This is a genomic window from Bacteroidales bacterium (assembly GCA_035353855.1).
Taxonomy (GTDB): Bacteria; Bacteroidota; Bacteroidia; order Bacteroidales; family CG2-30-32-10; genus DAOQAK01.
This window is the reverse complement of sequence record DAOQAK010000003.1, coordinates 1-115343: the sequence shown is the minus strand read 5'-3', so window position 1 is coordinate 115343 and position 115343 is coordinate 1. Positions and strand designations below refer to the sequence as shown.

Here is a 115343-nt window from a genome sequence, read left to right as displayed (position 1 = left end):
AAAATAGAAATGCCCAAACGTTCAGGTAAATCAATTTTTACTTCTCACCAGTTAATCCCTTCATCATTTGAAGTGAAAAAAAAAGAGATGACGAATCCCGGATGGATTGCTCCGCTTATTTTATTTTGCTTTATGCTTTTTGCGATCGCTCATTATGGCTGGTACAAAAGAATGCTTCAAATTTTTAAAGCTTTTTTTGCAGGTCGTCTTTTTGTACAATTAGCCCGCGAGGGGGGGGTATATAATGAAAGGGTAACTCTACTGCTTTTCTCTTCATTCATTATGGGTATCAGTATATTTCTTTTCCAAATAGCAAATTTTTATATTGGAATACCTTATTCCAATTGGGATAGCTTTGTAATATTTATTCAGATATTGTTGGGGGTTACTCTATTTTATATTATCAAAATGTTGCTATTTAGGTTTTCCGGTTATGTTTTCCGATCTGTCAAAGAAAATTCAGATTACAATTTAACTATTTTTGTTTTTGGTCAGATTGCAGGTGTAGCAATGCTTCCAATAGTGCTTTTAGTTACATATTTCAGGAGTGAGTGGGTCATAATCATGGGGCTTATCATATTTGCATTATTATATATTTATCGTTTTTACAGGGGAATAAATGCAATTTCTAGTACATCAAAAGTTTCATCGTATTATATTTTTTTATATTTTTGCACGCTGGAAATTTTACCTTTTATTATAATTCTTAAAGAAATTACAAAATTTTGATTTTAAGATATATCTAAAAAGGTAAGTAAAAGATAGATGAATAAACGGTTAAAATAAATTATTTATTCTGATGAGGAAAATAAAAAATATCCTGGTTTCTCAACCTCAGCCTGAAAAGGCGAATGATCCCTTTCTCGAATTGGCAAAAAAATATAACCTGAAAATCCTTTTTCAAAAACTTTTCAAAATAGAAGGAGTACCATCAAAGGATTTCAGGCAGGAACGAATCAATTTACTTGATTATACTGCAATAATTTTTACCAGTAAAAACGCAATTGACCATTATTTCCGCATTTGTACCGAAATGCGTGTAGTGGTACCTGATACAATGAAATATTTTTGCGTTTCAGAATCGGTAGCATTATATCTTCAAAAATATGTTCAATACAGGAAACGTAAAATTTTTCATGGGAAACAACACTTTGCCGAAGTTGTTGAATTAATGAAAAAACATAAAACGGAGAAGTTCCTTCTACCAAGTTCTGATATGATCAAATCAGACATACCTAAACTTCTTGATGATAATAAATTCAATTACAAGCGTATTATTTTTTATTACACGTTGCCAAATGATATTACTCAATACGATATTACTCAATACGATGTTATTGTGTTGTTTAGTCCGGCTGGTGTTCGTTCATTATTCCATAATTTCCCTAAGTTTAAGCAAAATGATACGCTTATTGCTGCTTTTGGCTCTACAACTGCCAATGCTGTAAAAGAAGCCGGGCTTACTTTAAATATCCAGGCGCCTACACCGTTAGCTCCCTCAATGGCTTTGGCTATTGATAAATATATTGAAAAAGCAAATAAAAGTAAGTAAGTCAACCTGCTTAAGTTTGCAAAAAGATTTTTACACCATATACCGTGCAGACCTTTAAAAAAAAGGAACGGATTACAGAAAAAAAAATTATTCTTGAACTATTTGAGAAAGGTAATGAATTTTATGTTTCTCCTATCAGGGCGTTATGGTTGGTTTATCCGTCTGCAAAGCCTTTTACATTAAAAATCCTTATTGCTGTTTCTAACAGAAATTTTAAAAAAGCAGTAGAACGTAATTATATTAAACGCTTAATTCGTGAAGCATTCAGGAAGAATAAACAAACAGTATATGAAAAGATGCTTGGAAAGCCTGAAAATATAATGCTTGCACTTCAATATACAGGGAAAATTATTTTACCATACAAAGATATGGAAGAGAAAATAAAAGTAACTTTACAACGTTTACTCAAAGAGTATGAAAAAACTGTTAGGTAAAATATTAATAGGAATGATTTATTTTTATAAAGCGGCTATTTCGCCAATATTACCAGCAGCATGCCGATATACTCCTACCTGCTCGGAGTATGGATTACAGGCCATAAGGAAATACGGACCTTTTAAAGGTGGCTATCTGACCCTTAAACGATTTCTTTCATGCGGACCATGGGGAAGAAGCGGATACGACCCTGTTCCTTAATTTTTATTAAATCTGAAAATACATTTTATGAGAAAATATATACAATACTGTTATAAGGCCCGGAAGTGGATAATTGCAGTAGCTATGGTTTTTACCGTGGTTATGTCATATAACTTTGCCGGTGATGATTTCGAAATAGGTAAGAACCTTGACATTTTTGCTACCTTATACAAGGAGTTAAATAATAATTATGTTGATGAAATCAAACCAGGTGAACTTATAAAAACTGCAATTGATGCAATGCTTGAATCGCTTGATCCGTACACCGTTTATATTCCCGAATCGGAACTGGAAGATTATAAAATGATGACAACCGGCGAATATGGAGGTATTGGTGCTTTGATACATAAAACAGGAGATTATATTATTATATCTGTTCCTTATGACGATTCACCCGCACAGAAAAATGATATTCGTGCAGGTGATACCATTCTTGAAATAAATAATAAGTCGATGAAAGGAAAGAACACGGAAGATATTACAAATATATTGCGTGGTCAGGCAGGAGCTACAGTGAAGATTTTATTGAAAAGAGAAGGAGAAAAAAATCCTATCGAAAAAAATATAGAGCGAAAGGAAATAAAAATAAATAATGTTTCATATTCGGGAATGGTTGATGAAAACGTAGGATATATTAAACTTTCCAATTTTTTCCAGGATGCGGGAAAAGAAGTGAAGACAGCATTCCTTGACCTGAAAGAAAAAGGAATGAAGAACTGTATACTCGACCTGCGGGGAAATGGCGGAGGATTGCTTAATGAAGCAGTTAATATTGTCAATATTTTCATTGATAAAAATATTTTAGTGGTTAGCACAAAAGGAAAAGTGAAAGTACGTAATACCGAACATAAAACCCTGAATAATGCTGCCGACAGCGAAATCCCTCTTGTGGTACTGGTCGACAGGGGCAGCGCATCCGCATCAGAAATTGTTGCAGGGGCAATACAGGATATCGACCGTGGTGTTATAATAGGCGAGAGAACATACGGAAAAGGTCTTGTGCAAAACGTGGTATCGCTTTCATACAATACTAAAATGAAAGTTACTATTGCAAAGTATTACATTCCCAGCGGCCGCTGCATTCAGGCAATTGATTATTCTCAGAAAAATGAAGATGGTAGTGTGGCAAAAATTCCCGACTCACTGAAAGTGGCATTTAAAACCAAGAAGGGACGCACTGTATATGATGGAGGAGGAATTGAGCCGGATATGTATATTAAACCCTATGAATATAGCGACATTGCTGCAAGCCTGGTTACCAAACTCCTTGTATTCAATTTTGCTACGAAATTCAGAAGTCAGCACGAAAGTATTGCTCCTGTTAATGAATTTAAAATCACAGATGAAATTTACAAACAGTTTATTTCATATATAGCCGATAAGGATTATGATTATACAACAGCGAGTGAATCATCGTTGGCTGAACTGAAGAAAAATGCTGAAGATGAAAAATACTATAATGATATTGCAACAGAATATGAAGCATTAAAAAATAAAATGATGCATAACAAAAAAGAAGATTTGGAAAAATATAAAGATGAAATAACAGATTTATTAAGAATAGAGATTGTATCACGCTATTATTTCCAGAAAGGACAAATACAGGCATCACTTTTAACCGATCCTGAAGTAAAAAAAGCACAGGAATTATTTAATGATACAAAAAAGTTTTCCGGAATACTTGATGGTAGTGTTGTTTTGAATAAAGAAAAATAAAATCATTTAAACGTGCTGATGAAAAACGGGATTCGTTTCGGAAATAAAGAATTATATTTTTTTAGCCTTTGTATTATAGCAGCAGGATTGCCTCTATCAAAAGCAGGCATCAGTATTGGTGAAATCTTATTGGCAATTTCGTGGTTATGGGGAGGGAATTTCCGGTTAAGGATACAAAGTTTTTTTAAAAATAAAACAGCCCTTATCATTTCATCACTTTTTTTACTGCATTTGCTGGGACTTATCTATACAAGCGATTTTGATTATGCATTTAAAGATTTAAGAATAAAATTTCCACTATTACTTTTACCGTTTATCATTTCAACATCTGAACAATTGGATAATAAAAAATTCCATGCATTAATTTTGGTAACCATTATTTCTGCTTTTATTTCCACTTTATTCAGCATGTATAATTATTTTACCATGCAATTTTCCGATATTCGCGATATATGTGTATTTGTGTCGCATATCAGGCTAAGCCTTCTTATTTGTTTTTCTGTTTTTTCACTGTTATATTTTATTTTTAAAACAAATCATAAACGATACATTAAAATTCTTTTTGCATTACTGGTAATATGGTTTGTTATATTTTTAATTATTCTTGAATCATTTACCGGCTTGATTATTTTATTCATTTGTTTTTTAATTCTATTGATAATTCAGGTATTCAGAGAAAGAAGAACATTCTTAAAAGTGGGAATTGTTTTTATTATAATATTGATCCCAACAATTTTATTTTTTTATATAAATAGCTTTTATAAAACATATTTTACTAAACCTGTTATAAAGGAAAAGCACCTGGAGCTGTATACTCTTTCCGGAAATCGTTACGATCACGACACTTTAAGCAACGATGTGGAAAATGGATATTATGTGTGGATATATATTTGTGAACCGGAGATTCGTAAAGAATGGAATAAAAGAAGTAATTACAAATATGATGAAACGGACAAAAAAGGTCAGGGTATAAAATATACTTTGAGAAGATTTCTTACATCTAAAGGTTTACGAAAGGATTCGGTAGGTGTTAGTATGCTTACCGATACAGAGGTTAACGCAGTTGAAAATGGTATAGCTGATGTTAATTTATTGCAGCTACATTCATTGGAATCACGCATTTATGAAACACTTTGGGAAATTGAGAATTACAGGGAAACCAATGATCCCAATGGACATAGCCTATTGCAGCGATATGAATACTGGAAAGTATCATTGCTGATTATTGAAAAAAATTATCTGATTGGTGTGGGTACAGGGGATATGAATGAAGCATTTGAAAAACAATATGAAGATATGCAAACCCGTTTGGATGAAAAGTGGAGATTGCGTTCGCATAATCAGTTTCTTTCTATTGCTGTGGGATTTGGAATTATTGGATTTTTATGGTTCTTATTGGTAATTCTATTTCCAATTTTTATAAAAAAATACAGAACCAATTTTTTCTATTTGATTTTCTTCCTTATAATTTTTATTTCAATGTTTACCGAAGATACTATTGAAAGTCAGATAGGCCTTACTTTATATGCGTTTTTTAATTCGTTGTTATTGTTTGGAAGAAAATTCAATGATGAGGTAATGAACGAAAAACACAATGAAATATTAGAAAAATCATAATTTTGTAAAATAAATTCATACATTGAAAAATATAGAATTTAAAACAATTATACAGGAATACGAATCCGTTGATTGTTTACCGGAAAAGGATAAAGCTCTTGTTCTGAAGGCTATTGAAGCTACCAAGGCTTCTTATGCTCCGTATTCTAAGTTTCATGTTGGTGCTGCTGTACGTTTGCAAAATGATGTTGATGTTATCGGCAGTAACCAGGAAAATATTGCATATCCTTCGGGCTTATGTGCCGAGCGGGTTGCCCTATTTGCTGCATCTACGCAATATCCCGGCGTTCCTATCGAAGCTATTGCAATTACTGCATTCTCTGATGATTTTGAAGTGAATTTTCCGGTAACACCATGCGGTTCATGCAGGCAAGTGCTTTCGGAATACGAACATATTTATGGCAAGCAGATTAGAATAATTATGCATGGCCATAAAAGCAAAGTACTGATTGCTGAAAAAGTAGAAGACCTGCTGCCGCTGAGCTTTAAAACCGATGGGTTAAAGAAATAACTTTCTTAAAAAGTAAAGTAAAGATTTATAAAAAAATTCCAGATCAAAACTATACCAATAGCAAAAAGTTTTGACAGATAAAAATTCTTGTTGTATTTACTTACAAGTATCCACAGAACAAAAGTGTTAATGCCAAGTCCGATAAGACTTATAAAGAAAAATTTACAAAACTGGTAGGTAATTGCAGGGTCAGTACTGTGAAATGTCCAGATCCGATTCAGGAAAAAATTTGTTGTTGCTGCGGTGCAAAAACCTATTGTGTTTGCTATATATTTTTGAATTTTTACAATTTCTTTAAAAAGATAAGTAAGCCCGAAATCGATTACCATTCCTGAACATCCTACAACTCCAAATTTTATGAATTTGTATATATTATCTTCTGAAAGAAAAGAAAACATGATAAGTATTTAAGCGGCAAAGGTGCAAAAAATCATTGATTGAGCAAAAAATTTAACCTTTCGGAAAGAATATTCGAATTATATATCAACCCAATGCCTTTATAATAGTAGGATTTTAACAAACAGTTATCGAGGTTGAAATCTTCCTGGTTCGTACTATAGAAAATATTTCTGGAAAGAAAATATCCTGCAAGGTATAGCTGTTCTGTTTGACCGGGCGTAGGAACGAAAACAGCATTTTTATTCAGCTTCACAATATCCATGATGCTTGAATATCCGGGCCTGCATATAATCAATCCGGATTCAATCATTGCTTTTCGCAATGCTTCCGTTTCAAGGTGTGAAACCATGCTTATATTTTCCTTTTGTTTTATATCCTGTACTTCTTCAGTGATTCCTCTGACAAAAAGAAATTTAATATGGTTCATTGTTTTTGCCTGCTCCAGGACGATTTCTTCAAATATACTTCGTTGTGGCTCGGGTCCGGAAAGAACAACAATCACATCATATTTTTTATCCGATTTTTTTTCTTCCGGCTTTAACAGGTTGAATCGACTAAGCGGTTGTATAAAAAAAGTGTTTTTATGAGCAGGATATTTATGTGATAAATCACCTGAAAGATTTATTCCATTTGCAAAATCAGGGATCCAGCATTCGTCGTATTTTTTAATATATGAACGATGTATTTTATATAGGTATTTTTCCAGGAAACTAAGTGATGGTGGGCATTTTATCATAACCTGGTGTGTTATGTAAATGCAATATGCGTCTTTACTTTGCAATCCAAACCGGTTATCAGATATTACAATATCGATATTATAATCATGAATAATTTTTTCAAGTATTTTCTTTTCATTTTTAATTGCTTTCAATATTCCCGGCGCTGATTTAAGCATAGAGAATACCATTTTCCCGTTTTCCGGGTATTTTATATTGTATCCGGGAAAGTCAATGAAGGTTAAATTTGGAAATTCTTTTTTCAGAAAGGCTAATGGTCGGTTGCTTGCCGCAAGAATGACATTTGCTCCTTGATGTATACATTCTTTTATAATTGGCACACAGCGGGTGGCATGACCAAGACCCCAATCAAGCGGACAGATTAATATGTTTTTTTTTGATTTCAAAATTTCATGGTATATTGAATAGCTATACTTCGCGGAGGTTGTACATCGCCGGGACGTAACATATATTCCCTGTTAAAAACATTTTTTGCTATAACTGATATTTTTGATTCTTCTGTAAACTGGTAAGAAATTCTTGCATCAAAAACGATGTCCCCGGTATGATGCTTATTGCGGTATTCTTTTAACCCTGGCAAAAACATGATATATTTTTTTATCCCATTTTCGAGAGTATATAATGGTGTGCCATTTGGCGAACGTAAAGTATCTTCAAAAGCTTTGTCAATATTGATCATAAAACTATGATAGTTCATACTTATATCAGCAGTAATCTTATTGTATGAAATTTCAAAATCAATTTTTGCCGAATGATAAAACCGGTATTTAAGAACATTGCTGCCGCCGGATTTTAGCGAATCTCTTTTTATATCCAGGTCGGTAGGATTTGTATAAGTGTATCCTGCCATTATTGTAGTAGGCAGACCAAATATTATTCCCTCTCCGATCATTGTAATATCTATACCATTTATTTGAGCATTGCTGATGTTATATGCTTTGAATCCTGTATAATCAATAAATTGCTGATAGGTTGGTGTAATAATATTTAATGAATCAGGATAGTGTTGCCCAAAAGTAAATTCTATCATATCGTGATATTGAGTCCAGTATCCGGCAACATCAATATAACCAAACCAACTGCTGATTTTAAAACCTTGTTTAAAACCTATTTCTGCACTCCAGCCTGTTTCGGGACGTAAATAATCATTTGGAAATATTTTAAGAGTTCCAACAGAAGATGTAATATATTTTTCTGCAATGGAAGGATACCTGAAACCTTGTCCGAATGAACCTCTTAAAAAAGTTGATTTGGTTAATTCATAGTTCAGTCCTGTTCGGAATACCGGTTTTGAATTATCCTGATCCTGGTCCATTTTATATATCTCATACCTTACACCTAATGAAAGTGTAAATAGGTTTATTTTTTTATCAAATTGTGCAAATAATCCTTCGCTTGATACATAATGATTTTTGTTACCATAAAGGTCCGAAACAGCATAATTATAAGTTCCCGAAAGACCTGTTGTTATTGTAAGACCTTTTTTAAAGTGTTTCTGGAATTGGTATTCTCCGTAAAACAAATAAGTACGTGTCGACTGGTTTGTATTATTATTGTTATTGATCTGATAAAACCGGCTTTTTAAACTGTGACGATTTCCTTTATCATTATAATAAACTATGTACGGATCAATATTTAAACGGCTATTGTTCATTTGCTGAGAATAATTTTCTGAAGGTCTGTAAACTCCCGAATCTCCGTCATGCCATAATAAAAATTCATTTCCTTTTACATTCATCATATTGGCATTTAATCCATAGCTAAGCCCTTTTATCTTTTTATCTCTGTATCTTGTATTGATATTGAAACGGCATCTCTGCCTGTTATTATTTTCCCTGTATCCCTGATCTGAAAATAAATTGGCTCCAACAGAAAGGTCGAAATTACCTATTTTTCTTGAATGCAGGAATTGTGTTCCGGCAAAAATTGGCTGAGCAGTTCCCCACCATATAATTTCTTTTCGCCGGGGGTTATTGTATAATCCTGTATTGACAATAATTTTAGTTTGAGGCTTGTTACCGGGATAAGCTGTGCGGATATTGATAATTCCATTTAGTGCCGAAGATCCGTATAATGCCGAAGAGGCACCTTTAATGACTTCTATTTGTTCAATATTTTCCACAGGAGCAAAATCCCATTTTACATCACCTGCATCACCTGAAAGCATAGGAAGATCGTCAACAAGCAATAAAACACGACTTCCTGCGCCGTAGCTGTAACCGCTGCCTCCTCTTATACTTGCCTGATCATCCATGATGATTACTCCCGGCGTTTTATTAATTATAGTTTCTATGGAATTTGTATTGTTATTTTCTATCATGCTTGGTTTAATTGTTTGGATAGAAACAGTAACATCCGACATTTTTTGTTCGAATTTTCCGGCGCTTACAACTATTTCGTCGAGCATGCTTAATGAAGGTGTAACGCTAATATTGATTGTTTGAAGTTCCCCTTCTTTGATACTGATTTTTTTTATTTCGGTAGTGTAGCCTATATATTTGAAAGCTATGGTGTGATTGCCTGCTATTAAAACAAGTGTGTAAAATCCGTTAATATCAGTTGAAACGGCATTGATATCATCAGCAACAACAGTAACGCCAACTAGTGGTTCTTTGGTTTTTGAATCAATTACTTTTCCGGTAATAGCTGTTTTTTGAGCATTTGTAAAAGCAGACAAGGTTATAAAAAATAAAAAAGAGTAAAAGAATTTCATGCTTTTTCAAATTGAATGATAATGTACAAAGATATTTATTTATAAAAACTTTTCTATGGTTAAAAGGTTTTAAAATAAATAAAGGTTCAATAAAATACGGATTAGGCTATCCGTTTATTCTATTACAATTTTCTTTTTAGCAATTATTTTTTCTTTATCAAAAATGGAAAAAATATAGATGCCTTTTGAAAGACCTCCTTTACTTAGTATGTATTCTTTCCCATAAAGATTATCAAAACGCTTGCATTCTTTTCCGGTGATATCAGTAATTATAGCAAAAGAATTTTTTAAATCATATGAAGAGTGAACAGTAATAGTAACCGAATTCCCGGATGGATTATTATATATATTTATTGAGATATTATCTTCTATATTAAATTCATCGATAACGCCGGAAGCAGAGTCTTTTATAATTATTTTATATCCCAGAACAGTATCGCGGGTAAGAAATCCAATTACATATGCATTTACATAAATTTTTAGAGGATAAGTTCCAACCTGTTCATTCGATGCTGTGCCTGATATTACAAAGCATCCGGTTTCTCCTCCATGCCAGAAATGCGATGGTGTATTGGTAGCCCAGCTAAAACCTGCAGGAAGCCCGGTAACATTTATTACTCCCATGGAATCTACAGGCATGGAATTAGTATCAACAGGAACTACCGTTGTAATTACTCCGGAATATGGAAGCGTAGCATAGCATAAAGGGAGATTTGTAGCAGTATCAGGGTATACTCCCGGAGAAGTGAAAGTGGTGTCGGGATCGCATTGTGCCTGTAACAATGTTGTTGCTACAAATACAAATGATATTGTGAATATTATTTTTTTTATCATATAAGCTATTATTAAAATTCAAAATTCTTATTGTTAAACGTAAAATTATTTCTGAAAAATTTTAAGTGTATTAAAATTCTATTAAGCATACATTAAAATTACATTAATACCAATAACCGATAATGAAAAGGTTTATTCTCTATTGCTAAGATTGAGTAAAAATAAATTAATGGAAGATGTTGTAAGTAAAAAAATGATAAAACTAACCGGCGTTTTCAGTGATATCTGTTTTATTATTGGGATTAAATGGAGAATTTTTTCGGTGTACTCTTATTGCTCTTAATGAAAGCTTGATGATAAAAATTAAACAAACAAATGAAAATATCTGCATTCCGGGAACATCTTTCTGGAAAAGAAAATAATCATAAAATCCATGTGCTGCTGTAGCAGTAAATAATCCAATGGACAAATACCAGAAATTATGTTTTTTTAATTTAGAAAGCCCAACATAAAATCCTATTAACACACCAAATGCAGCATGAGCCGGAACAGCAGTAAACATGCGTGTAAGAGCTACTCCAATACCATTGTCAATAACATATAAAATATTTTCGGCAGTTGCAAACCCCATTGAAATAACTACCGAATATACAATACCATCAAAGGGTTCATTAAAATGTTTACTTCGGTAAGGATAAATTCGTAATAATAAAAATTTTGAGAATTCTTCACTAAGACCAACAAACAAGAACGCATAGATTATAGTATGAAATGCATTGCCGCTTAATTCGGGACTGAAATGGACGCCTGCAGTTTCTATAAAAATGGGAGGAATAATTGTCAGCAGCCCTAACAGGAAACATTTTAATAATAAAGAAAAAGGTTCTTTTTCAAACCGGTCTTTATAATAAATAAATAATATTATTGCTATTCCCGGCGCAATTGCTAAAGCCATTAATGTTAAAATCATAAAATTATTAAATGGTTTTCGTTTTGAATGTAAATTTACATTATTTTTGACACTAATAAGTAAACTATATGGCTAAAGTTATTATACAAAAACTCTCAGTATCCGAAATTCAACAACGAAAAATCAAATCGTGGTCAATATGGAATAAAGAAGTTTCAAAATTCGACTGGTATTATGACAGTGATGAAGAATGTCTTATACTTGAAGGAGAAGTGGATGTACATACTGATGACGGAAACTATACAATAAAAGCCGGTGATTTTGTTACTTTTAAAAAAGGATTAAAATGTATTTGGGATATAAAAAAACGAATCAGTAAGCATTATAATTTTTCATGAAGTTAAATTAAAACAAAAACTCAAAACCGATGAAAACAAAAAGTCTTTTATTAGTATTGGTGGCATTTATGGTTGTTACATTTGCCGGATGTAAGAAGTATGATGATGACCCTACTATTAGCGCATGGCCTAAAAAATGAGCCTTGTAAATACCTGGAAGGTTGAAGAAACATTTACTCTTGGGATTTCAACAAACGGTAGCGATGGTTATACTATTGAATTTAAGGGCGATGGGAAAGTAATTCAAACTGGCACTATGTCGGGGTTTGCAGCAACAGGTGATTCTGAATGGGAATGGGGTGATAAAAAGGAAACCATTGTTTACTTAGGTTCTGAATGGACTATCTTAAGGCTTACTTCAAATGAATTTTGGGTGTCAGGAGCAAGTGGTAATTTTGAAATACATTATGTTTCCGCAAAATAATTATAAAAATTACTTAATAAAAAATCCCTGTTTTAGCCGACAGGGATTTTTTTATTGTTCTTTGCAAAAAGATAAATTGCTGAAAGGTTCATCAATTCACCAAGACAGAAGATATACCAATTAAAATATTTTGGAATGAAGTTACATGCATAATTTATTACTTCCTGTTTCCCAGAAATACCAAGCATTTCAGCAAATGAAAATTTATTCAACATGTAACTCATATATTCCTGAGTGTAAGAAAATATTATTACCAGCGAACCTGTAATTAAAAGCATCCATTCATATTTATTGATTTTTGCATCACCATTTTTTTCTGTGAAATGGATTATAATGAATGCAAGTAAAATCATAGTGAGCGAATTTATTACCGGGGCTATAACAGGTCCAACCCATGTTACAGGAACCATAAATAAAATATCCCATGTTAGTAATGACTCAGGCCAGTTGAGAATCACTTTCAGAAAAATGTAGTAGAAAATATCCCAAATAGCGAATGCATAAATAAAAAATGCAAAACGTTCGGTATTTTTTCTTCCGGCAATTATGCCAATAGCTATAAGCATTATCAACGTTGCTATTTCGCGAAAAAATTCGGTGATGGCAATATTATAATCAATAATTTTTAATGGAAACGAAAACCCGTTGGGATAATACATTTCCCGCAAATACACAACTACAGCGGTTTCCATAAAGCCCATTGCAATTGCAAAAAGCGTAACCCAGAATATGGTTTTATAAATTTTGTTCTTCATTTATTTTTCTTCCATTTTAAATTTAACCAGTATCCATGCGCTTATATAAGAAAATGATGTGGTTTTGTTTTTATTTATACAGCCATCAATCCTATTGATATAAATTCGGAGTCTGATATTTTTATTTTCTTTTTCAAAAGTCATTGCTTCAATTGGAAGAGCGGAATTATATTTTTCCTTTTGATGATTTGATTTATATTTTTTAAGAATTGCAGGAATTGATGATAGCGAGATGTCAATCATTGTCTTGTTATTACTGATGAAGGAAAGCATTCCATTCTTGTCGTTCAGTTTAATATCAAGATTATATCTATCGTTTAATTTTATACCTGGTTTTTCATTTTCATTTTTAGTATAAGTTGTAAAGTCCATGAATGCATTGTCGTTTGAATGATAGTTAATCATAAAATCAAAATCGTGAATGTCGATATTTGTAATGTCAGCATTGAAGTTAAACACTTCCGATGTGCTGTCTTTTTCATTTCGTGTAAAATATTCATTCACTTCAATTCCTATTAAATCCAGTAGTTTGCCCGATTTATGAAACCACCTGGAACTATCGGATGCCAATAAGGAATCAATATTTTGTTTGTACCATGGTTGAAATTCATTTAGTTCATTTCTTTCATCGAAATAAAAAAACAAGTTTATTATTTTATGTTTTTTGGTGGATGTAAGGTCTGACGGGGCATTTTGAATCTTGCCATTTTTAAGCATTTTTGAATCGGTAAGAACATTCTCTAATTGATGCAGCTGGCTTTTTCTCGAAATACTGAATGCACTCCATGGTCCGAAGTATGTAAATAAAGAAAGAAAACAAAGTGTGATTGGAATAATTTTAATATTTTTTAATTTACTGAAAATAAAATACAGGCTTATGAATGCAAGCCATAAATTAATTATTACAATGAAATACCTGTTTTCGGTTACACCATATTGGTCAATTCGTTTCCATATTGAAATGGCGAGCAATATAAGCATTGGTAAAAGAAAGATATAAAACAATCGCCGGAAAGTATTAATCCATTTATTTTCTTCCATGTCCTTAATTGGATTTATAAGAAGCAATGAAAAAATCCCGGATATTGATAAGAATAAAACAAGATTGGAAACCCATCCACTGGGGAAATGCCATGTTATAATGATTTTAAAAGTATATGCATAAATAATAACGAAATAAATTAAAACCAAAGGCAGCAAAATATATTGAGTAAATATTTTCAAACCTTTTGGATAATCACTAACAGAATCAAGTTTTTCAATATGCAAAGGAACACCGGATAAGAAAAACCAGGTATTAAAAATACCGACTATAATAATCCATAAACGCAAATAAAATCGTTCGTCGATATTTGCAGAAAATAATTCATCTATTGCTAATATTGCTAGCGATAAGCCTAAAAACAAAACAAAAGAAAACAGGGCAGAAGTAAGGAAGCGGAGAAAAAGCGCTTTATTAAATTGCCAGAATCCGTTTATTTCTTTTTTGCCGGTATATGCTGAAAATGACACCAATAAATGCATTGCAATAATTAATAATGCAAACCTTAAAAATGTTATGGTATTTATATGTAATGGTAGTGTGAAGAAATATCCTGCCAATAAAATGAATGCTATCAGGTAATACATTATTTGTGATTTTACAGGGATTTCTTTTCGTTCAGAAAATAATCGTATTGCAATTAATAGCGGTAATCCAATAGCAGCGCAGAAAATATAACGAAACAAATGTTCGTAATGATATATATCTTCATCATAATAAGTCAGGATTATTGCGAATACAGTTCCGGTAATTGCTGAAAAGATTGCCGGGGCAAAGCGACTGAAGGTAACTCTTGTTCCTTTAATCATTGTTCTTAAAAATGGGATTTTCATATAAAAATGTTTTTAAGATTTGTTGTTTTATTTGCAAGGTACAAAAAATAAAATTTTATGGAAATCATAAAAAAATGAATCTTTTTCCTGAACTATACAATTAAAGGAAGTAATTAGCGTTATTAAATTAAAGTTCCTTCCAAATTTTTTTAATTCTATAGTTCTTTCCTTTATTAACGAAAAATTTCTCTCCTATGAAAACAAAATTAGTTTTGCCGGTAATAATTGCTGCAATTATTATTGGTTATTTCCAGCTCTCTGGATGCTCAGGAAAAAATTCAAAAAGTTACAACAGCACATTAGCATGTGAATACTTGCCGCCAAATACTGAAACGGATGTTGGTTCAGATAATGTTAGTGAAAAAAGTTATATGTGTTCTCCTCCGATTCCGGAAGTGGCATGTATTAATCAAGCCAAGATATCGACTTCAATTGGTAATGAAAATTTTAAAACCGTTACTACTGAAGACAAAAAAAATCCTTCGAAAATTATTAAAACAGCCAGAGTTTCTATGCGTGTTAAGAATATTAAGGATAGCCGAAAAGCAATATTGGATATTGTAAAAAAATGCGATGCGTATGTTTCGTCAGATGATCAAACAAACAATACTTCCAGTATTGAAGATGATATGGTAATACGTATTAAAACAGATGGCTTTGATGACATTATTGATAAATTACTGGAACAATCTATTTATACAGATTACAAGAAAGTCAAGATGGAAGATGTAACAACATATTATATAGATAATGAAAGTCGCCTGAAGTCGAAGAAAGAAGTTGAAACAAGGTATAAGGAGATACTGGCTAAAGCCACTACGGTTACTGATATTATTGGGATTGAAGAAAAGCTTGGAGCAATACGTGAAGAAATTGAAGCAACAGAAGGTGTTTTAAAATATTTAAACGATCAGGTAACTTATAGCACTATCAGACTTCATTTTTATGAAAAGCTGGAATCAAAAACAACTGCTGAACCTGAATCGGGTTTCTTTTATAAAATAGGACAAGGTTTTAAAGATGGTTGGGAAGGTGTGCAGTTATTTTTTATCGGACTAATTATTATGTGGCCATTGTGGTTAGTAATATTTATTATTGTATTTTTTATCGTAAGATGGATTAGAAGATGGCGTAGAAAAAGAAGAGATGTTGCGGAAAGTAAGTGATAAAATAAATAGCGCGCGCCCGCAGGGCGCGCGCTATTTATTTTAAATTATTTTTATTTCGGATTGTACCCAAACTTATCAAGTTGCGATTGATCGTCGCGCCAGTCTTTGCTTACCTTAACAACGATTTCAAGGAATACCTTTTTCTGTAAAAACTCTTCCATACTTTTACGTGCTTCAGTTCCCACTATTTTCAATGCTTTTCCGCCTTCGCCGATAATTATTCCTTTCTGGGAGTTACGTGCAACATGAATGATGGCTCTTATCCGTGTTATTTTTTCTTCTTCTTTATAAGTTTCAATAACTACTTCTGAGCAATAAGGAACTTCTTTCTGATAATGTAAAAATATTTTTTCACGGATAATTTCTGCAATAAAAAATTTTTCAGGTTTATCTGTCAGTTCTTCTTTAGAATAGAAAGGTTCATTTTCCGGCAGGTTGGCAATTATTACATCAAGGATTTTTTCAAGATTAAATTTATGCTTTGCTGAAATAGGAATAATCTGTGAATTGGGGATACATTTTGACCATTCACCTATTTTTTCTTCGATGGATTTCTGGTCGGATAGATCGATTTTATTTATTAGAACTATAACAGGAACTTCTGATTTTTGCAATTTTTCAAGAGCAAGATGTTCTTCAGCTTTTTCTCCAGGTTCGGTAACCAATAAAAAAATATCGGCATCATGAAATGCTCCTTCAACAAACTTCATCATCGATTCGTGAAGCTTATAATGTGGTTTTAAAACACCTGGAGTATCGGAAAAAATAATTTGATAATCCTCACCATTTAAAATTCCTAAAATACGATGTCGTGTGGTTTGCGCTTTAGGTGTGATGATAGAAAGGTTTTCGCCAACCAATGCATTCATTAATGTTGATTTGCCTACATTCGGGCTGCCTATAATATTTACAAAACCTGATTTATGACTCATAAATGTTTTAGTTTATTGGCAAATATAGGAAATAATGGAAATGATTTTTATTAAAGCAGAAATTGAATTATACTTGTTCTAATCATGTTGCCTCAGCTACTGAAAAAATTTTAGAACGGGTTATGCCTATTTATCCCGACTTTTCGTGAACTGAAAAAATTATAAAAATAAATTGTAATTTAACTTGTTCGGTATAGGTATATCATGTTTGTTCTTTAAATAAAGAATGTTAAATATTTAATGATATTAAATTATTGTATTTATATTTGTTTAACTGCATATTTATTTAATCATGATAAAACGAAAATACATCCTGCTTCTTTTGTGTTTATTCATGATGAAGAATTCATTCTCTCAAACCACAACTGTAATTTCTCATGGCTACAATACTTCCGGAGATGTGTTAAATTCATGGATGCTTCAAATGGCCGTTGCTTTAAGGGAACGACAGGGTGATGCTGTTATTAGAATATACAACCGTCTTACAGGAAATTTTGATTATTTCATTGGTGAAGGAAGAAATAATATTCTTGTTTTTAACTGGATGCCCGAAAGCAACGATTTGATTGAGGGTTATTCCGAAGGCGCCGGTTCAGCATTATTTGCAGCACTTAGGGGATACAGGCAAGGCGATTTTAATATTTTCCAAAACATTTAATAGTTCATAGTCTTGGATGTGCTGTAATGAGTGAAGTTGCCGAACGATTTCAGAAAACAGGAATTCCTGTTGAAGAGGTTGCTTTTCTTGATGCACATGATTGGGGTGTGTCCAATATTTCTCAAAATTAACTACATAATTCATATTGATAATCGAAGAACGATGAATGCGTGTGAAATCATTTTCAGGCAGGCGGTCTTCCCATTCATGCATAGGTTTGCCGGTTAACCCATGTTGTCCGTTCGACAGGTGAACTTCTGAATAATCCCTGGATGATGCTATATAAATGATAGAATTTATTTTAAGAAATTTATGATGAGTATTAAAAAGCAGGAATAACGGGTCATCAATTGTGAGTTTATTTTTTAACGATTCATCTATCCTGGGATCTGCAAAAAGTCTTTTAATGGAATTTTTTAAACGAACCAGTAAAAGATAATCCAGTGCATTTACTTCAAATGCTTTAAATGCATATTCATCATAAGCCGTAACAAAAATTACTTTTGCATGAACATCTAATTTCTCAAATAAATCGAAGCCTGATTCAACAGGTATTTGAATATTGAGAAAAATTACATCGGGATGATGTTATTCAATTTGTTCTTGCAGGAACATATACCATTAAAGTTGTTGCAAATGGTTATCAAACGCGAACCATTACAGGTGTTGTAGTTTCTTCAGCAAGTTCCACCGTTATCAATATAAAAATGGAACCTGCAAATGGAAGTTATAATTATAAAGTTCCTGCAGTGAATATTCCAAATAACAATACTGCCGATGAAGCAAATACGCCCTCAGTAATTGGCGCAACGGATAAAATCAATTATTCGATCGGGAAAAATGGATGGATAATAGTAGATATGCTGCTGTCAATAAATAATATTTCGGGAAATGATTTCAAAGTATATGAAGGCGATATATCTGCTGAAAGTTATACGTGCTATGCTTCGCAATCAATGGATGGTCCGTGGACTTCGCTGGGAACTGGTACAGGTTCAAAAGAATTTTATTTATCAACATTAAGTAAAGCACGCTTTATAAAAATTGTTGACGATAACGATGGCACAGTTACGTCTGCTGATGTGGGTTTCGATCTGGATGTCATTGAAGTATATGGGGCTACTGTGAATATTTCTTCAATTGAAAATAAAAATAAATTTTCAGTTAATGTATTTCCAAATCCGTTTAATGATGAGATAAGTTTTGAATATTATATTGATAATGCATTGAAAGGGTACATTACTTTTTATAATATTACTGGTGAAAAAGTAAAACAGTTTTCAGAAGAAAAATATTTTCCGGGAAGTTATTCTATTCACCTGGGTTCTTCTGAACTCAAAGCCGGAATTTATAATTATGTTATCAGTGCTGATAATGAAAAAATAATTCCTGTTTCAAAAATTATTGTAAAACAATAAAGGGAAGTACCAAGTCTCAATCCTCAAGCCCAAAGGAGTTACTTCTGGGGGCTTGGAATTTTACATATGTAGACTTCATATCGAATAAAAGTAGATATAATATTTTTTAGGAATTTTTATTTTTTATTATGTAATATTAATAAAATAGTTACTTTTGCATCCACATTGCGGGGTGGAGCAGTGGTAGCTCGTCGGGCTCATAACCCGAAGGTCATAGGTTCGAGTCCTATCCCCGCTACAAAGAAAAGCCGGCACTTAGCCGGTTTTTTTATTTGAAGCAATTCTGTGCATGCACAGAAATTGTTGAAAATAAAGAAAACATACAATCCGCAGGATTGACGAATTTTCTTTGCTAAGTCCACCAAAAATGTCCGTTCGCCGTAGGCGGACAATCCTATCCCCGCTACTAAGCAAAACGGTTCAGATAAATTTCCTGAACCGTTTTTTTTCTTCTGAGAATATTATTATCATCATATCCTCTATATCTGTCTGCTATAATTGACGATACTAAATACAGTAAAATAATAAATTAATTTATTTATATTTGTAATAATCATTATTCATTCATGCTTATATTAAAAATATTTTAAGAAATTATTTTATTGAATTAATTATAAATATTTAGTCAATGAAAAAAATTAACCTGCTTATCTTTAGTATACTTTACTATACAGTATCACTGTTTGCGCAAAATCATGATGGGAAATACGTTATGGAAATGCGATTTAATAATCAGGATTTTACATATAGCTACGAAAGTTGCTTTATCACTATTAACGGAAATAATGCCAGGGTTGATTTTCGGTTTAAAATGACAAAGCCAAGTACAGCTGCAACCAACTATGTAATGGCAACAGGTAATGGTGGAGGTACTGCGAATACAAATGATTTTAACGCATCAGGCAATGGGAAAATGCAGACGTTTGAAAGGGGACGAATGGATGACCAGTTTAATTTAAGTTTTACAATGAATGGGCGTTTCACTCAGCAAGCAGATTATTTTAATCTGAACGGTACCTTTAATATGATTGATGAAGGTGGCGAAAATGTTTCCGGAACTTTCAGCAGCAAATGCCCGATACCTAAGAAAACCTCAGTAGCAGGGTCTTTTGGAATATTTTTTATTATCGGCGGCGTTGTCCTTATTCTTTTTGTTATTGGACTAGTACTTTATTTTACATTGCGAAAACCGAAAATAAAAGTTTATCCCACGTATCCTTCACAAATGCCTATATCACCGGTAAATCAGCAATACAATCCACAGTATCCGCCACAAAGACCTCCCGTAAATCAACACATGCAAAGACCACCGATACAAAATACTACGCCATCATCGGTACAAAATACTACACCCCCGCCTGTATCTCCTGCCGGTTTGCAGTTTTGTACTTCCTGCGGAGCAAAACTGAAACCTAATGCCAGGTATTGCCATAATTGCTCAAAGCCATTGATATAAAAGGTCTGCTGATTTTGATTTTAGGAAAGTATTTATTAGAAAAACATAACAGTATAATAAATTCTGTAATTATTTACCAATAATTATTTGATCAGGATTCACTTTAAATGATGAATGCAAAAAAAAATGAATAAAGTAGAAATATATAGTTAAATAAATTAAATTTGTAATAATAAAAATAGCATCAGTGGAAAGTTAATAAACTTTTATACTGAATAAGATGAAAAAGATTCTTGTTATAGAAGATGATCTATTAGTTCTTGAATCAACCGTTAATTTTCTAAAAAAGGAAGGATTCGAGATACATACTGCTGTGGATGGCGTTGCCGGCATACAGAAAGCTATTGAAATTATCCCCGATCTTATTATCAGTGATGTTACAATGCCTAAAAAAGATGGGTTTGAAGTATGCAGAACCATTCAGCAAATTCCGTCTTTATCTAACATCCCTTTTATTTTTCTTACCGGCAAGGACGAAAAAGATGATATTCGGCAGGGCATGCAATTAGGTGCAGATGATTACCTGACAAAGCCTTTTCAGTTTTCCGAATTATTGAAAATAGTAAAGATAAGGCTTGAAAAGCACGAAAGATATTTAAAGCAGAATGATGAACAACTACTTGCTTTGATTGAAAACCCTATGGTTGGCGTATATGTATACTATGATGATAAATTTGCTTTTGTTAATTCAAAACTTTCCGAAATACTTGGCTACAGCAAAGAAGAATTAAGCCAGATGAGTTTCGAGGATTTGGTTTTTGGTGATGAAAGTGATGAATCACAGGCAAAAATTCACCGTTGTATTAAGGGGATTCAAAGCTCTTTTTCTACGGAAATGAAAATATTTAAAAAAGACCAGTCGCCTGCTATTATTCAAGTGTATGGTACTATTGTTAAAATCAAAGGGAAAGAATGTCTGAAAGGAAATATCCTGGAAGTTAAACCCGGGAAAAATAAAGAAAAGCATACAGGAAAAGATGTTGACAAATCAAAATTTTCAGAGCGCGAAATAGAAGTGTTGCAGCTTATATGCCAGGGTTTGTCGACAACTGAAATATCAAAAAAGTTGTTTTTAAGCAAACATACTATCGATACGCATCGCGCTAATCTTTTAGCAAAAACCGAATGTAAAAATACCCCCGACCTGGTTATGTATGCTATACGCCAAGGGCTTATTGAATTATAATTCCGATACCATTTATATCATCGGTATAACAAATACATATCAATAAAATGGGCTTTAATTCTTAAGTTCAAAGTCCCGGTTTCAAAGCATAGATAAATAAAACGTATTAAAAATTTTCTTCTTCTTTTTCTCTTGGTATTTGGAACTTGAAGCTTGGTGTTTTGATTTTGGTTCTTTGATTTTTGCCTCACTATTTATAGCTACTACCAATTTAAAAGTATTATTAATTTCAGCATTTATGTTGATGATTTTGCCTTTTCAAAGATGTAATTTTACATTAGCAAACACAATGAAAAAGTAAACACCAACACACAAAAAATGATAGCACTTTTGATCATCCTCGTAGGCCGTTTTTTCCTAAGTAAAAAACAATTGAACTTTATAAATGAAAAATATAAAGCAGCATTAACATTCGTACTTATGTTCTTTATGAGGATCTGGATATAATTCTCAAATTCAAAATTACAAACCTCAAATTCCAAGGGAAACGGATTAAAAGTGTTCCCTTTTTCTTTTATTGGAATTTGCCACCATTATAGCTTGAATAATAGCTTTTCTTCATTACTTCTATTTGGAGTTAAAAATAATTTTGCACATTCATCAATTACGATTTTAAAATTCAATGAAGAAAAGGGTTAAAGAATGATTTTCTTATATCCCGGGATTTGAAACTTGAAGTTTGGGACTTGGGACTTGATGCTTGGGACTTTTTTTGCCTCACTATTTATAGCCACTACCATTCAATATTATTAAAAAAACCATCATTTATGCTGATGATTTGCCCCCTCCCGAAGATGTAATTTTACATAAGAAAAACAATTATACTTATTAATAAATCATAATATAAAAGTATCATGAAAAAGTTTATCACAATTTTTACAATATTATACTTGCTGGGATCATTGGTAAATATAAAGGCAAATACAACTAAAACAGGGAAATCATTCAATCCTCCGGTATCGTTGTATGATCAGCTAATATTAACACCATGGAGTTCCCGTGTGGATGTGGAAGTGCTTAGTACTTTAATAAATGGAACATCATCCGAATATCCCTTATATATTTCCGAAATCAATTCGGGGTTGATTTATTGTGTTGATATTAAAAGCAAAAAAAATATTATTGTAAGCAGGGAATTTTATTTTTCAAAACATGATAGTACATCGGGCGAATGGACAAAACCTATAAACATCGTAAAGGAATATTCAAAATTTAGAGAAGAAAATAAAATAATGAATTATGATGAGATATTTATTACAATGGATGATGATATATATAGTGTAAACTTAAATAATGATTTTTATAATCCACAAAAAATTAATATTAATACCAAAAATATTGAATGCAATCCTTCATTAAGTCCCGATGGTAATACACTTTATTTTGTCAGCAACAGGTCTGGCGGATATGGCGGAAAAGATATATGGGCTGCTGAAAGATTATCTAATGGAAAATGGAGTATGCCATATAATCTTGGTAAAGATATTAACACTGCTGAGAACGAGGAAAGCCCTTTCATTATGCCTGACGGAGCTACTCTTTGTTTCAGTTCCATCGGACATAATAGCTATGGCGGTTATGATATTTTTACTGCTACTCAAAATGATGAGGGTTTATGGTCGGCACCCGAAAATCTTGGGGCTCCCGTAAATTCTGCATATGACGATTATAATTTCATTATTAATTCTGAAGGGGTCAATGCATATTATTCTTCAAATAAAATGGAGAAAAGCAATCAGAATATTTATTTCGTGAGATATCATTTAGATAAATAAGTTTAAAACCAGAAGCTATGAAAAAGATTTATAGAAGAGAAATCAGGCACATTGTTGCAAATCATTTGATGGGTAATAAATCAACAGCTTATTGCATGAGGTCTAAATCTGTTTCTTTTAAAGTGGTTCGCAAATTGATAAGCAATAAATGGCTTGAATGTAAAAGTATGGATGGTCCATACATGTTTGTCAGACCTACAATAAAAATGATAGAAGTTTTTCGTAACATTTAAAAAATAAGTCATCACATTGATGAAAAGAATATGAAAAATATCCTGGTAATTGAAAATAACATTGTATTAAGAGAAAAAATTTGTAATTCTCTTAAAGACGAAGGATATAATACTCTTTCGGCTAACGATGGTATTTCTGGTTTGCATATAGCCATAAAACAATTACCCGATTTAATTTTATGTGATATAAAGATACCTCATATAAATGGTTGTGATTTTTACAAAATCATTCAACAGATTAAAACCACTTCGTCTATTCCATTTATTTTCATAACAGCACAGGGCGAAAAAAAAGATATAAGAGAGGGAATGAACCTGGGTGCCGACGATTATATTATTAACCCTCTTGATTATAAAGAACTACATTCATCAATTAAAACACGTTTTGATAAAGTTGAAAGATTGCAGCAGAAACACGATGAAGATTTTCATGCATTAATTAATAATCCATTAACCGGTGTTTTTGTTTATAGCAAAAATAAATTTGATTTTGTAAATGAAAAATGTGCAAATATATTTGGTTTGTCGCCAGCTGATTTTTCAAATATAACTTTTAATAATCTTATTACCGGCAGCGATAAAAATAATATACTTGAAAAAATGGAATGTTGTTTCAGTAAAATACAAGACAATTTGCACGTAAAGTTTAATGCCCATCATGTTAAAGAAGAACATGAAGTAAAAGTTGAAATGTTTGCCAGTATAGTGAGTTTTAAAGGTGTTGATTCATTGATTGGCTACATATCAGAATGTGCATAAATTAGTATAATAAAAAACAATAATAGGCAGCAATCCTATCCCTGTTAGTTAAGTTTATCGATCGAAAAGGCAATTTTTATTAATTGCCTTTTTTATTATTGAGCCATAATCATACTCTGGAACATATCAATAAAAAAATAAATCGTTAGTAAGTTTGATTCATATCGGTATAAAATAGATTTCCAGTTATACACCCAAACTTACCAGCTATGAACAAAACTATATGTTTTATAAAATAGTCCTTTGAAAATCAAAAATTAATTATATACTTTGTTGATGCGAAAATATGAATACAAAATGAATTAAAAATTCAATAAGAGGAAAATATTTTAATAAAAAAACAGTTCTTTAATTTAATCAGTGATTAACCAAAACCAAACACACATGAAAAAAATGTTTTTATTCCTAATTGGAATTATGCTTTTTGTTCCGGCAATTTCACAGGATAAGTTACCGGGCATATTAAAAGAAGAACTCACCAGGAATATGGAAACCTTGAAAAAAGAAAAGGTTGCACCATATTACATTTCCTATCGCGTGAATGATATAAAGGCGTACAACATTGAAACATCATTCGGGCAAATTACTAAATCAGGATGGTCGCATAATCGTAAGTTGTGTACTAATGTCAGGGTAGGTAGCGATACTCTTGATAATTCACATCCTATAAAAGGAGAAGATTACGGATGGTTTGATTATGATTATGGTGTAACCCTTCCAATTGAAAATGTTTCGGAAGGTGTAAAACAAATATTATGGAAGGAAACTAATGATCAATACCGTAAATCAGCGGATATGTATGCCAAGGTTTTGGCTAATATTGCTGTGAAGGTAGAAGACGAAGATAAGTCGAATGACTTCACTAAAGAGAAACCGGTAATATATAACGAAGCACCGCTTAATGAAAAAGATATTGTATTTGACAGCAGTTTGTGGGAAAATAAAATTAAAAGCTATTCAGCAATATTTCTTCAGAATAAGGATATTATTGAAGGTTCCGCAACTTTTTCTTTTATCATTGAAAGAAAATATTTTGTAGCAACAGATGGCAGTAGCATTACCGAAAACAGGGTTACATGCAGGGTGATGGTTAACGGGCAAACACAGGCTGATGATGGAATGGATTTGCCGTTGTATGAAAGTTATTTTGGATTATATCCAAATGATTTACCATCAGATGATGTTATCATTAGTGATACAAAAAAAATGAGCGAAACACTTACCAAGCTCAGAACAGCTCCGGTTGTTGATTCATATACAGGCCCTGCATTATTAGCTGCTGCATCAGCAGGCGTTTTTTTTCATGAAATATTTGGGCACAGGATTGAAGGGCAACGTATGAAAGATGAAAGCGACGCTCAAACATTCAAGAAAAAAGTTGGCGAAAAAGTGATAAACGAAAATTTAACAATAACATTCGATCCTACGATTACAAAATATAAAGGCTTCTTCTTAAATGGGGCTTATAAATATGATGACCAGGGACAGCTTGGGAAAAAACTTATAATCATTGAAAATGGAATATTGAAAAACTTTTTAATGTCGAGAACTCCTATTGAAAATTTTAATAACTCTAATGGACATGGCAGGGCTCAGGCTGGTATGCAGGCAGTAAGCCGTCAATCGAATATGATTGTCGAATCGAATAAACCTTTAACAGCAGCACAATTACGTCAGGCTCTTATTGATGAAGCTAAAAAACAAGGAAAAGAATATGGATATTTATTTGTTAGTACTGTTGGAGGTTTTACCAGTACAGGCAGGTACAGCCCCAATGCATTTAATGTAACTCCGGTAGAAGTATACAGGATATATGTTGATGGAAGACCTGATGAATTAGTGCGTGGTGTTAATTTAGTTGGTACTCCTTTATCTATTTTTTCTAACATTGAAGCCGCTGGTGATGATTACGGATTATTTACTGGATTTTGCGGAGCTGAATCAGGCTCTGTACCTGTGTCAACAGTTTGCCCTACTTTATTTGTAAAGCAAATTGAAACGCAACGCAAAGTAAAGAATCAAACAAAATTGCCTATCCTAACCAGACCGTAATTATTAACTGTTAAAAAGAAAAACAAATGAAAAAGATAAAAACATATTTGATGATTGTTGTAATATTATTTACAGCAAAATTAAGCATGGCACAGGATAATGTATTTATTAATGCCATGAAACAGGAAATACAGCGCGGCATGGACAGCCTGAAAATCGAAAAAATGCTTTCGCCTGAATATATCAGCTACAGTATTTCCGATGCAAAGGCATTGCAAATAAAAGCTATTCTTGGAGCTATTGTAAAATCGGAAGAACGCCCGATCCGTTTATTTGAAAACCGTGTGCTGGTTGGCGAAAATGAAAAGACTAATGAGAATTATCTCGATGAAAATAATATTTGGTCATGGAGTGAATTCAGTAATGAGGTTCCTTTTTCAAATAATAAAAATGATATTCGCAGGGCATTATGGCTTTATACTGATAATAATTACAAAGATGCGATCACAAATTATGAAGCTAAAAGTTCTGCATTAAGCCAGCAGAGTCTGACTGAAGAAGAAAAGCAGTTATCAGATTTTTGTAAAGTAACAAAATCAACAACTTTTGCACCGTACAAAAGTTTTAATCTCAGCAAAACACAGATGGAAAATCTTGCGCGTAATCTTTCTGCTGTTTTAAAAAAGTATCCTAAAATTCAACAATCAGATGTGAGCGTTTTTGCTTACGACGGACAAGTATATTTTGTTAACAGTGAAGAAACGTCGGCGCAATATCCTTTGCAGGTTGTATCTGTTAAGGTAGTTGCCAAAACACAGGCGCCAAGCGGAGAGATTTTAAATGATCATGTCCTATGGTTTTGTAAAAATATTTCGCAGTTACCTGATGAAAAAACAATGATTGCTGATGTTGAAAAGATGGCAGCAAATTTATCAGAACTGGTATCGAAAAATGCCGTAAGTGAACCTTATTGCGGACCCATATTATTCGAGGGTCAGGCAGCTGCAGAAGTTTTTGTACAAAAGTTTTTTACCAATGTAAATGGATTGATCTCAATAAGAAAACCTGTTGTCGGAAGTGAGCAAATCATTAGTCTATATCCTGATATGATAAAAGAGAACACGCTTGAAGCAATGATGAATAAAAAAATAATTTCCAGAGATATCAGTATTATTGCACTTCCAACACTTCCATCTTTTAATAATACAAATCTTGTCGGTAGTTTTGTGGTAGATGCAGAAGGCGTAAAAGCTATGGATTCATTGGTGCTTGTTGAAAATGGCGTGTTGAAAAATTTACTCAGCAATAGAACACCAACTTTAAAAATGAAACAAAGTAATGGTCATGCCCGTGCTGCATTAAGTAACGGTGGAGTAAAAACAGTAACAGGTCCAGGAGTTATTAAGATGGTAAATAATAATCCTGTTACATCCGTTGATAAGAAAAAATTAAAAGAAATGCTTATTGCTGCTGCTAAAGAAGAAGATCTGGAATATGCATATATTGTAAGAAAAGTTGTTTCTGATGCAGCTGGTATTGAAAATGAAAACAGCATCAGTTACTTTGGTGCATCGAAACCAAAGATTGATCTTTCAAAAACAATTCAGGTTTATCGTGTTAAAGTTTCCGACGGAAGCGAGGAATTGGTTAGTTTTGCTGAAGTTCAGGGACTCAGTACGAAATCATTTAAACGATTACTGGCTACTTCTTCGGATATGCAAGTTTACAATACAATGGTAAAGCCTGTTAATGGCAGTTTAGATAATTGGGAATATAATTTGTCAGGTATACCGGCAAGTTTTATTTTACCCGATGGACTTTTATTCCAGGAGTTGGATATTGTAAAAGAAAAGCAAGGTGTTGTAAAAAATATTCCTGTTGTTAGCAATCCATTAGGAAAATAAAAATGTATTTTTCTTTTTAAAAAGTTTAAGAACCTGTTGTGAAGTTTAATATATTATTCAAATCAAAGTGATGAAGCTCATTGATAGATGCTGCATCTGATTCGGGGTAACTTAATGATAAATATATTGAGCTTGCAACAGGTTCAAATATTTTTTCAATAAACCAAAAATGGAAGAGAATAACCAAAAACAAAAATTGTATAAAGAATGGCATGATGACAAAGCAAACTGGAAATGGCGCATTTTTTATTACAACAAAAAAGATAAAAGAATTTTTCCTCCTAAACATATAGAAGATTTAGGATGGACAATAAATTTTGCAAATCCATTTTCAGTTTTAGCTTTGATAGTGATAATAGCATTCGTTGTTATTTTGGCTTTGTTATTAATTCCTGATAAATAAAATAATAATGAAAAAATATTTTTTTAGAATAACAGCTTTTATAGCATTTTCAGCTATTTCTATATTTTCATTTTCACAAAAACTTGAAATAAAAGAAAATGTATTTTCACCTGAATTGGAAGATAACAGTATTTATTTTGCACGTTACTGTACTAATTTTCTTTACGAAGGCGATACGGCAAAATTTAATGGTCCCGGTAAAATTTTTTATTTTAATTCAGGTTCAAATATTAAAGAATATAAATATAATAAAGATGGATTAATAGAACTACAAATGGAGCACTCTGCCAATAGTTCTGATAATTCCAGCACCAGATATGAATATGATAAATTTGGGAATGTTATCACGAAAGAAAATTATTTGTTTTTTTCGAATGATATTCATAGCAATACCGAAATTTTTGAAAATACATATGACGATACATTATTGATTTCGGTTAAACATTATTATATTAATCAAAGTTATTATTCTGCCGAAATAGGCGGTTCTACTGATACTACATACACTAAATATTTTTATGACTCATTAAAGCGATTGGAAAAGGAAGAAAAGATTTTTAAGAAATATTCTGAAAGTAATACTACTTGCGAATATTATTACAATATTAAAAATCTGCTTCGTAAAATTAAAATTTATAAAACATCAAATAATTCAGTTGAGAAAGAAATATGTTATACATATGATTCAAATAAAAATATTGTAAAGAGAGAGATAAAAGGAAGTGAAGAAAAAGTAGAAACATATAAATATAAAAGTGATAAAATGGTTGAGAAAGAATATAACGATGTTTTAGAATTTAATACAAAAAATAATATTATTTGCAAGTATACATATGATGCTCATGGTAATGTCCTTTCCTATAAAAAATATGATAGCAACGGGAAATTAATTTCTTCGGTAGAACGAACGTATATGTATCTGCCGAAATAAAAATCAAATCAGGTATTAATAATCGAGATAGGTTTGAATAAATTGGTGGTACAGCTGATAACCGTCGTGAGTTTGATCATATTGGTCAGTTTAACTTTAAAGTTAAACCGTAAGATGTAATTTTAAATTACGCAGTTTATACTTCGTATTTAGTCCATTTTTTACTTTTGTTTTTTAAAAAGAAAAAATGGATTTTTTTATTATGTTCATTTAAGGAAATAAAGAAATGAAAAAAAAAAGAGAAAACGAATTTGGTGAATTTTCATTATTTAAGGTTAAATGTATTTCCCGAAGGTTCACCTGAAGCACTGGGATGGCGGCATCTTGATGACCAGCAAAAACGGTTTGAAATATTATCAGGGGTTGATGATATGAGTTACTCAACAATTTTAGACCTTGGTTGCGGTTATGGCGATTTAAAAACTTTTCTCGATAAAAAGTTCAATGATTTTATTTATGTCGGAATTGATATAATACCTGAATATATTGATACCGCTAATGCAAAATTTAAAGATGCAAATAATACATATTTTTTTCAAAAAGATATTACTGCTTTCGAAATTCCTGTTACTGATTATATTCTTGCATGCGGATTGATGGCGTATAAAACCGATGATCCCGAATTTTATTTCCAAATGATAAAACGGATGTACGATTCGGCATCAAAGGCTGTTGCTTTTAATATGCTTGACAGTAATACATTTCAGTCCGATGATTTACTTATTGCGCATAATCCTGAATCCATTATTGAATATTGTAAGAAAATTACTCCACAAATAAAACTGATAACCAATTATGGTGTGGATGATTTTACTATTTTTATGTATAAATAAAATTTATAGAATTTCTTATAGTTGCAACAGTTGATAAAGTTGTTTTTTATTGAACTATTATGACCTATTGTATTCTTATCTTTTTTCCATATAGAAATCACCGCGTTTTAATTTTTTTATCTGCCACCACAATACAATAAAAGTCAGCAGGGACGATGTGAAATCGGCAGATGGTATTGCAAGCCATACACCGTTTAATCCTATTAAATTTGGTAGAATAAAAAGTGCCGGAATAAGAAATAATACCTGTCTTGTTAATGAAAGAAATATAGAGATTTTTGCTCTTCCAATTGATTGGAAAAAACTTGATGTTACTATTTGAAACCCTACAATAGGAAACATGATGAATGATAATCTCAGACCTATTGCTGCCAGGCTGATAAGTTGATTATTTGTAGTAAATGCAGATGCTATCAGCTTTGGAAATATTTCACCAAATATAAATCCCAGGCTGGTAATAATAGTTCCGGCAATAACAGTCAGTTTAAAAGCTTTGATAACTCGAGGGATTTTATTTGCACCAAAATTATATCCGACAATCGGTTGCATTCCCTGGTTAAACCCGATGACAACCATAGCAGCGAGGTTTGCAATACTATTTATTATTCCATAAGCGCCAATGGCGAAATCGCCTCCATGTTTTTTCAGAGCAAGGTTCATTATAGAAACCACAACGCTGGCGCATATAAGCATAATAAAGTTAGACATACCTATTGAAATAATATCTTTGATAATCACTTTTTTTAGTTTCATGTAACCGGGAAGGAAATGCACAAAGCTGTTAATTTTTGAAAAATGAATAACTACTACTATTGTCCCCATCAACTGTGCACAAACAGTAGCAAGAGCTGCCCCACGTATACCCCATTTAAAAACAAAAATGAATAACGGAGCAAGAATAAGATTAATGGCAACAGTGATAAGCGTTGTTATCATTGCCTTTCCGGGATAACCTGATGCACGCATGATGTTATTTAGCCCAAGGTACAGATGGGTGAATACATTTCCCAATAATATTATCTGCATAAATTCTTTTGCATATGATATCGTATTTGTGCTTGCCCCAAGAGCATATAGAATAGGTTCAAGAAAAACAAGAGTAATAAGAGCAACGATTAAACTTAAAATGATATTCATCATAACAGCATTGCCAAGAATAAGTGTTGCTCCTTTCCTGTCGTGCTGCCCCAGGCGTATGGATACCATGGCGCTGGCTCCAACTCCTACCATAGCACCAAAGGCGGCAGTAATATTCATCAAAGGGAATGTGAGCGCCAACCCGGAAATAGCCAGCGGTCCTACTCCCTGCCCGATAAAAATCCTGTCGATAATATTATATAGAGAAGCTGCTGCCGTAGCAATAATTGCAGGGATAGAATACTGTATAAGTAATCTTCCAATCTTCTCTTTGCCCAGTTCATTGGGGCTGCTTTTTTTTGCCAATTAAATATTTTTTACCGGTTGCAAATATCCTTATTTAATTTATAATTTGACCTATTGTCTGATTATATTTCTTTTATCTTTTTCCGATAAATAAAAAATAAAATTTACTAAGGAGATTACTTAGAAAATTAAGGATAATACTTAATTATTTTTGAAACAATAAAAACAACCTTTATTTTATTGATTCGTCTATATAAGAAGTTGACATGCCGATATTTTTTTAATATATTTGATTTATGTTTTAATGAAATTGTTTTACAAAAAATAATATTTTATGAAAATAATTTTTACGTTTTTTTTATTTTTCATTTTTCTTTTTTTAAATGCTCAGCCAATCATTGAATGGCAAAATAATTACGGAGGAACATCAGACGATTTTGGTCCAGTTGTTTTAAAAACAACAGATGGTGGTTTATTTATTGCAGTGTCAAGCAATTCGAATGATAACAACATAATTGGCAATCATGGCTTTTACGATGTATGTGTTGTAAAAACAAATTCATCAGGTGATATTGAATGGCAAAAATGTTATGGTGGTTCGCTAAGTGAGTTTGTAAATAAAATGATTCAATGCAGTGATGGTAACTTTATTCTTGTTGGCTCTGCTCAATCTATTGATGGCGATATAACGGGAAATAAAGGGAATGCTGATGTGTGTATTTTAAAAATTAATACTTCAGGAGATATAGTCTGGCAGAAAACATATGGTGGAAGCGATAATGAAACCGGCAATAATATTATTGAAACCGCTGATGGTAATTTGTGGATTATAGGGCAAACAGAATCGTATGATGGCGATGCAACATTGAGTTATGGCTCAACTGATATATGGTTGCTGAAATTAAGCTCTAATGGAAATTTGTTATGGCAGAAAAATTTTGGCGGTAGTGCTGATGATTACGGTAAAGCAATTGCCGAGGTTGACAGCAATAACTTTATTATAGCTGGTTATACCTATTCCAACGATCACGATATCCTTTCACATTACGGCTCTACTCAGAATTGTGATTTTATAGCGATTAAAATTAATTCAACAGGTAATGTTATTTGGTCGAAAAATTTTGGTGGAAATGAAAATGATAATTTATCGGGAATGATAAAAATGAATGATAAAGGATTTCTTTTGTATGGCATTTCCGCTTCTGATAACGGCAATCTTACAGAAAATAAAGGATATCTTGATGGATGGATAATTAAAATAAATTCAGAAGGAAATGTGCAATGGCAGAAATCAGTAGGCGGAAGTGAAGATGATTATTTATATTCAATTATACAGAATTCGGATGAATGCTTATATGCTGTTGGTTCAACATCATCATCAGATGGAGATATAACAACCACAGTTAAAGGAGATCATGACGCATGGATGCTTAAACTTAATTCAAGCGGGCCTGTTCAGTGGAGTACCACATTTGGTGGCACATTGGTTGATGATGCAAATTCAGTCACATTTATGGAAGATGGAACCGCAGTTGTAGCATCAAGCACCACTTCATCAGATGGCGATGTAACTGCTAATTTCGGAATGCTTGATTTATGGTTGGTGAAAATGTCGAATCTTTCGTCAATAAAAAATATTTCAGAACTTAATAATGAAATAATTCTATATCCAAATCCTGCTAAAGATGAAGTTCAAATTGCTTTTCCATTTTCAAATATGAATATAGAAATTTCTGTTTTGACTATTGATGGAAAAATCATTTTACAAAAAAATATTTTACAAACAAAAATTGAAACAATTGATATTACCGGTATTTCGGCAGGAATATATTGGTTAAGAATTTTTACGAAAGAAAAAAATATTTATAAAAAGCTTACGGTTTTCTAATATTATTTTATCATGAAAAAATATTTATACTTAAGCTTGTTTGTACTGCTTTCCTCTTTAGCTGTTGCCCAGCACCAGGTAGGCAGTGCAATGCGGTGGCAAAAATCACTTGGTGGTTCATCGTCGGATGTGGCTTACTGCATAAATCAAACATTTGATGGCGGGTATATCATTGCCGGTTCAACAAATTCAAATGATAATGATGTTACAGTGAATTATGGCGACCAGGATTTCTGGATAGTTCGTCTTAATCAAAATGGCGATAAACTTTGGGAAAAATCAATAGGAGGTTCAGGAACAGATATAGCAAAATGTATAATTCAAACTAAAGATACAGGATATATTGTAGTTGGATATTCCAATTCAATTGATGGAAACATTACACAGCATTTCGGAAATTATGATTACTGGGCTATTAAACTTTCAGCAACAGGTGCTGTTCAATGGCAGCGTGCATATGGAGGTTCTGATATTGATGAAGCATATGATGTGATTCAAACAAGCGATAATGGTTTTTTAATTGCAGGCAAAAGTTATTCGTCTGATACCAGTGTTACCGATCATAAAGGCATGTCTGATGCATGGCTTGTAAAGACAGATGTGTTGGGCGGAGTGCAATGGAAAAAATCATTGGGAGGAACATTAAATGATGAAGCAAAATCAGTTGTTCAATCTTCCGATTATGGATTTATTGTTGCATGTTCTTCTAATTCCAATGATAATGATGTGCTCGAAAATAAAGGAGCTGAAGATTATTGGATATTTAAAATGAGTATGAGTGGAACCATTTTATGGCAAAAGTCTTTGGGTGGAAGTTTAAGTGATATTCCTTCAAAAATTATTAAAACACTTGATGGGAATTATTTTATACAGGGTACATCATCATCACTTGATGGGAATGTAACAGGCAATCACCTTTCGCAGGATTTCTGGGGAGTGAAAATTGATTATGCAGGAAATTTGATGTGGCAAAAATCATATGGCGGAACAAATAGTGAAATAGGAACATCGGTAATTCAAACACCCGATAGTAATTATGTTTTATGCGGATATACATTATCATCAGATGGTGATGTGGCATTAAATCATGGAGCTTGGGACAGCTGGGCGATTAAAGCTGATAAAGCCGGAAATTTAATATGGTCAAGATCTTTTGGAGGGACAGGTTATGATAGGACCTATTCTGTTTGTCCCGGAAAAATGATGAGCACTGTTATTGCAGGAAGCTCCAATTCTTCTGACGGGAATATTGCTATGAATATTGGAGCGGAAGATTACTGGATTGCTGATATAAAAAGTGTTGCTGCATCATTCACTGCTTCTGACGATACTATATGTGCACACCAGTTGGTTAATTTTGTCAATAACACTAATGGTGCAACAAATTATGTCTGGCGTGTTAATAATATAAATTTCAGCAACCAATATAATGCTTCATATATTTTTGATACACCGGGTTCATATAAAATCACCCTGATAGCTATTAATCTGCCCAGCATTGATTCTGCTGTTATGAATATCATTGTTCATCCAATACCAAATACAATTCTGAAAAGTGATACTACAATTTGCCCTGGAACATTATTAATGCTTGAACCGGGTTATAATTCAAATTATAATTATCATTGGTCAACAAATGAAAATATTCCTGCTATAGCTGTTACTGCTGAAGGAACTTATATTTTAACGGTAACAAATATCAATACAGGATGTTTTCAAATTGATTCCACAATTGTAAATTATGCTCCTTCTGTAAACGTGAATCTTGGCCCTGATATTTTAGCTTGTATGGGAGATACGATTACATTGAATGCGGGAACTGCTTCAGGGGTTTCATATCAATGGTCTACAGGTAGTATATCAACTTCTATTGATGTACATTACTCTGGTGATTTTTCTGTTACTGCTACAAATATTAATTCAGGTTGTTATGACAGAGATACAATAAATATAATGTTTAACTCATCTCTAGATGTGAGCCTGGGGCATGATACATCAGCGTGTATGGGAAACTTAATCACATTGGATGCAGGTTATTTTCCTGATGCAACTTATTTATGGTCGACCGGTATAACCACACAAACCATACAGGCTTTGGTTTCCGGTGTATATATTGTAACTGTTCATAGTTCGGTTTGTACAGGAATTGATTCCGTGAATGTAACCTATAATCCTTTGCCTGAAGTTGACCTTGGCTCTGATATTAGTATTTGTACAGGGACAAACACAATGCTTGATGCGGGCTCAAATGCGAACACAACATATTTATGGTCAACTACTGAAACAACGCAAACTATTTTAGTAACAGCTGGTACTTATTCTGTTACGGCTACAAATAATTTTGGTTGTAAAGATGCTGATACAATTAATGTAAATTTCAAAAACACTCCGTCTGTAAATTTCGGGACGGATAAAGTTGTATGCATGGGGACACAGGTTGTTCTTGATGCACAGAATCCCGGAAGTATTTATTTGTGGTCAACAGGTGTAAACACACAATCAATAGTGGTTTCAGCCAGTGGCCAATATTCTGTTACTGTTATAGATCCAACAAGCAGTTGTTCGGATTCCGATACAATAAAAATAACTTTTGTTCCAAACCCGGTTGTTGACTTAGGTCCTGATATAAATTCATGCAGTGGCGATACTGTAACGCTTACCGCTCCTTCCATTTCAGGAGTTACATATTTGTATCATTGGTCAACAGGAGAAACTACACAAATTATAAACGTTATAGTTCCCGATTCATATTCTGTAACAGTTACAAGTGCTGAGGGATGTACTACTGCTGATACGATAAACTTAAATTTTAATGCTTTGCCTCAGGTCTCATTAGGTGCTGATACTGCATTATGCATGGGCGATACCATTACTATAGGCTGGAATTGTGCCTCTTGTAGTTTTGAATGGAAGCCCGGTTTACAAACAACTTCTCATATTCAAATTTATAATAGTGGAATGTATATTTTAAAAGTTACTGATGCATCAGGTTGTTCAAACACGGATTCTATATATGTAATATATAATCTTCCTCCGAAAATTGTTCTTGATAGTTTAAAAAATATTGATTGCTTTGGAAATAATAATGGAGCAATTTACACTTCAGTTATAAATGGAATATCACCATATACTTATCAATGGTCAGATTCAGGGCCTGCTGTTGATGACCGACAAAACCTATCTGTAGGAACCTATCTGCTGAGTGTTACAGATATTAATGGATGTGGCACTTCAGATACCTTCAATATAAGCCAACCTTCAAAATTAATCATTGATTCGGTAAATGTTGTTAATTCAAATTGTGATAATATTTCAGATGGAAGTATAAGAATATTTGTTTCCGGAGGCAGTGGACTGAATATGTTTTCAATTGATAGTGGCGTAACTTACCAGACTTCACAATTTTTCCAAAACCTTTCACATGGATTTTATGATATTATGGTAAAAGACACAAATGGATGCATTGCTTCATTGAATAATGTTTCTGTAGGAGTAACCACCTTCTTAAATGTTTTTCTTGGTAACGATACAATAATTTGTAATGGAACTTCAATTACACTCGATGCCGGAAATGCCGGTGCTTCATATGCATGGAGCTCTTCGGGTGAAACTTCTCAAACCATTTCTGCAATAGCCGGAAACTATTCGGTAACGGTTACATATAATGGTTGCGTTCATACAGATACAATTGTGATTAGCGAATATTCTAAAATAAATATTATTATTGATTCAGTTGTATCCTCAACTTGTATTCATTCTAATGATGCATCAATTCATACAAGTGTTAACGGTGGAGTTCAACCATATACTTTTATATGGTTGCCTGCCACGGGAACAATGTTAGGTGATGATTATATAAATTTAACGGAAGGGACATATACGTTGACTGTTACCGATAGTGTTGGGTGTGTTGCTACACAATCAGCAACAGTAATGCCAACTGATTCATTTTTAGTTGTCCTTGACAGTATTCATCAAATAAGTTGTAATGGAAGCACTGATGGTGCAATATATATTTCAACAACAGGCGGACATTTTACATTTTCTTATTTATGGTCAGATTCAAATACTGCATCATTTGTTCAAAATGTAAGTGCCGGAAACTATACAGTAACCGTAACGGATAATTATGGATGTATTACATCGAAAAATTTTATTTTATCGGAACCGGAAAAATTAATTATTCATGTTGAAAGTATTACTCATGCTATTGTTTGCGGCTCTTCAACAGGAGCTATGTATATTAATACAACCGGCGGTACACAGCCCTATGATTATAATTGGAATAATTCTTCAACCGGTGATAGTATTGTAAATGTTTTACCCGGACAGTATACGGTTACAGTTACTGATATTAATGGTTGTAATGCAGAGCTGACAGATGATATTTTTGATAACTATTGTCAGGTATATGTGATACCGGGTAATACGGCGACATCAATTTGCGATACTTCAGAATATTTTGAATTAAGTCCTTTTTCTATTATTGAAGATGCTGATACAAGTTCGGGGTTTATCAAATCTCAGAATGCTGTTCATTTTATTCTTAATGTACCTGCAGGTTATAAATTTGAATCAGGAGTTGGCGAAGTTTATTATGGTAATGGCGATATAATAAATGCTTCAATTACTGTAATGCCTGCATTTATTGACGTTTCATTATCTACAGGAAGCCTATATAATAAAAAAGATACTCTTGAAATTTCAGGAATCAGAATAAAAGCATTAAATAATCAGGTCATATCAACGGCTGCGATATTTATGGATGGATCATCAACAGTTTCGATAAATGGTATATCTTCAAGTACAGTTTTCGGTATTGTTAAGCAATCAAAGCCAATGTCAGTTACCGAAATATTTACTTTCAATCCTGATAGTACTGATATTGTCCAAGGTTCATTAGCCAACTGTATTGCAGGAATAAAAATAACTACTATCGGAAATTGCGGAACTCCATTAAATATTGAAGAGTTTGATCTAACAACGGCATCTTCACAAAATACAACTGATAATATTTCTGAAGCAAAAATATTTTATACCGGCCATTCTTCATATTTCGGAGCTGTTGATGTACAAGGCTCAAGCATAGAACCAGATGGAACATTTAAAATTATTGCTGCCACTCCACAGCCATTAATAGAAGGAGATAACTATTTCTGGCTCGCTTATGATATAAAAGATAACGCTGCTATTGGCGATTCACTATGCGGGTACTGCATCAAAACAAAAATAAATGGGAATTATTATAATGCAACTATAGTTCCACCTGTTGGTGTAAAGCGAATGATAAATAATTTAGGTTCATTTATATCGCATCAATCCGGAAATTGGGATGAAATATTTTCATGGGGAGGTCATAAAGGTGATAGTAAAACAATATGGACTCCTGATGAAAATGATGATGTAACAATTAATAATGGTGATACAATTACTCTTACTTCCAATGCTTCATGTGCTAACCTGACAATAAATGATGGTTTGTTAATATTAGGTTCACATCAATTAACTATTTCAGGAAACCTTACCGGAAATGAAAGAGACAGTATCAGAAGCACCAGCTCTTCATTGTTTGTAATTAACGACCTGGGAGGAAAAGATACACTTTGTATTCCTGCAGCTATGAAAAAATTGCAAAGAATTACATTAAACAGAGCTAAAGGCGCTAAGTGTAGTCATGATCTTGATCTTGATGACGCATTGCCTTCAGATAGTATAGTTCTGGTATTGAGTAATGGTGCTTTAGTTTTAGATTCAGGAAAAAAAATATTGATGAATCATAAAAATATTAAAAAAGAAATTTCATGTTCCAACAGTACTTATGTTGATGGGATTATATCAAGGGATATTAAAAGAAATGCAGGTTATTATATTTATCCTTTAGGAAATGATGGTGAATGCAGACCTTTTGGTATAGCTACTCAAAATGGTAATAATGCCAATATAAGTGAAGTCCAATTTTTCTGGTTAAAGCCGATTAATTATGATTTTATCAATTATAATTTTTTAAAAGGCGGAATCATCGATAAATTTTATTGGCGTCATGTAATTGTTACAGGTGCTAACACTTCAAGAAGGATTTATTATCATGATGAAGATTTCCCGGGTTTAACAGCCGGACAGCGTGATAGTGCTCTTTGCCTCGCAAATAATGATGGCGTTTCAGCTTCAGAGTGGACGAAAGAAACGACCGGTTATGAAGTATATGATGATGCAGGTAAAAAATATGTTGAGTTTGATTGTGCCAATGCATCGAACGATGAATACTGGACATTTGGTTCTACTAAAGCAAACTGTCCGCTGGTTGAAGATATTCTGCCAATTGAATTATATAGTTTTGACGCTTTTCTAAATGAAAACCTGACTGTGAATATTGACTGGACAACATTAAGCGAAATCAATAATGATTATTTCACTATTGAAAGAGCTGGTGCCGATTTTAAGTTTTATGAATTATTTACCATTAATGGCGCAGGAAATAATTATACATTATCAACCTATCATGCTGTTGATGATAGCCCGCTGGAAGGGACTTCATACTATCGGTTAAAACAAACTGATTTTGATGGTGAATATTCATATAGTGATATTCGTATAGTAGTTTATGATTCAGAAAACCCGATTGTAGTTTTTCCGAATCCTGTCAGAAATAAGATTACAGTACAAATGTTTTCAAATGTTTCAGATAATATCACCGTTTCAATTTATGATAGTAAAGGATGGAAGATACTAGAAAACAAAAATGAAATTCATAAGGGTACAAATGATATTACTATTGATGTTTCTCAACTTGATAATACTATCTATTTTCTTCGCATTGATTTTGAGGATAACTCTCAAAAGCAATATAGGTGCAAGTTTATAAAGGGCTGATAAAAAAAATAATGTAATTTATCTGCAATCATATATTATAAATATGATTAGTTTTGTTTTTGTATAAATACATTAATGAATTTAAAATTTTTTAAATCAGGTAATAGTTTTACAACCATTTTAATGATGTTTGTGATTATTTGTATATTTCTGTTTTCAAAACAGGAATATATTTTTAATCCCAAAAATGATGTTGGTGGGTTTGTATTTCCTGTAACTGTTTTAAAAATATGGAATGAAAGCTCTCCTTCGGAATATAATTTTTGTCCTGTACTTACCTATCAAAACAGTGGTGATAAATTTATAACCTATTATAAGCGACTTGAAGATAAAGATGGAAACAATTATTATGTTTCATCACCACCATTTTCATATATCATGGCATATTATGCTATTTCTTTTTTCCATCTTCCAATGGATGAATTTTCAATAAAATTCCTAAATGTCATTATATTAATTTTTGGAGCATTGCTTATTTACTTTATCATGAATTTAATACTTAATGAAAATTTGATGAAGTTCTCGGTTCCTTCATTTATTTCCATGGCGGTATTCTTGTTTATGCCCGTTAATATTAACATTACCGGCTATTCATATTTTCCTGAAATTTTTCTATGGCTGCAAAGTATTTTTCTTTTTTTATTTATCATTAAAAAAAATTGCGGAAATATTTATATGTTCTTTTTATTCGGGATATCATTATTCCTTGTAATTTATACTGAATGGATAGGATTGTTTTTTAGTTTTTCAGTTTTATTATTTAGCCTTTTTAAAATCAGGGAAAAATTATTTCAAAAATTTTTCATTATTACATTAATATTTTCATTCCTTCCTTTGCTTTTAACATTTATACAATTCTCATCATTAAATGGAATTGGTGCAATGGTTCATGCAATGAAAATCCGTTTTCTTGAAAGAAGTGGGTTTTTTGGTGCAACATTAAGCGCTGATGGTATTCATATTTTTAGTTGCAACTCATGGATAGTAATGCTTGAAAATATTAATCGTTCATTGATAGGCTTTGGTTACCTGGCAATTATTATGGTAATATTTTTATTTGTTTTCAGAAGGAAGATGAAATTCAAATTTAATTATAAAAGCGTTTTAGTTTATGTTATACTTCTTCCTGCATTAATCCATTTTATAGTTTTTTTCAATAGCAATGCTGTTCATAAAGAACAAATGTCAAAGTTTTCAGTATGGGTTGCCATCATATGTGGATATGTTTTTTATCAAATACAAAATAAATATCAAAATAAAATATTGTCATCAATAATAATATCACTTGTTATTTTTACTGCAATTATCTCACACTATATTTTATTGAATAATTATTCTGATATAGCTGATTATACTGTAATGAACCAACAATCGAAATACATAAAAGAAAACGCAATGCCTGATGAAGCTGTTTTTATCAGCCGGGATTCAACAAGCAATAGGGATACAAAAATATTTTTCTCTGACTATATCCTGACCTTTTTATGCGACCGAAACCTAAAGTATGCAAATGGAGAAGATGATGCAGTGAGCATTGCAAAAAAACTGGGGAAAGAAAAAGGAATCTATTTTAAATTAAATAATGATATAGCCAAATGCACCACTTATCATTTTACAATAACTTCAAAATAAAATATTATGAATGTAAAATTTATTCTAAAATTTTTGAGTGATTTAAAGAAAAATAATAATCGCGAATGGTTTAATGAGCATAAAACTGTTTACACTGAAGCAAAAGGTCAGTTCGAAACATTTGTAGATACTCTTATTCCTGAAGTTGCAAAATTCGATAATGATGTAATGCGCCTTACTGCAAAAGATTGTCTTTTCAGGATATATAATGATACCCGTTTTTACAAAAACAAACCACCATATAAAATAAATATGGGAGCTTTTATTGCTAAGGGCGGTAAAAATTCAGGTAGTGCCGGGTATTATTTTCATCTTGAACCGGGCTCTTGTTTTTTAGGAGGAGGAATATATATGCCACAATCCGAAAGGTTAAAATTAATAAGGCAGGAAATTTATTTTAAACTGGATACTTTTATTTCAATAATTGAAAATAAAAATTTTAAAAAATATTTCGGAACAATTGAAGGTGAGAAAACAAGCCGCGTACCTAAAGATTTTCCAAAAGATTACAAAGGTGCCGAGTGGTTGAAGTATAAAAGTTATTCAGTTTTATACCCCATGAAACCTGAATTATTAGCAGAGAAAGAATTAATGAAAACAGTACTGGGCGTTTTTTCTCAATTAACTCCGCTAAACCACTTTTTAAATACAGCATTAACCAATTGATTTATACTCGTTCTTATTCGTATTTTAAAAATGATCAGAACGAGTTATGCCGATTTATCCCGACTTGTTGTGGATAGAAATTTTTAATTTTATTTTTTTAAATAAGCATGATGAAATATAATTTTGACGAAATAATTCAACGCGAAAACACAGCCTGTGTTAAATACGATTTGCGAAAAGAGTTATTTGGAAGGGAAGATGTAATACCTATGTGGGTTGCCGATATGGATTTCAAATCACCCGATTTTGTTGTAAAAGTTTTACATGAAAGGTTATCACATGAAATTTATGGCTACTCCATAAGACCAGAAGGATTTTATAATTCTATAATCAACTGGCTTCAAAAACGACATGCCTGGAAAATACAACGCGAATGGATTTCTGTAAGTCCCGGTGTTGTACCTGCAATGGCTATATGTGTACAAGCCTTCACTAAACCCGGTGACAAAATAATTATTCAGCCGCCGGTTTATCATCCGTTTTTTCATGTTGTTGAAAAAAATCAACGACAATTGGTTTGCAATCCGTTAAAAAATATCAATAACTATTATCATTTTGATTTTGATGATTTGGAACAAAAAATTGATAAGCAAACTCGAATGTTAATTTTATCAAACCCGCACAACCCGGTTGGACGTGTATGGACAAAAGATGAATTAATTCGCTTGAGTGAAATCTGCATCAGGAATAATATTATTATTTTATCCGACGAAATTCATTCCGATTTAATTTACCGAAAATACAAACACATTCCTTTGGCTTCAATTTCGGAAGAAATTTCACAGCATGTTATTACAGCAATAGCTCCCAGCAAAACATTTAATTTAGCAGGGCTAAGCACTTCGGCATTAATAATTCCAAATAAAAAATTATTCAGCATATACGAATCAACTCTTAACAATATTGAAATTGGTATGGGCAACTTGTTTGGGAATATTGCACTCGAAGCAGCATACACTCATGGCGAAGACTGGCTGGAACAACTGCTGGATTATTTGCAAAAGAATATTGATTTTATAAAAGTTTTTTTACAGAAAAATTTACCCGATATAAAACTTATTGAACCGGAAGGAACGTATTTGCTATGGCTTGATTTCAGAAATTTAAAATTAAATCAAAATGAGTTAAATGATATTCTTATCAAAAAAGCAAAAGTCGGGTTTAATGATGGGGCAATATTTGGCAAAGAAGGTGAAGGTTTTCAGCGAATGAATATCGCCTGTCCGCTTTCGGTTATTGAAAAAGCTTTAACCCAAATTAAAGAAGCTATTATAAATTAGTTGAAGTCAGAATAAAAAAGAGAACGCGTAACGGAATTATCCTTGCCTATTTGACTAAGTTATGAAATTAGGACTTATGAGCTTCCGATAATTAATGTTTGCATTTTTTGTATTATTTTAGTATTTTTATAGGTCAGATTAAAGAATATATACTTTTTCTGTTAATTTTACGTTGGAATTCAATCAAATAAAAGATTGAAAATATGAAATGCATGATAAAGAAAATCTTATTAATCGCTTCGGTTGTATTTTATAGTGTTTATACAAATGCGCAAGCACCAAAATACAGTAATGAGTTTCTTGCTATCGGAGTAGGAGCAAGGGCGCTTGGTATGTCGAATGCTGTAGTAAGCATTACCGATGATGTAACTTCGGGTTACTGGAATCCTGCGGGATTAACGCATATCGAATCCGACCTTCAGCTTGGATTAATGCACTCTGAATATTTTGCAGGCATTGCTAAATATGATTATGGTGCATTAGCAAAAAAGATTGATGAAAAGAGTGCCGGAGCTTTTTCTTTTATCCGTTTTGCAGTTGATGATATTCCTAATACTACTGAACTTATTGATGCCGAAGGCAATATTGATTATGATCGTATTACCACTTTTTCTGCTGCTGATTATGCTTTTATCTTTTCGTATGGTAGAAAATTAAACGAGAATCTAAGAGTAGGCGCCAATGCTAAAATTGTTCATCGTAAAGTTGGCGATTTTGCTCGTTCATGGGGCTTTGGTCTTGATGCAGGAGCTCAATATAAATATAATAAATGGTTATTTGGAGCTACTGCACGTGATATTACTTCCACTTTCAATGCTTGGAGTTTTGATATCCCCGAAAATATGAAAGAAGTTTTTTCTTTAACAGGAAATGAAATTCCAACCAATTCAATTGAAGTTACATTACCAAAATTGATAATTTCAGCCAGCCGTAAATTTAATCTTTCTCCGAATTTTATTTTTATGCCTGTTGTGGATGTTGACTTTACTTTTGACGGGAAAAGAAATGTTTATTTCAGAACGAATTTCATTAGCGCTGACCCTCATTTTGGCGGAGAATTATCATATAAAAATATTGTATTTCTTCGTGGTGGCATTGGGAATGTTCAGTATGTAACAAATTTATCCGGTAAAAAGGTTACAAGCTATCAGCCTAATATGGGAATAGGGATTCGCATTAAAAATAAACTTGAAATTGATTATGCATTAACCGATTTATTGGATAAATCAATTGCCATTTATTCAAATATTTTTTCGTTAAGAATTAATATTAATAAAGGTGAAAATAATGCAGACTAAAGCAAGATATTAAGTATTGCTATGAAAAAATATTTACTTCTTTTAATTTTATTTACTTCTGTTTATTCCATTGCATTTTCACAGCCATACGGCAATGAATGGATTAAATATAGCCAGCAATACTGGCGAATTATTGTATACCGGGATGGCGTGTTCCGAATTGATTCTGCAACTCTTGCAAATGCAGGTGTTCCCGCAAATACCAACCCCAAACGTTTTCAAATCTTTGGACGTGGAGTGCAGCAATATATTTATGTGAAAGGCGAGAATGATAATGTTTTTAATGCTAATGATTATATTGAATTTTATGGTATGCACAACGACGGATGGTACGACTCCGCACTATATTTAAATAAAGCCGACCATCCCAATGCAAATTACAGTATGTTTAACGATACGGCAATTTATTATCTGACCATTAATCCGTATTCAACGAGCAATTATCGTATGACTTTAGAAACTGATGTTGGCTCTTATCCGGTCCAGACCTATTTTAATAAAATTTCACGAGCTGATTATGTTAGTAGGTATTCAACTGGTACTACCGATGGTAACGATGTAACCGATCCGGAATATATTGCTTCTGAAGGTTGGTTTGATCAATGGTTTTCAAAAGGAAGTACAGTTACTAAAAGTATTCCTGTTGCAAATATTTATTCTTCAGGCACTGCCGATATAGAGTTCCTGCTTGTTGGTGCATCTAACTTTGCTGGTTTAAATCCTGACCATCATATTAACATGAATTTTGCGGGTATAACAATAGATTCATTATTTGAAGGTTACTATACTTGTAGGTATAAGTGCTCTGTAGCATGTTCAGCCCTGGGCACATCTACATCTTCTTTTAGTTTCTCTTCTGTTAATGATCTTGGAAGTAGCGGCAATCCTGATTACAACACATTGTCATATATTAATGTGAAATATGCGCATACATTAAATCTTGAGGGTGATAGTAATTTTGTAATGTATGTACCTTATCTAAGTGCTTCAGCAAAAGTAAAATTAAGTCTTTCAAATTTTACTGTTACTGGTAATGATTCAGTGCGATTTTATGATTTAACCAATCACAAACGGATAAAGGTTGTAAAAAATGTTTCGAACTATGATGTTGTACTTCCAAATTCTGCTGGTGAAAAGAAATGTTATATTACTTCTGAAGGTCAAATTCAAAATATAACTTCATTAGAACCGGTAAACTCAGATGTTTCAAATTTCGCAAAATTCACTGATTATACAACTTCTTCAGTTTTAAATTCGAATTATATTATTATTACTCATAAATCGTTATGGAGCGCAGCAGAAGAATATCGGGATTATAGGAATTCGTCTGGTAGCGGCACTTATAAGGCATTGCTTGCTGATGTTGATGAATTATACGATCAGTTTTGTTATGGTATTCGAAAGGACCCGGTTGCTATCCGTAATTTTATGTATTATGCTCAAGATAATTTTTCTGATGTTCCTAAAGATGTTTTTTTAATTGGAAAAGGTTACCGTGCAGCCAATGCAGATGCTTCCAAATGTTACAGGAAAAACTCGGGATATTACAGTGCCACACTTATACCTGGTTTTGGCGCACCTCCTTCTGATAATCTTTTTGTCAAGCGTGATACATCTTTAACGCCTATTATTCCTATAGGTCGTTTGGCAGCTAAAAATTCAACACAGGTTGGATGGTATTTAAATAAAGTTCAGGAATATGAACAAGTACAGTCTGAAGGTCCGCAGGAATGGATGAAAAATGTTTTACATTTTGGAGGCGGGAGTACCCAGCAACAGGTTAATGCCCTTTCAGCTTATCTTAATAATTATAAAAATATAATTGAAGATACATTATTTGGCGGATATGTTCGTTCGTTCTTTAAAAGTTCCACCGCACCTATTCAAATAAATACTGCCGACTCATTACAACAAATTATTAATAACGGAGTATCATTAATGACATTCTTTGGGCATGGTGCAGGAATAGGATTTGATTATAGCATTGATTACCCTTCTGCATACAGTAATCACGAAAGGTATCCTTTCCTTATGGCTCTTTCATGCCTTGCAGGCGATTTGTTCAATGAAGTTGAGACCTCAAGTGAAGATTTTATACTTATTGATGAAAAAGGGACCATCGGTTATCTTGCTTCCATAACTTATGCATACCAGGATGCCCTTGATCATTATGCAAATTATTTTTATAAAAATATTGGACAGATAAATTATAATAAACCTGTTGGTATATGTATACAGAATACAATAGATACAATACAAAAACTGTATCCTAATGTTTTTAGTCATAAATCAGCTTGCCTTGAAATGACCTTACATGGTGATCCTGCTATTAAAATAAATAGTTATGATTTGCCCGATTACCAGATTACCCAGCCGGATGTGTATTTTACTCCTTCTGAAGTTACTACTCTCGACAGTGTTTTTTCTATAAATATTATTTCAACAAATATCGGGAAAGCTATTGATACTGTTTTCAGAGTAAGTGTAAAGCGTGAATTTCCTGATGGTTCAGAAAAAGATACCATTATACTTGTTGATGCTACTCTTTTTAAAGATACCTTTTCTATAGCACTGCCAGTAAGTGTTTCAAATGGTGTAGGTGTAAATAAATTTACTGTTTGGCTTGACTCTTACAGTGAGATACCTGAAATATCTGAAACAAATAATTCGGTTTCGGCAACTTTAAACATAAAGTCAAATGATATAACTCCTGTATTGCCATACGAGTTTGCCATTGTACCTTCGCTTACAAATCTCACACTTAAAGCATCTACCGGTGATCCTTTTGCTTTAAATAAAACATATCGGTTTGAATTGGATACTACTGACGCGTTCAACAGCCCTGCTAAAGTTTCACAGCTTGTAGTTCATCCCGGTGGTGTTATATCGTGGAATCCTGTTTTCCCGATATTAAAAGATAGTATTGTTTATTTCTGGCGTTGCAGCCCTGATTCTGCAACTTATGGAACATATACCTGGCGCGAAAGTTCTTTCCAATATATCACCGGCAAACACGGATGGGGACAGGCACATTTTTTCCAGTTTAAAAATGATGAATACCAATATGTGAAATATAATAAAACTGCACGACGTTTTCAATTTGTGAACGATTTGAAATCGATATTTGCCCAAACAGGATATTTTATTAATGATAGCTATTATTATTGGGCTGAAGAAAAAGTTGCGATCAATGGTTATTCATATCCCGGTTTTATATGGACTTGCTTAGGCATGGGGCATGGATTTAAAATTATTGTACTCGATTCAATTAGTGCTGAACCATGGGAGGTGCCAGCAATAGGTATCCCATATTATGTTTCTGGAGCATTTCACTGCCAGGAGACATCGGCAACCAATGTTTTCGATTTCCCGCTTTCAACCAATGTTAGCGAAATGGATGCTTTAGCTCACTTTCTTCTTGATTCAGTTCCTGAAAACGATTATGTTATTGCAATGTCGCATCGAAATCATTTTTGTAATGAGTGGAATTTAAATCTTATTAACGCTTTTCGTTCAATTGGAAGTAGTATCGATACAATAAACATTACTAAACCAACAGATGGTAATCCTTATATTATTATTGGTAAAAAAGGTGCGGTACCGGGTTCTGTAGCAGAATTAAAAGCAAGTACCATAGAATTACAACATTTATCGGATACTATACAAACCCGTTGGAAGCAAGGGTATATCGAATCTACAATTATTGGCCCTGCTGCAAGCTGGGATTCGTTATTCTGGAGAGTGGAATCGATTGATCCGAATTTAACAGATGAGGTAAAATTAAATGTAATAGGAATTAAAAACGATGGATCTACAGAAATATTAATTAAAGATCTTCCTCCATTATCGGATTCGCTTGATATGTCAATCCACGACCGTATCGACAGCAGTATTTATCCGTATATTAAACTGATGGCAGTGATGAAAGATGAAACATTCAGCACACCTTACCAGATGATTCGCTGGCAGGTTACATACGAGCCGGTACCTGAGACTGCCTTAGACCCTTTGCTGTATTATACTTTTGAAAGCGATACAGTGGCTGAAGGCGATAGTATTCATTTTGCCTGTGCTACTCATAATATCGGAGAAGCAAATATGGATAGCCTTTTAATTCATTTCTGGGTGATTGATGCAAATCGTAACGTTGCTCAAAGTAAGTATGTGCGTTATGAAACACATCCGGTTGGAGATACACTTATCGGTTCGGTTTCCTTTCCTACTAATGGATTAGCCGGTCTTAATGAATTATGGATAGAAGTAAACCCGAATGATGACCAGGTTGAGCAATATCATTTTAATAATATCGGAAGCCATACATTTTATGTGAACTCTGACAAGATAAATCCTTTGCTTGACGTAACTTTTGATGGGGTTCATATTATGGATGGCGATATTGTTTCTTCTAAACCATTGATTGAAATAAGACTGAAGGATGAAAATAAATTCCTGTTGTTAAATGATATTTCCGATACATCTCTTTTTAAAGTGTTTATTCAAAAGCCGGATGAATCACAAGCTGCACGTATTTACTTTACATCTCCGTCCGGTGAAGAGATCATGAGATTTTATCCGGCTCCGTCTTCATCTGATAATAAATGTAGAATTGAATATAATGCGGGATTCCCTGTTGACGGGATATATAAGCTGATAGTACAGGCTAAAGATAAATCGCAGAACAATTCGGGGTATTATGATTATGAACTGGATTTTGAAGTGATAAATAAATCAACAATTACACAGGTAATGAACTGGCCTAATCCTTTTTCAACAGCTACACATTTTGTATTTACGCTTACCGGCTCAGAAATACCTAACTATTTCAAGATTCAAATCATGACAATTACCGGAAAAGTAGTTCGTGAAATAACCCTGGATGAATTAGGTTCAATTCATATAGGAAGAAATATTACACCATATGCCTGGGATGGTAAAGATGAATATGGAGATCAACTTGCGAACGGTGTATACCTGTATCGCGTTATTTCTTATATTAATGGAAAGACTATTGAGAAATCGCAAACCGATGCGGATAAATATTTTAAACAGGAATTCGGAAAAATGTACCTGATGCGATAGTGGAATTATTTTTCCTGTATTATAAAATGAATAACACATTAAAATCAGAATCAAATAAAATTCCTTCAATTGTTATTATATTTTCATTTTTATATTTTTTTGTAATACTTATAAGCCTTAATATTCCTATGTTTTGGGATATGGCTAATATTTCCTGGCTGAGTAATTTAATTTACGATAATCATTTTTCAAATTTTATTTTTCCCGATGTCGATACGGATCAGGGTGCAATGCCTTTATACAGTGTATACATAGCGGTGTTATGGAAAATCTTCGGTAAATCATTATGGGTATGTCATGCTGCAATCCTTCCTTTTGTAATAGGAATGGTTTTCCAGTTTTATAAATTGGCATCAAGGTTTATTGAAAAAAAATATTTATGGGTTGCATTACTATTATTATTTATTGAGCCAACACTATTTACCCAGGTTTTTTTAGCTGGCAATGATTTGGTGTTTTGTTTTCTTTTTTTGCTTGGAGTGAATAGCGCTATTGATAACAGAAAGATTTTACTTCTTCTTGCAATTGCATTTATTCCAGTTCTGCGACTTAGGGGATTTACTTTTGTGTTTTCAATATTATTGATTGATTGGTACATGAATCATACGAATTATAAGGGATTCATTGATTTTATTTTAAAAAGATTTTATATTTATGTTACTCCGTTAATCGTACTTTTAATCTGGTTCTTTTATCATTACTATTCTACAGGATGGGTTTTTATAAATGATGATAATAAAGGTTATCATCAGATAGCAGGACTGGAAAGGATGTTCCGAAATTTAATTTATATTGCATGGAAAGTTTTTGATTTTGGAAGAATATTTTTATTCATTCCGGTTTTATTTTTTTTTATTTTCAGAAAAAAGAATGATGCAAATGGAAACCAGTTGTTTTTTATTTTACTCTTTACGATTATTCCATATCTGATATTCTTTGTTCCAATGTTGTATCCTGTATCTCACAGGCATTTCATGACGACATATATTGTCGGTATAATTTTATTTGTATATTATATTGGAACAATCAAAATTTATTTTCAGAAATTTATTTTCCCATTAATAATTTTAATTTTTATTTCTGGAAATTTCTGGATATATCCTGAACGATATGGAAATGGCTGGGATGCCTCAATGAAAGTATATCCATATTTCAGTTTAAAAAATAAATTTGACGATTATATCAAAGGATCAGGTATCAATTCATATTCAGTAGGAGCTAAGGCGCCCATGGATTTTGATTTATATAATACAAATATGCAATCTGAAAAATTTGGATATAAATATATTGAAAATGAATTGTTAGAAAATTATAAATACGTCGTACAATCGAATATTTGTAATACTTTTACACCTGATGAAATGAACGAATTAAATAAAAACTGGATTATTGAAAAGGAATTTTATTCGTGGCCGCTTTATATTAAGTTGTTCAAAAACCCTGTAAACAAAGAATGAATTTAAATTTTAAAAAACGACATCTTTACCTTCTTGCATTTTTAAGCGGGTTGTTACTTTCGGCAGGATGGCCTGTTCGCGGATTTCCCATATTCCTTTTTCTGGCATTTGTTCCCTTATTAATCATCGAGGATTATATATACAAAAATAAAAGCAGTTTTAATAGGTTCAGCTTTTTTGGTTATTCATTTATTGCGATGCTTTTATGGAATGCACTTACAACATATTGGATTTATTATTCAACAGCGGTAGGCGTAATATTAGCCGTTTTACTGAATGCACTTTTTATGTCGTTTACTTTATCGTTGTTTCATTATACGCGTACAGTTTTAAAGCATCATTCTGCATTTATCACTTTTATTATTTACTGGCTTGCTTTTGAATACCTGCATCTGAACTGGGAATTATCATGGTCGTGGCTTAACCTTGGAAATGGTTTTTCGAATCATCCTGCGTGGATCCAGTGGTATGAATATACAGGAAGTTTGGGTGGAACATTTTGGGTGTTAATTACAAATATTTTTGTATTCCGAACGCTGAAATTATATTTTAATAAAGAAAAATGTTTGCGTTATCGTTTGTTGCATTCCGCAGCCACAGCCGATTTGATAATAGTTCCAATTATAATTTCACTTTTTATTTATTATTATCATGAAGATAAAGGGAAAGAAATAAATGTTATTTCTGTGCAACCAAACATTGATCCGTACAATGAAAAGTTTGATGAACTAACATCAGAACAACAAATTTCACGAATCATAAATCTTGCAGCTGAAGAAACCGATGATAGTACAAATTTAATCGTATGCCCTGAAACTGCCATTCCAGAAGGTGTTTGGGAAGATGCACTTGGTGAATCAAGAAGCATTGACAGCCTGAAATATTTTGTTGCTGAATACCCGCAGTTGAATATTCTGGTTGGATTATCATCGCATAAAATGTTTAAACCCGGGGAAACTATTTCGGCAACTGCCCGTCATTATGGAAAAACGGGATGGTTTGATGCCTATAATTCAGCGATGTTCATAGACTCATCAAATTATTTTCAGATTTATCATAAATCGAAATTAGTTCCCGGTGTTGAAAAAATGCCATGGTCGGAGCATTTGAAATTTCTTGAAAAATATGCGCTCGATCTGGGCGGAACATTTGGTAGCCTTGGAATACAAGATGAACGGTCTGTGTTTTTCTCGAACGATGATGTTATTAAAGCAGCGCCGGTTATTTGTTATGAATCCATTTACGGTGAATTTGTTTCGGAGTATGTTAAGAATGGTGCAAATATAATTTGCGTTATAACTAACGATGGCTGGTGGCGTGATACCCCAGGTTACAAACAGCATTTTGATTATGCCAGCTTGCGTGCCATTGAGACAAGACGTAGTGTTGTGCAATCTGCAAATACAGGCATTTCGGGTTTTATCAATCAGCGTGGCGAAGTATTGCAAAAAACTTCGTGGTGGACTGAAGATGTGATAAAACAAAATTTGAAACTGAATGACGAAATTACTTTCTATGTGAAGTACGGCGATTATATTGGCAAAACAGCTTATTACCTGAGCGTAATTATTTTGCTGTATTCGATTTTGTTTTCTTTAATGAGAAGATTTAGAAGAAAAGTTACTATTAATAATTGATTTGATTTTTTAAAAACTTTTATATTTTTGAAATATTTCCAATTAACTCATTTATCAATTCTTCATTTTTATTTTCAATAGAGGCAAATATTTCTTGCTCAAATTCTTTAAAATCGCTTTTACTTTTACTATATTTAATTTTTCCGTTTTCAAGGTAATGTATATCATCGCATAAATTGGTTAGTGTTTCAATAATGTGTGATGTGATTATAATCGTTTTATTTCGTTCTTTTAATTTCAATAAAATCTGGCGGATTATCCTGCATGTTTCAATATCCAGCCCATTGAAGGGTTCATCTAAAATCATGATGGGCTTGTCTTGCTTTAATATTCCCATCAAAGCCAATTTCTTTTTCATTCCGGTTGAATAGCTATCAATTATGATATCAAGCGGTAAAAGAAATAATTTATTCCAATTGTCAATATCATATAATTTATTCTTAAACAAACTAAGGTACTCCCTGCCTGTAATGTATGAATAAAAATAATTTTCAGTTTCAAGGAATGATATATCTTTTTTATTAATTTTTTTATCATCGTTTTTTATGATGCCCGAATCAATATTTTTTAATCCGTAAATAGAATTTAATAAAGTTGTTTTCCCTGCGCCATTTAAGCCGACAATCCCGTTAATAGTATTATCCGGGAGATGAAGGTTTAATAAATCAATTACATTTTTCCCTTTGGTGTATGATACTACTATATTTTCAATTGTAATCATTCAGATAAAAATTTAAATTCTTTTTTGACTTAATATAAAATCGAATGGATAAAAACCATACTATCGGAATAGAAACAGGAATAATTATTCCCATTGTACCTATTATTCCAAATATTTGTGTGCTATTTGAATTTTTGTTCGGTTGGTAAAAAGCATATTTTGTTAAAATAGTATATATGTGTGTTGTTGAAAGAATAAAAAACTCAACAGCCGGAATATACCATTTGTCATGGTGAAACATTAGGAAGGCAATAATTAAAGGAAATGTGAGAATTGTAAATAAAGTCATCTGCATTTTTATCTTATGAAATAAAAATTTATCAGTACTCATTTCGTAAGCTAGAATCATTTGTATTTGTTCACCTTTTTCATAAAAACTCAGTGGTATGATTCCTAAAATAAATATTGCAACAGGAACGCTTCCAACAAAAAAAGATGTTCCTAATCCAAGAATCCAAATAAGTATAATTAACACTAAGGTTTTTCTTGCTCCGCTTTTCCATTCAAAACTATCGGATGGAATTAGTCTTTGAATAAAAGTATTTAAACTTTTTTGAGAGAACTTGAAATCGATATTGACTAATAAAAAAATTAAAGCTATAGATGAAATCGCTGATGTCCATTGCATATTATAAAATAAACAGGTAAGTAACGGAATCATCATTAATAAATATTCTGTTGCAAGTATCAGCTTGGAATTAATGAAATGAATTTTAAGAAAATGTTTATCGGAGCGATTTATCTGGATGAGTGAAATTACGAATAAAAATATACCGGAAGAATAAAATGAATTTGGAGTTGCTAATGTTTGCATAAATAAAATAAACAAAACGAATCCAATGAATCCAATCAGGAGAAAAAATCTAAAAAGCCCTAATTCCCTTAGAATACTTGAAATCTGCTTAATCCTTATTTTAATAAATGCTTCAATCATAAAAAACTGTTTCGCATGAATGCTAACGATTAAAGATTATTTATATTATTTTGAATAAAAATTATATTCAATGCGAGTTGTGATCAATTAAAAACAACTTACATGTATCGCTTATGCATTGCTGCATTGGAATGAATTTAAAATTCAAAGCTTTACTGATTTTTTCACTTGAGTAGTAATATTTCTGGTAAGCGGTTCTTGCTGTTTCTTTTGTAATCAGAGGATTTTTGCCGGTTAACGAAGTTAGAAGTTTTTCTAAGCGCCATGCTAATTGTCCTGTAAAATAAGGAGCGTTGATACTTGGTTTTTTCTTTCCCAATGCGTCGGCAACATAACTGAAGAAAGTAAGATAGTCGAGGTTTTCGGAAGAAATAATAAAACGTTCGTTTACAATTTCACTATTCATTAATTCAATCATGGCTCTTGAAACATCACGTACATCAACGTATCCGTTAACTCCGGGTGTGTAAAATTTCAGTCCGCTCCAAACCCTGTCGATAAGCTGTGAGCTTCCTTTTTCCCAGTTTCCCGGGCCTATAATTACTCCCGGATTTATAATCACTGCCTGTAACCCTTCTGCTATTCCTCGCCACACTTCACGTTCCGCATTATATTTACTGATAGAATATTTCGAATTATTGTTGGAATTTTTCCAATGTGTTTCTTCGTCAATTATTCCATCATTATCTACACGACCTAATGTAGCAATGGAACTCACATAACAAAGTTTTTTTATATTTTTTTCAAGACAGGCATTCACTACATTTGCAGTTCCCTTTTCATTAACATTCTGCATTTGCTTTTTATCAGAAGGGTCGAATGAAAGGCATGCTGCGGCATGATAAACTTTTTCAATATTATCGAAAGCTTCGTACAGTGAATAAATATCGGTGATATCGCCTTCACGCCATTCAATATTTTTTAAAATATTTTCGGGGTTTTGATGATAATATGAAAAAGTTTTTTCAACCTGAGAGGTATAACTATTGCTTCTTTTCAGAGCAACGACTTTAGTGCCATCTTTCACCAAGTCATATAAAAGATGTGAGCCAAGTAAACCTGTGCCGCCAGTGACAAGTATCATAAAACAAAGTTAGATAAAAATTTGGTAATAAAAATTTCATAATTTTGCTTAATAAATTTAACTCTATGAATTTTGTTGATGAGCTAAGATGGCGTGGCATGATACACGATGTAATGCCCGGTACTGAAGAACAACTGAATAAAGAAATGACCAGCGGTTACATTGGTTTTGATCCAACTTCCGATTCGCTAGGTGTTGGTAACCTTGTGCAGATTATGACACTGTTGCATTTTCAGAAATCAGGTCATAAACCGTTTGCATTGGTAGGTGGAGCAACAGGCATGGTTGGCGACCCTTCCGGAAAATCGCAGGAAAGAAATTTGTTATCGGAAGATATTTTATATCATAACCTTCAATGTCAGAGAAAACAACTGGAAAAATTTCTTGATTTCAATTGTGGTGCTAATTCTGCCGAAATAGTTAATAATTATGACTGGTTTAAAGATTTTAGCTTTCTTGATTTTATTCGTGATGTGGGAAAGCACATTACCATTAATTATATGATGACTAAGGATTCGGTGAAAAACCGCATGGAAAGCGGGATGTCGTTTACTGAATTCAGTTACCAGTTAGTACAAGGTTATGATTTTTATTTCCTTTACAGTAATAAAAATTGCAAACTACAGATGGGTGGCTCCGACCAGTGGGGCAACATTGTTACCGGCACGGAGTTGATCAGAAGAAAAGCAGGAGGTGAAGCTTATGCATTAACAACCCCTCTTATTAAAAAAGCAGATGGAACTAAGTTTGGGAAAACTGAAGGCGGAAATGTGTGGCTTGATGCAAAAAAAACATCGCCATATAAGTTCTACCAGTTCTGGCTGAATGCAAGCGATGAAGATGTTTCTAAGTATATAAGAATTTTTACACTTTTTAATAAAGAAGAAATTGAAGCAATGGAGGAAGAACACAAAAAAGCTCCTCATTTGCGTACGTTGCAAAAAGTCTTGGCGAAAGATATTACGATTCGTGTTCATTCACTTGATGATTATAATTCGGCAGTTGAAGCATCGGAAATACTTTTTGGTAAAAGCACAACAGAAACTTTGAGGAAAATAGATGAAGATACTTTGCTTTCGGTTTTTGAAGGCGTTCCCATGTCGGATATAAATAAAAGTGAAATCAGTTCAGGAATCCCGGTCATTGATTTTCTTTCTGAAAAAACAAATGTTACAGCATCCAAAAGTGAAGCACGCCGCATGTTGAAAGAAGGAAGCATTAGTATTAACAAAGCAAAAGTTGAAGAGAATTATTCCGTTTCCGAAAATGATTTACTAAACCAAAAATATATTTTAGTCCAAAAAGGGAAAAAGAATTATTACCTGATTAAAGCTATTTAAAAATGATTTTTAAGAAAAATATTTTCTTATTATCTTCTTTCTTATTTTTTTTCATTATCATTTCATGTAATGATAATCCTTTGCCATCAAAGGATTTTAAATTTTTCTTTAATGAAAAATGTATGCTCGTTAATAAAGAGCAGGACAATACCATAGAGGGAGAATACCTCAAAGTTATATCAGGCGGAGGTTCTAAAAAAATATCTTTAAATATTACCTCTCAGTTTTTTATCAATAATAAAAATTCCAAAAACTGGCTTATTGGATGGGGGCATAATAAGCCTTTATATGATGCCGGATGCGAGAATTTACGGGCAATAGATTCTATTGATATTCCTTCAAAAACAATTTTTATTGGAAGATTATTAAAAGGAATTGGTTATCCCCAAAACAATCAGCGAATTATTTTTTGGAATATTAACCCTTCTGGATTTATAAAAGAAAAAAAAGAAACAACAATAAAACCTTCCGCATGGCCTCAGTTTAAGGGAAAGAGTGTAGGTTTTGGTTCAATTATTTTTGATAGCCTTAATGGGAAATGGACTATGTTCATTAATGAAGAAGAGGCAAACAGTGTCCAGGTTTATGCTGCTATTTCTGATGATCTGAAAAATTGGAGTGCTGCGAATAATGGCAAACCTGTTATGACTATAGAAAATTTTAAAAATATTTCATGGGCTGTTAATAAAAAAAATAAAACCAGGACACCTGTAATTACTGATGTGATCAAAAATGAAGGTAAATGGTATTTTTTCATGAATGGAATCAATAATAAAGGGAAGAAATGTATCGGTCTTGCTATTGCAGAGAAATCAATTTTTGGTCCTTATAATGTCTTACCACAACCGTTGATCTGCTCTGGAGAAAAAGATAACAGGGATTATGAAAATTTTTATGCTAAAGTTTCAAAATACAAAAATGGTTTTATCATGTTTTACGACAGGAAGAACAGTTTACGAAAAGAATATGTCGGTCTTGCAACATCTGATGATTTGATACATTGGAATCAGTATGATGGAAACCCTGTATTAATGCAGCATTCAGGATGGAGAAGTTCGTTAGCTTCATCGGAACCCGTTTATATTGAAATAAGAAAAGACAGTATTTTCATGATGGTAATGGGTGCGAAACAATTTAAAATGGGATTGTGGCATCATTACATTACAGGAAAAATTTACATGGACAGATCGGGAAATGTAAACGATAATGAAATGGGAGTTTATCTTTCAACTGATGGCGGAAAAACATTTATTCCTCATAAAAATAATCCTGTATTCATTAATAATTATTCAGATATTGATGAAAATGATCATTTGGGAGGAAACTTCGAACTAATAAAAACCGATACTGCCGATTATATTTTTTACCAGGCCAAGACAGATTTTGATGAAATCCAATACAATATTTTTTATCGGGTAAAAAAGAAATAAAAATATTACAAATAAATAATTTTATATCTGTCTTTTTGGGTTTTATATCCTTGAACGTTTTTCTATATTACCAATATTGTGTTCCTATGGGATAGAAAAAAAATGACTCCGTTAGGAGTCACATATTGGTAAAATATTAAAAAGAAAATAACAAAACCCCGTAGGGGTTTAATATTAGATTCCTTTACTATTTTTTTAACCTAAGTTTGTAGCTTCTACTGATTTTATTTCAGGAATAGCTTTTTTTACTGCTTCTTCAACTCCTGATTTTAATGTCATCATGCTCATTGGGCAGCCTTTGCAAGCGCCCTGCAATTCAACATATACAACATTATCATCGGTCATTCTTACAAATTGAATATTGCCGCCATCGGCTTGTAAGTATGGACGTATCTGGTCGATTACTTTTTCAACTTTTTCTATCAGGTCTTGTTTTTTTGTAGTCGTCATTTGATAATATATTTAATGATTGTATAAATAAAATTAATTTTTCTGAGTAACATCAAGAACTTTTGTTGGTGCAATTTTAGCGTTACGTATAGCAACCTGTTGTGCCACAGCCTGAGCTAAATCAAGGAATGCCTGTGTGATTAAAGGATGATCTTCGGCTGCAATCGGAGTTCCTGAATCGCCCGATTCACGTATGTTTTGTACGATAGGAATTTGTCCGAGCAAAGGAACTTTCAATTCTTCGGCAAGATTTTTACATCCATCTTTTCCAAAAATGTAATATTTTTTATCGGGTAACTCTTCGGGAGTGAAATATGACATGTTCTCGATTAACCCGAGAACAGGCACATTGATAGATTCCTGCTGAAACATGCTTACACCTTTGCGGGCATCGGCCAATGCAACTTTTTGCGGAGTGCTTACAATGGCAACACCTGTAACAGGAACGGTTTGCACTAATGTTAAATGAATGTCGCCGGTTCCCGGAGGCATATCCAAAACAAGATAATCCAATTCGCCCCAATCACCATCGCGGAATAGTTGTGTCAGCGCGCTTGATGCCATTGGTCCGCGCCAAATCAGCGCCTGGTCAGGATCAACAAAAAAACCGATAGACAAAATTTTAATTCCGTTTTTTTCAATAGGAATCATTTTCATTTGACCATCAATTTCTTTTACATGAGGCTGCGTGTATTCCAATCCAAACATTACCGGAATTGACGGACCGTAAATGTCGGCATCAATCAAACCTACTTTTGAACCGAGCCGTGCAAGCGCAACAGCAAGGTTTGCAGCAATGGTCGATTTTCCAACACCACCTTTACCCGAAGCAACTGCAATAATATTTTTAACTCCTTTCAAAGAATCTTCTTTATCGTTTTGTCTTTTTGAAGTAACTTTTGAAGAAAGCTTTACATCAACATCTGTATTTTTATCTACATATTCGTGAATTGCAGCAATACAGGCTTTTTTCAGGCTTTCTTTAAGCGGACATGCAGGAGTGGTAAGTACTAATGTGAAAGATATTTTATTGTTCTCAATTTGAATATCATCAATCATGTTTAATGTAACCAAGTCCTTTTTTAAGTCAGGATCCATAACATGTTTCAATGCTTCCAGAATTTTTTCTTTAGTAATTGACATTGTTTTTCTTATTTAGACTGTGTAAAGATAAGCAGAAATTTTTATATATGTATAAAATATATTGTTAAAGTTATTTAAATATTTTTTTAAGAAAGCCTTATTTTAAAGGTGTTTGGTAAAAAAAGTTTTACAATAATTCTTTCGATGGGTCCCAAAATGATTTTTTGAAATCAACAACTTTATCATCTTTAACTTTTATTCCTTCACTTTCGAGTAATTGCTGCATAATATTTTGTCCGCCGAAATGATGCTTGCCGGTAAGCATTCCGTTACGGTTCACCACTCTGTGTGCAGGTACTTCATGAATATGCGAAGCATTCATTGCCCAGCCAACCATTCGCGCTGAGCCTTTGCTGCCAAGGTATTCAGCAATAGCGCCATAACTTGTAACACGACCGTAAGGAATTAATCGTGCAACTTCATAAACATTTTGAAAAAAGGAATCGTTATTTTTTGTAGGGTTCTTTTTCATGCTTTAGTATTGTGGGAAAGGCATAAAGGTATAAGGGTATAAGGGTATAAGGGTATAAGGATATAAGGTATATATTAAAATATGAATTAATTTTTTTATTCCTTTATACCATATACCTCTATACCTTTTTTAATTACAACCTTGTAGTAACCTTCATCACCATTTCATTTTTCCATTCCAAAAAATTTCCTTCAATAATTTTCTTTCTTGCTTCATTTGTTAACCATACATAAAAAGCAAGGTTATGAAGTGTGGCAATCATAGCGGCAAGAATTTCTTTCGAAACAAACAAATGTCGCAGGTATGCGCGGCTGTAATGCGTGTCAACAAACGAAGCGCCTTCTGCATCAATCGGGTTGAGGTCATCTTTCCATTTTTCGTTACGCATATTCATGATGCCATTTTTTGTGAACAGCATTCCGTTTCGCGCGTTGCGCGTGGGCATTACACAATCGAACATATCTATGCCCAATGCGATACTTTCCAGTATGTTTGCCGGAGTTCCTACTCCCATAAGGTATCTGGGCTTGTCGTGTGGCAGAATACCACAAACCAGTTCAGTCATTTCGTACATTATTTCGGTAGGTTCGCCAACTGATAAACCGCCAATAGCATTGCCTTTCATATTTTTTGAAGCAATATATTCTGCTGATTGAATTCGTAAATCTTTGTAAACACTTCCCTGGACAATCGGAAAAAGTTTTTGTTTATATCCGTATTTTCCTTTCGTATCATTAAACCGTGTTATACAACGGTCGAGCCAATGATGCGTGATTTGCATCGATTTCTTTGCATACTTATATTCACAAGGAAAAGGAGTACATTCATCAAAGGCCATCATAATATCGGCGCCAATAGTGCGTTCAATATCCATTACATTTTCGGGAGTAAATTTGTGTTTCGAGCCATCAATGTGTGATTGAAAAATTACACCATCATCAGTGATTTTTCTTGAATCGGCAAGCGAAAATACTTGGTAACCGCCGCTATCAGTAAGCATAGGCTTATTCCATGCATTGAATTTCTGAATTCCTCCGGCTTTTTCAATTATTTCCAAACCCGGTCTGAGATATAAATGATAGGTATTTCCTAAAATAATTTGAGCTTTAACATCATCTCTCAAATCGTGTTGCTGAACAGCTTTAACAGTGCCGGCTGTTCCTACAGGCATGAATACAGGCGTTTCTATATTGCCATGATCAGTTTGAAGTACGCCTGCTCTTGCTTTTGTGTCTTTATCTTTATGCGATATTTGAAAACTCACTTTTTTTTGTTTATAAATTTTTGCTCAAAGATAATTCTAAATAAGTATGAAAAGATAATTTTGCAGTTTTAGAATTAGAAAAAATGTTTTTACAAAATATCCTATCCGACAATTTATTATTTGGAGCATTCCTTATTTTATTAGCCTGCTTTATCATTCAGATGGCTTATTACTGGGGCATTTTCAGCAAGCTGGCTTTTTATAATAAAAAAATAGTTCCTGAAAAGAATTATCCGGTTTCAGTTGTTATCTGTGCAAAAAACGAATATTCCAACCTGAAAAAAAATCTTCCTTTGATTCTTGAACAGGAATACGCCAACTTTGAAGTGGTACTTGTTAATGATTGTTCCGACGATGATAGTCATTATTTATTGAAAAACATGTCAGAGCAATATCCTCATTTAAGCGTGGTTACCATTAAGCAGAATGTTAATTTTTTTTCAGGTAAAAAATTTGCACTGGCTGTTGGGATAAAATCAGCGAAACACGACCTGGTTTTACTTACTGATGCTGACTGCACCCCCAAAAGCAAACGCTGGATTTTTGAAATGCAGAAAAATTTTTCGGATAAGAACCAGATTATTCTCGGATACAGTGGCTATGAGAAACGCAAAGGTTTTCTGAACCAGCTGATCCGTTTTGATACGATTTATACAGCAATACAGTATTTGTCGTGGTCGTTATCAGGAATGACCTATATGGGTGTGGGAAGAAATTTAGCATATAATAAGGAATTGTTTTTTAAAAACAAGGGCTTTACTTCTCATTATCAGATTCCTTCGGGCGATGATGACCTTTTAATTAACCAGATTGCTAAGAATAACAATGCATGCATTGAGATTTCGCATGAAAGTCAAACATTTTCAGCCCCTAAAACAAGTTATTCCGATTGGTTCAGACAAAAAAAACGTCATTATTCAACCAGTAATTTATATAAATTAAAGCATAAAATAATGCTGGGATTATTTCCTTTTAGCAATTTATTGTTTTATGCAACGCTAGTATTCATGATGGTTTTCTTCATTAAAGCATCATTTTACAATGACATTATTTTTATAGGTTCATTGTACGTTTTGAAAACGGCATCCATGATGTTTATTTTTAAAAAATGCATGAACAGGTTGGACGAAAAAAATTTATTATTAATTTCGCCAGTGATGGATATTATTTTTTTAGTTATAAATCCATTAATAGCTTTTTCAAATTATTTGGTTCACGAGAATAAATGGAAATAACGACATCTCATCTTACTGATAAAGCAATGCGCGACTATAAGCTCGTTCAGATGGCTGTGAATAAAGGCGATCAGAAAGCTTATGCTGAGCTCATGAATAATTATAAGGATACTATTTATTTCATGTTGCTCAAAATGACCAATAATTCCGATGATGCCGATGATTTAACCATTGAAGCATTTGGTAAAGCTTTCAATAAATTACATCAATATACTCCTGATTACGCATTCAGTACTTGGCTTTTTAAAATTGCTTCGAACAACTGCATTGATTTTATCCGCAAGAAAAAGAAGATCGCTTTATCCATTGATAAACCTTACGAAAGTCAGGAAGGCGCTGAAATGGCACAAAATATTCCAGCTGGTGTTCTTGACCCGGAAGAGAATTTTATAAAAAAGCAGAAAATAAAAGTAATGCGTGAAATTGTTGAAAAACTTAAACCACGATATAGATCACTTATTGAAATGCGTTATTTCCAGGAACTTTCTTATGAAGAAATTGCTGAAAAAATGGAGCTTCCACTCGGTACTGTTAAAGCTCAACTCTTCAGGGCACGTGAATTCCTTTTTAATATTCTGAAAAATTCACAAGAAAAAATCTGATATTGAATTGTTTCCGGTTTTATAAGAATTCCTTCACAATTTATTATTATTTTTGATTTTCATTCATACATTATGCGTGTTGTTATTCAAAGGGTTTCCGAAGCATCTGTTACAGTAAATAATGAAATTACCGGAAAAATTAATAAAGGATTGCTAATACTAACAGGGTTCGAAGACAGCGATAACGATGAAGATATTAATTGGATTTGTAAAAAGATCATTCAGCTTCGTATTTTCAATGATAACAATGGCGTGATGAATCTTTCCGTTCAGGAAGCCGGAGGCGAGATTCTTACAGTGAGTCAGTTTACATTACATGCATTGACTAAAAAAGGAAACAGGCCTTCATATATTCGTGCAGCAAAACCCGAAATTGCAATTTCTCTTTACGAAAAGTTTAATAAAAAATTATCGGAAGTTTTTGGAAAACCTGTTCCGACAGGAATTTTCGGAGCTATGATGAATGTTCATTTGGTGAATGATGGTCCGGTTACAATTATAATTGATACGAAGAATAAAGAATAAGTTTAATTTACGATTTAAGGATTCAGAAGTGAGATTGCAGAGTTAAAATGCAATGGGTAGAAATTTGAAATTCAAAAATACGAAATTTAGTTGGCTATAGATAAATGATAACGAATGACTCCGCCGCAGTGGAGTACGATCATTAATGATGGTGAAAAGAATAACAAAAGAATCAATAAAACAATTATAATAATAGTGTTGCAATCATTTATAAATAGAATTTTTCGACTTTTAGTTTTACTTTCTTTCTTTTTATTTTTTCAATCCGATATTTTTTCACAGTCATACTCAGTTGTTGGAAAAGTTATTGATGCCCAAAATCACGAACCGCTTGCATTTGTGAATATCCTTATTAATAATGAAAACAATGTTCATCAAACCGATATTGATGGGGTATTTAAAATTACTTCTTTACAAAATATCGATTCATTAAAATTGAGTTATGTAGGTTATGAATCATACACGTATAAAGTTGGTGATAAAACAAAGAATATCCTGATTGCATTAACCAGTAAAGAAGTTTTGCTGAATGAAGTAGTGATCCTTCCGGGTGAAAATCCTGCACATCGTATCATCAACAGGATGATAGAGAACCGTGACTTAAACAATCCGGAAAAACTTTCTTCGTTTTCATACAGCTCATACAATAAAATGATTTTTACTGCCGATCTTGATTCTGTGAAGACTGATACTGCGGTTGGTGATTCGGATTTGATTAAAACAAAAGTTTTTTTCGAAAAACAATATTTGTTTTTAATGGAAAGTGTGATGGAACGTAAGTTCATGTATCCCGATAAAAATTCAGAAAAATTGATCGCTTATAAAATATCAGGATTCAAAGACCCTCTGTTTGCTCTGCTTGTAACGCAAATGCAGTCGTTCTCTTTTTATAATGAAATCATAACTATTGGCGATAAAAATTATATTACCCCGGTAAGTAAAGGAAGTACTGATAAATATTTTTTCCTTTTGGAAGATACGCTATACCAGGGCAACGACAGTATTTATGTTATTTCATTTAAACCCCACAGGAACCGGAATTTTGACGGGCTTAAAGGATTAATTTATATCAATACAAACGGTTGTGCTATTCAAAACGTAATTGCTGAACCTGCTAATGAAGAAGCCGGCGGGATGTCAATTAAAATACAGCAGATGTACGAGCTCATTGATAACAAACAATGGTTTCCTGTTCAGCTGAATTCCGATTTTATTTTTAAAAACATTTCGGTGAACAGGGTTAAGCTGATAGGGCAGGGCAGAAGTTATTTGAAAAATATTGCGATCAATCCCGAATTAAAGAAAAGTGATTTTTCAAATATTGAATTGGAAATTCAAAATGCAGATACAAAAAATGATGACAAAATTTGGAATGTATATCGAACCGATAGCCTTTCTGATAAAGATAAACGCACCTATCAGGTAATTGATAGTTTAGGGAAGGAAGTGAACTTCGATAAAAAAATGAAATCAATAGAAACATTAATGTCTGGAAAAATTCCGGTAAAATTTATTGACCTGGATATTGAACGCTTTATTCGCTTCAATGATTACGAGGGTTTCAGGCTGGGATTGGGAATGCATAATAATTATAAGCTAAGCGAACGTTTTTTGTTCGGGGGATATTTTGCTTATGGGTTTAATGATAATGCTTTTAAATATGGTGGCGATGCTTCAATAATACTTTCTAAAAAACATGATTTGAGCGCAGGAGTTTCATATATAAAGGATGTTAGCGAATCCGGCGGTGTTGATTTTAATGAACAGAATTTATTATTCAGCGATGCACGTTTTCGCGATTATCTCATCAACAGGATGGATAGTATTGAGAAAAAAGAAGTCTTTATAAAATTTTCTGCCCTGCGCTATTTGAAGGCTGATGTAAGCCTTAGTCAAATTCACAAAATAGTTACCAATGACTACTATTATGGCGTTACTAATGAAAACGTTTCTCTCTTACTTGATGAATATAATTTCACAGAACTTGCATTTGGTCTTTGTTACAGCTATAAGGAAAAATTTATAAAAACATTGCGTTATAAAATGTCGATGGGTACAAAATATCCTGTTGTTTATTTTAATTTTATTCATGGCTTTAATAATTTATGGGATGGCGCTTATTCATATAGCCGTTTTGATTTAAAAATTAAAAAAACTTTTTTCATTAAAAATTTAGGCCATTCTTCATTTCATTTCCAGGCAGGGTATATTAATGGTGATATCCCGTACTGCAACCTGTATTCGGGAAATGGCAGCTACAGGCAGTTCACGATTGCCGCTCCCGGAAGTTTTGCCACTATGCGTATGAACGAATTTTTATCTGATCAATATGCCGCGCTTTTTTATACACATAGTTTCGATAAACTTTTATTCCGTTTTAAAAAATTTGCTCCTATTATAGCTATTGCAACAAACCTGGGGATAGGCGAATTAAAAAATTCATCAAAACATTATAATGTTACTTTTTCACAGATGAATAAAATATATTATGAATCGGGATTACTGGTTAATAATTTAATTAATACAGGCTTTTATGGATTAGGAGTAGGAGCTTATTATCGTTATGGAAATTATGCGCTGTCTTCATTCAAAGAAAATATTGCCTATAAATTCACTTTCACTATAGCGATGTAATGCAAGGGAATTGTTTGATGGGAATTAAAAATAATCAACAGTTCAATAATTTTTTCGTGATCTTTTTGGGCTAAAGCCCAATTTCATAGAGTTTTATTAGCCCCGACCTTAAGGTCGGGGCTATTGTGAGACCCACATTTATAAAGGACTTTAGTCCTTATACCAAATTGCTGAATTATTAAATAATCATAATCCGAAAAAATAAAAAAAAGGCTTTCAAAATTCTGAAAGCCTTTCTTTTTTATTTTCGATATTGTTTTAATCCAACACTTCATATTTAAAATTAAAATATCCTTCAACGCCGCTGGTATTAAAAAATGATGTTCCGATAAATTTTACGTGTTTTCCGTTAGCCGTGCGGATTATGTAAACATGATTATTCGGAGTATATGTATGTGGCGGTGGTCCTGCGGGTGATAAAAACATATCTTCCATTAATACACTGCCGGGTGTTGTTTCCATTGTTGGTGGCATAGCAACAGAAGTAAGAACGGTTATAGTATCATCAAGAGTATAAGTGTTGCTTCCTATTGAACTTAAAGTTACACTGCTGAAATCAACAGCACCCAGGTCAATAATAGCGCCCTGTCCAATTCCGCTTGCCCCGCCGTTTGTTCTGAAGTTTTCGTAATGAATTCCTAAATCCCATCCTAATGTATCGCTGTAATTAGAATCAGTTATAGTAACCTCTGCTCCTTTTTCAAAAGAGTAATAGCGCCAGTTTACAATGTCGTTATGAACATCCAGCTCAACAGTTTTAGTATTATTGGTTGGAGTAGTGTTGTCATCATTACTGTCGTCGTTTTTATCACATCGTGTAAATAATGCCATTGTGGCGAATAGAAATAAAATTGTTTTTTTCATTTTCATAGTTTTATTTGTTTTTTATTTGTTCGTATAATTTATCAATGGAAATAATTAACATGCAGAAAAATCTTCTACCCGGGTCAATATTGATTAAGTCGGTGTTGTTGCGATAGTCAAAAATATTAGTGATTCCCAAACTTAACTCTACAGAATGATTATAAAAATATTGTGCAAGTGTGGCTCTCCAAAGAGAATATGAAGGATATGTATCAGTATAATATGAGTAAGTTGCTGCGTCATAATTTTCAAAAGTTTTCTTCCCATAAATTTTTCCGTTGAAAGATAACATTCCTTTATAATTTCTCAGTTTCCACGAATATTCAATACCTGCAACGCCTGAATTTTTACATACTCCGCCGAGTTCTTCTTTTTTGATCATGTCGTAAGCATAAGTATAACTATATCCTGCACTAATGGAAAAGTTTTTATTGATATTAAAATGTTGAAGCAAATCAATACCACTCACATTCACTTTGTTCAGGTTGATGTATGTGTAGCTGTTTGTAGTATTGGCTAGCAGAACATCATGTATCATATCATCAACCCTGTTGAAATAAACATTAGCGCTGGCATTATTTTTTTTATGATTGTATTCAACGGAAAAGGATGCATATTTTGAATGTTCAGGACGAAGTGAATCATTTCCTTTTACGGAAATAAATCCCAAATCAAAATCATAATATTGTTCTTTAATACTTGGAACACGAAACCCATAGCCATAAGTAGCCCTGTAATTAAATTTTCCAATAGAATACATGAGCGATACTTTTGGCGATAGCGAAGATTTTACCGATGAATAATTATCATAACGAATACCTCCGATAGCAGTAAAATGATTATTAATTTTTATTTCATCGAGAATAAAAATATTGTAATTTTTCATTTCACGTGTTGAGTCTTCAATGCGTTCAGAAAACATTTTATCAGAAAACATTTCCACACCTGTGATCAGGGACTGTTTTTTTATTATATGGTCATATGTATTAAAATATTTTCCTATGATTCTTCCTGTATGCTGTATATCGTAATAAATGCTTTTTTTCTGGTTATCGAGTTTTTCTAAAATGTTGTGGCTTTCGTAACGGTCACCGTGATATGTTGCAGTTATATCAAGGTGTTCATTTACTTTATAATTTGTTGTAAAGCTTCCATTGTAATCGCTGTATAGCGGATGAACCGGAACATCAGAAACATCAAATCGCTCACGTGAATAACAGGAACCTTTTAGAATAAAAGATAATTTTGAATTTGCTTTATATGTGAATTTCTGGAAAGCATTGTACAATGTATATGGCTCAAGGGTATATAAATCGGATGTTTCGGGAGTAAGGTCATAACCGTCAGTGCTTTTTCTTGAAACATCGGTGAACGATGAAAATTTATTTTTACGAAATCCAAAATTCAATCCGCTTTCTAATTCTGAAAATTTAGAAACTCTTCCATAAAGGTTCATTTCAAAGGGTTTTACGGGAGTACGTGTAATTAAATTAACAACACCTCCTATAGCATTGGATCCATAAAGTGTGGATGATGCACCTTTTACTATTTCGATCTTTTCAATGTTCGATGAACCTAAGCGGTAATAATCAATATTGTCGTGATTCTCGCCGGCCATGCGTTCTCCATCAATAAGGAACAAAGTGTATTTCGATTCTATTCCCTGCATGGTGAATGTCATCCCACTGCCTTCATTATAAAAATCTAAACCAGGCATAGCGTTCGATAAGGCGGTTGCTATTTGTGTGGAGCCGGCAAGACTTAATTCTTTTGACGAAATGATTTGTGTAAGTACAGGCGACTCTTTTATTTTTGTGGCAAAGCGTGTAGCTGTTATGGTCAGTTCATCCATTTCAATAATTGAAGGCGAAATGAAAATTACAATAGTATCTTTGCAGTCGGCTTTAAGTTTGCAGTATTTTGTTTTGTATCCCTGCATGCTAAAACGAATATTGAAAATTTTATTTTCTGTTGCCGGAATGGAAAATGTTCCATGTTTGCCGGTTTCGGATATATACCCTAACTCATCTGAAATTACTGCTACAGACGATAATGCAATCCTATTTACAGAATCTTTAACAATACCTTTGATACAAAAATTGTTTTGACATTTGCTTGTATAAAAAGCAAAAAGGAATAGAATGATAAAATATAATTTCAGATTTTTCATTTTAATTCCTGAGCATGATCAGTATAGCTCCTGTAATATATGCCAATACCCAGTAAATAAAAATAAATGTGAAAACCTTCAGACTTTTATTGCTGAATATTTTACCGAAATCATTTTTCTTAATAAGAAGATAGAACGTAATTGCTTCGAATATCATTGCGCCCAGTGAAGTATAGCCTATTATTCCGTGAAGTGTGAGCGGACCTTTTGATGAACCGATGATCATTAATGTTGTTGCTGTAATATCGAAGGAAACAGCAATAAGCAATATGCTGAAAAAAAGTTTACTGATAATTTTTTTTCTGCGGGCAATGATAAATGCAGTAGTATAGAATACCAGTGCAATATTCACAACCGATATACCTGTAAGAAGAATTGGATTCATGATAAATTATTATTTTTAGTTTTCTTGCCTTTCGTCAGTCTGGGCTTGAAGCATGGATATACTCGCTCTTATCAGGTTTGCAAAAGCAAAACTATTTAGAACGAGTTATACCGTACAGAAAACAAAAAATATTTTTCAAACCTCTTTTCTGTCGGTATAAAACATTTTTCCCACGCAAAACTAATCATGTAAAAGATTATGGAATGGTAAAAATTGTAGTATTTATGGTAATTTTCGAAAGAGTTTAGAATTTCTTCAGCATTCGTTTATGAAGCTCACGGTATCGTCCGGGCGTTAAGCGGGTATGCGATTTAAAAACTTTATTAAAATAGGAATTGTCGGAGTAGTTGAATTTATAAGCAATTTCAGCAATTGACAGATCCGTTTGCTCAAGCATTTTCCTTACTTCCATTATGCGACGTTCAAGTATCAGTTTCTTTAAACCGCTATCAAGTGTTTTTTTACATATGCTGTTTAGCTTTGTTTCAGATATTCCCAGCGATTTTGCATAAAATTCACCATGCTGCTGCTGAATAAAATTTGCTTCAATTAAATGCGACAATTTAATAATGATTGTATTGGTTTCACCACTTACCAGTGAATATTTTGTGTTAAGAAATTCACTTAGCTTTAAAATTAAAATGTTGAGATATGAGCGGACAATATGTGATATGTTATTTTTTTGAATTGCTGCATGGTTGCATTCATCAAATAAAATATCGAATAATGATTTAATGGAATTTTCTTTTTCAGTAATATCAATGTAATTAACAGGTTTGCGATTTGCTATGGGAAGAAAAAATGAAAATAAATATAATAGTCTTAACATGCTGAATTCGTCGGAATAAAAATCCTGGCAGAAAAAAGTATAAAAGCCCTGAGACCTTTCGGAAAAATGGAAGGAATGCTCAGTATTGGCCGGGATGAAAAATAACCTGTTTGGATTTATTTCATACGTTTCATTACTTATTTTTACAGTCCCTTTTCCTTTGGTAAAAAGTGCCAGGGAATAAAAATCAAATTGGTGTGCATTGATCAGGAAAGGATATTTTGAAAAACAATTTTCAAATTCAGAAATATAAAAGCCCGGTACCACAGCATCTCTTAAAAAATTGAAATGATATGGTCCCGATGTATGATGACTATGTTTATTATCATTCATAGTGAATGCTTAGTAGAAGCTGCAAATTTACAAAGATTATAAATGATTTATTGAAAAGCATGAATTATTGTTTATGTCATCATCGGAAGGTATAATGAATTTGTTAAAGTTAATTTTGTAATTTTACCATTTGTAATTTCACGATCATGAAAAACACCAAATGGTACATAGCCATACCGGTACTGGTAATTGTAGGGTTCCTGGTATGGTTTTTCAGTGCAATTATTTCATATATACTTATTGCTGCGGTATTATCTATAATTGGTCATCCACTGGTAAGATTGCTTACAAGTATAAAAATCGGCAAACGGAATTTTCCTGAAACATTAAGCGCTATGATTACATTGGTAACAATGCTTTTTGTGATTTTTATAATTTTCTGGCTAGTCATTCCTTTGTTAGCAAAACAAGCTGATTTATTGTCAGGAATAAGCATTGATATGATATCAAGCAGTTTCAGTGAACCAATAAAATATTTGCAAAATACTTTAGAGCGTTTTAATATCATTACTCCTGAACAAAATATTGAGGATAGTATTTCTTCTCAGTTAATGTCGGTTGTAGGGATCACACAATTCTCCAATTTTGTAAATTCAATTGTGGGGTTTACGAAAAGCATTATGGTAGGAGTGTTTGCCGTATCATTCATTACATTCTTTTTTCTGAAAGATGAAAGATTATTTTATAAGATGATACTGACTTTAACACCACAAAATTATCATGCTGAAGTAAAACATGTATTGTATGAATACAAACGCTTGCTCACAAGATATTTTGTAGGGTTGTGTATTGACCTTACACTGGTAATAAGCCTTATTACTTTGGGCATGTGGATACTGGGTTTGAAAAATGCGCTGATGATAGGCTTTTTTGCAGGTATAATGAATATTGTTCCTTATGTTGGTCCTTTCATAGGAGGTTCAATAGGTATACTGTTAGGATTGTCGGGCAATTTAGGAATGGATTTCGATACACAAATGGTCCCTCTTATTTTTGAAATGATTGGGGTTTTTGTTACCGTTAATCTTATTGATGCAATGGTGCTGCAACCAACAATTTATTCCAACAGCGTTAAAGCCCATCCTCTCGAAATTTTCCTTGTTATCATGATGGCAGGAAGTATTGCCGGAATTCCCGGGATGATGCTCGCCATACCTTCTTACACAGTGCTCCGAATAATTGCCAGGGAATTTTTTAATAAGTTCTACCTTGTGAAAAAGCTTACAGACAGTATCGATAAGTAAATTTTAAATTTAAGCTTGTGAAATTTTCATCCAGTGATACAATAAATTTTATTTCAAAACTAAGTGTCCGCAAAATTTTTAATATTATCCTGAATTTAAAATCGTATTATATTTCAAGGATTTTTAAAAAGCCCATTCACTGGGGAACCCCGGTTAGTGCATCCATTGAGGCAACCACATTTTGCAATTTGCAATGCCCCGAATGTCCTAGCGGATTAAGGAAATTTACACGACCCACAGGAAATATCTCTGTTGAAAATTTTGAAAAATATTTAAATCCTATTTCAAAAAAACTTACTTACCTCATGATTTATTTTCAGGGTGAACCGTACATGAATAAAAGTTTTTTTGAATTGGTGAAAAATTCAACATCAAAAAAAATATATACAGCAACCTCAACCAACGGACATTTTTTAAACGCTGAAAATGCCCGACAAACCATTGATTCAGGACTTGACCGTTTAATAATTTCTCTTGATGGAACAACACAGGAAACCTATTCGTCGTACCGGAAAAACGGAAATTTTGAAACGGTGATTGATGGAATAAAAATTTTAGTGGACTGGAAGAAAAAACTAAAATCAAAAAAGCCATACCTGATTTTACAATTTCTTGTTTTGAAAACCAATGAAGATAAAATTGATGAAGTAAAGCAGCTGGCAAGAGATTTGGGCGTTGATGAACTTCAATTGAAAACAGCACAGTTTTATGAATACGAAAATGGAAATCCGTTGATGCCCGAAAATTCAAAATACTCGCGTTATTTCAAAAACAAAGAGGAAAAATATTTTTTAAAAAAGAAAATAAAAAATCATTGTTACAGGCAGTGGGAATCGCTCGTGATTACATGGGACGGGAAAATTGTTCCTTGTTGTTTTGATAAAGATGCAAAATATATTCTTGGCGATTTAAATAAAAATGCCTTTCACGAAATCTGGAAAGGCAACGAATATAAGTTATTCCGAAAAAGAATTTTGAAAAACCGTAAGAGTATTGATATATGCTGCAATTGCAGTGAATAAGAGTTTTAAAATTATTCCTTTATACCCTTATACCATATACCCTTTACTTCCCAATCAAACCGTCATAATATCTTTTTCCTTAGCGGCTATAATTTTATCGATTTTCAGGATATGGTCGTCAGTTAATTTTTGAATATCTGTTTCTAATTTTTTTATCTCGTCTTCTGAAATGGCTTTCTTTTCAAGCGATTTGGCTGTTTCATTTGCATCACGACGAATACCGCGAATTACAACTCGTGCATTTTCTGCTTCTACTTTTGCTTTTTTTACAAAATCTCTTCTTCGCTCTTCAGTTAATGGTGGTACGGGAATACGTATAACCATGCCGTCGTTTATAGGATTAAAGCCTAAGTTGGCTGACATGATAGCTTTTTCAATAGGTTGAAGTGCATTCTTATCCCATGGTTGTATGAAAATAGTTTTTGGATCAGGAGCGCTAACATTAGCCATTTGGTTTAAAGGGGTCATGGTGCCGTAATAATCTACACGTAAACCTTCTACCATTTGCGGACTGGCTTTCCCTGCCCTTATTTTCTGCATTTCTTTTTCCAGATGTGTCAATGCATTCTGCATGCTTTCTTTTGCAACATCAATACAAAATTGAACTTCTTCTGACATATATGTATAGTTTTTTGTTAGAGGTTTTATTGTTAGTTGTTATGATTTTATTTCTGTTTAGTCAATTTCTTATATTCTTTTGAAACGATTCTGCTTTTCCATTTATATACAAAAAGAAAATGCAATATTAAACAAAGCCCCCATCCGATCATGGGATATATTGGCCACATGTGACTATACTGCCAATTATAAATATACCCAATGAAAGCCCACACCAACCATAGAAATGCAATGACAATTAAATAATAATAAAAATGCATTTTAAAGCCAGCACGCTTTTCCGCAATCTTCCATTTTTCAGGGTCTTTAATACTTTGTTCCATTATATTAAATGTTAACGATGGTCCCTATTTTCTGGCCTTCAATTATCTTTTTTAAATTCCCTTTTGCATTCATGTTGAAAACAATAATAGGCAATTTGTTTTCTTTGCAAAGAGTGAAAGCCGTCATGTCCATGATGTTTAATTTTTTTTCGTATGCTTCGTCAAAGCTAAGCGTATCAAACTTTTTAGCGCTTTTATCTTTTTCGGGATCGGCGGTATAAATTCCATCAACGCGGGTTCCTTTTAAAATAACATCGGCTTTAATTTCGGCAGCTCTAAGTGCAGAAGCCGTATCGGTAGTGAAATACGGGTTTCCTGTTCCGCCGGCAATGATAACCACTCTGCCTTTTTCAAGCGATTCGATTGCTCTGCGACGACTCATCTTTTTACATAGCGGGTCAATTTCTATTCCTGAAAAAACCTGGCTTTTCTGATTTAAATTTTCAAGTGCCGATTGCAGTGCCATGCTATTAATTACGGTTGCCAGCATTCCCATGTAATCGCCCTGTACGCGGTCGAATCCTTCTCCGCTTCCCTGCATGCCCCTGAAAATATTTCCTCCGCCAATTACTACAGCCACCTGGACACCCATAGCTGTAATCTCATTTATTTCTTTAGCATATTCATTCAACTGAGTAGCATCAATGCCATATTTTTCTTTGCCTGCAAGCGATTCACCACTAAGTTTCAGTAAAATTCGTTTGTATTTCATACAATTCTTATTTGGGTATAAAATTAAAAAAATTATGATAAAGCGATTTTGTCATATCAATAATATTATAAAAAAACCAGTGTTGAAAACTTTAATTCCTTTTGTCAATTCCCCACATCAGCTTGTTGCGAATGGTTGAAAAGAAACTTTCATTTTTAAGTTTGATAAGGTTGAAAAAGAAATCGGATTTTGTAATATATAATTCCGTTTCGTTATCGATGGTTTGTGTTCGGGAATCGAGGCTGACAAGAAATTTTCGATTTCGTTCATCAGAAATTTTTAAACGGATAGTGTATTTGTCGGGTATAACAACCGGACGAACAGTTAAATTATGTGATGAAATAGGAGTGATGATGAAATTTTCGGAATCGGGAGAAATGATTGGCCCACCACAACTCAATGAATATGCCGTAGAACCGGTAGGTGTAGCAACAATCAATCCATCGGCCCAATATGAGTTTAAATATTCGTCGTTAACATAAACATTAATACTTATCATTGATGAACTGTCTTTTTTCCTTACAGAGAGTTCATTTAATGCAAAATTTAATTTTCCAAAAAGATTTTCTTCCATTGTCAGTTGTAACAATGAACGTTTCTCAACAATAAAATCTTTGTTTAAAACAGCTTTAACAGCAGCAGGAACTTCTTCTTTTGAAATACTTGCAAGAAATCCCAAACGTCCTGTATTTATGCCCATTACAGGAATTCCTGAATCTTTAACAAGAGTAATGGTATTCAATAATGTTCCATCGCCGCCAATACTAAAAACATAAGAAACATTATTACAGATTTCGCGATGTTTTGTGAAAGTAGTAACCGGGTATTTAAAATGTACAATTTTTTTTATTACTTCCGCAAATGGTTCATAAACATAAATACCGCAATTACTTTGTTCAAGTATGTTGATGAGTTGCTGGATACAATTTCCAAACCCATTCGTGAGTGTTCGTCCGTATAAAGCAATATTCATAGGATGAATTTTATAAATGCCAAATTACAATTTTTTTAAATGGGTGAAACAAAATTCAGAAAAATTCCATTCTCGCCCATTTTATTTACTGTCCATTCCACGCGAAAAACTTTATCGTAATACGTAACAAAATCAATTCCGAATCCGCCGCCAATTAAAGGCTGGTTAGAAATGCTTGCAAGGGGTGCTTTGCGCCAGTCGTAAACATAACCCATATCAAGTATCCCGTTTAAATATACAGCATAAAATAATTTATTGAATTTTTTTGCAGGAATAAAATTGAATGTCTTCACTTTTGTTGGAACAAGTTCAAACTTAACATTCGATTTCAGTACTCCGAATGCTTGCCCGTCAATTACGTAATATTCATAAGAACGAACATAATCATTACCGTAACCCAAAGCTCTTTCCCAGAAATAGGGTTGGTAATCTAATGTTGAAACTTTTGCATTTATTCCGCATGCATAATACCAGCGTTTGCTTAAATTCCAATATTTTCGTACGGATGTGTGAATAGAACTAAGATTAATTTTTTCGTTTTTTAAAATTCCAAATCCGGTTTTCGACAACTCCACATCAAAATAATATCCTTTCAGAGGGTATGCTTTAAAATCGCGGTGGTCGCATTTATACTGATAATAAAAAGTGAAATATTCAAGATTTTTTTGCGATGCAAAATAGGGATTCAATTTAAGTAACGTATCGGAAAAACTGTAATTATCATAGTTTAATTGGAATGTGTGTGATACATAATACCCTTTTCTCAGAGTTAAATTAAATGTGCCGAATATATCTTCCTGCACAAATTTATTTTCGTCTTTATAAAAAAGTTGTTTGCTGTTTTTGGTTAAATAAGGAACTTCATGATTTCCTGCTATGCCCGCGGACATTCCCATCCCCAGCGTTTTTGCTTTGTTGATATATGGAATTTTGTATGACATTCCGAATGTGTTATTATAACCAAAACGTAACATCAGTTTCAGTGTTTCTTTTCTTCCTCTGAAATTTTCCCATGCCACATACAATCCGTAATCCGCTTTTGAAAAATCTTTTTCCTGCCACCAGGTATTAAAATTTCTTTCTTTCAGCTCAAAAAAAGGTAAAGGCCAGATGTACCATCGTTCAATAAGATCAACGGTAACATCAATTCTTCTGTTGGGCAAAGTATCGGTTGTTATTGTTACAAAATTGAACAGCGAAGTGTTCATTAAATTTTCTCTCGTTTTCTCAAGTAATTTTTTTAACTGGTTTTCAGAAACGGTATCATTTTGTTTAAACATGATTTCGCGCATGATTACCTGCGAACGCGTAACTTTATTTCCCGATAGAATGATTTTATTAATTACAAAATTTGTGTCAGCATTATTTTGTGAAACAACAATAGAAGCAAAAATAAAATTGCAGAAAAAAAACAGAAAAGCCTTGCGTAAATATATCATTTAGATATTTAGATAATTCATTAACGAATCAAATCTGTCTTTAAGAATATCATCATTGCTTTCTTCCTGCTCGAATGTTGCCGTAACCTGGTAGTTGTAGCGATTAAAGGTTTGAAGAACCGAACGGATATCTATTTTATTAAGTTTGATGGTGATTTCAATTTTGGTGGAATCGGGAAAAGTATGAACATACATGCTTAACACCTTTGCGTCGTTCGATTCAATGATGTTGGCAATTTCGGTAAGCGAATAATCTTTATTGTTTACTTCAAGAATGATGATACCACCGGGATTATCGGCAGATGAAATTCTTGAAAATCTTTTTACAAGGTCGGGTAACGTTATTACTCCAAGATAATTATTTTTTTTATCTAGTACAGGAAGTATTGTAAGATTAAGCGATGAAATAATCCGGAGAACTTCAAAGATATTCTGGTCCTGGTAAACGAACGAACGGTCAATTGATAAATCATGATTTCCTAGCGCTTCATCAGGAGTGTTCAGGCTATTGATGTCAGTTTGTGAAACCAGCCCCAGGTATTGTTCGTTATTTACTATAGGAAGATGCATGACTTTTAGATCATTCATCATCCCAAGCGCAGTAATGCCGGTGTCGGAAGTTTTAAGCGGAGTAATAGTATTGGACAAAATGTCTTTGGCCGTCATGAGAAAATTTTAAAATGAATAAATTCTTTTATTAGTTTTACAAACTTACTAATTTTTTAGATTTGCAAAAAAATACCAGATGACGAAACTTAGTGTAAATATAAATAAAATTGCCACACTTCGCAATGCCCGCGGTGGAAATCTTCCTGATGTTTTAAAAGCAGCAATGGACTGTGAGCGTTTTGGAGCGCAGGGAATCACAGTTCATCCCCGTCCGGATGAACGGCATATTCGTTACCAGGATGTGGTCGATTTGAAGCCATTGGTAAAAACGGAATTCAATATTGAAGGCTATCCGGGGAAAAATTTTATTGACCTTGTTTGCAAAGTAAAACCACACCAGGTAACACTCGTGCCTGATGCACCTGATGCCATTACTTCCAATGCAGGATGGGATACAATAAAGAACGAATCGTTTCTGAAGGAAGTAATCAGTGAATTTAAAAATCATGGAATTCGTGTATCCGTATTTATTGATACGAATATTGATTTCATTCGTAATGCCCCTAAAACAGGAACGGACAGGCTTGAGCTTTATACTGAAAGTTATGCGAAGAATTTTCCAGTCAATAAAGAAAAGGCAATAGCTCCGTTTATAAAAGCAGCAAAAGCTGCAGGGGATGCTGGATTAGCATTAAATGCAGGTCATGATTTGAATCTTGATAACCTGAAATATTTTGCAGAAAATATTCCCGGTCTTCTTGAAGTTTCAATAGGTCATGCACTAATTTGCGATGCATTATACCTGGGATTGGAAAATACCATTCAAATGTATTTGAAACAATTGAAGCACTAAAATATGGAAATGTTTTTCCGGCATTTTGGTGAAGGCGAGCCTGTACTGATTTTACATGGGTTATTCGGATTGTCGGATAATTGGGTACCTTTTGCAAAAAAACTTTCTGAAAAAAAATATTCCGTATTTATACCTGATCTGCGTAATCATGGCAGGTCGCCACATTCCGAAGAATTTAATTATGAAGTGCTGGTGAATGATTTGCACGAATTTATTAAAGAGCATAATCTTGAAAACTCTTTAATTATTGGTCATTCGATGGGTGGATTGATTGCCATGAAATTTGCATTGAGATACCCGGAATTAATTAAGCGAATGGTTATTATTGATATTGGAATAAAAAATTTCCCAAAATACAATCTGGAATTAATGGATGCCATGCTCGGTTTATATATTTCTGAAATGAAATCGAGAAATGAAATTGAAGCGAAACTTTCTGAAAAAATTAATCAGAAAAATGTTCTAGAACTGATTTTGAAAAATATCAGGAGAAATTCAGATAATATTTTTTCCTGGAAATTGAATCTTCCAGCTTTAAAAAATAACCTGCATAATATTTTTAAAAGCATTGAAGATAAAGGTTCTTCTGAGGTTGAAGCATTATTTATCGCTGCTGGAAATTCCGATTATCTTTCAGAAAATGATATGCCCGAAATCCAAAAAATCTTTCCTTGTTCTATATTTTCTCATATTCCAGAAGCTTCACATTGGGTTCATGCCGAAAAGCAGGATGAATTATTTAATGAAATAATAAACTTCATTTAAATACAATGATTTTCTCGGTATTCTAAGTTGTTAAAATATAGCATATTAACTTTTTTGAACATCTGTTCGTAAAAATTATCAGAAATTTAACATTTATTTTTTAATATATTGAAACTTGAAAAAGATACTGTGAATTATTACATAAACAATATAAAATTGATTTTATGTTCTATAAAATATTTTTCTTCTAAGAATATATAATATTACTTATATAAATCTACGTGTATCCCTTATTGACAAAGAAAAATTGTTTAGGTATATTTGTATAGGTAAAAAGATACATTATATATTCTACTATAAGATACTTAAAGCAGTATATGAATAAAATAAATAAATATAAATTTTACATTTTTGTTTTAGTTATTTTTTTGCTTATATTTTCGAATATTAAGGCAAATAATGTTACTATAAGTAGTAGTGCAAATTGGAGCACTATTACTGGTGGTAGCGGCTTTGGTGGGCATATTAGCCAATATGACAATATTACATTAAATGCCAGTGTAACAGTTACCATGGATGTTGCGGGTGATTGTAATAAAATTTCAGCTATGGGAGATGGTAGTACAATCGCAGGTTCATCATATACATTAACCATTCATCAATCTGCGGGGTTATGGTCACCATATACAAATTGTATAACAACAGCAGCAGGTACTACTAATACGATATCTTGTAAAATTGCTTTTAAAGCTGCTAGGGTGATTATTAATAATACCGGTAATTTAACTATTTCGGGTGCAATAAGCGGTGCTTCAAGCTGGCTTTGGAAAGAAGGAACAGGAACGCTGACTTTGTCATCTAATTCAAGTGATTATACTGGTGTTACCTGGATTGATGATGGTACTGTTGAAATAACTTCTTTAGCTAATGTAAACGGAGGAGCCAGTTCGTTGGGAGCCCCGACTTCTGTAGCTAATGGAACAATTCAAATGGGATACAATGGTGCAGTAGCTACACTCAAATATACTGGATCAGGATCTTCATCAAATCGTGTTATTAATATTTATACTTCAGCCACGCAAACTATTGATGCTTCTGGTACTGGCACATTGACATTATCTGGGGGGATAACAGAACAGAGTAATAGTGGTTATAATGTAATTCTTACAGGAACAGGGAGCGGAGTAGAAAGTGGTATTATTTCACTTACTAATGGAGGAACTGTTACAAAAAATGGAAATGGAACCTGGACATTATCAGGTAATAATACTTATAACTCAGGAACATCAGATAATGCGGGGACTTTAATAGCAACATCGAGTTCTTCTGCACTTGGAACAGGAACCTTGACATTAAATGGAGGAACACTAAAACTAACAAATGCAAGCGGTAGTAATATTAATTTTGGTAATAATATAACAGTTAGTTCCAGTTCACAAATAATAACCGATGTTAATGCCTCTGGAGCCGGAAATACATATACTTTAGGTACTTTAGATATTGGGAATAACACTTTAACAATTTCTGGTGGAAGTAATGTAAACAGTGGTACTGCTGGAATTACATTTAGCGGGAAGACATCTGTTTCTGCTGCATCTCCTACTTTTACTGTAAATAATCCGGCATCAGGCGGAACAACTCAACTAAGTTTTGCTCATGTTGATGATAATAATCGTACTACAACCATTAATGGAAATGGGAATGTGATACAAACCGATTATTGGGGAAATAATAATGGAGGAATAACATATAGCGGAACAGGTACTTTAACATTAAACCAGACAAATACATTTAAAGGAGATGTTACTGTGAATAGTGGAATGGTTATTGCAAAATCAGATGCTCAAGCCCTTGGAACTGGAAATGCAAAACTAATTCTAAATGGAGGAATATTAAAACTTACTAATGCAAGTGGTTCGCCATTAAATTTTGGGCGTAACACAACGGTTTCTGCTAGTTCACAAATTATAACCGATGTAACTGTATCAAGTACAGCAGGTAATATTTATACATTAGGAACGCTCGATATTGGAAACAATACATTAACGATTACTGGAGGCAGTAATGTAAATAGTGGAACAGCCGGCCTTACATTTAGTGGGGCTACTAATTTTAATGCAGCTTCGCCAACATTTACAGTAAATGATCCGGCATCAGGTGGTGCCACACAATTAAGTTTTGCAATAGTTAATGATAATAATTATACTGCTACACTGAATGGTAGTGGCGATATTATTCAAACCGGTGTTTGGGGTAATACTAATGGTGGAATAATATATAGTGGAACAGGAACTCTTCGATTAGATCAGGCTAATACCTTTAAAGGTGGAGTTACCTTAAACAGTGGAACTTTATATATAAATAATGCTAAGGCATTGGGTGCTTCTAATGGTACTTTTACAATTGCAGGAGGTACCATTGATAATACTTCCGGTGGAGCAATTACAAATACAAGTAATAATCCATTAGCATTAAATGCTGATTTTACTTTCACTGGTTCTAATGATTTAAATTTAGGAACAGGTAATGTTACTTTAAGTGCCGATAGACAAATAACAACTAGTGCTAAAACTCTTACTATTGGCGGAATCATAAGTGATTATACTAAAAGTATAACAAAATTAGGAAATGGAACATTAAGTTTTGGTAGCAATGCAGTTACAATTAAAAGTTTAACAATAAGCGCCGGTACTTTAACTTCAACTTCTGGTACAATGAGCCTTGCCGGAAATTTTACAAATAATTCAACATTTACACATAATTCGGGTACTGTAACTTTTAATGGTTCATCAGCACAATCACTTGGGGGAACAAGTTCCAGTACTTTTTATGATTTGACAATTAATAATTCAAGTGGTGCTTCAAATGGTGTTAGCTTAGGAATTGCAACAAGTGTATCAGATGTGGTTACATTAACTCTGGGCGCATTGAAACTTAATAGTTATACATTAACTGTTTCAAGTTTTGCAATAGGAGCAATTGCAAGAAATGGTACAACACAAACAGGATACATTGTCAGCGAATTAAATAATGCAACAAACACAAGTATTCTAAAATGGAATTGTGGTGCAACAAATGGAAATTATGTTTTTCCTTTTGGGACAACTGATGGAACATATATTCCGGTAACATTTAATAAAGCTTCAGGTACAGCAAATATATCAATATCTACTAGAGTTACTTCTAATAGTTGCTCTTCCCCTAGCGGTACTGCGGGAACCTGTAATCAACCGTGGGCAACTGGTGTAACAAACATGTATGTACATGGAACTTATATCGATGGTTCAATATCATCAGCAATAGATAGATGGTGGAGTATTGGTTCTTCAGCTTCAACAAGTGCTAATGTTACATTTACATATTGTGGTTCAGAAAATACTACAAGCGGTCCAACAACAACTATAGCAGCACAGCAATGGAATGGCAGTGGATGGAATGATGGAAAAGGGGGCGCAATTGGAACATATACTTCAACGGGTACATTAGGAGTAACCAGTGCTACCGGTTCTGTCACAGCTACAGGGTTAACAGAATTTTCTTCCGCTCCGTATATACTAGTTTTAGGGAGTTCGCCTCTTCCAATTCAATTAAATAAATTTTCTGCTGTCTGCAATAACAACAAAATTAAACTAAACTGGTCAACATCCAGTGAAATTAATAATGATTACTTTACCATTGAAAAAAGTCGTGATGCTGAAAATTGGGAAAGTGTTACTACTGTTAAAGGTGCGGGCAACAGTAATTCGATTTTAAATTACTCTGTTTATGATGAAAACCCGTATATAGAAAGTATTAAAGGTACGAGTCCTACATATTATCGTTTGAAACAAACAGATTATGATGGGCAATATGAATATTTTACACCGGTAAATGTAATGTGTGACTATGAAGAAGAAAATATTTTCTTTAATGCATATGAAGATGAATATAAAAACATTATAATAAATTATAATACATCAGAAGAAGATTATTATTCTGTTTCTGTATATAATGTAATGGAAAAGAATGTTCTTGGAATGGATAACAGAATGTCAGAAAAAGGATTTAATCAAATCAAATTAAATGCTTCAAATCTAAGTGTAGGAATGTATTTCATCGTTTTGAAAAAGGATGATAAATATTATACTCAAAAAATAATATTAAAATAATCCCATAATATTTAATGGTCTTTTTTAGTTGGTTACTGTTTCTTGCTTTTTTATTCTTTTGTACACGGATTTGGAAATAAATATACTTAATTCATACAAGGCATATAATGGTATGGTTACCATAATTTGACTGAAAACATCAGGAGGAGTTATAATTGCTGCAATTATTAGTATAATTACAATTATATATTTTCTGTTACGTGAAAGAAACGATGGAGCCAGGATTCCTATCCTAGTAAGGAAATAAACAAGAACCGGAAAAAGAAAAACCAGTCCAGTTGCAAAACATAATGAAGAAATGGTATTGATATAAGAACTAAGAGAAATATAATTTTCCACAATATTACTTACACTATAAGTTACAAAAAAATTGACAGTTAGGGGAACAATTATATAGTAACTGAAAACTACCCCGGATAAAAACAGAAAAGAGGTAATAAATACAAACCCTGAAGAATATTTTCTTTCCTTTTCGTTTAATGCCGGTTTAACAAATCTCCAAATTTCCCATAAAATATAAGGTATAGAAATAATCAATCCTGAAATTATGGATATCCATATATGTAGGGTAAATTGTCCCGACATTTCGGTATTAATTAATCTAAGTGAAACATTGTTAATGCATAAGTAATCTATATTAACTTTTGCACCAAGCCAGCAGAAAAACTTATTGGTAATAAAATCAGGTTCTTTCGGGGCAAGAATGATTTTATCAAAAATAATATCTTTATATATAAATGCAACAATAGTTAGAATACTTACTACAATCACAGAGCGGATGAAATGCCAGCGCAATATTTCCAGGTGTTCCCAAAATGACATTTCTTCGTTATTCTTAACCTTTTTATTTTTTCGTTTTTCTGTCATTATCTACCCCGTGAAATTTAAAGCTTATTGAAGAAAAAAGTTGGTTTAGCTATTTTAATAAAAATAGATTAAATTATTCATGTATATAATAAAGTACTGATATATTTATATTAATTAATACATTATTAGGTTTAACCTGAAATAATGGTGTGAAAATCATCCAATCAAAATGCTTAAAATACTTGATTTTACTGATATATTTCATTAACTTTACTAGATTCATTTCGTATACAAAGTTAAATATTTTAATAATATATAAATTTAAAATTATGAGGGTAAAAATGATCATTATTCTGATGCTTTTTTCATTAAGTGGATTTAGCACTACCATAATAATAAAGAACCCGGTAGCCAATGATTCTTCAGATACTGAAAAACTTGAACAGTTTGTAAAAAGTAAGTATTTGTTAGCCGAGAGTTATATGGGCATGCAATCCTATTCTGAAGCATTAAAACTTTTTATGCAAATCGATTCGGTTATGCCTTCAAATGCCAATATTAATTATAAATTGGGTTTATGCATTTATAATATAAGTGATGATAAAACTAATGCTATCAAATGTTTCGAGAAAGCGGTTGCAAATATCAATAAAAATTATAAATCCGATTATTCTGAAACTACAGCTCCCGTTGTTTCGCTTTTATATCTTGCAAAATCATACCATAACGAGTATATGTTTGATAAAGCAAAAGAAACTTTTGAAAAATATAAAGAAAATGTTTCAGCTGACGATATTACTGAAATTAATATGATCGATCGTTATATCAGCATATGTGAGAATGGAAGTAAATTAATGAAATCAAGCCTTAATCCGCAAATAAAAATTCTAAGTGCTGAGTTTAATACAGAAAATTCAGATCGTTCCATAATGGCTTCAAACGATAACTCGGTATTGATTTATTCTACGGTTAATAAAAATGAAAAAACAAAAAATGCGGATAATACTACTTTTTATTTATCAACGCTTGAAGGGCAAAAATGGGCTAAGCCAATGAAAATTGACAATAATTTCAATACCATAAGCAATGAATATTCTTCTAAATTATCGTTAAGGAAAAAAGAATTTTTTATTTCAAAAAATATTAATGGTAAAAAAGAATTATATAATATATCATATAAGGATGGGAAATGGACTGAACCTATAAAGCTTGGACCGAGTGTTAATTCAAAAGCAGTGGAGTCGGCATCAATCACTCCTGATGGAAATACATTGTATTTTTCGAGTAATCGTGAAGGTGGTTATGGAGGTTATGATATTTATGTATGCGAAAAACTTTCAGATGGTAGTTGGAGTAAACCTGTAAATTTAGGACCGCAGGTAAATACATCATATGATGATCAATCTCCATATATTTCAAATGATGCAGCTACTTTGTACTTTAGTTCACAAGGACACAACACAATGGGAGGGTATGATGTTTTCTTTTCAACACTTTCTGATGAAGGATTATGGGGTGATGCTGAAAATATTGGTTATCCTATCAACACACCTCAGGACGATTTATTTTATTTCCCTTCTTCAGATGAGTCTAAAGCTTTCTATTCATCTACAAAAGATGGGGGACAAGGGAGCGAGGATATTTATATAATATATTATAAGTAAAAATGCGCGTGAATTAAAATGATAAAAAAGGCGTAATTGCGCCTTTTTTATTTGATACCATTACATACATGTTTATTCACTGTTTTTTATAATTTGTTCATGTGTTCATTTCCCGACAACGCATATGCTGGATAGGTAGATGGCGATAAATATTGAAATAATTGATACCATAACTATTTGATAATATATATAATATTTTTACCGGACAACAATGATAAAAAATGTATATTTGTTTCATCAGTTGAGTTTTAATTTTATTCAACTATGTAATATTCATGTAAAAGTAAATTTTTAGTAACCATGATGAAAAGAAGTATAATCTTATTATTTATTCTCAATTTTATTTTTCTTAGTTCAGGATATTCCCAGGTTTCAGAAATTTTTAGAACAAAATATAAATTGGCTGAAAGTTTAATTAGCGATGAAAATTATCCTGATGCACTTCCGATTTTTCTTTACCTCGATACTTTAACTCCAGACAACCCAAATGTTTGCTTTAATATTGGTGTATGTTACGTTAATTCAATGTACGATAAAACAAAAGCAATTCCTTATCTTGAAAAATCGATTAAAAATGTTTCGCTTGATTATATTGGAGTTCCTGATGACATTACCGCACCTGTATTCGCATTTTATTATTTGGGACGAGCATATATGGTAAATAATAAACTGGATGAAGCAATAAAATATTTTTCAAAATTTAAATATTATCTTACAGAGAAAGATGAGGAATTATTAAAAGATGCAAACAGGCAAATTGAAATGTGTTATAATGCAAAAAAACTTATTTCAAATCCTGTTAATATTAAAATAGATAATGTAGGAGAACCGGTTAATGGGCCTTTCCCGGATTATTCCCCTGTAATATCATTGGATGAAACGACATTAATCTTTACATCGCGAAGAGAAGGTTCGACCGGTGGGAAAAAAGATACTGATGGAAAATTTTTTGAAGACATTTATATTGCTAATTATGATTCAAAAGAAAATAAATGGGTTAATGTCAAGAAGATTGGTGCAAATATTAATAGCAGCGGTCATGAAGCATCAATAAGTTTATCAACAGATGGAAAACAGTTATTTATTTATAAAGATGTTAAAGGCGATGGGAATATTTATATCAGTAAAATCAGAAATGGAAATTGGACAGCACCGGAAAGATTGCCATCGCAAATCAATTCAAAATCATGGGAAACACATGCTACGCTTAGCCCGGATGGAAACACACTATATTTTGTAAGTAACAGAGAAGGTGGCTTCGGTGGCCGTGATATTTGGAGATGTGAAAAACTGGCTAACGGAAAATGGTCTGAAGCCGTTAATCTTGGAACTAAAATAAATACAGAGTATGATGAGGAATCACCTTTTATTCTTCCTGATGGTGTTACCCTTTATTTTTCATCCAGGGGACATGAAAGTATGGGAGGATTTGATATTTTTACATCAACACTATCTGATGATGGATTATGGTCAAATCCCGAAAACCTAGGGTATCCAATAAATACAACAGATGATGATGTGTTCTATGTCCCTACAAAAGATGAAAAACATGCATACTATTCTTCTGCTAAAGAAGGTGGATACGGAGATCAGGATATATATAAGCTTAGTATTATTGCACCTAAGAAACTTGTTGCACATTTGAAAGGATTGGTTTTTGACGAAATTTCTTTTAAACCTTTAGAGGCAAAACTTGAAATTACAGATAAAAAAACAGGAGATATAATTGCAAGTTTTACATCTGAAAAAACCACAGGAGAATTTTATGTTTCGCTTCCTATAGGAAAAACATATGGGCTGAAAGTTACAGCAGATAAGTACTTAGACCAGGAAGAAACGGTTGATATTCCTGATACTTTGTCCGACCCGGAAATAAATAAAGCCATTATCATGAAGAAATTCCAATTTACTTCTTTGAATGGAATTAAAAGTGATAAAATATTTTTTGAAGATAAAGAGATTTTGGTTGGTGAACGTATTGTGCTGAATAATGTCCTTTTTGATTTTGACAAATATGATCTTAGATCTGAATCTACAGTTGAACTGGATAAGTGGGTGAAATTTCTTACTGCTAATCCTTCTTTGAAAATTGAAATTTTAGGTCATACTGATAATAAAGGTACGGCAGAATATAATTACACGTTATCGGATAACAGAGCTAATGTTGTTTACGAATATTTCGTTTCGAAAGGTATCAATAAGGATAGGATGAAATGGAAAGGCTATGGTTTTGATTTACCTGTAGCTACTAATAAAACTGATGCGGGAAGGCAGAAAAATCGGAGAACGGAAATAAAGATTATAAGTAAATATTAGTTGTAATATAAAAGGTATAAAATAAAAAAGCTTCAGGATAACTTCTGAAGCTTTTTTATTTTGATTTGAATTTCCTTATTCAATAATGTTTAACTCCTTTATAATATTTGATGCACCTGCATACTTATCTACAATAAATAATACAAAGCGAATATCAACAGCTATAGCTCTTTGATAAGTTTCATCGAATAGAATAGGAACACTTACAGCTTCCCAATTTATATCAAATACAACTCCTATAAGTTGTCCTTCACCATTGATAACCGGCGCTCCTGATACACCACCGGTAACATCATTATTAGTAATAAAATTTAAATTCATTACATTATTTGTAGCATACTTGCCAAAATCTTTGCTTTCGTATAATTGTTTAAGCTTATTAGGAATTATGAATTCTGGATTTGTAGTGTCAACTTTACTTATCATCTGATCAAATGTAGTAAAGCAATCATATTTTGTTTTTGTATTTACAGAATAATAATCGGTAATTTTTCCATAAGATAGCCTTTGTGTTGAATTTGCATTTGGATAATATACTTTGTTTTTATTCATTTCCATAATGCCTTTTACAAATAAACGTGTTGCTTTGGTAAGTTCTTGTTTTGATTTATTATAAAGGTCAACAATCTCTTTGGATTTTGTATAACATGAAACCATTGCCTGGTAGCCTAAATCTTTATCAAGTTTTTTATAATCAGGGCGAACAAGGAATTCCAGTACTTTATCTTTACTTGCAAAAATTGATTTGCTGTATACATCTTCAACGTAAAGTGAAATATTGTTTTTGTACTTTTTTTCAATTACAGAATATATGTCGGGATAAAATTCTTTGGCAACATTGCAGTTAAACATTTCCACCATTGCTTTACATATTTTTTTATCGGTTTCAAGGTTATAATTTTTAAAATACAACTTAGCTGCGTATGTAAGGCTTTGAGTTAATTTATTTGTGGCTTCCTCATCGGGTGTAGTACTTTTTAATTGCTTATATAATTCTTCAAAAGTATTTGCATAACTGATCAATTCAATGCCACCTCTGATGGCTTGCCAGTAATAGATGTAAGGAACAGTATATTTTCCTATTGTTTGATAGGCTTGTTCAATTTCAGGAAGAACAGAACCATATTTTTGTTTGGTAACAACATTGCTGTTACACCAGGTAGTAAAGGCCTGCTCAATAGCAAGTTTTTTATTATATACCCCTAATTTTTCAAGCTGCTCCGATTGCCCGATATAGTATTTGTAATAGTTTGCTGTGGTTGCATATTTATATGCATAAGCAATATTAATTTCTGCGCTGGTTTTCATGTCTTCGGCCATAATCGCCAAACGCTTTTCCCTTATCTTTACAATAGATGGATTATATTTTTCAAGAGCAACTTTTACTCCGTATGATGTAATAAAACGGTCAGATGTACCGGGATAACCCAGAACCATTGCAAAATCATTTTTTTTTACTCCTTTAAGTGAAATAGGTAAATAATGTTTGGGTTTCAAAGGAATATTCTTTTTAGAATATTCTGCAGGAGAACCATCTGGCGACATATATACACGGAATAATGAAAAGTCGCAAGTATGACGTGGCCACATCCAGTTATCCGTTTCGCCGCCGAAATTACCTATGGATTTAGGAGGAGCGCCAACAAGGCGAACATCCTTGTATGTTTCTGTTACAAACAAATAGTATTCATTCCCTTCAAAGAAACTTAAAACCTTAGCATCGTATGTGGTCCCTTCTTTTGCTTTATTTTGTATGATAGCAGAGAGTGAATCAACTATGGCTGCACGTTTGGTTTCGGACATGTCATCAGTTAAATAGGGGAGAATTTTTCCGGAAACATCTTCAATACTGATTAGAAATGAAACACTTAATTTATCATTTCGTAATTCTTCATTTTTATCCATTGCCCAAAATCCGTTTGCTAGATAATCTTTGTCAACAGTGCTATGGTTCTGTATATAATTATATCCGCAATGGTGGTTGGTAAGTAACAATCCTTCACCTGAAATGATTTCACCGGTGCACATACCATTATTAATTGAAACTATAGCATCTTTAATACTGGAATGATTAACGCTATAAATTTCTTCAGCTGTGAGTTTACAACCCATCTTTTGCATATCAACCATATTTAAACGACCGACAAGCAAGGGTAGCCACATGCCTTCATCCGCTTTTACGTTTATGTTTAAGCAGAATATAAATGCAAATACTGAAAGGATGATTTTTTTTAACATGATTTTGTTTTTATTTATTGGGATATAAATATTTTACCTCTGACAAATATAATTATTTTTAGTGTTAAATTTATTTTTTTATAAAAATTTAATAACTGGATTTTGTTAGTTATTAACATATTTGTTTCCCAAATATTTATTTAAAAAATTCAATTATAAATACTTTGAATTATGGTTTAAAGTAGCAAACATCGCCATAACTAAGAAAACGAAAATTATTATTTAAAGCATAATCATAAACATTTTTCCAATACGTTCCTATAAATGCTGAAACCAGCAATAGCAGGGTACTTCGCGGTTGATGGAAGTTGGTAATGATTTCGTTTACGATTTTATATTGAAAACCCGGAATGATTATTATTCTTGTACTCCCATGAATAACATCTGTTTTATTTTTATTACAATAGTTAATAATTGCATGTAATGCATCATTTACCGGGATCCCTGTATAATCAGATTGATAGGGATTCCATTGTTCAATTGTGAAAGCATTTTCTTTTTTGTGTACCAGGTTTATCCCAACATAGTAAAGACTTTCCAGTGTTCTAACAGAAGTTGTTCCAACAGCAATTATTTTATCGGGATGTGATAAAATTTCTTCGATAATTTTTTTTGAAACAGAAAATGTTTCTGTATGCATTTGATGTTCGGAAATTTGTGAGGATGAAACCGGTTTAAATGTTCCTGCCCCAACATGAAGAGTGATGAAAGATGTTTTAATATTTTTGTTGTGAAGTGATGAAAATATTTTTTCGGTGAAGTGTAATCCTGCTGTAGGTGCAGCAACCGAACCTTCATAATGTGCAAAAACAGTTTGATATCGTAAGTTGTCGGAATCATTGGCTTGTCGCGATATATAGGGAGGCAGCGGAATTTTTCCTATAGTTTCAATAATAGATGCAAAAGATAAATCAGCAGGTTGCCATTCAAATTTTATTAAAAAAGTTTCATTCGATTGTTCAATCTTTTCGGCAGTAAGCACGATATCTTTTTCTTTCAGGGTAAGCTTTCCCTGTTTCCATTTTTTATTATTTCCAACCATGCATTTCCATATAACTCCTGATTTGGCGGATAATGCAATTTGATGATCGGTTGAGGGCATAACTGGTTCCAAACAGAAAATTTCAATTTCCGAACCGGTTTCTTTTTTGAAATGCAATCGCGCATGAATAACTTTTGTGTCGTTAAAAATTAACAAACTATTTTCCGGAAGATAATTTTCAATTGAAGAAAAAATATTTTCTGAAATTTTTTTTTCTTTACAGATCAAAAGTTTTGACTGGTCGCGTTGTGCAAGAGGATATTGGGCAATGCGTTCTTCGGGCAGTTCGTAGTCGTAATTTTCAATATTTATATCTGAAATTAATTCTTTCATTTTGTAAAATTACTCATAAGTGAAATATTAAAGAATGAAATGGGAAAATAAATTATAAATTTGTACCAAATTATGAAACTGTATAAACACATTCCAAACTTTATCACTTCTCTTAATCTTTTGAGTGGATGTATTGGTATAGGGTTACTCTTTTCGGGTAATATTATTGAAGCCTCTTGTTTTATTGCAATTGCTGCTGTATTTGATTTTCTTGATGGCTTTTCAGCAAAATTATTAAAAGCGCAATCGGCAATTGGTAAAGACCTTGATTCGCTTGCCGATGTAGTAAGTTTTGGAGTTTTACCCGGACTGATCATGTTTACCATGCTGAATATGTGTTTCAGTGAAGCTGAAGGATGGCAGAAGTATTTACCTTTTGAAGCTTTTTTAATTCCTGTATTTTCTGCATTGCGACTGGCAAAATTCAATAATGACGAAAATCAAACGGAAAATTTTATTGGAATGCCAACACCGGCAAATGCTTTATTTATTGCATCAATTCCGTTTATTATTTTGAATGGAAATGAAAGCCCGACATACTTTACCATGTTGTTCGGAAATCCCGGATTCTTATTGGCGCTGGTTATTATACTTTCGTTTCTGCTTGTAGCTCCGGTAAAACTTTTTTCATTGAAATTTAAAAGTTTTGGATGGAAAGAAAATGAAATCCGTTACATCTTTTTGATCGTTTCACTGATAGCATTGATATTATTGCAATATATAGCAGTACCATTAATAATTATTTTTTATATAATTTTATCACTCATAAATTATTCTAAGAAAAATGAAATTCCGCGCTGAAATAAACATTATGCCATTAAAGGCATTGCTCGACCCACAGGGTAAAGCTGTAACATCAAGTATGAAGAATATTGGTCTTCCAGAGATATCAAATGTAAGAATAGGAAAACATATAACTCTTGAGATTGAAGCTAAAGATAAGATTACTGCAAAAGAAAAAGTAGATACTGCATGTAAAAAACTTTTAGCGAATATGATCGTGGAATTTTATGAGTTTGAAATTATAGAAATTAAATAAAACTTCTACATATTTATGGATGATGCCGGAGACGATAACTTAATTGTTTTGCGTGCATACAATTTTCAGTATGAAGCGTTAATTGATAAGGCTAAGCTTGATTCGGCAGGTATTGATTGTTTCCTGAAAAATGATAATATGGAAATTATTCAGCCTTTTTTTTCACAATCTGTGGGAGGAATAAAACTTATCATTCGACAAAGTGATGCTGATTTAGCAAATAAAATACTTGGTTATATTGATGAGGATGATTCGCAGAACGAAATACAATAATTATTTCCTCAATTCAAAATTCTTTCCAAGGTAAACCCTGCGAACTTGTTCATCATTGGCAAGGTCTTCGGCAGTTCCCGATTTTAAAATTTTTCCTTCAAATAAGAGATACGCTCTATCGGTTATAGAAAGGGTTTCGTGAACATTGTGGTCGGTGATAAGTATGCCGATATTTTTTGACTTTAGTTTTGAAACAATAGTTTGAATATCTTCAACTGCAATAGGGTCAACGCCTGCAAAAGGTTCATCCAATAAAATAAAACTGGGGTTCACGGCTAAAGCACGCGCAATCTCCGTACGACGGCGTTCTCCGCCGGATAATGTAATGCCTAAACTTTTACGAACATTCTGCAAGCCGAATTCTTCGAGCAGCATTTCTGTTCGCTCTTTCTGTTCTTGTTTTGAATAGGATGAAAATTCAAGAACAGTTTTGATATTATCTTCAACACTTAATTTACGAAACACCGATGCTTCCTGCGCCAGGTAGCCAATTCCGCGTTTGGCGCGTTTATACATGGCTTCATCGGTAATATTATTATTATCGAGAAAAATATTTCCGCTATGCGGTTTAATCATCCCCACTATCATATAAAACGAAGTTGTTTTCCCTGCACCATTTGGTCCTAGTAATCCTACTATCTCTCCTTGCTCTACATTAATGGATACATCATTAACAACCATTCGTTGCTTATATTTCTTAAAGATATTTTCTGCGCGTAAAACCATTTTTCAATGTTTAATGTTCAATGATAAATTTTAAATTTCCATATTTCATTTATCATTTATAATTTAAAATTCATCATTCTAAAAATATACCTGGAAAGTTCCAAGAATTCCAAAATTATTAACTTTATTCCCATCCGCTTTTAAATGATCTAAATGCGAAAGCCTCCAAACCGCGTTAATTTTAATTAATTTAAAAATATTTTCTACTCCTGCACTAACTTCAAAATATGGTTTATCAAGTTTTGTCATACATGAAGGAAAAGTTGTAGTTTGATTATTTTTAGGGGAAAGCTCTCCAAATGCGGCTCGTACCGAAGCTGTTTCTCTCCATTTCAGTTTGCGCATCAATGGAATTTTATTCAGGAATAGTCCGTCGAAATGATGAACATAATATCCTGTAACATATTGGTCGCTTACAAATTCATAATAATTCATCATGTTAAACGCGTAATCATCAAACACCCATGTTTCATTGCCTTCATGAAGTTTTAATAATGGATAGGGTAGTGTTCCCCATATTTTACCGGCTTCAAGAATATATTTCGACCAACCGAAAGAGCCAATGTTAAACCAATGTTCAACACCAAGCTGCGCACGAGTATATTCGTAATCGCCATTCCAGAATCCTTTTATTCCATAAGCATATTTTAAAGTAAGCACAGGGTATTCTGTTCCCATACTGGTACGTTCAAATTCACCGAAAACAAATTTTTCGTTGTATGCAAATCTTGTGTCGAGCTGAATTTCTGAGGTTGTTATTGAATTCATTTCATCCAGCTGTCCACCATTGATGAACTGAAATTTTGTAATCCCGAGAGGATAAATATCGCGGTGAATAAAATGGATGGTATTTGAAAATCCGTTGAACCATTCATGTTCATAATGGGATTTAAATTCTTTCACCATGGTTAGTTTGTCATAAGGGCTGCGACGCAATAACGAAGCAAGAATATTATCGGTGATGAATGAATTCTGACTTTCACCCAATTGTTCTATATCATATTTATACCATGCTCCTATTGATCTTCTTGGGTTTTTGTTGAGCATGTACACGAAACCCCCGCCATATTTGAATTCCTGGTCTTTAGTTCCATATGCCAGGTGCCCGTCGATCATAATTTTTGTGCTGAAATCATTACTGGTTCTGCCTCCAATTCTTATACGTGCGCCTTCAAGATCATTAAAACTAATAATATTAAAATAAGGACCCCATTCAATATTCCCTTTAACATAATACCCCATGATAATTGTTTTCACAACATCAACATAGGTTCTGAAAAGTTTAACGGTTTGAAGTGTATCAACCATTTTATAAACTGCTTTTTCGTCTTTCGATAAAGTATCGTGACGGTGTGCAACCCAGAATGTATCTGCTTTTGCCGAAGCTCCTTCTTCAACAGTAATATTAGTGGGTGTGTTATAAAATTGATCGTCCTTTGGTTTATTGAAAATATAATCTTTGTATGAAGTGGTTTTTGTTCCGTAAAAACCCATATTGTTTTTTGTGTTGTTTACGAGGTTGAAGTCAACAATAAGTTTATCCACAGATACCATCCAACAGCTATCATTAATGTTTTCGAACTCCTGCTGGGTAACCAGGTCATTAATAAAATTAATATTTGCATCATCGGCAATACGCATGTCGAATTTTTTGATGGCAAAACTTTTATCGGCAACCCAGAAATATCCGGTAAACGTGAGTTCCTGTTTACGGCGTGGTTTGAACATGATTTTATAACACCAGTTTTTTCCGAAATAAGTGCTGTCAGTAAGATAGTATCTGTAGTATGCAAGACCAAAATTTGCAATAGGACTTACAAAATTTTTATCAAAAATAGTTACATAATTGTTGTATACATCAACATCCTGGTACATATCTCCAAGGAATTGCGCGATGCTTTCGTTGTCCACTCCGCTAACACGTGAAGCTTTAATGATTTCTTTTTTCGATTTGGGTGATGCCCTGAAATATACATCAGAAAGTGTTTCTGTAAGAAAAAGCGGCAAATATGATTTTCCGTTTACTGTTGATGTGTCAATATTTTCGAATACAAACTGGAAAGGTTTGATCATTTTACTGTCTTTGAATTTTTCAGAGATATTATTAGCATCGAATTCAATTTTACTGTATGCCTGGTATTCGTATGACTGCAAGTCTTCGCCACTGTTTTTCTTTTTATTTTCAATTACTTTTTTCAGAAGAATCTCGGCAGGGTTTGTTGTAGGGTGTATTACCAATTCCTTTAAACTGATTTCGTTTTCGAGCAGCGCGAAGTTGATGGTCTGAAATTTATGTAGTACTATTGGTTTACGAACGGTTGTGTATCCTACAAAAGATGCGGTAAGCGAATCGGCATTAAAATTAAATTCAATAGCATATTCTCCGTTAAAGTCGGTACGTACGCCGGTAGTTGTACCATTTATATAAACATTAACAAAGGACATTGGTTGCTGGGTAAGCGAATCGATTACTTTTCCCATAATTTTTGTTTTCAGGCTTTGAGAAAAAAGAGAGCCCTGAAATAAATTAAAAATCAGGATGAAAAAAAACAAAAACCGGAATGAATATTTTATTTTAAACATAGGCTATTAAAAGAAAAACAAATATACGATAATTACATTTAATGTTTTTCAAAAATTCAAAAGGAAAGTTATACTCGTTCTTAACAGATTTGCGAAAGCAAAGATGATTAGACCGAGTTATGCCGTATAGGAACAAATAATATTTTTTGCAATCGCCACCTTTTGACATGTTCTGTATCGGTATAAAATTGGGATTTAACAATTTTCAAGTGTTAAATCTTCCCAAAATTCTATTGCTCTTCTCAAATGAGGTATTACAATAGAACCTCCTACAATACTGGCTACAGAAAATATTTCAAAAAGTTCTTCTTTAGTGATCCCGAGCTTGTAACATTTTTCTATATGATATTTTATACAGTCATCGCAACGTAATACTACTGATGCAACAAGACCAAGCATTTCCTTTGTTTTAACAGGTAGTGCGCCATCAGCATAAGTGTTGGTATCGAGATTAAAGAAACGCTTTATAACAAGATTATCAGCAGCTAGTATTTTTTCGTTCATTTTTGAACGGTATGAATTAAAATCGTCAGAAAGTTTGCCCATTGGTTTTAATATTAATATGATGGTTATTTTTTATTTTGATTTTCTTTTCCCTTCAGAGAAATATTCAGATTGTTTGTAGCCAGTTGGTCGCCGGGTAATATTTCCAAAGCTTTTTTACCGGCTGCTATGGCTTCGTCCCACATGCCAAGTTGATTATATGCTGAACATAAATTATTATAAGCATAATAACTTTTAGAATTATATTTTAGTGCTTCGCGCGATGCTTTAATACATTCATCATACATTGCCCTGTTATAATAGGCAAGGCTGAGGTTTATAAAATTCGTTTCATTAGGTTTGCTTAAAGCTAAATTGATAGCTTCCTTTAAAGCGGCGGATTGCTCTTCGGGATTTAACGTAGTGGTATCAACTCCTTCAGAAAGTTTTTCATTAATTCCTTTATTTGGGATAGCGTGATTTTTATATATTAAAAATATTACCGGTATCACGATAAATAATGTGATTATATAAATAACGATTTTATTTTCGGGTTTTTTTATTTCCTCTTTTTTTTGGGGTTTCATAAGAAAAAATGATTTTAAAAAAAATGATAAATTTGCTGACAAATTTAATAATATCACTATTATTTCATTCTATAAAAAATTAAAATAAATATAAGCATTTGAATAAGTCGTTAAAAAATATAAAAGTCAGGAATGAAAAAAATAATTTTTTTTTCTGGTTGCTGACATTCGTTTTGTTCACAGGGCTTGTTATTACTTATTCGAATCACTTTAATAATCCATTTCATTTTGATGATGTTCATACTATAGAAAATAATGTATGGATAAGAAGTTTATCAAATATCCCGAGATTTTATGTTGATGGAACAACTACCAGTTCCTTACCGTCGAACCAGGGTTATAGGCCCGGCATAACTACTCTAAACGCCATAGATTACTGGATGGCTACAAAAGATTTTTTTAAAGTTGGAGCAAATCCTTTGCATCCGAATGAAAGCGGGTTAAAACCATTTTATTTTCATTTATCCATATTCATTAGTTTTATTTTTCAACTGGTATTGATGTTCTTGTTCTTTAAAAAAATATTTGATAAATCATTATCAAACGAATGGAATAAATTTATTGCATTATTTGCTGTAGCGTTATACGGGTTTCATACAGCAAATGCTGAAACCATTAATTATATTATAGCACGCTCCGATTCCTTCTCAACGTTAATGATTCTTCTTTCATTTGTTATTTATATTTATTTTCCTCAAAAAAGAAAATACCAGTTTTTTCTGCTTCCATATATTTTTGGTTCTCTTGTAAAGGAAACGGCTTTAATGTTTGCACCTTTGCTTTTTGTTTATGTTATTCTTTTCGAGATGCAGGTTGATTTTACAAGAATATTCCGGAAAGAAAACTTAAAAAAGGCAGGCACATCATTATTGATTGTATCTCCTGCATTGGCTTTTGGAGTAATCCTTTTTATTATAAATTCATTACTTACGCCTAAAAGTGTTCTTCGTGCTATCATTTCTCCATTTAATTATTTGATAACACAACCATTCGTAATGGTTCAATATTTTAAAAACTTTTTCCTTCCTACGGAATTATCGGCGGATACCGACTGGCAGGTACTTGAAACAACATTTGCAAATAATTATTTATTGGGTTTGTGCTATTTAATTATGGGATTAATGTTCATAACAGGAATGATATGGCTTGCAATACGTTTATCAAGGAAAGAAATTTATCGTCCTGTCTCTTTTGGAATTTTTTGGTTTTTTATAGCTCTGCTGCCCACTTCAAGTATATTCCCGCTTTCGGAAGTGCTGAATGATCACAGGATGTTTTTCCCTTTTGTTGGATTGACGGTTTCATTTATATGGGCGTTAGCACAAATCATTGTATTCAGAAATATAACATCGGTTAAATTGCCGGCAAAAAAGAAATTTATTTTTATTGTGTTGATGTTTGCATTGATTATTCCTCATGCATATGGAGTTCATCAGCGAAATAAGGTTTGGAGTTCATATGAATCATTATGGTATGATGTAACGAAAAAAAGTCCATATAATGGTCGTGGTCTGATGAATTATGCTTTATCGAAAATGAGGAAAGGGGAGTATAGTGAAGCAAAAAAATATTTTAACAAGGCATTAAAATTAATTCCAAATTATTCGCTTTTACATATTAATCTTGGGGTACTATATTCCGCGCTTGGCGATAGATATAACGCCGATAAATTTTATAAAAATGCTATTGCGCTTGGTACATATGCCGATCAGGCTTGTTATTACTATGGAGACTACCTGTTTAATTGTAAACGTTACGAAGAAGCAAAGATGTATCTTCAGAGAGCAATTTCTATCAATCCTGCATATGCAGAGCCTCGTTATTCGCTTTTGAATTTGTATTTTTTTACTGAAGATTGGGATAATTTAAAACGGCTTGCTGAAGAAACATTACAAATGATTCCCGGTGATGCAAAGTGCCTGGCTTATATTGATGCTGCAAAAAATAAAAAATCAAAACTTGATGTGGCTTTAGAAACAGCAAATACCAATCCTACTCCTGAAAATTATTTAAACTTAAGTTTGTTTTATTATGAAGCAGGAATGTATAATGAATGTATTAATGCATGCGAAAAAGCACTCCAACTAAAACCCGATTTTGCTTCTGCCTATAATAATATCTGCTCATCGTATAATGCTTTAAAAATGTACGACAAGGCTATTGAAGCCTGTAATAAAGCAATTAAGTTAGAACCTGGTTTTGAGTTAGCAAAAAATAATCTAAAATTTGCACAGTCGCAAAAGAAATAATTATTCCCGGGTAAAATTTTGTATGTGATTATTTTTTATTTTTCAGAATAAAAAAACTTGCTTTGAAAACAGTTTTAAACCTTTTAAAACCGCCCTTCCCAAAGAAACTAAAAAAGTAACGTAATAATATTCTTGGACGTAAATAAAATTTGCGATAAATCTCTTTATGCTTACTTAATAATATTTCTTTGGTTAATCCTTTGGGTACAAAAACAGGACGCCAATAATTAAACTCAGCCCAATTTGTTTTATCAATGCTTCCGTAAAGCTCTGCTTCGGTATATTGTTGTGATCCTGGAATGGGTGTGTTTATTGTAACTACAATGTCATCCAAATTCAAACGGCAGGCAAGCTTTATGGTTTTGTCAATCGTTTCAATCGTTTCTGTTGGATGACCAATAATAAAAAATCCTTTCGTTTTTATTTTAAGTTTTTTGCACCAGTTTATCACTTCTTTAGCTTTGTCAAGCGAAATATTTTTTTTAATCAGTTTCAGAATATTTTCATCTCCTGATTCTATTCCAAATGAAATATGCCAGCATCCTTTTGATTTAATAAAATTCAGGAATTCATAATCGGTGTTATTAATGCGGCTCATGCAGGTCCAGTAAAATGAAATATTTTCTTTGTCAAGCAATTCAAATAATTTGTAAATACGTTTTTTATCAATAAGGAACGTATCGTCAACAAAAGCAATTTCACGAATATTATAATTCTTTCGTAATAATTTTATTTCTTCAACAATATTTTCTGCCGAACGTTGGCGGTATTTTCTGCCGAAAATATTATTATCACAAAAAGTGCATTGGCTCGGACAACCACGACTGGTTATCATATTTACTACCGGCAGTGTTTTATAATTGGAAGGTGGCGGAGTGTATAAATTTATATTATCAATCAGGTCAAATGCCGGAAACGGGAGTTGGTCAAGGTTTTCAATATATGCTCTTAAAGGGTTGATTGAAATATTTGTTTGTTCACGGTATGTGATACCTTTTACATTTTTTAAATCTCCGTTTTCATTAATTGTTTTAATAAGTTCAATCAATGTGTATTCTCCTTCATGCAAAACCCCGAAATCAAATTCTGCAAATGACATTGCATGATTCGGATTAGCCGTAACATGTGGACCTCCCAGGATTATTATTACATCATTAAAATGTTTTTTGATTTCTTTGGCAATTTCAACAGCTCTGTGAAAGGCAACAGTAGTAGAACTTATTCCAACAAACTTTGGTGAAAAGGAATTAATTTCAGAAATAATTTCCTGTGATGAAAGTTTATTTGCTTCGGCATCTCTTACTTTGATTTCAATATGATTCAGCCTAAGGTAAGATGCTAAATAGTAAATGCCAAGGGGTATTTGGTCGCCTCCTGCATTACCAATTTCCGATGAATATCTTTCCTGTTTGGTTATAGGAGGATATAAAAGATAAAATCTATTCGGGTCAATACTCATTTTTCAGAAATGGGTTCACTATTTTTTTTGTTGATCTTATTTTTCAATAACGCAATTTCCTGTGAAAGTTTTTTATTCGTTTCCTGCAGTTTCGATACCACAACAGATAAATGCAATAGGTAAATGAATATTCCAAAAATAGCTCCCATGAAAACAACGTTTGGTGGAGAGAATACGCCGAAAAATTCAGCAACAACAGCAAGTCCATTTCGCCAGAAAGAAAATGCAATAAGCATAATGGTACTTACTACCCAGAAAATGGCATATTCTTCTCGTAACTTTCCTTTGATAATAAGATAGCCAATATAAAATAGAAATGAAACGCTGACTGCAATACAGGTTATTTGAATTTTTAAAGGTATGATATCTTCCATAAATTAAATTTTAATTTTATAAAAGTAAAAAAAATAGCAAGACTAACCTTAAACATATAATATAACTTCAGCAAGCCTTTGATAGATGATATGCCGCCTTTTCTTTCTTCCATCTGAACAGGTGTTTCAGAAATTTTTAAGTTATAATATTTATAAATCACCAATGCTTCAGGCTCGGGATATTCATCAGGATAATATTCATTTACTATATTTAAAGTTTTACGATTAATAATTCTGAAACCAGATGTAGGGTCACTAATTTTTATTCCGCAAAGTGATTTTAAAAGAAATCTGAAAAATTTTATTCCAACTCTTCTCATATAGAATGATTGAAACCCTGTGTTTTCAATAAATCGTGAACCTATGACAATATCTGAATTGGAGTTGATTATTTTATCAAGAAGCTTTGGAATTGCCGAAGTAGGGTGTTGCCCGTCACCATCAACCTGAATTGCATAATCGTAATTATTTTCTAAAGCATATTTAAAACCGGTTTGTACAGCTCCGCCAATACCGAGGTTTACAGGAAGGTCAAGCAAAACACAATTTAATTTTTCGGCAATCATCGGAGTGTTGTCGGTTGAACAATCATTTATAACTATAGCATCAAACTGATAATTTCCTGAATTATTTAATGCAATAATTTCTGAAACCACTTTAGCTATGGTTTCCTGCTCATTAAAAGCCGGGATAATTATTGCAATTTTTAATGCCATGATTTGAAAATAATATTATGTTGTAAAATTATTATTTTTATATTTACTATTTAAAGTTTCTGATGATCGGATGAATAATTGTTTGTATTATTATCAAATAGTTTTTTTGGAAAAATATTTTTTTAAGCCAAAAAAGAATGAATTATTTTTTACCATAAATTTAGTAGTTAATAACGAAATAAAAATAGAAATCGTCTAAAAAAAATTATTTTTTTAATAAAATCTGACCTATTTATTTTTTTATATTTTTGACGAATTATAATACTATTGTAAAAAAAATTTTTATTTTCGTAAAAAACAGGAAAATTGTTTATATATTTATATTTATTAATTAATCAAATGGCTTGATGAAGTCAAAAGCAGAAATAAAAAAAGCGGAAACGAAAAAAGTTGAGAAAGCTGCCATGACAGAGAAACCGAATGCAGAGTTCAAAATTGACAAGAAGATTGACAGCACATTGAAAGATATGCTAAAAAAAATCTTTGGGTTTGAATCGTTTAAAAGTGACCAGGAAGCAATAATTAAAAATGTGCTTGCCGGTAATGATACATTTGTTATAATGCCTACCGGAGGCGGTAAATCAATGTGTTACCAGTTGCCGGCATTGATAAGTAAAGGTACAGCAATTATAGTTTCTCCTCTTATTTCTTTGATGAAGAACCAGGTTGATGCAATACGTAATTATGCTACAGAACCCGGTGTTGCACATTTTCTGAATTCATCTCTTTCTAAAAATGAAATAGCTCAGGTTAAAAAAGATTTGCAGGATGGGAAAACAAAATTACTCTATGTTGCTCCCGAATCGCTTACAAAAGATGAAAATATAAAATTCCTTTCTAAAGAAATTGATATATCATTTTTTGCTATTGACGAAGCACATTGTATTTCAGAATGGGGACACGATTTCAGGCCCGAATACCGTAGGCTGCGTCCTATTATCGAAGCTATCGAACATAAAGTTCCTATCATTGCTCTTACAGCTACTGCTACACCTAAGGTACAACTTGATATTCAGAAAAACCTGAATATGCTTAATGCAAAAATTTTCAAATCATCATTCAACAGGCCTAATCTTTATTATGAAGTCAGACCCAAAACTGAAGATGCAAATAAAGAAGTAATAAAATATATTAAATCACAATACGGAAAATCAGGTATTATTTATTGTCTCAGCAGAAAAAAAGTTGAAGAACTTGCTGAAACGCTACAAGTCAATGGAATTAAGGCATTGCCATATCATGCAGGGCTTGATTCACAAGTCCGTGTTGCTAATCAGGATAAATTCCTGATGGAAGAGGTTGATGTCATTGTTGCTACCATTGCTTTTGGTATGGGTATTGACAAACCTGATGTGCGTTTTGTTATTCACTATGATATTCCCAAAAGTTTGGAAGGATATTACCAGGAAACCGGTAGGGCAGGACGTGATGATGGTGAGGGGAATTGCGTTGCTTTTTATAGTTATGATGATATTCAGAAACTGGAAAAATTCATGAAAGGCAAACCTGTTGCTGAACAGGAAATAGGAGGTCATTTACTTCTTGAAGTAATTTCTTATGCCGAATCAGCCGTTTGCCGCAGAAAACAATTATTGCATTACTTTGGAGAAGTTTTCCCTCAGGATAATTGCCAGAATTGCGATAATTGCCTGCATCCCAAATCAAAGTTTGAAGCCCAGGATTACGTGGTTACTTTGCTTGATACGGTTCTTGCCGTAAAACAATTATTTAAAGCAAAGCATATAATTAATGTGTTGATAGGAAAAAACTCCGCAACCATCAAATCATGTAAACATGATAAACTTGAAGTATTCGGGCGAGGTTCTGAAAAAGATGAACGCTTCTGGAATTCGGTAATTCGTCAGACACTTATTGAACGACTTCTGTTGAAAGATATTGATAATTATGGATTATTAAAGGTTAGCCAGGAAGGATTGGATTTTCTTGAGAATCCACATTCCGTGATGATGACCTTGGATCATGATTATGAAAATACCTCTGACGATGAATTCTTTACTTCGGGTGGTGCTAAAACTAGCGCTACGGATAAAGTTTTATTTGCATTGCTAAAAGATCTTAGAAAAGAAATGGCCAAAAAGCAAAACTTGCCGCCATTTGTAATATTCCAGGATCCTTCACTTGAAGATATGGCAATCCAATATCCTATTACTGTTGATGAATTGAAAAACATTACAGGTGTAGGTGCTAGTAAAGCACAAAAATTTGGAAAAGCATTTGTTGAACTCATAGCGAAATACGTACAGGAAAATGAAATAGAACGACCTATTGATATGGTCGTGAAATCAGTTGTAAATAAGTCAGGCCTTAAAGTATACATTATTCAAAGTATTGATAGAAAAATTGCCCTCGATGATATTGCTTTTGCAAAAGGCTTAACTCTTGATGAACTTCTTACAGAGATTGAAAGTATTGTTGCATCAGGTACAAAATTGGATATTAGCTATTATATTAATGAAGTGTTGGATAAAGATCCACAGGAAGAAATTTTTGAATATTTTAAAACTGCCGAATCTGATTCCATTGATGATGCACTTCAGGATTTGGGTGAAGATATTTATACTAAAGAAGAAATCAGGCTGGTTCGCCTGAAATTCATGTCGGAAATAGGAAATTAAACCTTTCTTTTTAAGAATTTTAAGTATTAATGTTAATGGATATTAAGGTATAATCTTTATACTATTCCTTTATTTCTATATACCCCTATACAATTATTTCCAATTATTTTATAAATATTATGAATTCAGTTTATCATTACAAAAATGATTTAATTACTTTTGCAAAAAAATAATTATGGAAGAAAATGTTCTTAACACAGAAAATACATTGGCTAAATCCAATGATAATTGCAAAACAAACTGTTGCAGCAAACTTACTTTTTATTTCAGTATTATATCATTATTGGGGGTAATCGTTCTTTTTATATTGTTCTTTTTTGGTAAGAAAGATGATATAAGCACCAGGGTAATGGATATTAAAAATAAAACGGTTTCTGTAGGCTACGTTAATTCTGATACCATTATGGAAAACTATCTTCTTGTAAAAAACATGAAAGATAGTCTTAAGGTAAAACAGGATATTGCTGAAAAAAGTTTACTGGCAAAACAAACCGCTTTTAAAAGCAGTGTCTTGGCATATCAGAACAAAATGAAAGCCAATTTGCTTTCAATCGATGAAGCAACAAAAACTGAAAAAATACTTTCACAACAACAAGAGGATTTATACACGCTTAATGATGAAATGACATCACAACTTGCAGCAGAAGAATTAAAAATAAATAATATGCTTCAGGATAGCATAATAAATTTTTTAAACCGCTATAATAAAAAATATCAATTCGATTATATATTAGGCTTCGCAAGAGGTGGAGGTATTCTTTATGCTAATGACAGCCTTAATATTACTAAAGAAATACTTGATGGATTAAACAGGGAGTACAAAACCGAAAAGAAATAAATTATTATGAGAAAGTCTTTTGTTTTTTTATGTGTCGTTTTAATGTTTGTCTCCTGTTCCGAGAAAACAAAAAAAGTTGTTGAAGAATCCTATTCTGATGGTTCTCCAAAAGTTGAAAAATATTATGTGGGTGAAGGAGAAAATAAAGAAATGGTAAAAGAAGTAGACTATTATTCCAATAAGCAAAAAATGATGGAGGGCGAATACAAAGATAACAAGCGCCATGGTGACTGGGTTTATTATTATGAGAATGGGAAAAAATGGAGTGAAGGTACTTTCGAAAACGGGCTTGATGAAGGGAAGCGAATTGTTTATTACGAAAATGGCGAGAAACGTTATGAGGGAAATTATAGTAAAGGTGAGGAAGTTGGGTTATGGAAATTTTATAATGAAAAGGGAGTTATGGAAAAACAAGTCAATTACGATACAATAAAAAAATAATTAGAAAATAGAGGGTATATCATACCCTACATCTGGCTTCAAATTTAATAATGAATTGATTTAAAATCATATCCCAGTTTCTAATAGGTCGTGTCCATTTTTTACGGATGTTGCAAATAGCAAGAAAGAACGGATGTTGCAAATAGCAAGAAAGACAGACTTTAGCGCAGATTGATCATCAGGGAAGTTAATACCTTTTATAGTTTTACTTTTACCTTTCGATTATTTATAAAACCCTTTTATTGTTGTAAAAAGCACTTTGATTGTTTTAATTTTGCCTGTCAGTTATTTTATTATAGCTGTCAGTTATTTATAAATCCCTGTCATATTTTTACAAAGCGCTTTGATTGTTTTACAAATAAGGTAGGTATATTTAAAAAATTTCCTGGGTGTTGTATATTTTAAAGAGCTTATTTGATTATACTGGGGGCTTGTTGCACCGAACAGTGATTTTATATATGCTTTAACATCGTTGGCTATAGAAACCATGCCGGTAATATCTTTGTAAAGGACATCATTCCGAGCTATTCGGACGTTACTTAATGGAGTTGCCGCATTTATTACAGCAGTGTTTTTAGCTTTTAAATCGTTATATAATGTAGTAAGCACAGTAACCTTTAAATCGGCTTCGTTGGGAGCATAAAGCGTAATACTGGTTAAAAGCTTTATAAGCTTATCGAAATTATCAAGACGATTATCGTAACTCATTTGCGATGCTGATATTTGTTTAATTTCTTCGCTTATAGTATTTCCTTCCGGTTGTGTTTCGGAAAGTTTACGGGGAAGGGGCATAATTTCTTTTTTTTGTGTAGCTCTTTTGCCAGTGATTTTTCGGGTGATGGTTTTCGCATCATCAATTTTTTGCACTGTAACTTCGGAACTTTCCAATGCACTTAAAACGCGTGTTGTGAATTTACTTAAAGGGTTAAACAAGATTTCGCGTGCATCGACAGCCACTGAATAAGCATTAAACTTGTCCTTTACAGTTGCCAGTGATGTTTGGGCAGTAGTAAACAAGGTGTTTAATGCTGTGAGTTTAAGAGCTGCTTTAGCGGGGTTGTAAGTTGCACCATATCCTGTACAAAAGGAAATTAATTGTTCAAAATTGGCTACATTTTTTGCGTGGCCGGTTTCATTTGTTTTCATAGTTTTAAAAATTAATTGGTTATTAACTATTAATAAAACGCAGGTAAAAAGAAAATTATTGTTTAATTGAATGATGGGATGATTGAATGATAGAATGATCAGAAAAATTGAAAGAGTGAAATATTTACCAGATATAAAATCAACCTTACCACTTATACGAAAAATTACGCAATCTACAAAGCCGCTATTGTCATTCTGAAATATTTTACAGTTTCTGCGAAAAATATTTTTTGTAAAAAATTTATCCTTATCAATTTCATTGTTTAACGCTTACAAAAATCATTTTACCTAATTCATGCAAAAACTGATAATAATCGCAAAATGTTAATTATTAACTTTTAACATTAAAATAATAAATAACTACTTATATTTGCAATAAGTAACAAATGACAATAATTTTTATATAAATAAAAATAAAAACCTCCTTAACTGGAGGAATATTCAAATAACGCAAATACTTAATATATTACCAACAGAAAGGAGGATACGGCAAAGATACGAATAAATAATACTATATGATTGCATAAATTGTAATATGGATAGTCCGCTGATTGATATTGACTGCGAAAATGGAAATATCATAAAAGTTATTTTATAAATTTAAATTTATTGAAAAAATGAAAAAGCTAATTATTTTATCTTTAATATTAATGTTTGCATATAGCAATACTAATGCACAATTAAAAATGTTATCAAATGGTGATGTTGGTATAGGCTTTTCAAGCCCAGTACATAAACTTGAAGTGAAAGGGAGTATTTCAATATACAATCCTGATGAAAATGGAGATATTTCTTTGTATTTTGGACGAGAACATACTTCAAATAATTATGGGAAATGGGGAATTCAGTACGTACACGCAGGTGAAATTGAAACAAATAGTTTAGGTGGTCTTAATTATTGGGTACCCTTTGGATCAAACAATGTATTTTTTATTGCAGATAATGGGAATGTTCTTATTGGTAAAAATAAACAGGATAATACAGCTTATAAATTAGATGTTACTGGCAACATTGGTTCATCTAATTTAGAAACAAATTCCACAACACATTCAATTAGGTTTGGTATTGAAAGTGGTTATTCAGAAGATGAAACGAATATAAGATCTAATGTGTTTTTGGGGTATAAAACCGGATACTATAATACCACTGGCAGCTATAATACATTTAATGGAGGCTGGGCCGGAAATGGTAATACTACCGCATCATATAATACATTTAATGGATATAACGCAGGTATGAGTAATACCACTGCATCATATAATACATTTAGTGGTTCTTATTCCGGTTTTTATAATACAACAGGTATTAGAAATACGTTTAGTGGATATGCTTCAGGTGAATTTAATACAACAGGTAGTTATAATGCATACTATGGATATGTTGCAGGTATGGGAGCAAATGGAGTAAATAATGCTCAATGTACTTTTATCGGTTCTAATTCTTATCCTACTGTAGCACGTACCAATGTAACCATGATAGGCTATGGTGTATCAAATGGTCAGTGTACTGGGGATAACCAAGTTTGTCTTGGAAATACTGCTATTACTCAAATTCGTGCTGCAGTAACAACTATTACTGCATATTCAGACGAAAGAATAAAAGCAAATATTAAAGAAAATGTAAAAGGATTGGATTTTGTATTAAAACTAAAACCGGTAACATACAATATAATGCCTAAAGTCCTTCATCAAATATGGGGAACGCCGGATTCATTAGTAAATAGTATTGATTTTTCTGAGGCTGAGCAAATGGCTTGTATTGGTTTTATTGCGCAAGATGTTGAAAAAGCAGCAAAGGAAAGTGGGTTCGATTTTCCTGGACTTGATGTGCCAAAGAATGATAAAGATGTTTATTGTTTGCGCTATTCTGATTTTATAATGCCAATGGTAAAGGCAATTCAAGAATTAAATACAAATAATGAGAAACAAAAAGCCAAAATAGATTCATTACAAGATATCATTTCTGAAATTCAATCTTTAACGGAAACGATAAAACAGCAAGAAGAAAAAATATTGCAATTACAATCAGACATAAATACATGTTGTAATTTATCCGATAAATCGGAACAAAAATCTTCAAAAAATAATAGCAATAACAGCTCTATTGAAAAAGCAGTTTTATATCAAAATACACCAAACCCTTTCTCTAAAGAAACACAATTAAAATATTTTATTCCCTCTGATGCACAATCGGCAGCTATATATATTTATAATATGCAGGGAACTCAATTGAAAAAAATAAATATTAACAGTAAAGGTGATGCTAATATTACAATTCAAGGTTCCGAATTTAAAGCAGGAATGTATATGTATACATTAGTTGTTGATGGAAAAGAAATTGATACGAAGAAAATGATTTTAACGGAATAAAAAAATGAAAAATAAAAAAATATATTTCCTTATCCTGAATTTATTTATTTCGATTAATTTATTCAGTCAACCATATGAATCAATATATGGAAAAAAATCTACTGAATGGGCTATCTTTTCTGAAGGTTTTACTACATATGAAACAAATACTTTTACAATATGTTGCGATACTACTATTAATTCCAAACCATATAATAAGATAGTTTTAATAAATAGTAATAATTGTCTTTCACCTCAAAGATGCTATTTTATAAGTGAAGATACAACTTCTGGAAAAGTTTGGTTTTATGATTCGGGTTTAGAAAAGGAATATTTAGTAATGGATTTAAGCTTAAATATTGGGGATACTTTTAAATTAAATCCATATGCTTTTTATCCTCAAGCCGACTCAATTGCAATTGTTGATTCTGTTTATTCTAAGAATGGAAATAAAATTATAAGGATTAATTATCTTAATCATTTACCAGCCAATCAAGAGAAATTAACATTTATTGAAGGGGTTGGTCCAAATTTTAGTGTTCTTTTCCAAGCAAATTACTATATTTATAACCCACCTCGTCAGTTACTGTGTGCCTCAAAAGATGGCAAATATGTTTATAAAAACAAAATCAATATTAGTAGCTTTGAAGATACTTGTTTTTACGTAATAGTTAACATTAAAGAAACAAACGTAAATACACAAATTAAAACATTTCCTAATCCATTGAAAGAAGAATTAAATATAAATTTCTCAGAACCTTATGAAGGCGATTTTATTATATATAACAGCTTAGGATGTATTGAAAAAAATGAATCTTTAAAAAACACTTTAAACTATAGAACTGACATACGTACACTAAAAAAGGGAATTTATTATATCCAATTTTTAAATAATAAAATATCTATAATTAAAAAAATTGTAATACAATGAAAGCTTCAAAGAAATTATATACTATAATAATGTTATTTTTTTGTTTATTTGAAACAAAAGCACAGTTAATAGAATGGAAGACTTTTTATACTCCACCTTCAGGGCAACAATCAAGAAGTAATTATTATAGCTGGGAGGGGTATGCTTTTCAAAATTTTGGTAATCAATATATTAAGCCTGTAGGTACATATAGGGCATTAAATATTCTTGTAAATATAATATGGGACCAAACTCCTGCTAATAATCCTTGTCAAGATAATAATGGTATTTGGGATAATGCAGTAAATGAAGGAATAAATAATGAAGCAATTCCTATTTCAAGTTTTATGACAGGTTTTTTAGATTCAGATTATAATCCTAATAATGTTGTAGGTTACATGACGAGACTTTATCATGAATCTTCTTTTGGTAATCTTGTAATTCTAGGGGATTGGACTGTTGTAAACATAAAACAATCAACAATAACACCGAATAACCCAGGAAATTCTTTTAGTTATTATGTTATAGCACAGAAAGCTGTAGATTTAATAAATGTAAATGGATTAAATTCTTTGTATGGACATAATCTGTTAAGTGATTATGATAATAATAATGATAATATTATTGATGTTGTTAATATAATGTATAGAAACCCTAATAGTTCATTGAATAGTATTTCAATTGGTTCAGGGTATTCTGGAGGATTTGGAAATACCATCAAAATAAATGGGAACTTTTATTCCTGTGCAAGCGCAACTTTTAATGGAGTTGGTAACGGAAACATTAGTAATGGTTGTCAAATAATTACTCACGAAATTGCACATCAATTTTTTGGATCGAATGCATTTCATACTTCTGGAGGTAATCATTATGGAACAAGTGAAGCGGTATCATCAATAGGAATACAAGGTGGTTATGGTTTAATGGGATGTTATGGTTCTTCTTTGTTAAGTTGTAATGGTTATGAACGATGGCGAATGCATTGGAAAAGTTCGACATATAATACTAGCCCTTATTACATTGCTGCTAATAATTTAAATTCTGATATACAAAAAACTGATGGTAATAAAACTTTTATATTGAGAGATTTTGTTACTACTGGCGATGCAGTAAGAATAAAATTACCATATAAGGATAATAGTAATTGTTCCTATCAATATATTTGGCTTGAAAACCATCAGGTAGGAGTAAATAATAAAATTGATTATATGCAATATTCAAATACTCATAGTTGTCGAAAACCAGGAACAGCAGGTATATATGCTTATATTCAAGTTGGAAGAGACATTTTAGAGAGTACGAGTTCATCTGATGTATGGCCATCAGCAGAAACAGATAATTTAAAACAAATTTCCGCAGAAGGAAATTGGGATATGACATTAATGGATCCTGTTATTCCTAATTGTGTAGCATGGTCATCTACTCCAACAGCAAGAACAGAAATGATTAATTTATCAAATCCTTTAATGGGTTATAATGATTTATTATCTCATTTTTTCGATCAGACAGGAACTACTTCAACACTCAGTGGAAGTAATGGATGTGGTATATTTAAAAAATATTACAGTACAATAAAGTATAATGATAGCATACCAAATTTAGGAGATGTTTACGATGCTTTTACTGGTACTAAAATAATGAGTATAGGAACTAATCCGTCTTCTTGTAATTTAGCTACATATTATTTAACTCAATATGAAAATCAAAACCCACAATTTCAACCTAGCAGTACTCAAAAAAATAATTCAAAAATATATTTAAGTGGACTAGCAATTACAATGACTGATTTGCAAAACGGAACATATCAAGCTTCAATTGTTTGGGATGATTATAATATTAATAATGATGTTAGATGGACGGGTGAAGTTGTTCTCAAAGAACAATTGAATCTTGCATCAGATAAAACTATTTCAATAGATCAAAACTATACTCCTTATAAGATATATAAAGATGCTTTAACTGGCGTATTTGCTTCAACAACTAAATTTAACGCAGAAAATGGTTCAACCCTAACTTTACAATCAAATTCTAAAATTGAGTTGAATAATTTAAGTGCTTTTACGTTGGAATCAGGAAGTACTATGAATATAAATGATGGAGGAAAATTAGTTGTTAAACAAGGATGTTCACTTATTATTAAAAGTGGAGCAAACCTAAATATATATAATAATGGAAGTATTGAAATAGAAAATGGAGGATATATATGTATTGAAAATGGTGCTAACGTCAATTTATCTGATTATTTAAGTGTAATTAATCTTAGATCAGGTTACATTAGCGGAGTCAACCCAAATATTGGAATAACAGCTAGCTGTACAACAGATCCTGTTTCTTTTTCTGTATCTGGTAATGGAGAGATTAATACTTTTTCAAGTGATGAATATATCCAAAATATAACAATAAATACTAATAAGTACTTCAATGGAATCAATATATCAGCAGGATATGATGTTACCACATCAATTCCTTATGGTAATGTAATAATTCAAAGTCCAGCAAAAGTTATACTTGACGCAACAAATGAGATATTATTAAAAAATAGTATTGAAATTCAGAGTGGCAGTACATTTGAAATGAAATAATTTTTATTTATAAAAGCGGGGGTAGGAAAATACAAATTAATTAATAATACTGCCCCTGCTTATTTTGCTTCAAAATATTTAAACGAAGATGAGAAAATATTTTTATAACTGTTATCACATTTTATAAAACAATGAACATTTATAAAATAATTGTCAGTTATATTATGATGTGTGATCAGATATAATTACCCATTTACCTTTTATTTTTTTCCATATCAAAGAATAATATCCGCTAAGATTATCATTTTCCCTGGCAAGTTCCCAGCGACCGGTAACCATAATAATATTTCTTTTCAACGATTCAAATTTGATTTCCGAGAAAGTAAGCATACCCATCTTTTTTTTATCGGGATATGAAATTTTATAATGTTCAAGAGTATTTTTCCATCCGTATGTTATGCCCGATTTACCAATAAATTTCAGTGAATCGGAAATCCAGTAATAAGCCATATATCCTTCAATATTTCCTTTGTTCCATTCATTTTCCTGGGCTTTCAAAGAGTTCAGAATTATTTTTTCTTTTCTGTTATTTTGAGAAAAAGAAAAAACATGAATAAAAATAAATGAAATTAAAATATAATAACCTGAGTTCGGTTTAAGCCACCAAAAGTAATTGTTCTTTAAATTGCTGTATTA

General features: G+C 32.5%; 92 protein-coding genes and 1 tRNA gene (1 of these 93 running past the window's edge). 55 read left to right on the top strand and 38 right to left on the bottom strand.

Annotated elements, in window-relative coordinates; genetic code table 11:
* From PKK00_01405 to PKK00_01375, 7 genes are all read left to right on the top strand, one after another.
* On the top strand, positions 1-729 hold the 3' portion of the coding sequence (locus PKK00_01405) for a DUF4271 domain-containing protein (GenBank protein ID HNW97050.1). It extends 153 nt beyond the left edge of the window; 729 of the gene's 882 nt are visible here — the last part of the coding sequence; the start codon falls outside the window, past its left edge; its stop codon occupies positions 727-729.
* Positions 730-799: 70 nt separating this feature from the next.
* Positions 800-1552: a uroporphyrinogen-III synthase gene (locus tag PKK00_01400; GenBank protein ID HNW97049.1), complete on the top strand. Its 753-nt coding sequence runs from the start codon at positions 800-802 to the stop codon at positions 1550-1552.
* Positions 1553-1596: 44 nt separating this feature from the next.
* The gene (rnpA, locus tag PKK00_01395; protein HNW97048.1) at positions 1597-1986 is read left to right on the top strand and encodes a ribonuclease P protein component; all 390 of its coding nucleotides are present in this window, start codon (positions 1597-1599) and stop codon (positions 1984-1986) included.
* Entirely contained in the window at positions 1967-2188 is a 222-nt protein-coding gene (gene yidD, locus PKK00_01390; protein HNW97047.1) for a membrane protein insertion efficiency factor YidD, read from the top strand. Before rnpA ends, yidD begins: the two co-directional genes overlap by 20 nt.
* A gap of 27 nt (positions 2189-2215) precedes the next feature.
* Positions 2216-3904 (top strand): S41 family peptidase, encoded by a 1689-nt coding sequence (locus PKK00_01385; protein HNW97046.1) that lies wholly within the window; start codon positions 2216-2218, stop codon positions 3902-3904.
* 18 nt (positions 3905-3922) lie between these two features.
* Positions 3923-5521 (top strand): O-antigen ligase family protein, encoded by a 1599-nt coding sequence (locus PKK00_01380; GenBank protein ID HNW97045.1) that lies wholly within the window; start codon positions 3923-3925, stop codon positions 5519-5521.
* A 22-nt stretch (positions 5522-5543) separates the two neighbouring features.
* Positions 5544-6032: a cytidine deaminase gene (locus PKK00_01375; protein ID HNW97044.1), complete on the top strand. Its 489-nt coding sequence runs from the start codon at positions 5544-5546 to the stop codon at positions 6030-6032.
* A gap of 5 nt (positions 6033-6037) precedes the next feature.
* On the opposite strand, the gene PKK00_01370 is transcribed toward PKK00_01375, so the two are convergent.
* From PKK00_01370 to PKK00_01350, 5 genes are all read right to left on the bottom strand, one after another.
* Entirely contained in the window at positions 6038-6430 is a 393-nt protein-coding gene (locus PKK00_01370) for a GtrA family protein (GenBank protein HNW97043.1), read from the bottom strand.
* Between the two features lie 32 nt (positions 6431-6462).
* The gene (locus PKK00_01365) at positions 6463-7554 is read right to left on the bottom strand and encodes a glycosyltransferase family protein (GenBank protein HNW97042.1); all 1092 of its coding nucleotides are present in this window, start codon (positions 7552-7554) and stop codon (positions 6463-6465) included.
* Positions 7551-9881 (bottom strand): TonB-dependent receptor, encoded by a 2331-nt coding sequence (locus PKK00_01360; protein HNW97041.1) that lies wholly within the window; start codon positions 9879-9881, stop codon positions 7551-7553. Before PKK00_01360 ends, PKK00_01365 begins: the two co-directional genes overlap by 4 nt.
* A 114-nt stretch (positions 9882-9995) precedes the next feature.
* Positions 9996-10715 carry a T9SS type A sorting domain-containing protein gene (locus PKK00_01355; GenBank protein ID HNW97040.1) on the bottom strand — a complete coding sequence of 240 codons (720 nt, stop codon included), beginning with the start codon at positions 10713-10715 and terminating at the stop codon, positions 9996-9998.
* 202 nt (positions 10716-10917) lie between these two features.
* A complete protein-coding gene (locus PKK00_01350; GenBank protein ID HNW97039.1) occupies positions 10918-11625 on the bottom strand; it encodes a PrsW family glutamic-type intramembrane protease in 708 nt (235 codons plus the stop codon).
* 68 nt (positions 11626-11693) lie between these two features.
* On the opposite strand from PKK00_01350, the gene PKK00_01345 reads away from it, so the two are divergent.
* Entirely contained in the window at positions 11694-11963 is a 270-nt protein-coding gene (locus PKK00_01345) for a cupin domain-containing protein (protein ID HNW97038.1), read from the top strand.
* Between the two features lie 136 nt (positions 11964-12099).
* Positions 12100-12387, top strand: coding sequence for a hypothetical protein (locus PKK00_01340; GenBank protein ID HNW97037.1), 288 nt, complete (start codon positions 12100-12102; stop codon positions 12385-12387).
* A 32-nt stretch (positions 12388-12419) separates the two neighbouring features.
* Here PKK00_01340 and PKK00_01335 read toward each other — a convergent pair whose 3' ends face one another.
* Together PKK00_01335 and PKK00_01330 are read right to left on the bottom strand one after the other, a co-directional pair.
* Positions 12420-13142 (bottom strand): hypothetical protein, encoded by a 723-nt coding sequence (locus tag PKK00_01335; GenBank protein HNW97036.1) that lies wholly within the window; start codon positions 13140-13142, stop codon positions 12420-12422.
* On the bottom strand, positions 13143-15017 hold the full coding sequence (locus tag PKK00_01330) for a DUF4153 domain-containing protein (protein HNW97035.1): 1875 nt from the start codon (positions 15015-15017) through the stop codon (positions 13143-13145). It lies immediately after the preceding gene.
* A gap of 194 nt (positions 15018-15211) precedes the next feature.
* Between PKK00_01330 and PKK00_01325 the strand changes: the two genes are divergently transcribed.
* On the top strand, positions 15212-16183 hold the full coding sequence (locus tag PKK00_01325) for a DUF4349 domain-containing protein (GenBank protein ID HNW97034.1): 972 nt from the start codon (positions 15212-15214) through the stop codon (positions 16181-16183).
* A 53-nt stretch (positions 16184-16236) separates the two neighbouring features.
* On the opposite strand, the gene era is transcribed toward PKK00_01325, so the two are convergent.
* Positions 16237-17118, bottom strand: coding sequence for a GTPase Era (era, locus tag PKK00_01320; GenBank protein ID HNW97033.1), 882 nt, complete (start codon positions 17116-17118; stop codon positions 16237-16239).
* A gap of 292 nt (positions 17119-17410) precedes the next feature.
* Between era and PKK00_01315 the strand changes: the two genes are divergently transcribed.
* The 13 genes from PKK00_01315 (at position 17411) to PKK00_01255 (ending at position 30666) form a co-directional block, all read left to right on the top strand.
* Complete coding sequence (locus PKK00_01315) at positions 17411-17776, top strand: hypothetical protein (protein ID HNW97032.1); 366 nt, start codon at positions 17411-17413, stop codon at positions 17774-17776.
* A gap of 707 nt (positions 17777-18483) precedes the next feature.
* The gene (locus PKK00_01310; protein HNW97031.1) at positions 18484-19194 is read left to right on the top strand and encodes a T9SS type A sorting domain-containing protein; all 711 of its coding nucleotides are present in this window, start codon (positions 18484-18486) and stop codon (positions 19192-19194) included.
* Positions 19195-19360: 166 nt separating this feature from the next.
* Positions 19361-19432 (top strand) — tRNA-Met (locus PKK00_01305).
* Between the two features lie 390 nt (positions 19433-19822).
* Positions 19823-20650, top strand: coding sequence for a zinc-ribbon domain-containing protein (locus tag PKK00_01300; GenBank protein HNW97030.1), 828 nt, complete (start codon positions 19823-19825; stop codon positions 20648-20650).
* A gap of 220 nt (positions 20651-20870) precedes the next feature.
* A complete protein-coding gene (locus PKK00_01295; protein ID HNW97029.1) occupies positions 20871-21836 on the top strand; it encodes a response regulator in 966 nt (321 codons plus the stop codon).
* A gap of 854 nt (positions 21837-22690) precedes the next feature.
* On the top strand, positions 22691-23611 hold the full coding sequence (locus PKK00_01290) for a hypothetical protein (protein ID HNW97028.1): 921 nt from the start codon (positions 22691-22693) through the stop codon (positions 23609-23611).
* Positions 23612-23628: 17 nt separating this feature from the next.
* Positions 23629-23844, top strand: coding sequence for a hypothetical protein (locus PKK00_01285; protein ID HNW97027.1), 216 nt, complete (start codon positions 23629-23631; stop codon positions 23842-23844).
* A 30-nt stretch (positions 23845-23874) separates the two neighbouring features.
* On the top strand, positions 23875-24603 hold the full coding sequence (locus PKK00_01280) for a response regulator (protein ID HNW97026.1): 729 nt from the start codon (positions 23875-23877) through the stop codon (positions 24601-24603).
* Positions 24604-24987: 384 nt separating this feature from the next.
* The gene (locus PKK00_01275; protein ID HNW97025.1) at positions 24988-26655 is read left to right on the top strand and encodes a metallopeptidase TldD-related protein; all 1668 of its coding nucleotides are present in this window, start codon (positions 24988-24990) and stop codon (positions 26653-26655) included.
* A 26-nt stretch (positions 26656-26681) separates the two neighbouring features.
* Positions 26682-28499, top strand: coding sequence for a metallopeptidase TldD-related protein (locus tag PKK00_01270; GenBank protein HNW97024.1), 1818 nt, complete (start codon positions 26682-26684; stop codon positions 28497-28499).
* Positions 28500-28668: 169 nt separating this feature from the next.
* Positions 28669-28902 (top strand): hypothetical protein, encoded by a 234-nt coding sequence (locus PKK00_01265; protein HNW97023.1) that lies wholly within the window; start codon positions 28669-28671, stop codon positions 28900-28902.
* A 7-nt stretch (positions 28903-28909) separates the two neighbouring features.
* Positions 28910-29833 (top strand): hypothetical protein, encoded by a 924-nt coding sequence (locus PKK00_01260; GenBank protein ID HNW97022.1) that lies wholly within the window; start codon positions 28910-28912, stop codon positions 29831-29833.
* A 254-nt stretch (positions 29834-30087) separates the two neighbouring features.
* Entirely contained in the window at positions 30088-30666 is a 579-nt protein-coding gene (locus PKK00_01255; protein ID HNW97021.1) for a class I SAM-dependent methyltransferase, read from the top strand.
* Between the two features lie 75 nt (positions 30667-30741).
* Here PKK00_01255 and PKK00_01250 read toward each other — a convergent pair whose 3' ends face one another.
* Positions 30742-32109, bottom strand: coding sequence for an MATE family efflux transporter (locus PKK00_01250; GenBank protein ID HNW97020.1), 1368 nt, complete (start codon positions 32107-32109; stop codon positions 30742-30744).
* Between the two features lie 274 nt (positions 32110-32383).
* Between PKK00_01250 and PKK00_01245 the strand changes: the two genes are divergently transcribed.
* The 9 genes from PKK00_01245 (at position 32384) to lnt (ending at position 53856) form a co-directional block, all read left to right on the top strand.
* On the top strand, positions 32384-33937 hold the full coding sequence (locus tag PKK00_01245) for a T9SS type A sorting domain-containing protein (protein HNW97019.1): 1554 nt from the start codon (positions 32384-32386) through the stop codon (positions 33935-33937).
* A 12-nt stretch (positions 33938-33949) separates the two neighbouring features.
* A complete protein-coding gene (locus tag PKK00_01240) occupies positions 33950-40807 on the top strand; it encodes a T9SS type A sorting domain-containing protein (protein HNW97018.1) in 6858 nt (2285 codons plus the stop codon).
* Positions 40808-40882: 75 nt separating this feature from the next.
* Complete coding sequence (locus PKK00_01235; GenBank protein ID HNW97017.1) at positions 40883-42439, top strand: hypothetical protein; 1557 nt, start codon at positions 40883-40885, stop codon at positions 42437-42439.
* Between the two features lie 6 nt (positions 42440-42445).
* Positions 42446-43105, top strand: a complete 660-nt coding sequence (locus tag PKK00_01230; protein ID HNW97016.1) for a DUF2461 domain-containing protein — start codon at positions 42446-42448, stop codon at positions 43103-43105.
* Positions 43106-43215: 110 nt separating this feature from the next.
* Positions 43216-44385 carry a PatB family C-S lyase gene (locus PKK00_01225; GenBank protein HNW97015.1) on the top strand — a complete coding sequence of 390 codons (1170 nt, stop codon included), beginning with the start codon at positions 43216-43218 and terminating at the stop codon, positions 44383-44385.
* Between the two features lie 212 nt (positions 44386-44597).
* Complete coding sequence (locus PKK00_01220) at positions 44598-45683, top strand: PorV/PorQ family protein (protein ID HNW97014.1); 1086 nt, start codon at positions 44598-44600, stop codon at positions 45681-45683.
* 21 nt (positions 45684-45704) lie between these two features.
* Positions 45705-50762, top strand: coding sequence for a C25 family cysteine peptidase (locus PKK00_01215; GenBank protein HNW97013.1), 5058 nt, complete (start codon positions 45705-45707; stop codon positions 50760-50762).
* Positions 50763-50788: 26 nt separating this feature from the next.
* Positions 50789-52219, top strand: a complete 1431-nt coding sequence (locus PKK00_01210) for a hypothetical protein (protein ID HNW97012.1) — start codon at positions 50789-50791, stop codon at positions 52217-52219.
* Positions 52216-53856, top strand: a complete 1641-nt coding sequence (gene lnt, locus PKK00_01205; protein HNW97011.1) for an apolipoprotein N-acyltransferase — start codon at positions 52216-52218, stop codon at positions 53854-53856. Before PKK00_01210 ends, lnt begins: the two co-directional genes overlap by 4 nt.
* Positions 53857-53875: 19 nt before the next feature.
* Here the strand turns inward: lnt and PKK00_01200 are convergent, their stop codons facing one another.
* The 3 genes from PKK00_01200 to PKK00_01190 form a co-directional block, all read right to left on the bottom strand.
* Positions 53876-54577 (bottom strand): ATP-binding cassette domain-containing protein, encoded by a 702-nt coding sequence (locus PKK00_01200; GenBank protein ID HNW97010.1) that lies wholly within the window; start codon positions 54575-54577, stop codon positions 53876-53878.
* Entirely contained in the window at positions 54564-55511 is a 948-nt protein-coding gene (locus PKK00_01195; GenBank protein ID HNW97009.1) for a hypothetical protein, read from the bottom strand. Before PKK00_01195 ends, PKK00_01200 begins: the two co-directional genes overlap by 14 nt.
* A gap of 67 nt (positions 55512-55578) precedes the next feature.
* Positions 55579-56595, bottom strand: coding sequence for an NAD-dependent epimerase/dehydratase family protein (locus PKK00_01190; GenBank protein ID HNW97008.1), 1017 nt, complete (start codon positions 56593-56595; stop codon positions 55579-55581).
* 65 nt (positions 56596-56660) lie between these two features.
* On the opposite strand from PKK00_01190, the gene tyrS reads away from it, so the two are divergent.
* Both tyrS and PKK00_01180 read left to right on the top strand, forming a co-directional pair.
* Positions 56661-57935, top strand: coding sequence for a tyrosine--tRNA ligase (gene tyrS, locus PKK00_01185; GenBank protein ID HNW97007.1), 1275 nt, complete (start codon positions 56661-56663; stop codon positions 57933-57935).
* 2 nt (positions 57936-57937) lie between these two features.
* Positions 57938-59365 carry a hypothetical protein gene (locus PKK00_01180; GenBank protein HNW97006.1) on the top strand — a complete coding sequence of 476 codons (1428 nt, stop codon included), beginning with the start codon at positions 57938-57940 and terminating at the stop codon, positions 59363-59365.
* 195 nt (positions 59366-59560) lie between these two features.
* On the opposite strand, the gene PKK00_01175 is transcribed toward PKK00_01180, so the two are convergent.
* From PKK00_01175 to tgt, 4 genes are all read right to left on the bottom strand, one after another.
* Positions 59561-59815 carry a NifU family protein gene (locus PKK00_01175; protein ID HNW97005.1) on the bottom strand — a complete coding sequence of 85 codons (255 nt, stop codon included), beginning with the start codon at positions 59813-59815 and terminating at the stop codon, positions 59561-59563.
* Positions 59816-59848: 33 nt separating this feature from the next.
* Positions 59849-60958 (bottom strand): Mrp/NBP35 family ATP-binding protein, encoded by a 1110-nt coding sequence (locus PKK00_01170; GenBank protein HNW97004.1) that lies wholly within the window; start codon positions 60956-60958, stop codon positions 59849-59851.
* A 127-nt stretch (positions 60959-61085) separates the two neighbouring features.
* Entirely contained in the window at positions 61086-61430 is a 345-nt protein-coding gene (locus PKK00_01165; GenBank protein HNW97003.1) for an MGMT family protein, read from the bottom strand.
* 133 nt (positions 61431-61563) lie between these two features.
* Positions 61564-62694: a tRNA guanosine(34) transglycosylase Tgt gene (gene tgt / locus PKK00_01160; protein HNW97002.1), complete on the bottom strand. Its 1131-nt coding sequence runs from the start codon at positions 62692-62694 to the stop codon at positions 61564-61566.
* A gap of 83 nt (positions 62695-62777) precedes the next feature.
* Here tgt and PKK00_01155 point away from each other — a divergent pair, with 83 nt between their 5' ends.
* The 4 genes from PKK00_01155 (at position 62778) to PKK00_01140 (ending at position 67690) form a co-directional block, all read left to right on the top strand.
* Complete coding sequence (locus PKK00_01155; protein HNW97001.1) at positions 62778-63929, top strand: glycosyltransferase; 1152 nt, start codon at positions 62778-62780, stop codon at positions 63927-63929.
* Positions 63920-64531 carry a sigma-70 family RNA polymerase sigma factor gene (locus tag PKK00_01150; GenBank protein ID HNW97000.1) on the top strand — a complete coding sequence of 204 codons (612 nt, stop codon included), beginning with the start codon at positions 63920-63922 and terminating at the stop codon, positions 64529-64531. The genes PKK00_01155 and PKK00_01150 overlap by 10 nt, the downstream gene beginning before the upstream one ends.
* Positions 64532-64603: 72 nt before the next feature.
* On the top strand, positions 64604-65056 hold the full coding sequence (gene dtd / locus PKK00_01145) for a D-aminoacyl-tRNA deacylase (GenBank protein HNW96999.1): 453 nt from the start codon (positions 64604-64606) through the stop codon (positions 65054-65056).
* 114 nt (positions 65057-65170) lie between these two features.
* Positions 65171-67690 carry a DUF5686 family protein gene (locus tag PKK00_01140; protein ID HNW96998.1) on the top strand — a complete coding sequence of 840 codons (2520 nt, stop codon included), beginning with the start codon at positions 65171-65173 and terminating at the stop codon, positions 67688-67690.
* A gap of 258 nt (positions 67691-67948) precedes the next feature.
* On the opposite strand, the gene PKK00_01135 is transcribed toward PKK00_01140, so the two are convergent.
* The 4 genes from PKK00_01135 to PKK00_01120 all read right to left on the bottom strand — a co-directional run bounded on the left by PKK00_01135 (position 67949) and on the right by PKK00_01120 (position 72271).
* The gene (locus PKK00_01135; GenBank protein HNW96997.1) at positions 67949-68554 is read right to left on the bottom strand and encodes an HmuY family protein; all 606 of its coding nucleotides are present in this window, start codon (positions 68552-68554) and stop codon (positions 67949-67951) included.
* A 10-nt stretch (positions 68555-68564) separates the two neighbouring features.
* The gene (locus tag PKK00_01130; protein ID HNW96996.1) at positions 68565-70724 is read right to left on the bottom strand and encodes a TonB-dependent receptor; all 2160 of its coding nucleotides are present in this window, start codon (positions 70722-70724) and stop codon (positions 68565-68567) included.
* A 1-nt stretch (position 70725) separates the two neighbouring features.
* On the bottom strand, positions 70726-71109 hold the full coding sequence (locus tag PKK00_01125) for a hypothetical protein (GenBank protein HNW96995.1): 384 nt from the start codon (positions 71107-71109) through the stop codon (positions 70726-70728).
* Between the two features lie 244 nt (positions 71110-71353).
* Entirely contained in the window at positions 71354-72271 is a 918-nt protein-coding gene (locus tag PKK00_01120; GenBank protein ID HNW96994.1) for an AraC family transcriptional regulator, read from the bottom strand.
* A 146-nt stretch (positions 72272-72417) separates the two neighbouring features.
* Between PKK00_01120 and PKK00_01115 the strand changes: the two genes are divergently transcribed.
* Together PKK00_01115 and PKK00_01110 are read left to right on the top strand one after the other, a co-directional pair.
* Entirely contained in the window at positions 72418-73515 is a 1098-nt protein-coding gene (locus tag PKK00_01115) for an AI-2E family transporter (GenBank protein ID HNW96993.1), read from the top strand.
* A gap of 17 nt (positions 73516-73532) precedes the next feature.
* Positions 73533-74537: a radical SAM/SPASM domain-containing protein gene (locus tag PKK00_01110; protein HNW96992.1), complete on the top strand. Its 1005-nt coding sequence runs from the start codon at positions 73533-73535 to the stop codon at positions 74535-74537.
* Positions 74538-74591: 54 nt separating this feature from the next.
* Here PKK00_01110 and frr read toward each other — a convergent pair whose 3' ends face one another.
* From frr to PKK00_01080, 6 genes are all read right to left on the bottom strand, one after another.
* Positions 74592-75155, bottom strand: coding sequence for a ribosome recycling factor (gene frr / locus PKK00_01105; GenBank protein ID HNW96991.1), 564 nt, complete (start codon positions 75153-75155; stop codon positions 74592-74594).
* A gap of 47 nt (positions 75156-75202) precedes the next feature.
* A complete protein-coding gene (locus PKK00_01100) occupies positions 75203-75478 on the bottom strand; it encodes a 2TM domain-containing protein (protein HNW96990.1) in 276 nt (91 codons plus the stop codon).
* A gap of 4 nt (positions 75479-75482) precedes the next feature.
* Positions 75483-76190 carry a UMP kinase gene (gene pyrH / locus PKK00_01095; protein ID HNW96989.1) on the bottom strand — a complete coding sequence of 236 codons (708 nt, stop codon included), beginning with the start codon at positions 76188-76190 and terminating at the stop codon, positions 75483-75485.
* 91 nt (positions 76191-76281) lie between these two features.
* Positions 76282-77163, bottom strand: a complete 882-nt coding sequence (locus PKK00_01090) for an NAD kinase (GenBank protein ID HNW96988.1) — start codon at positions 77161-77163, stop codon at positions 76282-76284.
* A gap of 35 nt (positions 77164-77198) precedes the next feature.
* On the bottom strand, positions 77199-78602 hold the full coding sequence (locus tag PKK00_01085) for a POTRA domain-containing protein (GenBank protein HNW96987.1): 1404 nt from the start codon (positions 78600-78602) through the stop codon (positions 77199-77201).
* Positions 78603-79268 (bottom strand): CBS domain-containing protein, encoded by a 666-nt coding sequence (locus PKK00_01080; protein ID HNW96986.1) that lies wholly within the window; start codon positions 79266-79268, stop codon positions 78603-78605.
* A gap of 79 nt (positions 79269-79347) precedes the next feature.
* Between PKK00_01080 and PKK00_01075 the strand changes: the two genes are divergently transcribed.
* The 3 genes from PKK00_01075 (at position 79348) to PKK00_01065 (ending at position 84917) form a co-directional block, all read left to right on the top strand.
* Positions 79348-80064, top strand: a complete 717-nt coding sequence (locus PKK00_01075; GenBank protein HNW96985.1) for a pyridoxine 5'-phosphate synthase — start codon at positions 79348-79350, stop codon at positions 80062-80064.
* A 9-nt stretch (positions 80065-80073) separates the two neighbouring features.
* Complete coding sequence (locus tag PKK00_01070) at positions 80074-80829, top strand: alpha/beta fold hydrolase (GenBank protein ID HNW96984.1); 756 nt, start codon at positions 80074-80076, stop codon at positions 80827-80829.
* A 317-nt stretch (positions 80830-81146) separates the two neighbouring features.
* A complete protein-coding gene (locus tag PKK00_01065; GenBank protein HNW96983.1) occupies positions 81147-84917 on the top strand; it encodes an autotransporter-associated beta strand repeat-containing protein in 3771 nt (1256 codons plus the stop codon).
* A gap of 24 nt (positions 84918-84941) precedes the next feature.
* Here PKK00_01065 and tatC read toward each other — a convergent pair whose 3' ends face one another.
* Positions 84942-85784, bottom strand: a complete 843-nt coding sequence (gene tatC, locus PKK00_01060; GenBank protein ID HNW96982.1) for a twin-arginine translocase subunit TatC — start codon at positions 85782-85784, stop codon at positions 84942-84944.
* 269 nt (positions 85785-86053) lie between these two features.
* Between tatC and PKK00_01055 the strand changes: the two genes are divergently transcribed.
* Positions 86054-87388: a tetratricopeptide repeat protein gene (locus PKK00_01055; GenBank protein HNW96981.1), complete on the top strand. Its 1335-nt coding sequence runs from the start codon at positions 86054-86056 to the stop codon at positions 87386-87388.
* 399 nt (positions 87389-87787) lie between these two features.
* A complete protein-coding gene (locus tag PKK00_01050; protein HNW96980.1) occupies positions 87788-89704 on the top strand; it encodes an OmpA family protein in 1917 nt (638 codons plus the stop codon).
* Between the two features lie 75 nt (positions 89705-89779).
* Here PKK00_01050 and PKK00_01045 read toward each other — a convergent pair whose 3' ends face one another.
* Both PKK00_01045 and PKK00_01040 read right to left on the bottom strand, forming a co-directional pair.
* Positions 89780-91942 (bottom strand): S46 family peptidase, encoded by a 2163-nt coding sequence (locus PKK00_01045; GenBank protein ID HNW96979.1) that lies wholly within the window; start codon positions 91940-91942, stop codon positions 89780-89782.
* Between the two features lie 169 nt (positions 91943-92111).
* Positions 92112-93317: an S-adenosylmethionine:tRNA ribosyltransferase-isomerase gene (locus tag PKK00_01040; protein HNW96978.1), complete on the bottom strand. Its 1206-nt coding sequence runs from the start codon at positions 93315-93317 to the stop codon at positions 92112-92114.
* A 72-nt stretch (positions 93318-93389) separates the two neighbouring features.
* On the opposite strand from PKK00_01040, the gene pssA reads away from it, so the two are divergent.
* The 3 genes from pssA to PKK00_01025 are packed head-to-tail and all read left to right on the top strand — an operon-like array spanning position 93390 to position 94629.
* Positions 93390-94118 carry a CDP-diacylglycerol--serine O-phosphatidyltransferase gene (gene pssA / locus PKK00_01035; protein HNW96977.1) on the top strand — a complete coding sequence of 243 codons (729 nt, stop codon included), beginning with the start codon at positions 93390-93392 and terminating at the stop codon, positions 94116-94118.
* Complete coding sequence (gene purS / locus PKK00_01030; protein ID HNW96976.1) at positions 94102-94356, top strand: phosphoribosylformylglycinamidine synthase subunit PurS; 255 nt, start codon at positions 94102-94104, stop codon at positions 94354-94356. Before pssA ends, purS begins: the two co-directional genes overlap by 17 nt.
* A gap of 15 nt (positions 94357-94371) precedes the next feature.
* Positions 94372-94629 carry a hypothetical protein gene (locus PKK00_01025; GenBank protein ID HNW96975.1) on the top strand — a complete coding sequence of 86 codons (258 nt, stop codon included), beginning with the start codon at positions 94372-94374 and terminating at the stop codon, positions 94627-94629.
* On the opposite strand, the gene lptB is transcribed toward PKK00_01025, so the two are convergent.
* From lptB to PKK00_01005, 4 genes are all read right to left on the bottom strand, one after another.
* Positions 94630-95355 (bottom strand): LPS export ABC transporter ATP-binding protein, encoded by a 726-nt coding sequence (gene lptB, locus PKK00_01020; GenBank protein ID HNW96974.1) that lies wholly within the window; start codon positions 95353-95355, stop codon positions 94630-94632.
* Between the two features lie 78 nt (positions 95356-95433).
* A complete protein-coding gene (locus PKK00_01015; protein ID HNW96973.1) occupies positions 95434-97836 on the bottom strand; it encodes a DUF5686 family protein in 2403 nt (800 codons plus the stop codon).
* 297 nt (positions 97837-98133) lie between these two features.
* Complete coding sequence (locus tag PKK00_01010; GenBank protein ID HNW96972.1) at positions 98134-98484, bottom strand: carboxymuconolactone decarboxylase family protein; 351 nt, start codon at positions 98482-98484, stop codon at positions 98134-98136.
* Between the two features lie 23 nt (positions 98485-98507).
* Positions 98508-99008, bottom strand: a complete 501-nt coding sequence (locus tag PKK00_01005) for a tetratricopeptide repeat protein (GenBank protein ID HNW96971.1) — start codon at positions 99006-99008, stop codon at positions 98508-98510.
* Between the two features lie 98 nt (positions 99009-99106).
* Here PKK00_01005 and PKK00_01000 point away from each other — a divergent pair, with 98 nt between their 5' ends.
* Positions 99107-101257, top strand: coding sequence for a tetratricopeptide repeat protein (locus tag PKK00_01000; protein ID HNW96970.1), 2151 nt, complete (start codon positions 99107-99109; stop codon positions 101255-101257).
* 28 nt (positions 101258-101285) lie between these two features.
* Here PKK00_01000 and PKK00_00995 read toward each other — a convergent pair whose 3' ends face one another.
* From PKK00_00995 to PKK00_00985, 3 genes are read right to left on the bottom strand one after another with little or no spacing between them, the layout of a single operon-like run.
* Complete coding sequence (locus tag PKK00_00995) at positions 101286-102716, bottom strand: radical SAM protein (protein ID HNW96969.1); 1431 nt, start codon at positions 102714-102716, stop codon at positions 101286-101288.
* Positions 102713-103090, bottom strand: coding sequence for a DUF2304 domain-containing protein (locus PKK00_00990; GenBank protein ID HNW96968.1), 378 nt, complete (start codon positions 103088-103090; stop codon positions 102713-102715). Before PKK00_00990 ends, PKK00_00995 begins: the two co-directional genes overlap by 4 nt.
* On the bottom strand, positions 103069-103806 hold the full coding sequence (locus PKK00_00985; protein HNW96967.1) for a glycosyltransferase family 2 protein: 738 nt from the start codon (positions 103804-103806) through the stop codon (positions 103069-103071). The genes PKK00_00990 and PKK00_00985 overlap by 22 nt, the downstream gene beginning before the upstream one ends.
* A 467-nt stretch (positions 103807-104273) precedes the next feature.
* Here PKK00_00985 and recQ point away from each other — a divergent pair, with 467 nt between their 5' ends.
* The 3 genes from recQ (at position 104274) to PKK00_00970 (ending at position 107721) form a co-directional block, all read left to right on the top strand.
* The gene (recQ, locus tag PKK00_00980) at positions 104274-106442 is read left to right on the top strand and encodes a DNA helicase RecQ (GenBank protein ID HNW96966.1); all 2169 of its coding nucleotides are present in this window, start codon (positions 104274-104276) and stop codon (positions 106440-106442) included.
* Positions 106443-106617: 175 nt separating this feature from the next.
* Positions 106618-107280 carry an OmpH family outer membrane protein gene (locus PKK00_00975; GenBank protein ID HNW96965.1) on the top strand — a complete coding sequence of 221 codons (663 nt, stop codon included), beginning with the start codon at positions 106618-106620 and terminating at the stop codon, positions 107278-107280.
* A 6-nt stretch (positions 107281-107286) separates the two neighbouring features.
* Positions 107287-107721 (top strand): hypothetical protein, encoded by a 435-nt coding sequence (locus tag PKK00_00970; GenBank protein HNW96964.1) that lies wholly within the window; start codon positions 107287-107289, stop codon positions 107719-107721.
* A 306-nt stretch (positions 107722-108027) separates the two neighbouring features.
* Here PKK00_00970 and PKK00_00965 read toward each other — a convergent pair whose 3' ends face one another.
* A complete protein-coding gene (locus PKK00_00965; protein ID HNW96963.1) occupies positions 108028-108867 on the bottom strand; it encodes a hypothetical protein in 840 nt (279 codons plus the stop codon).
* 617 nt (positions 108868-109484) lie between these two features.
* On the opposite strand from PKK00_00965, the gene PKK00_00960 reads away from it, so the two are divergent.
* The 3 genes from PKK00_00960 to PKK00_00950 are packed head-to-tail and all read left to right on the top strand — an operon-like array spanning position 109485 to position 114707.
* A complete protein-coding gene (locus PKK00_00960; protein ID HNW96962.1) occupies positions 109485-111236 on the top strand; it encodes a tail fiber domain-containing protein in 1752 nt (583 codons plus the stop codon).
* Positions 111237-111240: 4 nt separating this feature from the next.
* Positions 111241-112146: a T9SS type A sorting domain-containing protein gene (locus tag PKK00_00955; GenBank protein ID HNW96961.1), complete on the top strand. Its 906-nt coding sequence runs from the start codon at positions 111241-111243 to the stop codon at positions 112144-112146.
* Positions 112143-114707: a hypothetical protein gene (locus PKK00_00950; GenBank protein ID HNW96960.1), complete on the top strand. Its 2565-nt coding sequence runs from the start codon at positions 112143-112145 to the stop codon at positions 114705-114707. Before PKK00_00955 ends, PKK00_00950 begins: the two co-directional genes overlap by 4 nt.
* A 162-nt stretch (positions 114708-114869) precedes the next feature.
* Here PKK00_00950 and PKK00_00945 read toward each other — a convergent pair whose 3' ends face one another.
* Positions 114870-115205 (bottom strand): nuclear transport factor 2 family protein, encoded by a 336-nt coding sequence (locus PKK00_00945; protein HNW96959.1) that lies wholly within the window; start codon positions 115203-115205, stop codon positions 114870-114872.
* Positions 115206-115343: the final 138 nt, after the last annotated feature.

Coding starts and splice junctions, on each gene's coding strand:
- PKK00_01400 (HNW97049.1), top strand. CDS start 800: ATGAGGAAAATAAAAAATATCCTGGTTTCTCAACCTCAGCCTGAAAAG.
- PKK00_01350 (HNW97039.1), bottom strand. CDS start 11,625: ATGATTTTAACATTAATGGCTTTAGCAATTGCGCCGGGAATAGCAATA.
- PKK00_01100 (HNW96990.1), bottom strand. CDS start 75,478: ATGGAACAAAGTATTAAAGACCCTGAAAAATGGAAGATTGCGGAAAAG.
- PKK00_01090 (HNW96988.1), bottom strand. CDS start 77,163: ATGAATATTGCTTTATACGGACGAACACTCACGAATGGGTTTGGAAAT.
- PKK00_01385 (HNW97046.1), top strand. CDS start 2,216: ATGAGAAAATATATACAATACTGTTATAAGGCCCGGAAGTGGATAATT.
- PKK00_01245 (HNW97019.1), top strand. CDS start 32,384: ATGAAAATAATTTTTACGTTTTTTTTATTTTTCATTTTTCTTTTTTTA.
- PKK00_01215 (HNW97013.1), top strand. CDS start 45,705: ATGAAAAAATATTTACTTCTTTTAATTTTATTTACTTCTGTTTATTCC.
- PKK00_01125 (HNW96995.1), bottom strand. CDS start 71,109: ATGAATCCAATTCTTCTTACAGGTATATCGGTTGTGAATATTGCACTG.
- PKK00_01280 (HNW97026.1), top strand. CDS start 23,875: ATGAAAAATATCCTGGTAATTGAAAATAACATTGTATTAAGAGAAAAA.
- PKK00_01065 (HNW96983.1), top strand. CDS start 81,147: ATGAATAAAATAAATAAATATAAATTTTACATTTTTGTTTTAGTTATT.
- dtd (HNW96999.1), top strand. CDS start 64,604: ATGCGTGTTGTTATTCAAAGGGTTTCCGAAGCATCTGTTACAGTAAAT.
- PKK00_01355 (HNW97040.1), bottom strand. CDS start 10,715: ATGATAAAAAAAATAATATTCACAATATCATTTGTATTTGTAGCAACA.
- PKK00_01045 (HNW96979.1), bottom strand. CDS start 91,942: ATGTTAAAAAAAATCATCCTTTCAGTATTTGCATTTATATTCTGCTTA.
- PKK00_01380 (HNW97045.1), top strand. CDS start 3,923: ATGAAAAACGGGATTCGTTTCGGAAATAAAGAATTATATTTTTTTAGC.
- PKK00_01330 (HNW97035.1), bottom strand. CDS start 15,017: ATGAAAATCCCATTTTTAAGAACAATGATTAAAGGAACAAGAGTTACC.
- pssA (HNW96977.1), top strand. CDS start 93,390: ATGAAACTGTATAAACACATTCCAAACTTTATCACTTCTCTTAATCTT.
- PKK00_00985 (HNW96967.1), bottom strand. CDS start 103,806: ATGGCATTAAAAATTGCAATAATTATCCCGGCTTTTAATGAGCAGGAA.
- frr (HNW96991.1), bottom strand. CDS start 75,155: ATGTCAGAAGAAGTTCAATTTTGTATTGATGTTGCAAAAGAAAGCATG.
- PKK00_01300 (HNW97030.1), top strand. CDS start 19,823: ATGAAAAAAATTAACCTGCTTATCTTTAGTATACTTTACTATACAGTA.
- PKK00_01370 (HNW97043.1), bottom strand. CDS start 6,430: ATGTTTTCTTTTCTTTCAGAAGATAATATATACAAATTCATAAAATTT.
- purS (HNW96976.1), top strand. CDS start 94,102: ATGAAATTCCGCGCTGAAATAAACATTATGCCATTAAAGGCATTGCTC.
- PKK00_01225 (HNW97015.1), top strand. CDS start 43,216: ATGAAATATAATTTTGACGAAATAATTCAACGCGAAAACACAGCCTGT.
- tyrS (HNW97007.1), top strand. CDS start 56,661: ATGAATTTTGTTGATGAGCTAAGATGGCGTGGCATGATACACGATGTA.
- PKK00_01010 (HNW96972.1), bottom strand. CDS start 98,484: ATGGGCAAACTTTCTGACGATTTTAATTCATACCGTTCAAAAATGAAC.
- PKK00_01015 (HNW96973.1), bottom strand. CDS start 97,836: ATGGGAAAAGTAATCGATTCGCTTACCCAGCAACCAATGTCCTTTGTT.
- PKK00_01195 (HNW97009.1), bottom strand. CDS start 55,511: ATGATTGAAGCATTTATTAAAATAAGGATTAAGCAGATTTCAAGTATT.
- PKK00_01200 (HNW97010.1), bottom strand. CDS start 54,577: ATGATTACAATTGAAAATATAGTAGTATCATACACCAAAGGGAAAAAT.
- PKK00_01175 (HNW97005.1), bottom strand. CDS start 59,815: ATGACGACTACAAAAAAACAAGACCTGATAGAAAAAGTTGAAAAAGTA.
- PKK00_01180 (HNW97006.1), top strand. CDS start 57,938: ATGATTTTTAAGAAAAATATTTTCTTATTATCTTCTTTCTTATTTTTT.
- PKK00_00975 (HNW96965.1), top strand. CDS start 106,618: ATGGAAGAAAATGTTCTTAACACAGAAAATACATTGGCTAAATCCAAT.
- PKK00_01360 (HNW97041.1), bottom strand. CDS start 9,881: ATGAAATTCTTTTACTCTTTTTTATTTTTTATAACCTTGTCTGCTTTT.
- PKK00_01150 (HNW97000.1), top strand. CDS start 63,920: ATGGAAATAACGACATCTCATCTTACTGATAAAGCAATGCGCGACTAT.
- PKK00_00960 (HNW96962.1), top strand. CDS start 109,485: ATGAAAAAGCTAATTATTTTATCTTTAATATTAATGTTTGCATATAGC.
- PKK00_01220 (HNW97014.1), top strand. CDS start 44,598: ATGATAAAGAAAATCTTATTAATCGCTTCGGTTGTATTTTATAGTGTT.
- PKK00_01340 (HNW97037.1), top strand. CDS start 12,100: ATGAGCCTTGTAAATACCTGGAAGGTTGAAGAAACATTTACTCTTGGG.
- PKK00_00995 (HNW96969.1), bottom strand. CDS start 102,716: ATGAGTATTGACCCGAATAGATTTTATCTTTTATATCCTCCTATAACC.
- lnt (HNW97011.1), top strand. CDS start 52,216: ATGAATTTAAATTTTAAAAAACGACATCTTTACCTTCTTGCATTTTTA.
- PKK00_01285 (HNW97027.1), top strand. CDS start 23,629: ATGAAAAAGATTTATAGAAGAGAAATCAGGCACATTGTTGCAAATCAT.
- PKK00_01140 (HNW96998.1), top strand. CDS start 65,171: ATGACTCCGCCGCAGTGGAGTACGATCATTAATGATGGTGAAAAGAAT.
- PKK00_01080 (HNW96986.1), bottom strand. CDS start 79,268: ATGACGGCCAAAGACATTTTGTCCAATACTATTACTCCGCTTAAAACT.
- PKK00_01055 (HNW96981.1), top strand. CDS start 86,054: ATGAGGGTAAAAATGATCATTATTCTGATGCTTTTTTCATTAAGTGGA.
- lptB (HNW96974.1), bottom strand. CDS start 95,355: ATGGTTTTACGCGCAGAAAATATCTTTAAGAAATATAAGCAACGAATG.
- PKK00_01235 (HNW97017.1), top strand. CDS start 40,883: ATGAATTTAAAATTTTTTAAATCAGGTAATAGTTTTACAACCATTTTA.
- PKK00_01290 (HNW97028.1), top strand. CDS start 22,691: ATGAAAAAGTTTATCACAATTTTTACAATATTATACTTGCTGGGATCA.
- PKK00_01275 (HNW97025.1), top strand. CDS start 24,988: ATGAAAAAAATGTTTTTATTCCTAATTGGAATTATGCTTTTTGTTCCG.
- PKK00_01155 (HNW97001.1), top strand. CDS start 62,778: ATGTTTTTACAAAATATCCTATCCGACAATTTATTATTTGGAGCATTC.
- PKK00_01085 (HNW96987.1), bottom strand. CDS start 78,602: ATGATATATTTACGCAAGGCTTTTCTGTTTTTTTTCTGCAATTTTATT.
- PKK00_01040 (HNW96978.1), bottom strand. CDS start 93,317: ATGAAAGAATTAATTTCAGATATAAATATTGAAAATTACGACTACGAA.
- PKK00_01005 (HNW96971.1), bottom strand. CDS start 99,008: ATGAAACCCCAAAAAAAAGAGGAAATAAAAAAACCCGAAAATAAAATC.
- era (HNW97033.1), bottom strand. CDS start 17,118: ATGAGTCATAAATCAGGTTTTGTAAATATTATAGGCAGCCCGAATGTA.
- PKK00_01260 (HNW97022.1), top strand. CDS start 28,910: ATGAAAAAATATTTTTTTAGAATAACAGCTTTTATAGCATTTTCAGCT.
- PKK00_01120 (HNW96994.1), bottom strand. CDS start 72,271: ATGAATGATAATAAACATAGTCATCATACATCGGGACCATATCATTTC.
- pyrH (HNW96989.1), bottom strand. CDS start 76,190: ATGAAATACAAACGAATTTTACTGAAACTTAGTGGTGAATCGCTTGCA.
- PKK00_01070 (HNW96984.1), top strand. CDS start 80,074: ATGTTTTTCCGGCATTTTGGTGAAGGCGAGCCTGTACTGATTTTACAT.
- PKK00_01190 (HNW97008.1), bottom strand. CDS start 56,595: ATGATACTTGTCACTGGCGGCACAGGTTTACTTGGCTCACATCTTTTA.
- PKK00_01230 (HNW97016.1), top strand. CDS start 42,446: ATGAATGTAAAATTTATTCTAAAATTTTTGAGTGATTTAAAGAAAAAT.
- yidD (HNW97047.1), top strand. CDS start 1,967: ATGAAAAAACTGTTAGGTAAAATATTAATAGGAATGATTTATTTTTAT.
- PKK00_00970 (HNW96964.1), top strand. CDS start 107,287: ATGAGAAAGTCTTTTGTTTTTTTATGTGTCGTTTTAATGTTTGTCTCC.
- PKK00_01345 (HNW97038.1), top strand. CDS start 11,694: ATGGCTAAAGTTATTATACAAAAACTCTCAGTATCCGAAATTCAACAA.
- PKK00_01025 (HNW96975.1), top strand. CDS start 94,372: ATGGATGATGCCGGAGACGATAACTTAATTGTTTTGCGTGCATACAAT.
- PKK00_00955 (HNW96961.1), top strand. CDS start 111,241: ATGAAAAATAAAAAAATATATTTCCTTATCCTGAATTTATTTATTTCG.
- PKK00_00990 (HNW96968.1), bottom strand. CDS start 103,090: ATGGAAGATATCATACCTTTAAAAATTCAAATAACCTGTATTGCAGTC.
- PKK00_01170 (HNW97004.1), bottom strand. CDS start 60,958: ATGTCAATTACTAAAGAAAAAATTCTGGAAGCATTGAAACATGTTATG.
- PKK00_01210 (HNW97012.1), top strand. CDS start 50,789: ATGAATAACACATTAAAATCAGAATCAAATAAAATTCCTTCAATTGTT.
- PKK00_01270 (HNW97024.1), top strand. CDS start 26,682: ATGAAAAAGATAAAAACATATTTGATGATTGTTGTAATATTATTTACA.
- PKK00_01135 (HNW96997.1), bottom strand. CDS start 68,554: ATGAAAAAAACAATTTTATTTCTATTCGCCACAATGGCATTATTTACA.
- PKK00_01240 (HNW97018.1), top strand. CDS start 33,950: ATGAAAAAATATTTATACTTAAGCTTGTTTGTACTGCTTTCCTCTTTA.
- PKK00_01315 (HNW97032.1), top strand. CDS start 17,411: ATGATAAAACGAAAATACATCCTGCTTCTTTTGTGTTTATTCATGATG.
- PKK00_00965 (HNW96963.1), bottom strand. CDS start 108,867: ATGAAAACAAATGAAACCGGCCACGCAAAAAATGTAGCCAATTTTGAA.
- PKK00_01295 (HNW97029.1), top strand. CDS start 20,871: ATGAAAAAGATTCTTGTTATAGAAGATGATCTATTAGTTCTTGAATCA.
- PKK00_01335 (HNW97036.1), bottom strand. CDS start 13,142: ATGAAGAACAAAATTTATAAAACCATATTCTGGGTTACGCTTTTTGCA.
- recQ (HNW96966.1), top strand. CDS start 104,274: ATGCTAAAAAAAATCTTTGGGTTTGAATCGTTTAAAAGTGACCAGGAA.
- PKK00_01075 (HNW96985.1), top strand. CDS start 79,348: ATGACGAAACTTAGTGTAAATATAAATAAAATTGCCACACTTCGCAAT.
- PKK00_01310 (HNW97031.1), top strand. CDS start 18,484: ATGGAACCTGCAAATGGAAGTTATAATTATAAAGTTCCTGCAGTGAAT.
- PKK00_01165 (HNW97003.1), bottom strand. CDS start 61,430: ATGAAAAAGAACCCTACAAAAAATAACGATTCCTTTTTTCAAAATGTT.
- PKK00_01130 (HNW96996.1), bottom strand. CDS start 70,724: ATGAAAAATCTGAAATTATATTTTATCATTCTATTCCTTTTTGCTTTT.
- PKK00_01265 (HNW97023.1), top strand. CDS start 28,669: ATGGAAGAGAATAACCAAAAACAAAAATTGTATAAAGAATGGCATGAT.
- PKK00_00950 (HNW96960.1), top strand. CDS start 112,143: ATGAAAGCTTCAAAGAAATTATATACTATAATAATGTTATTTTTTTGT.
- tatC (HNW96982.1), bottom strand. CDS start 85,784: ATGACAGAAAAACGAAAAAATAAAAAGGTTAAGAATAACGAAGAAATG.
- PKK00_01325 (HNW97034.1), top strand. CDS start 15,212: ATGAAAACAAAATTAGTTTTGCCGGTAATAATTGCTGCAATTATTATT.
- PKK00_01115 (HNW96993.1), top strand. CDS start 72,418: ATGAAAAACACCAAATGGTACATAGCCATACCGGTACTGGTAATTGTA.